Consider the following 115,343-nt stretch of genomic DNA (forward strand, 5'->3'; position numbering starts at 1 on the left):
CTTCAACGACTCACCGTGTAATCAACCCAACGGGTGGCCGTCAAGAAAAGTCGCGTATTTCATTGCCGTTGTTCTTGCATCCAAAGCCAGAAGTGGTTTTGTCTGAGCGCTACACCGCACATAGCTACCTTATGGAACGTTTACGTGAACTAGGGGTTATTTAACCTTTACGTGATCTCCTTACAAAGGCCGATGGTTGATGACTATCGGCCTTTTGTTGTTTATGGTACAAAATGATACCCACGCTTCATTCGGTGCCACAGAAATTAGGCCTGAAATACGCGTCAGCAAGCATTTTTACCAGTACAGATGAGCAGCCTTCTCTGAGATTAGTGTGATGCTTCAATATTAAAAACAGAGAGGATGAATGGAAGGACAACGCACGGTCAGTAGTATTGAGACTCATGCAATAGAAAACCCGTTGCTTTGGCCAATGCTAGAAATTCTTAGAAAGCAGCCTTCCGATTGGAAAGTTCACACCTTAGCAAGCAAGTTGAGTGAACAGGGCTACATTTCGAAATTGGATGATTCTCCTGATAAGGATTTATTCAAACGAAATTTCTTAATCATGAACGCGCTGTACCAACTGCAAGAAACGCTTTACCCAGATGCCTGGCTGCAAGTTGAAGCGATGAATATCCAGCTGATGTCTTCGTTAGAAGCTTCGAGGCATATCGTTGATATTAACGACCCTTTGCGTGAATATTATCTGGATTGGCGCAACTACGAAGCGGACGAAGATGAAGTGCGTCGATTGTTGAATGAATTTTGGACCACTTATCAAAAATTCATTGGTGGTTCGTCTACAGTCGGCGTGGATAAAACAAAAGCACTCTCACTGTTTGAGCTTAACCCTGATGCAACACCCGCAGAAATTAGAAAGCAGTGGCGAAAACTCGCGCTTCGTTGGCATCCTGATCGAGAAAATGGTGATGCAGAAAGGTTTAGAATTCTTTGTGAAGCGTGGAATGTACTGAGAAACGAATGATTCGGTATGAATAAAGATAAAGGAAGGCAGCTAACTATTAACTGCCTTTTTTCATTGGATTGTCTCAATCAGCGTATCAAAACTAGCATGAAGGCTTAAACTGAGATTTTCTCATGCGATTAAGCGCAGCCATTACGTCTAGTGTGCGTGGTTTGGCTAAGTCCCCTTGCTTAGGAAGCGATGCATGCCACTCACCAGACAGCATTTCTTCAATTTCTTTCGCTGGATGATTACACCAGCCTGGAAGCTGAGCGATTTGGAACCATAACCAGCCAATCGTGTTGACTTCATCAGCGGACTCAATCTGTTCCAAAGCGCTAAGGTCAGTAAACTCTTTGCCAAATCGAAGTGACTCTTTGCCTTTCGCATTCACACGGAATTTACCGTCAGTGAGAATATTCATCAAAGCAACGCGATTCAGGGCGCGAGGCGGGAAGGTTTGTAAACGTTCTTCCGATTCGTTATGACGTTGAGTAGGGTGCTGAGCGATCACTTCTTTCGCTTTTTCTGTCACATCAACCGCTTGGTAGTCGTGCATCTGAATGACTGTGTCGGCAACGTCTAAGTAGTCGCCTGAACCACCCATAACGATAATGGTAGAGATATCGAGATCATCTCGCAATTGACCAATGCGATCGACAAGAGGAGTAATTGGTTCATCACCTTTTGCCACCAATGCCTGCATACGTTCATCTCGAATCATGAAGTTCGTCGCAGAGGTGTCTTCATCAATCAATAACGTGCTCGCACCCGCTTCAATAGACTCTTGAAGCCAAGCGGCTTGTGATGTTGAGCCTGATGCATCTTGAGTCGAAAAATCCGCAGTATCTTTACCCATTGGCAAATGGTTGATGTAATTCGACAGGTTCAAATGATGCACGCATCGACCATCTTCGGCGCGGATCTTCATTGCTTTGTCATCAGCTACGATGTATTCACGACCATCTCCTGGAATATGATCGTAAATCGAACGCTCAATCGCATTCAGTAAGGTAGATTTACCGTGGAAACCGCCACCTACGATAAGAGTAATGCCCTTTGGAATCCCTAATCCCGTGACATGGCCTTTGTTTGGCGCATGTAAAGTCACTTGCAGCGATTCCGGGGCTTTGAACTCAACCGCCTCTTTCATTGGGAGATCACAGTTGCCAGCAATTCGAGGAAGAATGCTGCCATTTGCGACAAACGCAACTAGGTTATTGACTTCTAACTGTGCACGCAGGGCATCTTGGTCTTCAACAACTTGGCAATGCTCAATCAATGCTGCTTTGTCGAGTTCACGTTCTAAGGTCGCTCGACGGATAAACTTAGGCAAATGGAAAGTCAGTATGTTGTTGGCTTTTTCCCCAACACTGAACGACCTTCAGCAGGCAAGTTAACTCGAAAACGCAGTTCAATACTTTCCTCGGTAAACAATACTGCGGTGCTATCCAACACAGTTTGGCCATTCAATGAAATGGATACGGAGTTTTCTTGTTTAGCAAACTGCTCAAAACTTCGCGCAATAAAATCACGTGCTGCTCGTTGAAAAGCAGGGGACTCGTCTTTTAACCATTCCAGACCAGTCAAGGACCAGGCGCGAGTTGCACGAAAACGTGACGCTGAAGCATACGGATCTCCTTGTACGTGATCGATGAACAAAGTGAAATCAGTGAAGTCGTATTGACCTTTGATTTGCTGATAAGCGCGGTAGTTCTGCTTTTCAATTTTCTTAAGCGTGGCAGTCAACTGATCCATGAAGATATTGGCCTTTTAATAGAAGCGGGCGGCGATTATAGAAACCACCGACACCTTAGTAAAGAGAATGCTTAGGAAGAGTAGGCGTATTGTCCGCCTGAAAGACGCTGATTAAACAAACTTTGCTCAAATTCATTACAAGGCATCGGTTTACCATAGAGAAAGCCTTGCCCAATATCACAACCCTCACCAATAAGAAACTGCTCTTGTTGGGGGGATTCAATGCCCTCAATAACCACTTGGAGGTCCAGTTTTTTAGCTATGTGTATGATAGAGCAAATGATCGCACGATCATCGTCCGACTTTTCCATTTGCTGGACAAAGCTCTTATCAATCTTGATGGCATCAAATGGGTATTTCTTCAAATAGCTGAAAGAGGCGTACCCTGTACCGAAGTCATCTAGTGACAACGTCACACCTAGTTCGTGCAATTTGTTTAGCGTTGTGCGTGCTACGATTTCATCGGCAATTAAAGCGCTCTCGGTCACCTCGAGTTCGAGAAAATGTGCTGGTAAGTGAAAGGATTCGAGTAGGTGTTGCACTTGCTCCGCAAAGTTCACGTTTTGTAATTGAATTGGAGATACGTTAACGGCAATTTTAAAATTATCAATTAACTCCGACCACTGTTTAGCTTTGTCTATCGCGGTACGAAGAACAAAAGAGCCAACTTCAAAAATAAGTCCGTTTTGTTCGGCCATATGTATTAATGCTTCGTTAGAGACGTCTCCCAGTATTGGGTGTCTCCAGCGCAGCAATGCTTCTGCGCCAATCCATTTGTGAGTATGGGGATGAACTTTGGGCTGAAAGTACAGCATCAGGTCGTCATTTCTTACCGCTTGCAATAAGTAGCTTTCCAATTGATTGTGGTTGTTTAGCTCATTCGAATGACTTTCACAAAAATAACTATACGCTTCGCCAGACTCTTTACACAGCAGCATGGCATAGCATGCATTTTGAAGAAGTTGTTTGGCATTGCTGGTTTGGTGGGCTTGTACAACACCAATATAAGAGTTGAGGTGAACCTCTGTGTCTTTTATATAAAAGCTTCCCAAGCCAATATTGGTGATATCATCCAGTAGCTTACGCAATTTCATATCAATATCGTTGCCCCAAATGAGTAATACAAGGTCATTCGAGCTCGGCCTCCCGGTAACAAAATAACTCGATTCTCGTTTACCAAGGCGATACCGAAATTCCTTTAATATCTCGTCAAAGGCCTCAAAGCCATACCGGGTTTGGATACTGCGAGCATTACTAAAGCCAATGTTTATCACGAGCAGTGATTGCTGGCTATGATCCAACGTTCCGAGCGTTTCTCCGACAACTCTTTCAAGTGCTGCGCGGTTTAAGAATCCGGTTCCCTGATCGTGTGTTTTTTGGTAGCTCACTTGTTTTTCTGCGGCCTTACGACGATCAATCTCTTTTGTTAGGGAGTAACTCAACTGCGCTAAGTCCGTAGTACGGTTCTCAACTCTATTTTTGAGTTCATTATTAAGACGCTGGAGTTTGTGTTGCTGATACACGACGGAGAGCTGCGCTTCGATTGAGTCTTTGAAAGTTCCGAGCAATTGGCGGTAAGTGTCGCTGTATTCATTCTTCTTGGAATCAAGCATGCAGATAGTTCCAAACGTCTCTCCGTTTGGCCAGAATAACGGTAAACCGCAATAAGATATCATGCCTAGTTTGATGTCAGGGTTATTGCACCATTCTTCATCCTCGAGCGCATTAGGAACCATGAGTTCGCTCTTATGCTCAATGACATGCTCACAGTACAAACCGTTGCCGAGTAGTTCAGCATCGCCGGTACGATAGGGGTTACCTTGAGTTTCACTGGATGTGTTGACTTCAATACGATCTGGATGGATACGCATGATTAATGTGGTGGGTACGTGCGTTATTTGAGCCAGTAAGTTGACGATTTCCTGCCAACTTTTTTGCATAGACTCAGGGATTTCATAATCTAATGTTTGCAATCTCCCCATATAGGTCATCCTTTACGTGGTTTCACTTCCTGTGAATTTAAAATGTAGACTGCTCTATCTTGTTCTCGGTTTTTAATTAAGTATAGGGTGGCTGGGGCTTGATACAAAAAAAGTCCTGAAAAGTGTTCAGGACTAGGAATAGTTATCACATATCTCATACTTGAAACAGATAACAAGCATTAAGGTTTAAGCGATTTTAGCGACTCAATAGAAATGTCTTGCGAATAGTCGACGTCTTCAAAGTTAAAGCCATTTAGCTTCATAAACTCATCTTTAAAGCCTTGGTAATCACCAATCTCTTTAAAGTTATTCGCGTTCATTTGCTCTAAAAGAGCATGGACTTCTTGTTGTACTTGCGGGTCAAGCTCTAAGTCGTCTATTCGGATTAAGCGTTCGCCGTCAACAGGCACTTTATCTTGATCGTACAATTTAGTGGTAAACAGTCGCTGCATTTGTTCAATACAACGTTCGTGAGTACCTTTTTCCTTCATCACTCGATACAGTGCTAAAAGGTAGGGACTTAGCGCAGGAATGAACACACTGGCTTTCGTCACCAGCGCCTTACACACTGTTGCGTAAGCACCGCCGTCAAAGTTGGCAAGTTTTAGATTCAACGAGTGACTTGTTTGGTGTAAATCGATTTTCGCTCGACCTAACGTACCATCGAGATAGATAGGGTGCGTAACGTCTGGTCCCATGTAAGAAAACGCGATGGTTTTGCAGCCTTGTGCAATCGAGTCGTTATTAATCAGTGTATCAATCCAGCTTTCCCAGTCTTCACCGCCCATCACTTTGATAGTGGCTTCGGCCTCTTCCTCTGTTGCGGGAGTTAAAGTGGTTTCAACCCACTGATCGTTCTCCAGCATAATTGAAGCGCCAGTGACAGACTCACCAATAGGCTTAATGACACTGCGCCAAAACTCATCAGACTCTGGTTTAGGTCGAACACCCGTTGCTAAGCTATAGATGACTAAATCAACTTCACCTTCAAAGTACGTTTCAATGGCTTCAATCACTTGATTGCGGACAGAGTCAGAGAATGCGTCACCAACAATATTGATGGCGGTACGCCCCGCGTGATTTGCTTCTTGTTTAAAAAAGATGTTGTTATACCAACCCGCACTTCCAACGCCTTTGTCTGAAGGCCCGCGCTCGAAGGAGACACCAATGGTATCAGCTTTAGCACCTCCGAAGGTGAGGGCAATACGAGCCGCTAACCCGAAACCAGAGGAAGCACCAATAATCAAAACCCGTTTTGGACCGCTTTTGATCTGCGGGGCGTGTTTTACGTATTCAATTTGCTCTTTAATGGATGCATGACACCCGTATGGGTGAGCAGAGCGAGCAACAACACCTTGAATTAAAGGGTCTATTCGCATGTTGTTATCTATCCTCGATGAGTGGAATTGAAAATAGATTAACGTAAAGTTAAGTAAAACTTATTGAGCTAGACCATTAAAATTAGAGATGTTTAATTAATTCTTGAGCAACAAAGTCAGCAATCCAAGGCTGTGCATCAGGCTTTGGGTGAAAGCCATCATCCATCATCCACTCGGGTTTGATGACCACATGCTCCAAGAAGAATGGCATCAAGGTAACTTGTTGATGTTGTGCAAGCTTAGGGTAGATATCGTAAAACATATCGCTATAGCGCTTACCATAATTAGGTGGCACTCGAATTTGCATCATGACAACGTCCGCACCTGAATCTTTTATCATGGTAATCATTTTTGAGAGATTCGACGTAATAAGTTTAGGAGGGAAACCTCTTAGGCCATCGTTGGCACCTAACTCAATGAGCACCATATCAGGGCTGTGCTGGGTTAGCAGCTGTGGTAATCGAGCTAAGCCGTTGCCTGTGGTATCGCCAGAAATGCTGGCATTAATAACTGTTACATCTTGACCATGTTCTGACAACGCATCAGGGAGTAAGCTAGGCCAACTCTTTTCGATCGGCATCTGATAGCCCGCGCTCAGGCTATCACCTAAGACAAGTAGCTTTTCGCTCGCATGTGCAGTAGCGGAAAAACAAAAAAATAGAACTAAGGAAAGTATACGAATCATGCAAACACCTGTACTTAATGCACCTATTGTTCAAGCCAATTTGGTTTCTAAACAAGTCTCTACTAATCAAGAGCAATTAACAATCCTCAAAGATGTAAATGTTGACATCAGGAAAGGAGAAAAAATCGCCATCGTCGGTACTTCCGGTGCGGGTAAGTCAACGTTGATGACGTTGTTAGCTGGCCTTGATACACCAACATCAGGTGAAATTACCTTGTTAGGTCATGAGTTATCAAAACTTGACGATGAAGCTCGCGCAAAAATTCGCGCTGACTCTCTAGGTTTTGTTTTCCAAAGTTTCTTATTAATCCCGAGCTTGAGTGCATTACGCAATGTCACGCTTCCTTGTCTTTTACGTGGTGAAGCCGAAGACGAAGCAAGAGCCGCCGAATTATTAACCGCTGTTGGATTGGAAAAACGTATCGATCATCTTCCAAGTCAATTATCTGGTGGTGAACAACAACGTGTCGCGCTAGCACGTGCCTTTATGACACAGCCTGAACTGTTGTTCGCAGACGAGCCTACCGGCAATCTTGACCATCAAACCGCAGACAAAGTGATTGAGCTGCTATTCGATCTTAATGAGCAGCATGGAACAACGCTGATATTAGTTACACACGATGGTCATCTAGCAAGTCGATGTGACCGTATTTATCGTATGGAGGCGGGTGAGCTTAAGGAGGAGGTGTAATGTCTGCAGTATCATCAAGCGAAGCAACATCGACAGAAAGAAGCAGTGCAATAAAACACTCGTCAAACAAAAGCCTAATACGTTGGAGTTTCGGCGAAATAAGACAGGGGAACCTTTGGCCTATTAGCGTTGCTCTTATTCTTGTGATTGCGAGCATCTTTGCGCTTTCTGCATTAGCGGAGCGAATGGAGCAGGTGATCGTCAAACAGGGGAAGGATGCATTGACAGCGGATGCGGTGTTTGTGTCTGCTAATCCTATACCTGACACGTTGTTAACCTCGACTGAAAACCTAGAACGTTCAACGATGACACGATTTGCCACGATGGCATTTAGCGACAATGGTATGCAGTTGATTTCTGTAAGGGCAGTGGACGACAATTACCCTTTAATGGGAGAACTGGTACTAGACAACAACCCATCCGGTCGCGTTAAAGAGAACCAACTCTGGCTTGATGAGCGGATTATGGCTCAACTAGACGTCAAGCCGGGTGACAGCGTCACTATAGGCGATGCCGATTTTACGGTTTCAGGTGCAGTGCTGATGGAACCTGGATTAAGCTTTAACCCATTTCAGCAAATGCCTTCTGCATACATCCATCAAAAAGACGTTGAGAAAACAGGAGCAATTCAAGTCGGGAGTCGAGTTCAATACCGTCTGTTTCTACAAGCCGATGATAAAACGCTAAAAGGCCTGCAAGAAGATACTGTTCTTTCTCCTAGTGATCGCTGGCGCACGCAAGATACTGCCAGTCGTAGCAATGAGGTTTTTGAACGTACGACGCAGTATCTGTCGTTGACCGTAGCGATTGTCATCATTATGGCGGCGACAACATTGGTTCTTACTTGCCAAAACTATGTGAATAGTCGAACACAAACCATTGCGATGCTAAAAAGCCTTGGCGCAAGTCGACGATGGATTGAAAAATGGCTGTTTATTCAAGTCACAATCCTGCTCATTAGCGCCAGTGTCGTTGGGTTATTGTTGGGGAGTGGGCTGGAGTACTTGTTGCGCATTCCACTCAAAGACTTATTACCCGAGCCATTACCTAGTTACGGCGTCACTCCATATTTGGTGTCGTTTATCTCAGCGGTCCTGATCACCGTTCCTGCCCTTGGCATACCATTGTTGGGTTTGATTAAAACTCCAGCCTTAGAAGTGCTACAGCAGGGCAAAGCACAACGTTCTTGGAAGCGAATGTTGCTCGTTCTAGTCCCCGTTGTTCCATTACTTTTGCTTTATGCTGATAACACCTTAGTTTGGATTGTTCTTATTGGTATTGCAGTACTTTTTGTTGTGCTTGCTGCAGTGAGCGTCGCACTCACAAAATTGTTTGCGCGTATTTCAACACAACCTGCCATGAAGCTTGCGTTGAGTCGTATCAACCGCACGCCAGTAACCAGTGGCCTGCAGTTTGGTGCTTTGGCGTTGTCTTTGATGCTGCTATCTATTATCTGGCTTGTGCGCAGCGATATTCTCGCGGATTGGGAGAGAACCTTACCTGCAGACGCACCAAATGTCTTTGCATTAAATATTGGTGATTACGAACTCGATAGCTACCTAGAAACCTTAGATAAAAATGGGGTTACACGGTCACAAGCTTATCCAATTATTCGTGGTCGATTGACAGAGATTAATGGTCAAAACGTCAAAGAGATTGAATACGAAGGAGAAGGCTCTGACGCAATACGTCGTGAATTGAACCTTACGTGGGGAAACAGCCTGCCAGAGTATAATGATGTGCTTGCGGGTGAATGGACAAATAAAGGGAGTGTCTCTGTAGAAGCCGATGTAGCAAATGACTTGGGCATCGAACTTGGTGACAAACTGCGCTTTGTTATTAATAGCCAGAACTACGATGCGGTAGTAGATACCATTCGTTATGTTGAATGGCGTGATATGAAGCCTAACTTTTACTTTATTTTCTCATCCGACGTTATGGCTAATCTACCGGGTTCTTACCTCATCAGTTATAGAATTGATGAAGGGAACGAAGCACTATTAACGTCTATGTCTCGATCTCACCCAACGGTATCTGTTTTAGATATTCGTACCATGGGCGAAAAAATCCAGGATTTGATTCAACAAATCGTATCGGCAATCACTATTCTTGCTCTTTTAGGCGTGGTTGCGGGGTTGCTACTTATCTTTACGCTATTGAGATTAAGCTTATCCCAACGTCAGCAGGAGATCCGTTTGTATCGCACATTAGGTTCAAGTAAAAAACGGATCAATACAACTCTGTGGGCCGAATACGGCATTATGGCGTTGATAGCTAGCGGTGTCGCGGTATTCGCTGCCGAAGTTTGTGTTGCCGCGGTAATGATATATGGCTTCGACCTAAACGCACAAATTCACCCCGAATTGTGGATAGCTTTACCACTGGCAACATTTGTTACGTTGGCACTTGTCGTAATGAGTTTGTTGAAAAGATTGTTAACGCCAGTAAACACTTAATCACTGCAAATGTTATTAAATGCGGAACACTCCATGACACTTTTATTTTAGTTATCCACAAAAACAGTGGATAACTTTTGGGATAACTAAATGGGGTAAAAAGTGGGGTGTTTCTGCAGGCTTTGCGCCATGGGTCTTACAGTGAAATTGTTATTCACATAGGCATAAAAAAGTGTCTTCCTAACCATGTCGTCAAGTACTTTTTTTGCAATTTTTTTCTACTTTAACGCACCATAAAGGCGCAGTTGGATATTTCGCAAACCCATGAACTTTTTGTGATTTTAATCAAGCCCAAACACGAGTAGAATCCACCGTTAGTAAAGAATTTTCCTTATAAAATTTTTAGTGAAGCAATGAAGTCTGAGTTTCCAAATTACAAAGATAAGCACATCGCTGTTGTTGGTGGCGGTGTCGCAGGTGCAACAGCAGCAATTCATTTTGCGGAGCTGGGTTTTAAAGTTTCCGTAATAGAGAAGGGCGTATCACTGGTAAATGGTCCGCCCATTTGCCATTTACATGCAGGTGGCAACTTATATCGAGAGATTTCTGAGCAACAATGTTTAGATTTGTTAGCACAATCCATTGATACCGTTCGCCTATATCCGCTTTCACTGAATATTCGCCCGACGATCATTGCAGTCCCTTATTCTGATGGTGGAGATCCATCCGCACTGATTCCTCGACTAGAGGTGGTGAAAAATGCTTATCAAACGCTCGTTGATAAAGATCAAAGCAACAAAGTGCTTGGTGAGCCAAGCGAATACTACAAATTGTATTCAAAAGAGGATCTAGAAGCACTCGCACAACGCACTCAACCAAGTCACCCTGCAACCTTTGATGAGTGGTGTATTCCTTTTGCTCAACATGCTGATCTAGAAGCGCTAAAGTACCCAGTTGTGGCGGTTCAGGAATATGGCTGGAGTGTTTTTCGCCTTGCCGCAATTGCCAACTTAACGTTGAACGCTCTGCCAAACGCCTCAGTATGCACACAAGCAACGCTCAAACAAGCGGACTGGATGGGTAATCACTGGCAACTTGGTTACGAACGAGATGGCATTGATTATCTTATGACATGTGACTACTTGGTCAATGCATGTGGTTTTGAAACAGGATCCATTGACAATACCATCGGTGCCAAGCGTGATAGGTTAGTTGAGTTTAAAGCCGCTTATGTAACCAAGTGGGCAGACTGCCAACAACTGTGGCCAGAAGTTATTTTCCATGGACCGCGTGGAACTGATAAAGGAATGGCTCAACTGACCCCCTATGGTGATGGTTATTTTCAGCTTCACGGCATGACGAAAGGCATTACGCTATTTGAAGATGGCTTAGTTGAGAGTACGCCGTCCTCAGCTCAGCCCGAACTGCCAGTTCCTTTACTCTCAAAGATACGTAACGGTTGGCGAGAAGAAGTCTTAGAAGAACGAACCAATAATGCTATCAAACACATGGCGCAGTTCATTCCCGACTATCACTCTGCTATCAAAGGGGGAAAAGCCCTGTTTGGTGCCCAGCAAATTCCTGGAACGGATCCGGTACTCAGGGCAGCCGATGTGACCTTTGAAGACAACCATTACGCGCGGATAGAAGTGGTAAAAGCGTCATCAACACTACTCGCAGCGCAAAAAATGCTTCAGTTCTGGTTTGATATTGAACCTAACCAAAATGTGGAATCCCAACATCCTGTCGCTGTGCATTGGTCTGAACAAGAAATTGAGCAGTACGCGATTAAACTCACGCAAGAGCGAGACTATCCGCAAGCGTTAGCAAAGCGTTATGGGATGCCGGCATAACAGTTACGTATGGGCTCAGAGGTTGTATTAATATCCAAAAAACTGAGCCCATTGGCACCATACTTCTTGCAAGCCTTGTCTATCTCCTTTCACAAAATTCACTTTTTGCCCGGGTTTCGCCTGTGCCAACCTTGGCAGGTCAATACGTGCTACACAGCCAAACTTAGGATAGCCACCGATGGTTTGGTGATCGTTGAGCAACACAATGGGATTACCATCGTTAGGAACTTGAATCGATCCTAGCGCAATTCCTTCCGACAGTACGCCTTCGTAAGGCGGTTTGATTTTGTTTCCCTCAAGACGATAGCCCATTCGATTTGAATCAGGGGATATGGTGAATGCGTTGCTATAAAAGGCTTGGCGAGTGTCTTCATCAAAGTCCTCATTTTGATAGCCTTCAATCACTCTCAGCTTAATGGGTAAGTTGTAATCCGGCTTAAAGCGAAACGTCATCAGCCTTGGTTTGTGTTTCGGTAAGTTATGAGGAAAAAAGGGAAGAATATCGCCTGCTTTTAAAGCGCCACCATTTGAGTCATAACCACCAAGAGATTCTCTCGTGACTGTAGAGGCACTTCCTAAGTGCTGAGCAATATCGAATCCACCTTTAACCGCAAGATAGGATCGAAGTCCATTTTTTGCGACTCCGAACTGCAGCTTCTGCCCCTTCTTCAACGTAAAGTCAGACCAATTTGAGATAGGCTCACCATCTACTTTTGCATTCAAATCACCACCACATATTGCAAGATGGCAGTTATGTAGTGCGACAAAGCAAGCGTTACCCAAAGTAATTTCAATCGCTGCACAATTGACTACGTTACCAAGTAAATGGTTTGCCCAACTGTAGGCGTAATCATCTACGGGGCCACCTTGAGTCACGCCAATATGCGCTAAGCCAAAACGACCAAAGTCTTGAATCAAAGAAAGTGGCCCTGACTTTTCCACCAGCAATCCAGCGTAACTCATAGAACACCTCCTAACTCGATAAACTTTTGTTTGGAAATGGCATTAAACGTGACCTTGTCACCTACTTCAAACGGTATAAAAGGTGGCGTATCAGAGAAAAGGGGAAGCGGGCTTCTACCGATAATGTTCCATCCGCCAGGACTATCTGATGGATAGACGGCCGTTTTAGAGTCTGCGATTCCCACGCTTCCGGCTGGTACTCGCGTTCTTGGTGTAGCTAACCTTGGCATATGTAATTGAGTATCGACATCGGAGAGGAATGCAAAACCTGGAGCAAAACCAATCGCTGAAACCGCATACTCGGCCTGAGTATGTAAAGAAATGAGCGCGTCTAATGATAGTCCACGATCTTGAAAGCGGGACAAATCTAGCGCGGTTTCTTCGGAGTAGTATACGGGAATAGTGATGTGGTTAGGTTGAGCAAGGCTGAGCGATTGAGTATCAAACTGACGGATCATTTGATGCAGTTTATGCACTAAATCTTTTTCATTGATTCGAAAAGGCAAGTAATCAATCAGGATGGTTTGATAGGATGGGACTACGTTCATAATGATTGACGCTAGAGTGTCTTTGATGTTTCGAGCAAGTTCTCCGACCGCATTTTCAGAGATATTCTCGTCAAACTTAATGAAAATACTGCACTCAGAGATCAAAGAGATACTAAATTTCTCTTTATGCATTAATTTCCTCCCGCGTATAGGCTTTGACGGATCTTTTGGATCAGCGCGATCGACTCTTCATTGTCACCATGAACACAAATCGTATCGGCTTCCAGTAAAATGTAGCCGCCAGAAGCGGTTTTGACACGCCCAGAGTCTGCTAACGTACGGACTTGCTCAAGTATCGCATGCTCATTCTTTAACACGGCATCAGGCTGTGTCCTAGGTGTAAGTAATCCGTCATCTTGATACAAGCGGTCTGCAAATGCTTCAAACAGCAAGGGAACGTCATAGTCATCTGCGATTTCTAAGTATTTTTCGTTTTCCTGTGACGCTAAAATCATTAACGGCACTTTGAATAAAGCTGCCGCCTTTACGACTGCTCTAAATATCGCATCACTTTTCATCATGTCGTTGTATAACGCGCCATGAGGCTTTATATAGCTGATATCTGTGTATTGAGCCCGACAAAGTGCCTGTAAAGCGCCTACTTGGTATATAACCATGTTAGTAATTTCATCACCCGTCATGTTTATACTGCGCCTGCCGAAGCCTTGGAGGTCGGCGTAGCCCGGGTGTGCTCCAATATCAACATCGTTGTCGTTGGCGAGAGTGATAGTGTCGTGCATGACATTAGGATCGGAAGCATGAAAACCGCACGCGATGTTTGCCATATCAACATGAGGCATAACATCTTCGTCTGCCCCCATAATCCAAGAGCCAAAGCTCTCACCCATGTCACAGTTCAATGTAAGTTGCTGTTTATTCAATGTCATACGTTTTATTTCTACACAAGCAATGGGTTCACGATGCAGGAAAATGCATCTAGGTTCAGTGACTCACTTCATTCTTCTATCATGAAAGCGAGGTTTATGATCTGATGGCTGACGAAAAAGATCACTTTAGTCCATAAAGATGTTGCCGTTATTTGAGTTGATCCGAATTTTAAGGTATTTCGTTCCTTTTCCATCCAATTTTTGAGAATTTAAGGTTATTTTGCATTGGCATCGTGTTAATCTTGTCGCCCTTAATGGGTAATAGATTGCATAACAACGCTTCTGTCATTTTTAGTGGTTGTCTGCGACAGGAATACATATGTCATTACGAGCAAAGCTTATTTGGCCAATTTTGGTCTTTATAACGGCTATCTTTGTTATCTCAAAAGGTTATACCTCGTATACTGCATACCAATCGTCTAAGCATGAATTGGTCGAACAAACGAGAAAGTTGATTAACAATGTTTCTTTCTCAATTAAAGATGCGCTAACGACAAAGAACAAGCAAAAAGCTCAAACTACTCTCATCAACTTTTTAAACCAGCCGAATGTTACGCGGGTTAAACTTTACGACCAAGATGATCAGCCTTTCGTTGTTCTTGAAGGAAGTGGGGTATCAGCTCCCGTCCCTAATCAAACTGAAAGAAGCAAGTTACACGCGCTAGGTTATGCCTTATCAGCCAAATTTCTTTATGTTCTAGAGCCAATTATTCACGATGGTCGTGTCATTGGCAGTATGAGGATTACGCTTTCCCATCGTCCAATCATAGAAGCCCAACAATCTTTACTTCGAGATGGTGCTGTACTTCTTCTGTTGCTGTTCGCTGGTGGCACTATCTTTTACATAAGTATCGATAGGCTTGTTCTCAAACCTGTTATAGAACTGAGTCATACGATAGAGAGTGTGACACACGGACAAAATACGGATACTCAAGTTCGCTATTACTCCAAGGATGAAATTGGAGAACTCGCACATTCCTTCAATCAAATGATGAACAAGTTAACAACACGCGAGAAACAGCGGCAACATTCATTAGAAATGTTAGAACAAAAGCGGGCGTTTTCAGAAGAAGTCATTGAATCTATTCAACATGCATTAGTTATTACCGACAACTTCGGGCGTGTTATTTACTGTAATACTGCGACTCGGCAGATATTTCAAAAAAAGTCAGAGGAACTTGAGCATGCCAATATCCGTGATCTAATTAAAACGAAAACACCGAATGAGCTGAGCCAAATCCTAAGTAGGGGGTTAGAATGCGATGATATTCACCTCAAAAATGCAGACAACGAACAGCAATTGAGTTTAACCAGTCGTCGTTTGTCCACACATGGATACTTATTGTTCTCGATTCAAGATATCACCGAAATTGAAGAGGCCATGAGCAGGCAGCGTGTTGCAGGGCGTGTTTTTGAGAGCAGCCAAGATGGCCTCATCGTTCTTAATCATCGAGGTGTTATCACAATGGCTAACCCTGCGGTCACTAAGTTAGTTGGACTAGAGATGGATCAGCTTATTGGGAAGTCATTTATCCAAACACTTAAGTGGCGCAAGTTGCAGGAAATGATGCCTAGCATCATTGAATCGATAGAAAACTACGGGGTATGGCAAGGGGAAGTTATTGAGCAGAACCATCTTGGCCAGTTTGTGCCGATGTTTGCAAGGGTTAATCGTATCGTTAAATGTGAAGACCATGGGTTCTACGACCTAGTCATTGTTCTTACCGATCTTTCTGGTGCAAAAGAGATGGAACGACTTGAGTACTTAGCTCATCACGATGCATTAACGGGGTTAGCGAATCGCTCTAAGTTCCATTTAGAGTTGGAAGAATTAGTACAACGGTCGGGATACTTACGTGACGAATTTGCGGTGCTTTACCTCGATCTCGATGGTTTTAAAGAGGTTAATGATACCTATGGCCATGACGCAGGTGATGAAGTTCTGAAAAAAGTAGCCGAGCGTCTAACATCTGCGACTCGACATAGTGATTTAATCGCAAGACTTTCGGGTGATGAATTTGTCATGTTGGTTAATCCTGCCAACCAAAAAGTCGTCACCCGAATTGCAGAACAACTGCTCGAAAGCGTATGCACACCAATCGAGTACAAAGGTAACTCGCTCAAGGTTGGCGTTAGCATCGGCGTAAAATTGGTCGGTGTTAATGAGCGAGATGCCACTCGAGTGTTAAAAAGTGCAGATACTGCAATGTATCAAGCTAAAAAAGCCGGAAAAGGCCAAGCAATATTAATGGGATGCGAATTGCAGGAGACAGTTTAAATCGTAACGTCAAAGCTTTAAACTAAACCCATTCGCGTCAGAAGGAATGATAAAATGAAAGTACTTGTTACGGGTGGTATGGGCTATATTGGTAGCCATACATGTATTCAAATGATCGAAGCTGGTATGACGCCAGTGATTCTAGATAACCTGTACAACAGTAAGTCTACGGTCTTAGAGCGCATTGAAAAGGTATGTGGCGTAAAGCCAACCTTCATCCAAGCCGATATCAGAGATAAATCGACAATGGTAGAGGTTCTAAAATCGCACGATATAGAAGCGGTTATCCATTTTGCAGGTTTAAAGGCCGTCGGTGAGTCCGTAGCAAAACCTCTAGAGTATTATGACAACAATGTGAATGGCACTTTGGTATTGGTTGATGCAATGCGCGAAGCTGGAGTTAAATCGTTGGTATTTAGCTCCTCAGCAACTGTCTATGGCGATCCTGCATCTGTTCCAATCACAGAAGACTTTCCAACTAGCGCAACTAACCCTTATGGACGCAGTAAATTAATGGTGGAAGAATGTTTAACGGACTTCCAAAAAGCGAATCCAGATTGGAGCATCACACTTCTTCGTTACTTTAACCCTGTAGGTTCACATCCAACTGGTGAGTTAGGTGAAGATCCTCAAGGTATTCCAAATAACCTAATGCCGTTTGTTTCTCAAGTTGCGGTGGGCCGCCGAGAGTTCCTTTCTGTATTCGGTAGCGACTACCCAACGAAAGATGGCACCGGCGTGCGTGACTACATTCATGTGATGGACTTATCCGATGGTCACGTCGCTGCTTTGGAAAAAGTAGGTAACAAAGCTGGGCTTCATGTCTACAACCTTGGCACTGGCAATGGCTACAGTGTGCTTGAAATGGTGAAAGCATTTGAAACTGCAAGTGGTAAAGATGTTCCATACCAACTTGTTGAACGTCGTCCAGGCGATATTGCTGAGTGTTGGGCTGATCCATCAAAAGCAATGAATGAGTTAGGTTGGAAAGCGTCTCGCACTCTAGAAGAAATGACTAGTGATACATGGCGTTGGCAATCTAACAACCCTCAAGGTTACCCAGACGCCTAATTTTGATTTACACAATAATAACAAAAAGACGCATAATTGCGTCTTTTTTGATCCAAATCGGAAAAAATCGTAAATTACTGGTTAAAAGGTAGCAAGTCTATATAGAGCTGTTAAACTATGTCCGACTCTTAATTTGGGTTATAAATTTTCTCATAGCTATTGGGGTAGTTCATGGAACTCGGTCTGATCATCACTTTTATCATTGCAGCAGCAGTAATGGTGAAAAAAGAGATGGCAAAACAGTAAACTTTCATTTTTCATACTTTTCTTTACATTTTTGAAATGAAAGCCATAAAAAAAGCCAGCATTACGCTGGCTTTTGTGTTTTTAAGGTTTAGAACTCGTATTTAACACTAATGTTGTAATTACGCTCAGCTTGCGTTTTATCTCGACTTAACTCAGTCTTACCGCGAACATCGTTCCAAAGATGGTATTCTTCATTCGTCAGATTCATAACACCAGCATGAATGGTTATATCTTTCATTGGTTTGTAGTACGCCGTTAAGTCAACGACTGTCGCAGACGGCAAAGCAACTTGGTCTTTGATTCCGCCTTTATCACCATCAGAGTTGATATCACTGTTCGATTTCTTAGCCGTGTAGTTTACTTTTAGGCTTGTCCCCCAAAGTGCATTTGGTGAATCGTAATTTACCGCTGCCACTGCATTCCATGGGTTGACGCTGTTCAATGGGTTACCATCACCATCTTCACCTTCTGTGTATGCTGCAACAAAACGAGTTGTCACGCCTGATGGAAGACCGGCAATAGCATGCCAATCAAGACGGTTAGAGAGCTCAACCCCTTTAATATTTGCTTCATTAATATTGATATTTGTGAATTCAGTTAAACCACCATTATTTGATGAAGTTTGCTCAATAAAGTCACTGTAATCGCTGTAGTAGAACGCCACTTCAGTTACCGACGCTACAGTGTTATGACGGTAACCAAGCTCATAAGATACACTCTTTTCAGAGCCTAAATTTGGGTTAGGGCGATTAATATAGCCATGAGACGGATTATCGTAGGTGTAATAAAGCTCGTCGAACGATGGCGCTCGAAACCCTTGGCTCACTTGCGCGAAGATCGTGCCAGGTTGCGATATAGAGTAAGTTGCTCCTAAACGACCAGTTAATGCAGAGTCGCTAAACTTCTCGAATGACTCTTCAGAGGTGTTGGAAGGATTAGTAGAGAAGTAATCGTAACGCACACCTGGAGTCAGAATTAGCTTGTCATTAAGAAGTGAAATTTCATCTTGCAAGAATAAACCAAAGCTTTCTTCTTTTGCATCCGGCGTGTAAACGTAAACGGTATCTGGCGTGCCGGGATCGGAATTCAACTCGCGATTGGTATTACTGATGTCACTATGTTTATACGATATTCCGTAAACAATATAGTGATTTTGAATCTCTTTATCTAACTGAGTTTCGAATTCAAATTTGTCTTCAGTATATTCGTAATCTTTTTTCTGTTGGTTGTCACCACTAGGCGGTACGTAAGGTGGATAACCTGGGCTGGCTTCGATAAAGCGATTAGACACGCCGTTTTCTTCTTTACCAATCCATGTAAGCTTGGACGTGATCGTATCCGAGATAGCTGCATCTGCAAACCAAATGTGCTTGAGCCCAATGCGATTTTGCTTGGTTGTGTCTTCAGCGTTGAAGTTTTTGTAACTTTTATGTGCGATCTCTGAGTCAGTCTCATTGTAAATAACTTCTCCCAAGAACTCCAAGCGATGAGCGTCATTCAATTGAGATTGAAGTTTTACCAATAGATCGTTTTTGTAATAATCTTGGTTGTCCACAGAATAGTTATCGTAAGGCGCCTTAGAGAAATTTTGTAGCTCTGCACCATCACGTCGTGTAAAGGCAACAAGTGCTTCTGTATTACCGAAACGCTTTGCTAAAGCTACGTGCTCACTAAAAGAGTTATCTTCCGATGAATAAGAAAGTTTTGCTTGACCGCCAAAGTCTTTACCATCTTTGAGGAAATCCTTCGGATCTTTTGTTTCGAATGCGACAACACCGCCAATTGCATCACTACCATGTAGGCTAGAAGCTGCACCTTTAACAATTTCGACACTCTTTAGCATATCAGGGTCAACAGTAACGGCACTAGAATTGATAAACGAATATGGTCCACCGCTGAATACACCTGGTTGAGATGCACCGTCTACTAATATTTTAACTCGTTTACCTTCCGTCCCGCGAATGTTAATACTTTGAACGCCTTGGCGTTGAGTGCCATTAACAGTAACTCCTGGCGTATACTCGAATAGATCATTCAAGTCCTTTACCATGTTTTCTTCGATTTCTTTCTCAGAAATAACGGCAACAGACGCAGCAACCGTATCCATGGTTTGGTTGGTACGGGTTGCCGACACAACGACTTCTTCAAACTTAGAAACTTCTTCCGCATAAGCAGTCTGGGAAAGGGCAACTAAAATCGAGGCTGACAAAATTGTTTTTTTATACATTGGCTTCAATACCTTAGATCCATAATAGGTAACAACAAACGGGATATTAATGGATCTAAATAATAATTACTATCATTACCATTGTCATTTGTGGTTTTATCTTGAGTAGAACTCTTAGGTTATGAGCATTTCTAGTCTTTAGTTATCAGTGTGTTATATTGTTTAACGTTAGTTCTTGATAAGATCATCCAAATACAATCAATGTGACAAAAATCACATTAAGAGAGGCCATGTGCAGAGTCCAATTACGTTAGAAGCGCTCCATATTCTGGATGCCATTGACCGAAGAGGGAGTTTTGCAGCTGCTGCGAATGAGTTAGATAGAGCCCCATCATCACTGAGCTATCAGATCCAGAAACTCGAGCAAGACTTAGACATCATTATCTTCGATCGCTCTGGCCACAAAGCCCATTTTACTGAAGCAGGAAAGCTCATCCTTGAAAGAGGACGAGCCATTTTACAAGCCAGTGAAAAGTTAGTGAATGATGCAACGTTATTGGCGAATGGTTGGGAACTGGATATTACCATTGCCTTTGATGGCATTATTCCTATATCCAATTTCTTCCCTATGGTTGATGCATTGGCTGAAGTAAGCTCAACACGAGTCAGACTGCAAGAAGAGATCTTGGCTGGTAGCTGGGAATCGCTGAATACAGGTAGAGCGGATTTACTGATTTGCCCATCACTGGATACACTTCCTCAAGAAGTCAAATCAGAAAAAATTGGTAAAATGAGCATGTTTTGGGTAGCGGCAGCTGATCACTATGTTCACAAGCGTAGTGGTAAGTTTGATGAGGCGGCGCGAGAAAAGTACCGAATCATTGCCATTGCAGACACTGCACGCGAACAACCTGCGCTCTCAATTAATATCATTCAAAAACAACCTCGCTTGACCGTCACCAACTTTACGGCAAAAGTAGATGCGCTCACTGCAGGTTTAGGCATTGGTACGTTACCAAGCCAAATTGCACAACCTTTGATTGATAGTGGCGTATTGAAGCGAATCGAAGGTACAGAAGAGCAGCCGATGGATATTATCTTAGCATGGCGCCGAAATACCATGGGTGAGGCGAAATCCTGGTGTATTCAATACTTGAAAAAGAATTGGAAACTAAAGTAACAACGTAACTTTTACTTCTTAGGTTCCCATTGCTTATCTAATCTAAGAAGTAAAGTTATCGCTAATGCTTTATTTTTCAATTTAAAGGGAGCACCATATCTGCCGTACCATCGGCAAACTGAACATCGACTTCAAATCCCAGGTTTTGAGCTAACATCAACATCCCTCTGTTTGTAGGCATGGTCATTCCAGACATTTGCTTTGTGCCTTTAATCTTGCAATAGCTGATAATTTTCTGCATCAGCACTTTACCTAAGCCTTTTCCTTTCAAATCTGAACGAACCAAAATAGCAAACTCAGCATCACTATTATCTGGAGTAATCAATGCGCGGGCTACGCCTATGATAGACGGTCCGTCGGTATTAAACGCTACCGCAACAAACGCCATTTCGCGGTCATAGTCGATTTGAGTGAAGTTTGCCAAAGCCTCATGGTTGAACTCACCAACCTCAGAAAAGAAACGCTTATACAGATCTTCTTTCGATACGCTATTGATGAATTGAGCATGCAGCGGCTCATCTTCAGGCAGGATAGGGCGAAGCAGGATAGGTTGGCCATCTCGAAGCGTTACAGTTTCGACAAATTCTGCCGGGAAAGGACGAATCGCCAGACGTTTTTGCGCATCTCCCTCGTATTTACACAGTGTGATGTCCGCATCGAGGATAGTTAAATCGCTTCCCGACACCAACACTGGATGGATATCCAGTCTTTGTATTTCTGGCAACTCAACCGCCATTTGGGAGATACGAACTAAGAATTTCGACAACTCACTGATATCGAGCGCATCTTTGTGTTTCTGCAGGCGAATCTTTCCAGACTTTAGGGCAACAACGACAAGGTAGCGCGCAAGCGTCATGTTCAAAGGAGGAAGTGCAGCGACGGCATCTTGGGCGATATTCCACTCCGAGCCGCCTTGACCAAGCAAGATCACAGGTCCAAAGACCTTATCTACTGCAATACTAATCCGTAGCTCTTCAGCGCTGCCGAGCTTTGCCATACCTTGTACCAACAGACCGTGTACATTGGCAGAAGGGTAACTTAGCTTTACGGTATCTAGAATGGATAGCGCTGCGTTGGAAACTTCTCGACTGTTTCTTAAATTCAGGGCGACACCGTGTACATCCGATTTATGAGGAATGTCTGGAGATCGCAACTTAACCGCAACAGGGTATCCGATATTTTCTGCCATATGCACGGCTTCAATTTCGTCAGATGCAATCCATGTTGGCAGAACATTAAACCCGAACAGCTTAAATAATGGGCTGGTTTGATGCGTATCCAAGGTAACTGTTTTTTTATCCAGTAGTCGTTCATTTACCCATTCTTTTGCAGAACTCACACTTCCAGAGTGCAATGGCTCAGCCGTCGTTGGCGTTTCCATTAATTGCTTCTGGTTTCGTCGATACTCAACCAGGTGCATGTATGCAACGACCGCACTTTCCGGCGTTCGATAGGTTGGAATGCCAGCTTGAGTAAATGTCAGTCGTGCCTCTCTCGACGTTTGTTCTCCTGACCAGTTGGTCAAGATATTAAAATGCTTATGCCGAGGGTGAGCCTTGATCGCCTCAATAACAGCTTGAGCAGTTTCAAGAGGGTCGGAAACCGCAGAAGGACTATGCATAATCAAGATCGCATCTGCACAGTCGTTATTCATCAGTGCGTTAATGGTATCAATGTAGCGTTTTTTTGTTGCGTCACCAGACAGATCAATCGGATTTCGAGCGCGCCAATTGGACGGGAGTACAGTTTGTAATTGCGCAATAGAGGCGTCATCAAGTGTTGCGAGCTGGCCACCACGTTCAATCAAAGTATCAACGGACATAACTGCAGGGCCGCCGCCATTGGTGATGATCGCTAAACGCTCCCCACGAAGTGGCACAGAATGCGTGAGTGTTTCTACCGCAGCGAATAACTCATGCGTATTGCTGACTCGTAACATACCAGTTCGACGGATGGCAGAATCGTAAATTACATCAAGCGTATCACCATCTTGCTGTTCGAAAGTATTCATCTCTTTAGAGCGGCCCGCTTTTAATACCAATATACGGCGGTTCCGTGAAGCAGCTCGCGCAGCAGACATAAATCGCCGAGCATCCTGGATATTATCCACATAAAGCAGAATAGCTTCCGTATTCCCATCCATACTTAAGTAATCAAGCAAATCTGCAAAATCGATATCCTGTCCGCGTCCAATCGAAATGAACGAAGAAAAGCCAATATTCTTATCATTTGCCCAGTCTAACACTGTGGTACAAACCGCCGCAGATTGTGAGATGAACGCAATTTTTCCGGGCTTGGCCGCAACAGGAGAAAACGTGCAGTTAAATTTGTGCCAAGGCAAGATAATACCTAAGCTGTTCGGTCCTAAAACTCGAATATTCAATGATGAAATATTTAAAGGCTGAGCGTCATCAGAGATAACAATCGCAAACGGTGTGCCTCTCTCATCTAACTCTTTAAGCAGTTGCTCGTTGCGTGAAACGTTCGTGCATAAAATCGCAATATCTGGCGTATAGGGTAGGGAAGCCACATCAGGGTAGGCTATAACTCCGGATACCGCTTTGTATCGCGGCGTTACTGGCATAATCGCGCCACCAAATCCACTTTGTAGAAGGTTACGCATAACGACATGCCCTGCTCGCAATGCTTTTTGAGATGCACCAATAACGGCCACAGAGTTGGGTTTAAAGAGTTTATGTAGTTTATTCATGCTGACTCCTAGCCGTTTGCAAGTAACGTTTGCCTATCGGTTTCATATCAATCATAAACGAATAATTTATTGATAAAACGCCTTCAGACCAGACATTGCATAAAATGTGGGCGATGCTTATGGAGTTTGTGTTATTCATCACATCAAAATCACAGATTATTGTATTTGATGCTTGATAAACGGCCCTGCTATCGGCATGATTTATCGTAATATTTATCCAGAGCATTTGTTACTTCATGAAAAAAATCGCAATCATCGGCTTGTCAGTCCTGCTTTCTGCTTGTGCATCTGAAACTTACATCACAGACGTAACTTCTGAAAGTTATCGAGAGGACTACAAATCAGATCGTATCTCTAAGCCAATTATGGCGTCTGAAAACGCTGTAGTAGAAAAAGACGTACAACCAACTGTTGTGAAAATGACGGCAAAGCCTGAAGAGAAGAAAGTAGTCAAGCTAACGCCAAAAGAGCAGGCGAAGCCAGTTAAGATCGTACCACCGAGTAAAAAGCAAGCAGGTATTCAACGATTCGGCTATACCATTCAAGTCGCGGCTGTGGGTAGCCAAGCGAAAGTCGATCAGTTTGCAAATAAGCTGCCACAGAACGGTCAGCCAATTTGGGAAAACTACAAAGTCATCAACGGTACTAAGTGGTTCTCAGTTTTATACGGAGACTACGCAACAAGCGCGGAAGCCAAGCAAGCGATTTCGACTTTGCCTGCTCAATTTCAGCAGTTAAGACCATTTGTTAAAAGCATTGACGCCATTAAAAACTCAGCTTACCCAACGCTTAACAAATTAAACTAACACATCAAATAAGGGAGCGAATGGCTCCCTTATTTATTTGTTCAAATCCTACTCGAACAAAATTCCTCACACTAAAATTACTGTACGTCACACTTCAAAGGTTTATCATAATAAATAGTATCTTTTGTAGGTCACGGAAAGATTGATTCATGATTAAAAATATTCTTCTACTATGCGGCGGCGGCTCTTCTGAGCACGAGATTTCATTATTGTCTGCAAACTTTGTCGAACAACAATTAAATCTTATTGAAGACGTTCACGTTACACGCGTAGAAATAAAAAACGAAGGTTGGATGACCAACCAAGGTGAGTTGGTTTACTTGGATCTCAATACCAAGCAGTTGTGCTCAAGTGAATCTAATCAAACCATCGATTTCATTGTGCCTTGTATACATGGTTTTCCAGGCGAGACAGGCGACATTCAATCTCTGTTTGAAATCGCAGGTATTCCTTATCTTGGCTGCGGGCCAGAAGCGAGTAGCAATAGTTTCAATAAAATCACATCTAAGCTTTGGTACGACGCTATCGGTATTCCCAATACGCCATACTTATTCTTAACGCGCAACGATGAAGAAGCTCATACTCAAGCTCATAAAGCGTTTGAAAAATGGGGAAAAGTCTTTGTCAAAGCCGCTCGTCAAGGGTCATCTGTTGGATGTTACAGCATCACAGAAAAAGATAAACTTTCCAATGCAGTAAATGATGCGTTTGGGTTTTCTGACCAAGTGTTGGTTGAAAAATCAGTAAAACCACGAGAGCTTGAAGTTGCTGCATATGAGATGAATGGCCAGCTGCACATAACGAAGCCAGGCGAGGTTATTGCACCTGACGGTGCTTTTTACTCGTACGATGAAAAGTACAGCAGTTCAAGTCACTCGCTCACCGAAGTTGAAGCGAAGAATCTAACCCAAGCGCAATTAGATGCAATTCAGCACGCATCTGAGAGGGTATTTAAGCAAATGAATCTTCGCCATTTGTCTCGTATCGACTTTTTCTTAACGGAAGATGATGAGATTTACTTAAACGAAGTAAACACATTCCCAGGTATGACTCCGATCTCGATGTTCCCTAAAATGCTTCAAAATAACGGGCACAAATTCCATGAGTTCTTGGAAGATTGTATAAACAGTGCCAAGTGATTAACGTTATCGAGGCGCGTTTTATGATAGAAATTGTTTTCTAGAGCAAGGTTTATTCAAGCCGTATTTGAATATTGCTCAGTAGCAATTATGATTATATCAACGCATTAAACAGATGACTCAGTGGTATGGCGATTTCAAACTATAGAGGTTTTAACCTGCAGTCAGGCGGACCAGATGGCAGTATTTGGAAGGTTAAAATCAAGAACCACGTCTTACAAGGCAGTTTGACGGCGGTAAAGAAAAGCATTGATTGGTGGTGCGATACCGCATCAATTATTGATCCCAAAGAGTTTGCTGCGCTTGGACAAAGAGCGCAGCAAGTTGGTGGTGCAAAATCAGAAGTCTTTAACGGTTATACGATTCAAAATGATACAGGTCAGTCCAACTCTTGGTACTGTATGTTTAATGGTAAACTGATTAAGGGTAGTAAAACTGCTATTCAACGTCATATCGAAGCTTATTTAGTTGCAAAGCAAAAAGCGATGCAAGCTCAACAACAAAAGAAACAATAGAATGACTCTGGTATATTCAACAGAAACCGGTCGAATTAAGCCGGAAGAAGAAAAAACATCTCGCCCCAAAGGCGACGGTATTGTACGAATTCAGCGCCAAACGAAAGGACGTAAAGGTAAAGGTGTATGCATCGTGACAGGTTTAGACTTGGATGATGCACCTTTAAAATTATTAGCTGCAGAACTCAAAAAAGTCTGCGGCTGTGGTGGCTCGGTAAAAGATGGCAATATCGAAATTCAAGGTGATGCTAGAGACAAGATCAAAGCGCATCTTGAAAAGAAAGGCATGACAGTCAAATTAGCCGGTGGCTAATTTACATTCAGGGAAACTCAGAATGGCGTCTAAAAATAGACGCCATTTTTTATTTTAGTAAGTAATACGCTAATTGAAGAACAAGCAATCGCAGATTGATAGATCGATATTAGCTATTTTATGGTAAATAGCCATTATGTTTAATACTCACATTAAAGGCTTTAAATTTCAAATTCACAGGGGAATAGGAGCGCTCATTGGTAGCATTTGGTGTACGAGCACTCTCAATTTAACATAATATACATAATGCGCACTTAGCTATAGCTACTTTAAGGTCGCCAAGCCACAACGCAAACATGCCACAAACCATTGAAATACTTGATAATCCTAGCCCGTTAAACTTTTTTGCAATGTTTTCCCACATTCCTTTTATGTGTGGATTTTCGTTGCGATCAGCGTGACATCCCAACAAAGCTATCTCTGGGTCAATTCCTGAATTCTCCGCTAGAAAAACTGCTTCTGAATCAGATATATAGCGTCTTCCTTTTCTCATTTCGCTGATTCTGGACGCGTTTACATTCAAATCGTGTGCGATTTGCTTGTCTTGTACGTAGTTTTTCGCCTTTTTGTAGGCATCTAACAGCTCACTTTGATACATGGGACTACCTCCGTTTTCTTGATTTTAGCTTAGTAGTTACGGAAATTCGCATCTAGCAATTACGAAAATCCGTAATTACACTTACGACAAATCGTAATTAAGACCGCCTTAGCTCTGGGCGTTTGCCCTTGACGCTTACGTCTTGGCTCTGGCGGTCGCTCTCAACTAGTCAAGGTGGTTGTTATGAAAGTTCATCAAGCGAAAATTAATCCTGAGTATCTAAATGCCATTATCGATGGCAAGAAAACATTCGAAATTCGCAAGAATGACCGTGATTACCGTGTTGGTGATTGGGTTCGCCTTTCTGATGGTGCTCGCTTCGTCGTTGTCTGTATCACTTACCTAACTGATTTTGAGCAAAAAGAAGGCTATGTGGTTTTCTCTTTTGATTGGATTCAGGGCGGTCAAGAACAGTCTGTCGAGGCTTAATTATGGATTCCATTTATTTCGATGATGAACCCCAAATCGGAATCAACGTGTATTTTCCTTGGGGTCACCATTTCTTTAAAAACCAAGCTGAATTCAACCAGTTTTTACACATCCACTACGGTAACGATGCTTATCAACTGGTTGAAATTACAGACGAAAATTACAACGAATTGCTATTAAAGGGGTCTTTCATGCAATTTAAAGATGAAACACGCCCAGTCAAAATTGACCACTTGGCTTTTACGTTTAACTACGGTGATTTGCGCCATCTTGATAAGTCAAATGACCAAGATTTCATTAACTTGCAGATGCCTGAGTTTCGTCAACCTACTTCTAGCACTCCAGATGCCATTGAAAGCGCTATGGAGCGTCATAAAGACAAGGTTCGTAAAGTACTCTCGCATCGCTTTGATGAATTCATGTCAAAGATTTTTGGCTTTCGTTTATCGCCTATGCGTGGCCGTGGCTTGCATGGCTATCAAGATTCGATGGTGATTCTTGATAAGACGGGAACCGTTGAATGTGGTTTGGTTGGTATTGGTGGCAACAATGACACGGTATTCGTCCAAATCAACGGTACTGGCTGTACCAAGCTTTTTGATTACACCACGCATAAGAAAATACATTTCTGGTTAGCTACGGTGCTTGGTGTTACTCGCCTCGCCCGTCTTGACTTGGCTGTCGATGATTACACGGGGGTTTTTGACTGTGGCTATGCAGAAATATGTTTTTACAACGGTGCGTTTCGTACGGCTAAGCGTGGTCGTGGTCCCTCAATGGTTCCACATAAGCGCATTACTGAATCTGGTGAGCTAATGGAAGAAGCAACGATAGTAGGTTCACGTTCTTCAACCGTTTATTGGCGCATTTACAACAAGAAGTTGGAGCAAAAAATTACTGACCCTGAGGTCATTTGGTATCGAAATGAAGTTGAACTGAAAAAGTGCGATGTCGATATGCTCGCCTCTCCTGCTTCGGCTTTTGCTGGTCTCTGTGATTTTGCCGCCAGTATTGAACCGTCTGAACCCGTCAAGTTTTCCAAGAACAAAAAGGCTCAAGGTTTGGAGTTTTTCTCTCGTATCGCTTGGGCTCGTCGCCAGTGCGGTAAAGCGTTATCTGAGGTCATTGCGATGACTGAGGGTGACTTAGGGGAAGCGTTTGGAATGCTTATTCCCGAAAAATACAGACGAACAAATTTTAACGAGCTAGGCGTACCGGACGCTTACGCTTATCTCAAATCCTTAACTTTGGAGAGTCAAGGCTATGCCAACAATTACAGCAGTAGTTATTAAGAAGTTCCCGAAATCGGGTATGGAGTTCGCGGAGCTTTCAGTTCTTCGTGCGGTTGAAGAAGTTGATGTTGAGAAGTTTCAACAGCGTGGTATCGGTTTAAACACTGATATTCCTTTTAACAAACAACCAATTCGCATCAATCTGGACTATGCAAACCAGTTAATCAACACCAAAGCTTTTGTTCCTAATCGCGAATACGAACTTCGCTTTGATGTGAATATTGATGACCCTCTTGATATTCAAGTTAAGGAGCTCATTCCGCTTGACGATGACATTAAAAAACACTTTCAAGCGAGCCTTAAATAATTATGACTCTCTCAGTCTGTGCGGAAATCCTCACTGATGGAACGATTAAAGCTTTCCCCTACGAGCCGTTAGCCAATTGCACGTTCGTAGTGGTGAGCAATGACGACTATCAGTTGATGGCGACTCGCGCAAACTTGGAGTTTGATATTGATGCAGCATTTTACGCTGAGATAACAGGTTATTTGCTGCTCTCTTTTGTGTCCGGTCACGTGCTCGGACGAATCGTTAAAGGGCTTGGTAAAGCCTAATCCTGTAAAACCTTTTGGAGATATTCCTATGAAAAAACTATCTGTTCTTTTGGCTACTGCGGTAGCGTCTGGCTCTACTTTCGCTGCTGACCACTCTGCGGCTATTGGTACAGCTGTTACTGAGGGTCAAGCAAACTACACGCTAGTTGTGGTTGGTCTGATTGGTCTAGCGGCTATCGGTTTTGGTCTTCGTATGATGATTGGCGCGATGCGTTCGTAATCACTATGCAAGAGACGTTAACCGCCATACTCACCCTACTTTTCGCTCTCTCGATGTTCGGTGGATTCGTTGGGGGTTTTAAGTCTGGTATTAACGCCTCCTAGTGGGGCGTTATTTTTTTATAAGGAATACAAATGAGTATTAAACAAAGCATTGCGTCACTGGTTATTTTGCTGAGTGTTTCGTTTAGTGCTAGTGCTTCCGGTGGTTTCATAAAACTTTATCGTAATAGTGGCAATCACCATCTTGTTAATGGTTGTCTTGGTGTTTCTGTTGGTGACACTATGAAAATCGGCACTTCTGGTAAATTGAATAAGCGTTACTCAAACGGTGTTTGTCAAACTTGGAGCGTTAACGCCTCTAGGGTTTCGGTTGATTGGGAGAGAGATGGCGGTGGGTCTTATACCGGTACTATTGAGGGGTCTTCTGCTGCTTCTTGTCCATCGGGTCAAGAGGTAAACCCTGACACTGGCAAGTGTGAGGAGCCGCCTCCTCCGCCTTTCTGTAGTCGTCCCGATACAATTCAGCAAATGAGTAACTACTCTCAATCATGTTCGGCAAAAGGACCTGGTTATCAAGCCAATATCATCTGTCGGGATGAGGATGAGTATCTTGATATGAGTTGCCCTCCTCCTCCTGATGAGTGTACTCCGGATTCGGGTAATTGGCCTGCATGTAAGGAAGACGAAAGCAAATGTGATGAAAATGACCCTGATTGGGATCCAGAATACGGAATGTGTTGTCGTCCAGAAAATAACTGGTGTGATGTTCCTGCTCCTGAGTCATGTGTTATTGGTGGTCCAAACTGGCCTGCTTGTGCTGACGATATTGATGTTGACCCTCCAACGGGTGGCGATTTAGGCGACCCTGATAAACCATCTGCCGGTGGCGGTGGTGGCTCTACTGACCCTGATAAACCTGAACCGGATGTTGATAATACTAGTGACACTCTAGCGGCTATTAAGGCGATGAATGAGGATGTTAACTCTCAGCTAACTGGTATCAATAACGACATGAACAAAAATCAAGCTGAAACAAAATCCGTTCTGGATGCTCTCAAGGCTTCAGTTGATTTGAATACCGATACCGTTGTCGATAATGCAAACCATGTGGCTAATGCAATTAATGGTCAGTCCGATATGTTGTCTGATATTGGCAATAACACAAACCGCTTATTAACTTCTGCAAATAACCTTTTAAACAATGGCTTTGGTCAGCTATCTAATGAGCTTGGCGACTTGGAATCAACTAACCAAAAGGGCTTTGGTGATGTGGTCGATGCTATTGAGGGGTTAGGTAAGCCTATGGTTGATGGTGGCGGTGGTGGTGCCGTTGTTCCCCTTTATTCGGCTACCCAATTACACAACTTAAACGCTGAAATTACTGTCCTTAAAAATGAGTATAAGGATTTATTAAATCAGTACCGCGCTTACTTCAATTTTACATCTGATGTTAACGGCGGTGATTACAACGCTCATAACATCGAGCTTACGGTTCGCGGCAATGTAGTCCGTCAACAGAATGCAGTTATGGCAGCGTTACAGGATAACGCCGGAATCATCGGGGCGGTGGTTTTGTTTGTATTTGGCCTGCTAGGGATAAGAGCAATCGGAGGGGCTTTCTAATGTATGAGTTTTTTCAGTACATCACCAACATGGGTGAGACCATTCTTAACTATTTCAGTAATGCAGGTAGCTATTTTGATGCGGCTTTTGTGTGGCTCCAAGCATGGTGGATAAAAATGAAATTCATGGTGATGATTGAGTTTTTGCGTATCTCTTATTTGGTGGCGACAACATTATTAGATGAGATTGGTTTTAGCTCCCTATTCTCTGATTTGTTTAACTTGCTCCCCTCTGAACTTCGTTATTGGGGGATATTATTTAAAGTGCCTGATGGGATGGCTATTTATGCGAATTGCGCCACTACTGCACTTGTAATGAGAATGTCGAGGTAACAACAATGGCAATTAGTATTAGAACAGGTGGCAATGGCTCTTATAAATCCGCTTACACGGCATGGTTTGTTATTCTCCCTGCACTCAAGGCTGGTCGTGTGGTTGTGACCAACTTTGAGGGTATGCAGCCCTTAGAAGAAATTGAAAAGCGCTTGAATATTAAATTCCCTTCATCTGCTAAGTTGATTCGTATTTTCTCGCGTTCTGAAATTGGTATTGAACTCTGGCAGCATTTCTTCTGTTGGTGCCCTCTTAACGCGCTCATTGTCATCGATGAGTGTCAGGATATCTTTTCTAAAAACATCGGCTTTGATGGTCGAAAAATTAAATATCGCCCTTTAGAGGAATTCCTCCCAAACCTACCTAAAGGCTATAAGGAGTTTTTCGATTCTCGCCACGTTCCTGTCGATTTGAGTACGTTGCAATCGTGCGAGATAGACGACTTAGGCGTGGCTGAATACGACGAAAATGGTCGCATAATCTACCCGTTAACTTATAACGAGGGCTTTATGCGTCATCGAAAATACAACTGGGATATTGAGTTGCTCTCTCCTGATTGGCAGCAGATAGATAGCTCAATCAAGGCGTGTGCTGAGCAAGCTTTCTTTCACAAAAATAGGGATGGTTTTTTCTTTGCTAAGCGCAAACCGTGGATATACAAACATCCTACCAATGTGACTAAGCCAGTCATTCCTCAAAAGAAAGACGCAAACCTATTCCCTCAAAAAATCCCCTTGGAAGCGCACCTACTTTATAAGTCTACGGGTACGGGTGCGGCTACTAAATCAGGCGGCTTGAATACGCTGTTTCGCTCTCCGAAATTCTTTCTAGCCTTGTTCTTAATGATTGCTTGTCCGGTGTATTTTATTTATGGCGCTATGGATTTACTTACTGAAGATGAAAGTCAGGTTTCAACAGATGAACTTGAGACGAAAACTAACAGCCAAAATTTGGAATCTGTTCCGGCTGGACGGGCTTCGACGTCTACTAAAGGGGATTCTGTTTTACCTAGCGGTGGGGTTGCTAATTCGAGTGGTCAGCAAGGCGGCTCTCCTTTTGTTCCTGTAACGGATGTTCTCTATTTTGAGGGGCTTCAATCTGCCTATCTGTCTGGTTTCCATAAGAAGACGATCATTAAACAGAAAAACGGAATCAACCTGAGAACGGCTAACTTTGATGTTGTGATTAACGCCTATACCGACGACGGTCTTTATTCAATCAATAAACGTTATCTCGATGCTGTGGATGTCCAATTTGAGCTATTGGACGAATGCTTAATGGTCCTCAAGCAAGGTGAGCTTAAAAGCCTGATAACGTGCGAGCCATCCACTAATGACCGTGGTGGTCGTGATGTAGATTCCATTCAGACGGATGTCGCCAGTATTGGCTCTCTACGAGGTCAAGCGATGAGTGAAAACTCTTTTTTGATGTGAGGTTTTGATGTGGTTTGTTGATACTGTGCGTGAAATTTATGTTTTGGTTTTATCTTGCTGTGGTGTGATTATGTTTGCGCTTTTATTTGGTGGTTCTAATGAATGATGAATATGTAACGGTAAATGATTTTGTCGCTGCTCTTGAGCTTATGAATGATGTCTATCTTTTTGATATGTTGCTGGGTGGATTGATTGGTGGCGTTATGGGAAGTTTTTTTACCATTCTATTACTTTCGAGTTGGCCCCGCAGGGATAAGGAGTTGCGGAGCGACGACGGGGCACCAAGCCGCCCACTTAACTCAAGATAGCCTCCCCACTTAATCGGCGCGGTTAGCAACCCAAACTCACTTGGGTTCTGCCGCCCTCCTTTCCTGCTAGACCATTCAAAACGCCCAGGGCACTCCCAAGTGTCGGCTCTATCTCACCTCTCCCATAGTTCTCTAAATCAATCGAGTGTCGAGATTGATTTTCCTATTTGGCGGTTGCCCGACAATAAGTGACGACGACGAAGACTGAGGAGGAGGAGCGCAGCGGAGGGCAAACCCCCGTTCTGTATCACGGGGGTAAATTCCCCCATAACTTAAGGCTTTGCACTGACATAGACTATCTGCAAGCGTAGCGCGCCAGTGTTTGAGCGTTAGCGAGTAATGGTGTATAAACCCTAAGTTAATATGACTTGAGGTGCTTAATGACAGCATTTGGTATTGTTGCGATTCTACTCAGTGTGTTAGGAGTAATAACTCCTGTTATGGGCTTTTTGCTATCTGCCTTGTCTGGCTTTTTGGCAATATTGGTTTCTAAGAGGTTGGATCCTTTGGCCAATGCTGCATTGGTCATTAATTGGCTTAACTTAACTATTTTGTCTCCATTGACGGTTAGCGCGATGTTTAACCCGATGTTTGGGACTGATTGGTCAAATATAATTGTTTACACTATCTGTGTATTGATTCAATTAACTGGGCTTGTACTTTGGCGCATTAACTATCGAAAATATTCGTTGTTAAAAACAAAATAAGGGGCTGAAAGCCCCTAAACTATTATTGTGTTTTCCGAATCCTATTTAGTGCTCGAACATACTTCATTATCTTTGTGGTTATCATCATGTCCGGCTCTGCTCCTATCTCTAGGAGCGCTATTCCGGTTAAAATTTCCTGTGGGCTTACGAGCTGCCCCGTCGGTAGTTCTAGCGCGTTCTTGTGCATTTTGAAATTTTCCCAAGCTTCTGAGGTGGCTAGTTCCCTCCCTTGGTCATTCTCATCAGCCGTTTGCATTCGGGTGGTATGGGTTTTCCTGAATCCCATAACTTGACCACCCTCACACTTTTAAAACATAGTTTTGCTGCTTCTTCTACACTTAATCCACACTCAAATTCACGAAAAACGTAATTCTTGCTCATTTTTCGAAAGTTCGTCATATATACCCTGATAATCAAAAGGGTGTATATGTAATTGATATGAAACATTATTCAACATAACGTCGCATAATACGCACTTTAGACTTAGAAGATTAGCATTGGCGATGATAGCTTAGTTACACCGTATTTGGCTTTTGCGGCCTTGCAGGCTTCATCAGCTGCCTTGTATGGGCCGTGAACTTTTATTTCACCACAGCGACCACTTGATAAGAACCAGTCATCAACTTTAAAACCGTGTAGCTGATTAAGTTCCTGCACTGTATCTTGGGTTACGTTCGACACTATACGCGTTTGTTCTGCATCTTGCTCATTCAAGTAACCGAACAACTGTATTGGATATTCGATTATTTCTCTCCAACTTTCTGAGTTAACAAGATCTTTGGCTGGCGTTCTTGAAGTTCTGATACTAACTCTGCTGGGCATGAGCTAGTGTTTAAGTTATATCAGATAAGCAACCTAACGATTGCTTAAAGCCTTTGTCTTCAAATCTCATTATATCCTTTCGATAACTTATGTTTTAAGTTATCGAAAGGACGAGAAAATTCAATGTTCTCACTTATGGCCACATATTGTTCATCCCAAAAGTGTAAGTATTACATTAGCTTTATAGGAACAAGGCATCCATTAGATGTAAACTCTCTACTTTTCAATCTATACCTAGATCTTTCTTCATATGTTCACTCAACTCGCTAGTGGTTCTTACATTAATTTTATGTTTGCAATGATGGATTCTCAACTCTTCACCAAATAATTTCACTACTGATTTTGTATACAAAGCACTAATATTATTTATTAATCTATACAATGTACCTTTCTGATAAACAGATCTTTTCGAATTTTGTATTGCAGTCTTCATATTTAAATATTCTCACATTTTTAACTTTATAATTTAAAGAATTATTTTCAAGTTCGATCTTTATTATTACTTTTGTCGATATTGAATGAGTCATTATCATTGATGCACAATCGACAATTAAATTACCTGAATCCAACTTAGTAATTTCACGAGAGATAACTTTTATTTTTAATTTTTCCTTTTCATTATTTAAGTCGATTGAGTTAATTTCTTCAGGATATTTATTTAACTTAATATCCAATATAGTTTTATTAAGATAGTAGTCTGCCATTATTTCATGACGGCTTTTAAATATCATTGTTCCCCTCCGTTGATGCAAGTTATACTTTCCCTCCCGTTAAAAGACAACGTGACTCAGAGTTGCAAAAAGGTAACAATCATGGAATTGATGAACAATGAGCTGGTCTGCTATGCAGCCATTTGTAAACACCTCTCTCTTACAGAGGCATCAAAAGAACTTGGAAAGTCGAAAGCTCAAGTCAGCAGGCAGTTAGCGGCATTAGAAAAACAACTTGGTGTAACACTCGTCCACAGGACAACAAGAAAACTCGTTTTAACTGATCATGGTGAAAGCATTAGAGAGCTTGCCATCAAAACGTTAGAGAGCTTGCAGGAGTTAAATTACAGAGCTAGCTCGTTGAGTGAATGCATTAATGGAAAGTTTAAAATTACAATGCCCAACTCTATAGCCTCTTCTATTTTTGGCTCTGTTCTTAAAGGCTTACAAGAGCGATATCCAGCAGTTAACTTTGAAATATCATCAAGTAACGATGTTGAGAATTTATTAGAAAGCAGTGTAGATTTAGCGATTAGGCTTAATAACATTATTGATGACACTCTGATTGCACATAAAATCGGTGATTATAACGATGTTTTAATATCTACAGTTAACAATGCCAATAATAACACGCTATTAATCTACAAGAATCACTCGAATAAGGAATCGATTAAAAAGCAGTACACTGACGTTATCGAAGTTGATAACACCTCTATTTTAATAAACTTTGTCTCTGAGGGGGTTGGGGTTGGCGTCATTCCAAATTACCTTGTAAAAGGTAACCATATAGACAACAATATCCAAATTTCACAACATTTTGATATAGAACGCTCCATGTATATCGCCTACCCTTATCAAAACCCTTTACCAAGAAAGCTAGCTGAAATATCTACTTTTATTAGGTCTGAGTTATCAAAAATATTGAAAAATGAATCACTTTAGGATGGCTTTTCAGGTTTATAATTCTCCTTTGATAACTCATGAGGTCTAGCGAGAAGCTTTGTAACGTATTGTTTCAAAGAGCCTCGTTAGGCATTTATGAAAATCCCCATCTTTATGCTTGTTATCACAACATGAGATGCTATACCGTTTCATTATCAAGGCATTGCGTGGAATAAATCACGTGGGTTAAACGATAGATTGACTTACATTAAAAATTTAATCGAAAGCAGCTTTATATTAAATTGATTTCATACCGTTCTGCGTGTATCTTCTACCTATATCCCCACAATAACCAAGGAGAATGCCATGGATAAGCTACTCGCGTCTGCACTAGAAATTAAGCAGCGGACTATGGTGACTGGCTTTTTTGCTAGAAATGGATTCAAAATCGCTATGACCGATTTTGATGATGTCACTTTTGAGCGAGAAGGTGTGCAAGTTAACGTTCATTTTGATTTGCAGTCAAACGCAGAGTCTGCATCTATTTTATCCCAAGAGGCTTCTGCCATTCCTGGTTAATTATTTTGTCGTCAATCATACGTAAAGCCGAACACAAACGTTCGGCTTTTTAATATACGAAAAACGGGATTACAGAAGATGTGGCACAAACCTGCGTTACTGTCACTCATCCAAGTAAACAATCAATAAATCCGCTTCAACCTCATTCGCTACCTTTGGTACCGATGAAAAGAAACGGCTCAATAAATTATGATGATGACCGCAGACTACTAGATCTATTCCCTCTTTTTTTACGATTCCCGACAATTTGATATGCAGGTCGCCGATAACTGCCATCGTCTCGTGTACTGGATATAGGCATTTATCAGCGAGTTCTTGTAGCTCCTTTTGCAACTTTTGTTCTTCTTTCGGCTCCATGATCACACGATCAACATCCACATAAACGAATGAAAGTTTGGCGTTCGAGTTCTTTGCTTGAGTTATTGCTTTTTCGATAACGACTTGGCTAGATTGAGATAAATCAACAGCGACTAAAACGTGCTTGTAACTCATTCTTTCTCTCCTAGTTAGTTTTCATGTGCTTATAGTAAGTCTAGTTCACTAAGAGCGAATGCAATGCCTAAACTCATATTTCATGAAAATATGGGAGTTTGATATAAGAATGTGGAAACAGCCGAGCGATCAGCTATCTAATAGCCATTGAAGGCTCGTGAAGTCAACTAGTGACTTAGGAACCAGTTATTGATAATAACTATGTAACTAACGCAAACAAACCCACGTTACGCCGTCACTACGCTTCTAAACCCTGTCAATTTCTATTGCAGCTTGTTTTATATTCCTAATTACAACGTCGCCTAGTTTAGTAAAACCACTTGGCAATAAGTAATTTTTTCGTGTAATCCATCGATCAAGATTAAGAGTTATTTCATAGACAACACTGAATTAAAGACAAGATTTAGAGTTAAAACAGAGTCCAACACTCCTATGTTCAACCTAAAACCGACATACGTCTGCGAGCACTTACTGTCTATATAACGTCAACTATATAACTATATTCAGATTTTATTTTTCTGTTACAACGTGTCTTTTTTATCTTTACAGCATAATCCTCTACTTGAAAACATACCCAATCACCATCTTGTAATTTAATTACACAAAAAGATGTTCGAAACATAACCGCAAGACAAAAAACCAACACAAGTTACTGAATTTATTAATTTTAATTTAAAAAATAGCATTTAACCCCATATTCGTTCAAGCCAGAACGCATTAAAGTTAACTTAAACAAGTAAAATTTTACCAGGTGCTTAGTACAGAATAGAGGAAGTTGAATAAATTGAAAGGTATAGAAATAACGTTACGACGTAACTACGTTAAGGTGTGAAAATATTTGAGGATAATATGAGACCAAAAAAACAGGGCCAAAGCCCTGATATGAATTAATTAGTTTTGTTGCTGTTGTTTTTCTGCGTACTCAGATCGAATTTGTTCGGCAACAATTTTGATGGCTTCTGCTGTACTTGTGCCCTTCGCCATCAATTCTTGAATTTTCTCTACAGCTTGTTGTTGCTCTTGGTGAGATAGAGGGGGTAAATCGTCAAACATAAAAAAGCTCCTCATTTTGAGGAGCAGACTATAACGATTCAATTAATAGGTCGCAAGGAAATTAATGGATGCCCCCATTGCGTTCTCGTTCGTGTACTGAGCAGCAATATCTAATTCGATCAACTTAAGTGGAGACAGTCCAATACCTGCAGTAATGGTACCTTCGTCGCTACTTCGAGCTAAGTTTTTCATATAACCCGCTCGCAATGCCAGTTGACGCAAGATATCAAATTCAATACCAGCTCGAATCATTTGTGTATTATCATCGAAGGATGAAAAACGTTTTTCTTCATTAAGATCGTAGTCGACACTCATAGTAAAGTAATCGGCAACAACCCCTGCCCCGACCGTATATACGGGACGCATGCTGTACTCGTATGATTTTATCGTATCACTGCCATACATGAACGATTTTGTTTTAACGTCTCTTCCGATCAAGTTTTTTGCTGAAATACCGAGACGATATGGGCCAAAGAACCAAAGCGCGCCCGCATCCAAGTTAAACATCGTTTCCGCTGTCTCATGTTCACGTAAGTCTTTGGTATCGAAATTCTGAAAACTCGTGGCGTAAGAGTACGTATAAATACGCTGAAGTTTAGGCGTAACACCAAATGAAAGGTGTTGATTCATAAAGTTGGTGTATTTAGCAAGTGATACACCTGCTTCAGCAACACCAATAGAAACACCTTGTACGTAGCTATCGTCTAACGGATTAGTACCTGACGTATCTACTTTTGGTTGCACGAATGATTCAGTGTATAACTTACCGTATGCAGTTGCAGATAAAAATTTATTAGGAATACCTATAGCGACAACGCCACCAAGATCAAAGTCAGTTTTTTTCCATCTATGGCATTCATCGATTTTTTGATTTCATCGACATCGGTCAATTTGCTGATGCGTTCGATTTCATCGACAAGATCATATTGATCATCGTAATTACCACCAAAACTTGGCACGATCATTCCTGCGTCGTCGTTTCGGCGATAAATTGCAGTAAGTGCGGGGTTGAAAAAAGGAGCAGTCAGATAAGTTGCTGATACCGTACCAACGCCACCCATCGCATCGCTACGAGCTTCTATCGCATAAGTGGCAGCCGAAGCAACGTTTGCGAAAAGTGTGGTGGCAACAGAGGTGGCTAGAATTTTATATTTGGTTTTCATACTACACTTGTGATTTTGGTTCTTCCTGAACCTTTATCGGCACAAATGGTATTTCTTTAACTATTCTTCTTGGGAAAGATCATAGGTTCGGCTAATAGTTTGAGCTTGCTCAACAATTATATCGCCCTGCCAACGACGACTGTTGATACTCACTGCTAGCACGTATCTATCATTTGGGACGCCTGCAAGCTCTAGTGAATTGGGATAGTTAGACTCGTAAGTCTTTTTCCACATTTGCTCGTATTGACCATCAATGTAGTCATATAAACCAACTTCAAGTTGCGGTAATGGACAATGGGGATTACGAAGTGCGCTCTTTTCTACTTTCCAATTCTCTTTAGATGTCCAACGAACATATTGCGAAGAATTGGAATCTCCTAATATTACCCAAGTTCGATACTCTTGTTTATCTTTAGAAACAATAGTTAAGTGATACAAGCCTGCTTCAAGCTTACCCGTGAGGTTATAGCGTTTCGAATAACTACGCTCATTGGCTAATTCCGTACCGCTCGGCTGTGCTTCATAACTGAATGAACTGTCTGCGGATATAGAATCATCCACCCATCGATTAAATGAAATATTTTCGATGTCAGTTGTAGCTCTTAGCTTGATCACTAACCTAAATGTATCTCGCCCAGGGCTTTGGATGGTCTGACGAATAACGTTCACGCCACTTATCCATTCAGGCAGCGTTACACCAGTGAGAGACTTGCCACAGTTTTTAGATAGAGACTGACCAAGAAGGTCATTGAGATGAGGAGTCAAATCTTTACTTGGTTCCGTTTGCCACAGTTCAACAAGAGAGTTGAACATACCGGCAAGATCATCTTCAAGTAAGTGTTGATGTGCCTGCGTTAAAGGCGTGTTGGTTTGAAACCAGTCCATTGCATGGACTGGTTTCACTAACGCTAATGAGAGAACTACGGGGAGTAGTGTTTTCATTATGACTTATGCTTTCATCTTGTAGCCAACACCGCGAAGTGTTTCAATTTCCAGTCCTGGCAGTTTTTGACGAAGCTGCAATACGTGCGTATCCACAGTACGTGTCGTTGGGAAGTGATTGTAACCCCAAACGTGGTCAAGTAGCTCATCACGAGTAAACACGCGACCTAAGTTCGACGCTAAAAATAGCAGTAGATCAAACTCTGTACGAGTTAACGTAATTAGCTCATCTTTATAGGTAACTTCACGAGTTGAACGATCAATTTCTAAGTCTTTTGTGATCACTTTATCAGCGCTGCTTTGCTCTGCTGAATCCGGTGCTCGTAGCTGTGCACGGATTCTCGCAAAGAGTTCCGCTTCAGCAAAAGGCTTCGTTAAGTAGTCGTTCGCGCCGGAATCAAGGCCTGCAACTTTATCTTTTACGGTAACAAGTGCCGTTAGCAAGATAACTGGTACGTCTTTAATCTGTTTCCATTCTGGGAGACATTGTACAGAGTCACCATCTGGGAGTTGGCGATCGAGAATAACCAAGTCAGCTTTTTTCCATTGTGGTTCTACGTCTGCAATACGTTCCACATGTAAACACTCATATCCTGCTTGTTCCAGGCTTACTAACAGGCCATCAGCCAAGTTTTTATCGTCCTCAACGAGAAGCAGTGTCTGTTTCACAAGGTATCTCCAATATAAAGGTTGTAGGTGGTCCCATCAGGGACATTTTTCCGCCCATGCGGCCTACCATAGATTCAACGATTGTTAACCCAAGTCCTAACCCGCTCTTACTGACGAACGGTTTCTTCAAATTTGCCCAATCTTTAGCCGTTAGGCCACCAGCATCTCGGACTTGGAATACTATTTTTTCTTCACTAGTTGAAACATCCAATTCAACTGGTGCAATACCGTACTTAAGCGCATTACGAAGCAAGTTATCGATACAAGTTCCTAACCAGTACACATTAACTTTAGCAGCCACATCTTCATTGATGTTGAAAAGCACGGCACTATCAAATTCTTCTTCGATCTTAAATTCTAACCAGTCTGCGACAGACGGAACCCAATCTGTTGCAAGCATTTGGTTATCAGATTGCAAATAATCTTTACTCGCTTCTGCCAATTGACGCAAACGACGTGTATCTTCACACAATCTGCGAAACTCGTCATACACGCTTTCAGGTAGATGCTCGAACTCTCGGCGAAAGCCCTCAACCGTCAGTGATAGAGATGCAATCGGTGTTCTGAGCTCATGCGTTAAAATTTGCAACACAAGCATTCTACTACGGAGCTCTTCTCGCTTACTATTCCAGCGGTATACAGCCCAACCAATCACTAGAAGAATATTTGCGATCACCAGTATGATCATACTGATCCGCAAAACTTGTGAGTGATCTTCTACATCCCAACAAATATTGCCTCGTTTAACAAAGCAACTTTTGCTTTGAGACGCTAGAGCGTACGACAGACCCGCATTAGCGACGTTTTCTTCCCAGATATCTTTCTCGAAAACAAAGTAACGGTCACCACGTCGTAACCAAAGTTCGTTACCTTCGATAAACATGCTCGCGCCTGCAATCAAAGCATTAATGGCGTCGTCGTCCATGTTTTTCAAGCTTTCTAACAACTCATCCCCTTCCTCATTGTCACGCTCTTTAATATGCATGTATTGAGCAAGCTTTGGTTTGAGTTCTGGATACTTATCCACATAGCGTGCAGCATAAGTCCCACCACCTGGGTGAATGAGGCCACTACGCGAGAACCAACGTGGTGTCAGTTGCGTCCCTTTACAGATAGCTCTTGTAAATACTAACGGCTCAGTAATTAAAGGACTTAGTGGCAATTTACCACGACAAGTATTCGCTAAGCTGTAAAGCTGTTGTATATCTTTTAACGGATAGTCAGACGTTTGCGGCAGAAGCGAATCTGGCGCAAGTAACTTGGTAGGATAATTTGATTGCAGAATACGAATATCATACGATTTAAGAGCTACTTCATAATTAAATAGCTCTGTAAACGTATCTATTCTTTCTGGTAGTGAATCGGAAAATGCAGGTGCCGAAAAAAGCGGCAATACAGTTGCAAAACCGAGCAAAAACTTTTTAATCAAACTGTTACCGTCACTTGTTACATTAGCCAAAACTATACATCAATCTACAAGCAATTGACATCTGCTAACAGAAGGATTTGCATTACTATAACATTGAAACGGAACAAAAAAGGGCCAGCGATTGCTGACCCTGTATAGTTTTAAATCAAGAATGGTTAGAGTGCTTTAAAAATAGACTCAACACTTTCCTTCGCATCACCAAATAGCATTGATGTATTTTCTTTGAAGAACAGTGGGTTCTGTACACCTGCGTAACCAGTATTCATTGAACGCTTGAATACCACTACATTTTTCGCGTTCCAAACCTCCAGTACAGGCATACCAGCAATCGGGCTGTTCGGATCTTCAAGAGCTGCTGGGTTTACCGTATCGTTAGCGCCGATAACCAGTACGGTATCGGTTTCAGCGAAGTCATCATTGATTTCATCCATTTCAAGAACGATATCATACGGTACTTTCGCTTCAGCAAGTAACACGTTCATATGTCCCGGAAGACGACCTGCTACTGGGTGAATACCAAAGCGAACCTCAATACCTTTTGAACGAAGTACGTCAGTAATTTCATGCACTGGATACTGCGCTTGCGCTACAGCCATACCATATCCTGGAGTGATGATTACTGATTTTGAGTTCTTCAGCATTTCAGCGACTTCTTCTGCCGTTGTTTCGCGGTGTTCGCCCTGCTCTTCGTCACCTGAAATTACAATCTCTTGACCAAAGCCACCAGCAATAACACTGATAAACGAACGGTTCATGGCTTTACACATGATGTAAGAAAGAATCGCACCTGAAGAACCAACCAACGCACCTGTTACGATTAATAGATCATTTGCGAGCATGAAACCTGCTGCTGCTGCTGCCCAACCTGAATATGAGTTCAGCATTGAAACGACAACTGGCATATCAGCACCACCAATTGAAGCAACTAAGTGGTAACCGAACGCGAACGCAATCAGTGTCATCACAATCAGAGCGAACATGCTGCCATCAGCTTTTACGAAGTAGATCATAAGAAGCGTAGAAATCACAACCGCTGCAAGGTTCATTTTATGCTTGTGAGGAAGGTTAAGCGGCGAAGAAGAAATCACACCACGTAACTTACCAAATGCAACAATTGAACCCGTGAAGGTTACGGCACCAATGAAGACACCCAAGAATACTTCTACAAGGTGGATAACATGTTCAGCATGAGTTGCTGCTTCTGGCGCATCAAGGTAACTGTTGTAGCCAACTAAAACCGCAGCTAAACCTACAAAGCTGTGCAGTATCGCAACCAGTTCTGGCATTTCGGTCATTTCTACTTTCTTCGCATAGAAAATACCGATCGCCCCACCTATCGCCATCGCAATAATGATCCACCCAAAGCCTTGAGCATCAGGGCTGAAGATCGTCGCGATCAGCGCGATCGTCATACCTGCGATACCATAGTAGTTACCATTACGAGCGGACTCTTGCTTTGAAAGCCCCGCCAAACTCATGATGAAAAATAATGCAGCAACAATGTAAGCTGCTTGTACTAATCCTGCAGACATTGTAACTCCTATTTATCTTTGCGGAACATTTCAAGCATGCGCTTGGTGACGGTGAAACCACCGAAGATATTGATGCTGGCGATCAATACAGCAATAAAGGATAGGAATGAAACGACCCCATTACCTTGCCCAATTTGCAGTAATGCACCAACCACAATAATGCCGGAGATAGCATTCGTTACCGACATAAGCGGAGTATGAAGTGCATGGGTAACATTCCAAACCACGTAGTAGCCGACAACACAAGCTAAAACAAATACAGTAAAGTGAGAAAGGAACGCTGCCGGCGCAACCGATGCAATCCAAGCAAAAGCACCTACTGCCGCGGCTACACCAATAATTTTCTTCGTTGGAGAGGTAGGTTCTTCTACTTTAGGCTCTGGTTTCGCAGGTTGCTCTTGTTTCACTTGCGGCTGCGCTGAAACCTGGATTGGTGGCGCAGGCCATGTAATTTCACCTTCTTTAACCACGGTGACACCACGGATAACAACATCTTCGAAATCAATATTGATGTTACCGTCTTTTTCTTTACACAGCAGTTTTAGAAGGTTAACAAGGTTTGTCGCGTAAAGTTGAGAAGATTGCGTTGGCAAACGGCCGACCATGTCAGTGTAACCAACAATTTTTACGCCATTATCTGTCATGATAACTTGGTCTTTCACTGTGTATTCACAGTTACCGCCATTAGCAGCTGCCAAGTCAACAATAACACTGCCCGCTTTCATACTGTCGACCATTTCCTTGGTGATCAGCTTCGGAGCAGGTTTGCCAGGGATTAGTGCCGTTGTAATGATGATATCAACATCTTTAGCTTGCTCTGCGTATAACTCTGCCGCTTTTTTGTTGAAGTCATCGGACATTTCTTTTGCGTAGCCGTCACCAGAACCAGAGTCTTCTTGGAAATCCACGGTCAGGAACTCTGCTCCCATGGACTCAACTTGTTCTTTTACTTCTGGGCGAACGTCAAATGCACGAACAATAGCCCCTAGGCTACCCGCAGCACCGATTGCAGCCAAACCAGCCACACCCGCACCAGCGACCAATACTTTCGCTGGTGGTACTTTACCGGCAGCCGTGATTTGACCTGTAAAGAAACGACCAAACTCATGAGCTGCTTCAACAACCGCACGATACCCAGCGATGTTAGCCATCGAAGAGAGCGCGTCTAAAGCTTGTGCACGAGAGATACGAGGAACAGAATCCATGGCAAGAACGTTAATGTTCTTACTTGAAAGTTGTTCCATCAACTCTGCGTTTTGAGCAGGCCAAATAAAGCTAACAAGTGTTGCACCATCTTGTAGTAGTGCGATTTCGTCAATGCCTTGTTCTTCATCTACGATTGGCGCATTAACTTTTAGAATAAGACCAGATGCCCAAACTTCTTCACTAGAAACGATTTTCGCACCAGCAGCTTCATAAGCAGCATCATCGAAACTCGCAAGCACCCCCGCTTGGGATTCAATCGCGATATCAAATCCCAACTTTATTAACTGCTCAACCGACTTCGGCGATGCAGCTACTCGCGATTCACCCGCAAGTATCTCTTTAGGTACACCGATTTGCAAAACGCATACTCCTTGTATACATATCAATAAATTAGTCCCAAAACAGAGCGTCGCTCTACTCTAACTCTTTTTTATTTCTATCTGTTTACCACGCAAGACAATTGCAAACGAAAGATGGTGTTTGGGGCCACCCATTTGCACAATAACACCTTGACTAACAGCCCTGTTATTATTCTGTTTGTATCGAACGCGTCTCATTACTTCAAGTGTTTTGTAATTTAAATACTAAATTTCATTACATATAACGCTAAGTAATGAATGATTGTCGCTCTGAGCACGAAAAATAACAACGCCATGCCTTACTAGACTGAGGTCTAACCAGATCATAATTAAATGCTGACTTAACAAACATTTAAGCTCTAAAAAGAAAGAGCCATCAGCATATACACTAATGGCTCTTTTTAAGATGATTGGAATCAAGTTGCGGTGAATTGTTAGTCGAAGATTTTATCGCCCATTTGATCGATAAACATTTGAGATTTCTTCAACATAAGTTCATTGGCATCTTGTTCCGAGCCGAGCAAATCTGAACGAATAAATCGATGCGTTTTTACTTCATCGTCGTATTGCTTTTCTATTCGACCAGCAATGCGGTATTGCCCACCCTCTGAAAGGCTCTCTTGGTAAATAAGGAAACCTTTGTACTTAACTGGTTCCACAGTTTTTACTTCAGCAGTCTTTTCACTACCACCAAACAAACGCGAAAAAAATCCCACGGTTCCTCCTTGGGTAAGCTCATCGATAGATTAAGCTTGTATCACTTAATATTGACATTGAGGATTGGTTTTTCATACCAGTCCAATTCTTTGTCTTCATCATAACTGGTATGGGTAAAAATTACAGGTACATCATGATCTCGGTTTTTACGCCGGTCTTCTTTCACCATTTCTGCCGCGTTTTTCACCGCGATATCTGCACTTTGCTTAAATTGGGTGAGCTTTTGTTCCGGAAGCGAAGATAAAAAATCAATATCATGACGAATATAGACAGGTTTGAGCTGAATAAGTGCAAGGCACGCAATATCTGCGAGCTGCTCGTTGTTATACTGCTCTACAAACTGAGGCAAACTGAGCACTTGTCCAACAAGTGTTTCCATGTAGTTATGCACATCTGAACTTATCTGCATTGGCAAATCTCCCTTGTTCTATGAAAACAAGTATAGCAACGACTTGTTTATAACAACTTATTGATTGCTCTTAATTTAATCAATCTCTCTCTTTTTGTCGTAATGTCTCCCAAAATACTTGGGAAAATGAGCAAATAGACGTATTCTTGCTAGTTCTCGAAGCATGAAAATCGATAGCAGATTAATATCTATATTGATGAAACGCTTAACCTAACCAATTATATAATCAACTATTTTCAGGCAATTTGTAATAGATGTCCTCATCATCAATGACTTCATCAGGCTTTCGATTCCTTTTCCCATTTATGTTGCTGGGATTAGTGAGTTCGAGCATGAACAACATCATTCAGATGACTCAGTCAAACTGGGGTATTGCCGCAAATTTGCCGTACATACTGTTAGGCTGTGCACTGCTCCTTTGCTATTCATTTAAGCAAGGTCGGGAGTCAATGGTGTGCTTAGCGATGTTACTGGCCTATTTCGTGATACAGCACAGGCTACAAGTCCCACTTCAAAGTGGTACAGCCTTACTTGAGTTGACCATTTTAGCCACGCTACTTCCTGTTTCTTTTCTTGCGGTATTTTTGTTTAGTAAAGACGGTTTCGACTCAAGAGCCATGTTTACTTACCTCTTGATGTTAACGATGTTCGTTCTTTGGTCTTACCTTACGTTAGCGTATTACGTTGAAGGTGGGTTTGAACAATGGACAAGCGGCATTTTATTTATCGTACCTACGGTTTCTAAACTGCCTTTTATTCTAGTTTTATATTGTGTGGGTATTGTCTGCTTCCTCGGAATTCTTGTTTTAAAGAAGAATGAAATCATCCATGCTATGACCTACTCTGCAATGGTGCTGGCGTCCGCGACGTTCATTTTCTTTGATGTGCAATACATATCTAGCACCATGTTTACCCTAACGGGATTGCTTATCATTATTTATGCTGCCTCTGCCAGCCATCAATTGGCTTTCACAGATAGCTTAACGCGGATCCCGAGTAGGCGCGCACTCGACCTTGACTTAAAACACATGGGCAAAAAGTTCACGATCGCAATGCTTGATGTTGACCACTTTAAAAAGTTTAACGATACCTACGGTCACGATACGGGTGATGACGTATTAAAAATGGTCGCTTCGCGTCTAACTAAAACTCCCGGTGGCGCAAAAGTATATCGATTTGGCGGAGAAGAATTTACCATCGTCTTTAAAGGCAAGTACGCAGATGAGTGTAAAGAGTTTTTAGAAGAAGCACGTAAATCCATTGCAGAGTATGAGATGATTTTACGTGATGAAGAATCCCGCCCAGATAACCATAAACAAGGTCAAAAAAAGCGTGGTAACGACAGTTCGAGGAGAAAGTCAGTCTTTGTCACCGCAAGTTTCGGAGCGGCCGACAGCAAAAACGGGCAAGCACCTCAGGACGTGATTAAGTTAGCGGACGAAGCGCTTTACAAAGCGAAAAAAGCTGGACGCAATTGCGTGAGGCTTCATTAATACCCCTGAGCGAAAGTTAGCTGACTAATCTTGATTAAAGAACAAGACTAAGCTTCCTCCTTTTAACGCACTGCCATAATTGATCGTTAATCCGATCCCGATATTATCTATCCAATCGGAGTCAAATGGTGGTGTCATTAACCATCCAACACTGGCTTCGTAGTAGTGTACAGTATTCATGGGTTTTCTTGTATCACCACCAATATCAACTCGATTGAAGCTCGAATACACTGACTGCACAGTATCTCCGATGTGGGTAAAATCATAAAACACCTTTATTCCATTGACCCAATACCAGCCTTCCGGATTGCCAATATCACCATTATTTGCTTTACCCCAGCCAGTGCCATAAAAATAGTGAGGAGCCGACCAGAGGTACCATTTCCCCCACGATTCATGCTCTAGGTATTTGAGCTTTGTGTTGACTTCTCCAACAACGGCCCAAGCACTGGTGTTTAGGTATACACCTTCTAGAAATGGTTTTAGGTCATTCAGTGCATTACTACGATAACTATAATCGTTTTGATAGTACATTAAGTGTGAGCCAATTGCGCCACTAAGCGTTAGCTTATCAGTGAGGTGTTTTTCTCCAGCAAACTCAATATATCCGCCCATGACTAACTCTTTACTTTTATCTGGAATCTGTCCTTTTTGGTCTACATACACATCTTGCTCTGTACTTAAGGCATAAACTCGGCCATTTAATAGGTAGTGAGTTTGTATTCCCTCTTGTTCAAACAAATCAAAACTAAATGGTAGCGTTGATACAGCGATCTTCTTTCTGAGATCAACCGAATCTTGAGTACCAATGTCTTCGTTATCTATGTTGAAGTATTCGTTCGGATCGAAATCATGAAATCCTACCGTAAAGACATCGCTATCTGACAGAACGATCCCAATAGCAAAGTTCCTTTCATACTCTTTTTGTATCTGATCTTGAATCGAATTAGCCTTAGAACATAATGAAAAAAGTGACAGTGTAGCTAAGGCATAACTATTGATAACAGATTGTTTCAACTTGCATTTACCACCGTATGTGTATTTCTTCCTAAAGACTTTGAGGTATACAGCGCTCTATCCACCGTCGCATACAAATCAGACTGCTGCTCTTTTCCCGTTGGTTGAAAAACAAAAACACCCTGTGACACTGTCACCCTATTGGACACGCTAGAATACTCATGTGGGTAATCCAGAAAATACATGGCCTCTTGTATACGTTCTGCTTCTCTCTCTGCAGTTTGGGCGTCTGTGCAACCCAGTAACACCACAAACTCTTCTCCGCCATAACGCCCTACGTATTCGCCAGAGCGACAAAATGTTGCTTTAAGTTGGTTCGCAATGGCTTGCAAGCAACGATCTCCTTCTATATGACCATAATTATCATTAAACGGTTTGAAAAAATCGACGTCCAATAAAATCAAAGCCATTGGCATGTTGTGACGGCCATGCCATGCAACCATCGATTCTAACTTATGATCGATATAACGACGGTTATAGAGTTTGGTTAAGCCATCTTCATTCGCTTGCTGGGTCAAAAGTTGATTCACTTTCTCCAATTGAGATGTCGCTTGTTTAAGCTCTCGTCTCATATGGGCAATACGCTGCATTGCGATAAGCTTAGAGTTCAGTACGAGTTTATCTACGGGTTTAATTAAATAATCATCACCGCCAGCCTCTATGGCCTTTGCAATCATTTCTGGTTCTTCGTGACTGCTCAGGAAAATTATTGGGATCCAGTCGGGAAAGGTTTCTCTGATATGAAGAGAGACTTCAAAACCGTTCATATCTGGCATCGATATATCGAGTAATACCAGTTCAGGATCAAAACTCTCGTAGGTGTTTAGTGCTTCTAGCCCACTACCCACCGCTTTTACAATATGTCCAAGTTGCTTAAGACGAATAGCCAACTGCATCCTATCTAGCTGAACATCGTCAACCAGGAGGATTCGCATTGATGTCCCTGTCGGTTGCATAACGCGTTCCATTTCTTATTTTGTCTTTATTAAACATATACCATACTCAAAGAGTTGTTGCATTCGACTCATAATTAAGTGCTATATTTTTGTTTAAATATCACGGAATCAATTGTCTATAACGATTACACTGAAAATTGCCCTACCAAAACATGACCAACGAACGTTAGTTCAACAAACTCACGTGTTCTGGTCATCTTGCGGACACATGGGTATAGCTATTTGATGCATTTGGTATTAATATTCCCGCCTTTTTGTAATGAGAGACACACCATGTCAGAAGCAACTAACAGCGAAAGCAAAAAAATCGATCTAGCAACCATTTCTCCTGAACTACGTAAAGTTATTGAGTTTGACGAAGTTCCAGAGCAAATGTTCGAAATGGTTACCTCTATCCATGAAGTGTCTGAAGAAGCAGTGCGTGAGTCTTGGGACGAAATGCCTGCAAGTGCTCAGAACATTCTAGATAACTTCGAGCAATTTCATGCTCTAGTTTCTGTTGGCCAAGCATTTGCTGGTATCAACGTGATGGAAGAATTCCCTACTCTTAATCTGCCAGAAAACATGACAGATGAAGATAAAGAAGAATACCGCGCTCAATTACTTGATAATGTGCTTCACAACTGCGTGAAAGACATGGTTAAGCAACTTAAAAAAGCACGTCGCGACCCACTTCTTAAACGCGAATTCAAAGAAGTGTTCGCAAAATAACGTTTTTCCGACAAAATAAAGGCCGCGTTTGCGGCCTTTTTTGATCATTAAGCGTGCGTAGCTTTAAACGATTAATGCGGCGCTAATGCCACGTCTTTTTGCGTGACACTGACACCTTTAATTTGTGCGAATACACTATCACCTGCCTTTAAGTCGAGATCATCAAGCGCCCAAGGTGTTATCGTAGCCCACAAATAACATCCCTCATCTAGCTTTAGCGATACATTAATACTCTGTTTATCATCAGCCGCGTTAAACACCTCGATTGAATCGACCGTCGCAGGCAGGATATTTCGAATAGAAGTCGCCTTAGGTTGCTCTAGCGTAATAGAAACGTCGTTGGCACGCACTTGTAAGCGAATTGGCGCCTCTGGCTCACCATCAATCTTTTGCACCCATAGTGATGCATTAGGTGCAAGGCTGACACAAGTCAGCGCATAACGCTCATGATGTTCAGCAATTCGGCCTTCAAATAAGCTGCTTTGATCCGAGAAAGACTGCCATGGACGCATCGCATGAGAAGCCCACACGTCTTCAAGCTTACCTGAACTCGTAATTTTACCTTGGTCAATAATTGCAAGGTGCTGAGCAAGCCTTAAAATTTCTTGGAGACTGTGTGTGACATAGATAATAGGGATATTTACCTTCTCCGATAATTCCTCCAGAAATGGCATCACCTCACGTTTTCTCGGCATATCAAGCGACGCAAGTGGTTCATCCATCAAAAGCAAGTTGGGTTTTGATAGTAATGCTCGTGCAATCGCAACACGTTGCTTTTCACCACCAGACAGTGAGATCGGGAAGCGCTTTAGTAACGGTTTGATAGACAAGAGTTCGGTGACTGCATCAAAGTACTCGTCATCTTTTTCTTTAACGCCATACAACAAATTGCCTTGAACCGAATAGTGAGGAAATAAACGTGAATCCTGAAACACGTAACCAATACCGCGCTTGTGTGTTGGTAAGTTGATCCCCTTTTCACTATCAAACAAAACGTTATCACCAATCGCAACATGTCCCTGTTTTGGTGCAACTAATCCGCTGATAATATTAATTAACGTGGTTTTTCCCGCACCAGATCGCCCAAACAAAGCGCTAATTCCGTTACAAGGTAACTCAAGTTTGATATCGAAATCAGTATCACCAAGCATTTGTTTAAATTGAACTTTAATCGTCATTACTTTGCACCCAACCGACTTGCCGCTTTGCGATTTAGCCATTCAGAGATCATTAATGTAGACAAAGCTAGCGCGATAGAAATGATACATAGGCGAGCCGCCTGCATTTCCGCGCCTGGCGTTTCAATAAAGTTGTACATTGCCAGTGGAATCGTTTGGGTTTCTCCCGGAATGTTAGAGACGAAACTGATCGTCGCCCCGAATTCACCAAGACTACGAGCAAAGGACAGCATCGTCCCAGTAATAATTCCGGGAATGGTCAGTGGTAACGTAATGGTGAGAAAAACTTTTAAAGGAGAAGCGCCTAACGTTGACGCGGCATGTTCCAGTTTTGGGTCGACGTTCTCTAAACTTAACCGCACAGACCGAACCATCAAAGGCAAGGCCACTACAATACAAGCGACTACTGCTCCTTTCCAATTAAAGCTAAAGACTAGCCCTACATGTTCATAGAGCCACTTTCCAAGAAACCCTTGCCGCCCAAGAGAAATCAACAACAAATAGCCGATAACCACTGGCGGCAATACCAGTGGTAAATGAATTAAGCTATCGAGGATCGATTTACCGAAGAACGTTTTTCGAGAAAGTAGCCAAGCAAGAAAAACGCCGAGAGGAATGAGCCAAAGTACTGCGTACGCGCCCACTTTGAGGCTTAACATTAAGGCTTGGTATTCCAGTTCTGTCACGCTTCGTTCCTATAATTGAAAGCCGGTTTATTGCTGAAAGCCATATTGAGCAAAAACGCGTGCGGCTTCGTCCGATTTTAGGTACTGGAAGAACTGCTCCGACTCAGTAGAATAATTCACAATTGCAGCCGGGTAAACAATAGCCGCATGCGTATCACTCGCAAATTCGCCGACAATTTTGACTTTATCAGTTAACTGAGCATCGGTCTTATAAACCACACCTAAAGGCGCTTCTCCACGTTCAACCAACGCCAAAGCTAAGCGCACATTCTTTGCTGGTGCGATTTGAGTTTGAATCTCTTTCCATACACCCAGTGTAGTCAGTGATTCTTTCGCGTACATACCAGCAGGCACTGACGTCGGATTGCCTAACGCAAGGCGATTTCCATACAATGCCTTCTCCCATGCTGTTGCATCAGAGAAGTTAAATGAGGTTAATTCTGAAGACTGAGGAGCAATCAACACTAAGCTATTGCGCACCAAGCTTGTGACATTGTCACGAGAAATAACGTCTTTATCGACCAAATAATCCATCCATTTAGTATTCGCAGAAATGAACATATCCGCTGGTGCGCCGTTGATAATTTGTCGAGCGATAGAAGAAGAACCACCATAAACGGGAGTGATAGAAACGTCATACTTTTCTTCAAAGTTTTGTGCGATTTCGTCGATCGCATTCGTCATCGAAGACGCCGCATACACTTTGAGGTTCGTAGCTGCGTTAGCTGCGTTAGCTGCGTTAGCTGCGTTAGCTGCGTTAGCTGCGTTAGCTGCGTTAGCTGCGTTAGCTGCGTTAGCTGCGTTAGCTGCGTTAGCTGCGTTAGCTGCGTTAGCTGCGTTAGCTGCGTTAGCTGAAAATGAAATGCTTAATATTGCCGCGAGGCAAGCATGCGTTTTCCATGCTTTCATAGAGAAACTCCAATACAAGGCAAGCGAAAGAACTGGTTATTTGGGTAGAAAGTTCAATCAGTTAATGTGCTATTTAAACAAAAAATCAAGGTTCATATGTTGTTCTATCGCATCTGCAATACGATTAATTCCTTGCTCCTTTAACTCTTCAAAGTCTTGTTGTTTGATTTGAGTGCCGTTTACCCATTCTGACACCAGGCTTAAGACATCTGCCTCATCAAAGAACCCGTGAAGGTAGGTTCCCATGATTTGGCCACACTTGCTGATAGCCCCCTCAGCTTCACCGGAACTCAATGTAAGAGGTTGAACGCCCTGCACTTCACTTTGTCCTACGTGGATTTCATAACCCTTTACATTGGCTGTTTTGCCATTAAGAGAAAGCTGTGCTTGCGTATTTGTAAGCTGTTTGCTGTTAGTTAGCGTCGTGGTGATGTCTAGTAAGCCAAGCCCTTCGCTTTGACCCGGCTGGCCTTCGACGCCATTTGGGTCATCAATCAAGTTTCCAAGCATCTGGTAGCCACCGCAGATACCAATCACTTTTCCACCAAGACGAATATGACGTAAGATATCTTTATCCCACCCTTGGCTTCTTAGATACTCTAAGTCGTCTCTAACTGATTTGGTCCCAGGCAAAATAACAAGGTCGGCTTTATCTATTTTCTCGCCTTTGCCTACATAACGTAGATTGATGTCGGGATTCAATCGCAACACATCAAAATCAGTATGATTACTAATCCGGGTTAAAACAGGCACAACGACATTCAGTTTTACCTCAGAGTGCAACTCTTGCTGCGCGGTGATCGCGTCTTCTGCTTCTAAATTCAAACCATGAAGAAAAGGAAGCACGCCGAGTACAGGTTTGCCTGTTTTTTCTTCTAGCCAGTCGAGGCCCGATTGCAATAAACGAATATCACCTCGAAAACGGTTGATAACAAATCCTTTTACTCGCGCTTGTTCAGATTCAGAAAGTAACGCGAGTGTTCCGTACAAATGCGCAAATACACCACCACGATCAATATCAGCAACAATGATCACCGGAACATCAGCGGCCTCCGCAAAACCCATGTTCGCGATATCGCCTTCACGTAAATTGATTTCAGCAGGACTCCCTGCACCCTCGATCATGATCGAATCAAATTCTTGAGTCAGACGAGAGAAGGAATCTAACACCGTATCCATCGCAACTTTCTTGTAATCATGAAAGCCAGCCGCATCCATATTGGAAAGCGCCTTGCCCTGCAAAATGATCTGAGCACCTGTATCACTGTTAGGTTTAATCAAAACCGGGTTCATATGTACGGTTGGCTCAATATTACACGCCTGTGCCTGAACTGCCTGAGCTCGACCTATTTCCCCGCTATCTCTGGTTACTGCACTATTTAGTGCCATGTTTTGTGGCTTAAATGGGGCAACGTTTATCCCTCTTCTCGCTAATACACGGCATAAACCTGCCACAAGGACACTTTTTCCGGCATCCGAAGTGGTGCCTTGAACCATTAAAGATGGGATCGCTGATTTCATGAACATTTGTAAGGAATAGAGGAAGATGAACAATCATAACGTCATCGTCCCCACTTACTCAAGCAAATGAATAGAATATGAATGTTGAAATCATCATTGGTTCAAACAAGCTCTGTTTTAATGAACCCATCAAAACAAACCGATGAGGATGTAACATGAAAAAGAATACAATTATCGCAACAATCGCCGCCTTAGTTATTGCTCCTTCTATCGCATTCGCGAAAGATCACGCTAAAAACCAATCAAACTTGCAGTTTAATGGTCCTGTCACTGTGGAAAAATTGGACGCCTTGCTAAACGACTCCAATATGTTTACTGAAAAAGATGTAGTCGTTGAAGGTAACTTATTACGTCAAGTTCGCGCGGATAAGTTTGTCTTTAGCGACGGTTCCGGTGAAGTGATGGTGGAATTCGATGACGATATTCAGCTAAACACTCCGATTGATCACACGACTAAAGTCCGTCTGTTTGGTGAATTTGAAGGCAGAAATAAGCCAGAAATTGAAGTCGAGCAACTGGTGATCATGTAAAACAACCCCGATTGCTTTGGATATCAGCATGATGTGGTGAGCACTACAGCTAAATGGTGACGGCAAGCACTTAAAATGATAGCTTTATCAATCTTGGTCTGCTTTTTGCAGACCATTTTTTTGTTCATTTTAATCATCTTGCCCGGAGACACCATGCTAGGTAAAGCTCTAAAGGTTGCAGCCTTTGGTTTGTGCGCTGTTTTGCCACTTTCCGCACATGCAAATAATTTCAACTACAACACGATGGAATTTCGCATGGGCACTAGCCCTGGTACATTTGGTGGCGAGTTCAATACCTACTTTACAGAAAACACCCACTTCATTGCTCGCGCAGACAGTGAGTTTAGCGGAGACTGGGATATTGCTGGTGGTATTGGCTTTAACGGCCCAGCAGGCCAATTTGCAGATATTTATGGCCAAATGTTGGTACACAACATTAAAGAAAACGGCAGTGATAAAGTGGGTGACGAGTGGCGCACTGAGGTGAATATTGGTACTCGTATTTGGTTCATGCAAAATGTTGAGCTACATGCCCGTATCGGTCAAATAATGGATAACGACGATTCCAATACCGTTTATAATTTTGGCGCACGATTCCACTCTACTCAGCAACTATCACTTGGCGCGGATTTCAAAAATAATGGTGTCTATGGCCAACAAATAGTGATGTCTGCTCGTTTTGCATTTTAATTAAGTAACTAAGCAACTGCATTAACAAGTGTGTGATTCAATAAAAATGGCCTCCGGTTTCGGAGGCCATTTTGTTAAGTACCGATTGTTAGCAGGAACTAGTAACAAGGCATTAATTTTTGCCGGATTTTTTAGGTTTATCTTGGACATACTTTTTCGATACATCCACAACGGCGATATCTCTAAAAAAGCTTCGACCAAGTAAAATTGGAAACTTCATATGCCCACGCTCAGCTAACGTAAACTCTGTCTTTTCTTTGTGGTCACCGACGGTAATATACGCTTTTACTACCGCTCGTTTATCCACCTCTTCTGACGATGACTGCTTGATTTTAGCCCAGCGCTCTACAGGTACTTTAAACTCTTTAGTTTCTTTATCGCCCAAGTCGATCTTAAACTGAACCCAATCTTTACCATCACGCTCAAACGGAACAATGTCTGTCGCGCTAATTGATGATGTTGTCGCCCCTGTATCAACCCTAGCTTTGAAGGTTTGATCAATTTCAGGAACGTAAACCCACTCTTCAGAACCAAGAATCAACATGCCGTCTGGTGTCTTTGTCACTTTGGCTGGTTTTGTCGGTTTTGGCTCGGGCTTTTTCTCAGGTTTTACTTCAGGCTTAGGCTCAACCTCAGGCGTTGGATCAACCTCTGGTTTCACTTCTGGCTCTACTTTGACAGGTTCTTCGACCTTCGGCGACTCAGGCTCAACAGGTTCCTGCGTCGTTTGAGTTGACGTACAAGCAATTAAACTGCCGCTCATCATAAGCGGCAGAATCAGTTTCCAGTTTTTCATCCACACTCCAATTAAGCTTGAGATACTTTCTTAATTGCGTCCGCTACGTATGGAATATGAGTTTCGGTAAGTCCAGCGATGTTAATTCGACCATCGCCAACACCATAAATGCCATAATCTTCACGCAGTTGCGCCATTTGGTTTTCACTAAAGCCTAGCACAGTAAACATGCCTTTGTGACCCTCAATGAAGTCAAATTGATCGGTATTATGGTTGTTTCTCAATTCGTTACACAAACTTTGACGAAGACTAACCAAACGATGTTGCATTTCACTCAACTCTTGCTTCCAAACGGAAGTCAGGTTGTCATCTTGAAGAATCGTCTTAACCAAAGCCGCTCCATGATCGGGTGGCATCGTGTAAGTAGAACGCGCTAACGTAAGTAACTTGCCTTTTGCGTTGGCCACGTCTTGCATGTTCTTACCAACGACAATCGCCGCACCTGTGCGCTCGCGATATAGGCCAAAGTTCTTCGAACATGATGTAGTAATTAACATCTCTTCAACGTTATCTGCCATGAAGCGAAGCCCTTTTGCGTCTTCCTCTAGGCCATCACCAAAGCCTTGGTAGGCAATATCAACAAATGGTGTGAAACCGTTCTTCTGTGACAATTCCGTAATGGCTTGCCAAGCAGAAAAATCGATATCTGCGCCTGTTGGGTTGTGACAACAACCATGCAGCAATACAACATCAGAAGGCCCTGCTTTCGCAAGATCATCCATCATTTTTGCTGTGTCTACTTGTTTCGTTTCTGGAGAAAAGTAATGGTAGAACTTAACTTTAAGACCTGCCGCTTCCATCACTGGTTTATGGTTTACGTAGCTAGGGTTTGAAATCCAAACCGTCGTATCTGGCTGTGCGACCTTCATCAGGTCACCTAACATACGCAGCGCACCACTTGCACCTGGTGTTTGAATGGCAGCAACACGATCCATTGCTGACGTTCCCGTCAGTAACAAATCGATCATGCTTTTATTAAATTCTTCGCAACCCGCAAGACCAACGTAAGATTTGGTTTTTTGAGTTTCAACAACGACATCCTGCGCCATTTGAATGGCTTTCATGATCGGCGTTTCGCCTGCGCTGTTCTTATAGACGCCAATGCCAAGGTCAACCTTGTTTGGACGGTCATCGTTACGGTATGCAACGGATAGAGATAAAATAGGATCTAATACGGGAGTTGGGAGATTAGAAAACATGAAAGTCATAACCCTTTGAAATTCAAGTACCGAACCTCACGTTAACACCATCGCAAAAAATGGCGAAATGATTTTTCACTTATTTCATCAATTAGAGAACAAAATTCTGGGTTACGATAAGTTTTGTGCGCTCTATCGGTTATAAAAAGAACGATTCACTCCTCATTATACCAATCCACTCTTCCGTTTTTCCTAAATTCTCTTGGCGTCATGCTCGACCACGCTTTAAAACGTGTACTAAAGTTGGCACTAGTTGGATATCCGACTATCTCTCCAATATGTTGAATCGGCCATTCTGTTGAACGAAGTAACCTAGCAGCGTATTCCATGCGCATACGTGTTAAATGTGCCATCGGGCTTCGACCAAACTGCTTTTGAGTCAGACGGTGCAAATGTGGCTCCGAACATGGATATAAAGCTGCCACTTGCTCGACACTCCAATCCTTATGCAGCTGACGCTGGACAAGATCGAATACGCGCCGAAGCCTCAATTGGCTACGTGATATCGACTCTGAGGGCGGCATGTTTAACATCAGCTCTAACTGAGCCACGCTATGTGCACCTACCGCACCACCATAATCAATAGGAAGATTAATACTGCGTAACAACGTTTGGATACACGCATACATCACCTCAGGTGCAGATGTGAGCTGGTAACTAATATTACTCTCTATCATTGGCCATACTCTATCAGGAGCAAGAAAAAGCCATGCGATCTGCCAGACTTCCTCTTCCATACCAAAACCGTTTTCAACACCTGCAGGCACCGTGATCAACGAGCCAGGCTCCAAATCATATCGACACGCCCCACTTTCTAACAAACCTTTACCGCGCACGGTGTAAAGCAGCATGTGTTTTTTTGGTTTTTACGATAAACAGAGAAGAAGTCACGACAGGTTGCAATTCCGCACTGCACAATGCCTCTCTCCTCCAATGCCAGTACTCGACTGTGATCAATAAACTCTTGATAGGTTTTTTCTGAAATCGCGTAGCGTTCTTGTTTATCTTCCATGATTTATTGGCTCACATATACACTAGTGGAGAGTTTTACAAAGGTTTTGGATGCCTTTGAAAAATACACCGCCAAATCATAGGGATGAACTACTCGCATTAATCTTTAAGGAGAAATGCGATGCTCTTAACACGCGAATACATCGATAAAGCATTTTGGCAAAAGCTGATTGCGATTGGCCTTCCTGTTTCACTTCAATCCATGCTTTTTGCGTTACTCGGCGTCGTGGATATTTTCATGGTGAGCCAACTCGGAGAATCCGCCACTGCAGCCGTTGGAGTCGGAAATCGCATCTTTTTCTTTAACCTTGCAGTCATTTTCGGTCTTTGCGGTGCAGTAACGGTGTTGGCTTCTCAATATTACGGTTCAGGGAATATGGCAGGAATCCGTAGAACATTGGCGCAATCTTGGTTTATTTCCATTTTAGTGACGCTGCCGTTTATTGTTCTTTATGCGATTTTTGATAAAGAGATCGTCTCTTTCATGTCAGACGATCCTGAATACGTCACTTATGCACGTGATTATCTTGTGGTTACGGGCTTTAGTCTTATTGCAACGGCGATAGTGGTACCGATTGAAGCGGTATTGCGCTCCGTAGGCCAAACCAAACTGGCAACCAACGTTAGTATCTCCGCGATTGTCGTGAATGTCGTGCTTAATTATGTTTTGATTTTCGGTTTATTCGGCTTCCCTCAATGGGGCGTATTTGGAGCAGCCGTAGGCAGCTTTGTTTCTCGATTTTTCCAAACGGCAGTGTTGATTTACTTTTTCTGTAAACGCTATGCGTACCTGATTCCGACCAAATTCGATTGGGCGCAAGGCCGTTTAAAGCAGTATCGTCAAAAATACTTTAAGGTTTCTCTACCCATGTTGGTCCACGATGCGCTCTGGACTGGTGGGCTGATCGTTTACAGCATCATCTATGGTCAATTGGGTGTTTCAGAACTTGCGATCATCTCATTCTTATCCCCGATTGAAGGCGTACTGATTTCAACCTTTATGGGATTTGCGGTCGCTGCATCCGTTCTTCTTGGGAATGATATTGGCGCAAAACATTATGATCGGGTCGAAAAAACGGCGTGGTGGTATGTGTTAACCAGCGCAATCTTAGCCACCTTATTGTTTTTCCTAGTGTGGTTGAGCTCGCCTCTGATTCATCATCTATTGGTACTGAGCCCATTAACCGATGCAGAAATGGCACTTAACGTATGCTTAGTCATGGCGCTGGGTATGATTTTGAGAGTGTTTAACATGGTAGGGATTGGCGGCGTACTAAAGAGTGGCGCAGATATTCGCTACAGCATTTTTATTGATACGTTCGGTCAGTGGGCTATTGGTATTCCCCTTACCTATTACACTGGTATGGTACTCGGGTTGCCTTTGCATTTTGTCTTGATGTCTCTGCTAGCTGAAGAATTTGTGAAAGGCGTACTGACGACTTATCGTATCCAATCTAAACGTTGGATAAATAATATGGTCGAGGATGACCAAACGGTGACAGCGTAACTGGAAATACACTAACGAACTCACACAAAAAAAGGGCTCACACGTTATGCACGTGTGAGCCCTTTTTATGTTTGGAGAATGCTTGATTAAATATCCGTAAAGCGATGAATGATTTGGTTTGAACTGCCACGCCATTCAAGATTGAGGTCTTTCTTGTCTTGTTCAAACTTACCATCAATCAAAACGTCGATGTATTGCACTACTTCTCTTTGTGCGTCATCCAGTTCAGCCAGCGTGTAGCCTGTCCAAACCCAGATATCTTTACCGGGACACTCTTCTCTCACCCTTTTCACGATCTTTAAAATATGAGGCACATTAGCAGGATGAAGCGGATCTCCGCCCGACAACGACAAACCGCGACGTTTTATGCGCGTGTCATTCAAGTCATTGATGATTTTGTCTTCCGCTTCTTGCGTGAACAACACACCCGAATCCAAGCGTTGCGTCGACTGGTTATAACAGCCACGACACTGATGTACACAGCCCGACACAAACAATGTGCAGCGCGTACCCGGTCCGTTAACAACGTCAATTGGATAATATTGGTGGTAGTTCATAATGCGTCTCTTTGTTATCGCGAAAAAGAAAATCAACCTAAAGCAGGTTGATTTTCAAAGTGTTGAATCGAGTGGTAATTAACCTTATAGGTGTTTCACTCGACGTTTAACTTCTTCTTGTTTGCCGAAGTTAAACGGACGTGCATCTGGGCTGCCCAAGTAGCCACATACGCGACGTGTCACCGATACTTTGGTTGAATCGTGGTTGCCACAACTTGGGCAAGTAAAGCCTTTGCTTGTACATTCAAACTCGCCGGTGTAACCACATTCGTAACACTCATCAATCGGAGTGTTGGTTCCGTAGTAAGGAACGCGGGTGTAACTGTAGTCCCACACGTTTTCTAGCGCTTCTACGTTACGTTGCATGTTCGGGAACTCACCGTAACAGATGAAGCCACCGCTTGAGATTTCTGGGTAAGGCATCTCGAAGTCGATCTTGTCGTAAGGGTTAACCTTCTTCTCAACATCCAAGTGGAAGCTGTTGGTGTAGTAACCTTTGTCTGTTACACCTTCAATCAAACCAAACTCTTTGGTGTCGATGCGGCAGAAACGACTACATAGGTTTTCACTTGGTGTTGCGTACAAGCTAAAGCCATAGCCAGTTTCGTCAGCCCATTGATTCACCGCATCTTTTAGATGTTTGATGATCGCGACCGCTTTTTCACGCAATACGGCATCATCGTAAACGTGCGCTTCAGTACCAAACAACGCGTTGATAGTTTCATGCACGCCAATGTAGCCTAGAGAAATTGACGCACGGCCGTTTTTGAAGATTTCTGCAATCGAATCGTCTGCTTTCAAGCGCACACCACATGCACCTTCCATATATAGAATTGGTGCAACGCGCGCTTTTACGTTCTCTAGACGAGAAATACGTGTTTCTAGTGCTTTACGAGCAAGACGTAGACGATCATCAAGCAGTTCATAGAACTTCGCTTCGCTGCCTTTTGCACGAAGCGCGATACGTGGCAAGTTCAAGCTAACTACACCAAGGTTGTTACGACCTTCATGGATAAGTTCGCCATCCTCTTCGTAGGTGCCTAGGAAGCTACGACAACCCATCGGTGTTTTGAATGACCCCGTGACTTCCACGACTTTGTCGTAGTTAAGAATGTCTGGGTACATACGTTTTGAAGCACACTCAAGTGCAAGCTTCTTAATGTCGTAGTTTGGATCTTCTGATTTGTGGTTTAAGCCATCTTTGATGCCGAATACAAGTTTAGGGAATACCGCTGTTTTACGGTTCTTACCTAGACCTGCAATACGGTTTTTCAAAATCGATTGCTGAATAAGACGAGACGCCCAGCTTGTACCAAGACCAAAACCAAACGTTACGAATGGCGTTTGCCCATTCGCCGTGTGCAATGTGTTTACTTCGTATTCAAGAGATTGGAATGCGTCGTAACACTCTTTCTCTGTGCGCGCTTTAGCAAACTCTTCTGGCTCAGCAATGTTCCACTCTTTCGCGATTTCTAAATGCTTTTCATAGCTCGTGATGACGTAAGGTTCTAAAACTTCGTCAATACGGTTGATGGTTGTACCGCCATAAATATGGCTAGCCACTTGAGCAATAATTTGCGCCGTTACGGCAGTCGCAGTTGAAATCGATTTAGGCGTATCGATTTCTGCATTACCCATTTTGAAGCCGTGCGTTAGCATGCCTTTCAAATCGATAAGCATACAGTTAAACATCGGAAAGAATGGGGCGTAATCCAGATCGTGGTAGTGAATGTCACCCACTTCGTGTGCTTGAACCACATCACGAGGCAGGATGTGCGTTTTCGCGTAGTGCTTCGCCACGATACCAGCCAACAAGTCACGCTGAGTTGGGATAACTTTGCCGTCTTTGTTCGCGTTTTCGTTTATCAAATCAAGGTTACTTTCTTCAATCAACCCCTCGATTTCACGAGTTAATGCACTTTGCTTTTCACGCGCGATGTCGCGGTCATGGCGGTATTCAATGTAAGAACGTGCTAGGGCTTTGTAAGGACCTTGCATGAGTTCATTCTCGACTAGGTCTTGAATCTCATGGATGTGAACTTCATCGTGATCTTTTAGCTGTAACTCGACAGCAAGAGCGACATTAAGAGCATAAATGGCGACATCTTTATCTTTGTTTTCCGCTGCCGCTTCAACTGCTGCTTGGATACGATCCCTGTTGAACGGAGCTCTTGAGCCGTCACGCTTGATTACGATTGGTTTCACTTTCTTCTCCTTACCCCAGCATACTCACAGAGTTATCCACAAACACACTATATGGGGTTATTTTTTATTCTGCTAACACAATATATTGTGGCGTATTTAACGAAAAGCACCACTTGAAAACATTGATTTTGATCAATAAAGATCGGCTAGCGGACAAGAACAAATCGATCTTATTGGTACTGATCTCAGTTGCGAAGAAAACCATGAAAATTGCAAAATTGGTACGAAATCTACTTGCTTTTTTTAGAGCGCTTATAGGATAAAGGTTGGAAAGGAATACGCTAAAATCCAGGAGTGAAACAAGCCAATATGCGATCACTATTTGTTACTGCCTTATTAATTTTTAGTTCAACGTCACTTGCTCAAAACTCCATCAACTTAACCAGTTGGAATATAGAATGGCTGTCTATAGATGGAGGTAAGGTTTCGAGAACCAGTGACGATTTCGTCAAACTCAACCAATATGTGGATAAAACTCAAGCCGACATCATCGCCTTTCAGGAGGTCGACTCCAAAGCCGCGGTTCAAAAAGCCGTAGGCGATGGCTACGCGATTTATCTCTCTGATCGAGCTCAATCAAACAATAAGCACCTTCAGTTTTCTGATACCAATCAGTACACTGGTTTTGCTGTGCGTAAAGACATTGAAGTGTCTGACCCAGCAGACTTCTCAATCACGCGTGGTAATAGCAAGTTGCGCTTTGCCAGCTACATCGTCGTTAACCCAAACCAAAAGGACGAGCTTCACCTGCTCTCTGTGCATCTAAAAGCAGGATGCAGCGGAGCGTATAAAAACAGTCGTGATTGCCAGACACTGAGTCAACAAGGAGAAGCACTTGCGAAATGGATGAGCGAAAGAAAAAAGAAAAAAGAGCAGTACGCTGTAATGGGCGATTTCAATCACAACTTGTCGTATCAACGTGATTGGTTGTGGGCGATCATGACGCTCGGTAACGATGCACAATTGGTAACGCGAGATACCCAAGCCGATTGCAAGGTTCGCTCAAATAAGAACCCAAGCAAAACACACCAATTCCGCTCTTTGATTGATCACATTATTGTGAGCCCGCAAATAAAAGCGAAAAACGCGCATCAAACGCTGTTCAGCTCACAAGATGTTTTGGATTACAAACTGAGTGACCATTGCCCTGTAAACGCAACGGTAACGCTTAACTAAACGAACAAAATAGCCCAGCATGTTGCTGGGCTATTTTATGTTGTTTGCTAGATAGACGTTTAACTAGTTAACAAGAGAAACCGTTCTATCAAAGCGCTCTTGGATTCAGCAGCACTACGTCACCTTGCTTCAACCCCGTTCGCACTCTCCCCAACTCTCCAAGCTGAATAAGCCGAGTTTCTACCTCACCGCTGTCTTGCACCACTTTTACGTAGTCCAATTGGCCAACTTGGTAAACCGCCTCTTTTGGCACGCGAAGTACAACATCGTCGGTCAAGGTCAACGCGACTTTGGCGTATGTACCTGGATAGATAGCCGTTGGCGGCTCAAATTGAAGCTTTACGGTATAACTGCGCGAGTTGGCATCTGCCGACGGCGTCACTTCTTTTACAGCCGCTTGCGCGTTGAGGTTGTAAGACGGAAAAACAACGTCCACTTCTTTATCATAAGTCACATAAGGCATGACAGACTCAGCAAAGTTCACCTCTATCTCCAACGAGTTTGGATTGTACATTGATAAAAGCAAAGCCCCCGGTGTCGCGGTATCACCCTTGTTGATGGGCTTTTGCGTGATCAAGCCATCAAACGGTGCAGTAATGATGCTGTAGCCAAAGGTCGTTTCCGCCTCGGAGACCACCGCTTGCGCTTTATTGAAGTTGGCTTGTGCGGTTTGCAAGGCACTTTCCGCTTGGTCAAATTGCGATTGAGGGATCAGTTTTTTGTTTAAAAGCGCTCTGACACGAGAAAACTCCTTTCTCGCCGCATTGAGCTGCGCTTGTGCAGAGGATAAAGCCAGCTCACTTTGACGAACTCGCGCGTCGAGATCATCGCTTTCTAGCCGCGCCAACACGTCTCCTTGCCTCACTCTATCGCCAACCTTCACCAATACCTCCATCACCGATGCCGTTAACCGTGCCGCGATATCGGCGTGCTGCTCTGCAACGACGACGCCCGGAAACTCTCGAACAACCGGTTCGCTGGTTAACATCAGTTGATGTGTCTCTGCGTTATTTACATCAATCTGGTTGGTTTTCGCGTCATGTTCTGTCGGCAACTTTTCTGTAAAAAATCCAGCCATATAGAGAAAAAGAAGCGCGAGTATGGCAAACAGAATCACGCCTAACCATTTGGTATCTAATTTCATTGCTCTTCCTCCATCTGAGGTAATCCATGTCCTTTGGTGTTTTGGTATGCAAGGTTGTAAACCACCGGAACCACAAGCAGCGTAAAGATGGTCGAGGCGGTAATTCCGAATATGATTGCCCAAGCCAAACCGTTAAAAATTGGGTCTAACGTAATCACGACATTACCCAGTAACGTTGTACCCGCAGTCAGCAATATTGGCCGCATACGAACAACACCAGATTCAATCAACGCATCATGTAAGCTACGACCTTCAGCCAACGATTGCTGAACAAATTCAATCAAAACGAGCGAGTTACGCACCACAATCCCTGCTAGCGCAATCATGCCGATCATCGCGGTCGCCGTGAACAGAGCTGGGTTGGGGTAATTACCGATGTCACTGCTTAACACATTCAAAATCCAGAACCCCGGCATAATCCCAATCACGGTCAGAGGTATCGCCAGCATGATGATGCCCGATACCGCAGGTAAACCAGTTTGAATCAACATAACCACAAATACGCCAAGCAGCGCAGCGCCATAAGCAATGCCTAAATCGCGGAATACGTCCACTGTGATTTTCCATTCCCCCTCACCACTCCAAACCACTTCGATGTTGTCTGGCACGCTCCAAGTGACACCAGCGCCATTGCTCAAGTACGTGCGATCTTGCCAGTGACGATGCACATCTTCTGCGTGAGTTGTATCTTGGTCAGCCATCACATCGGCAATCACTTCACCCGGAACACGCCCAACTACCTCGGCGTAGACATACACAACGGGCTTGAGGTTTTTATGGAAAATCGGTTTGTCCGCTGCACGTTTCACAAAATGACCGACTTCAGACAACTGCACGATAGGCTGAGGAGCATCCACAACCGCCCCATTGGATTCTACTTTTGCAATGCCCGGACGGCCTCGCACATAAAGCTGCTCTAGTTGATTCAGGTTATCTCTGTCTTCGCGTCGGAGCTGCACTTCGATAGGTAGTGGGTCCACTTCTCTTGGATCGGCGATATAACCGAGCACTTTGGCGTTCGCGGCGGTAATAAGCGTGTTATTGATATCAGCAACAGAAACACCAGACAGCGCCGCTTTTTCTTGATCAACGATGAACTGCCACGTTTCTAAATCACCTTGGATGCTGGTATCCACCTCAGAAACCAACTGTTCTTTGCGAAGCCTATCCGCGACTTTCTCTGCTTGGATCATCAGATCTTCATAAGATGTCGCTTCATCACCGTAAACTTCTGCCGTAATGGTGGCGATAACAGGCGGGCCTGGCGGCACTTCGACTAGCTGCACGTCAGCGTCAAAATTATCTGCAATCTGCTCTAAATCCGCCCTGAGTCGTGTCACCAGTTCGTGTGATTGCATTGCGCGGCGATTCTTCTCTGCAAGAACGACTCGAAGCTCGCCTTGGTATGGTTCGCTACGCATAAAGTAGTGGCGCACCATGCCGTTGAAATCCATTGGGGAAGCGGTGCCTGCAAAGCCCGACACACTTGTCACTTCCGGCACCGTCATTAAATAGTCCGTAAAGCTCGACAGCGCGTTGGAGGTATCCACAAAGCTTGAAGACTCTGGCATGTTTAATACCAATTGGAACTCATTTTTATTGTCATAAGGAAGCAACTTGAGTGGAACTAAGCGAAGTGCTGGCAACAATGCTGCCAAGACGAACAACAAGGCAACCAAACCAAGGAAAAGCCACGCTTTCTTACGACTTTCAAGTAGCGGAATCAACACACCACGATACAAACGATACATCGGCGAAGATTGGATGTCATAGTGGCCGTTTTCCTCAGCACCTTTGAGTAGCTTCTTGGCAAGCCAAGGCGTGATTATAAACGCGACAACGGTACTAAAGATAACGCTGATCGGAACGTTGAACGCCAGTGGCGCCATGTAAGGCCCCATCATCCCAGTGATAAAAAACATCGGCGTAAACACGATAACAATCGCGACCGTCGACATTAACAAGGCGCTACGAATTTCTGCCATGGCGAGAACAATCGCGTTGGTTCGTGTTAGATTTTTGCGTTTGAGGTAGCGTTCAATATTGTCGATGCTGGCGATCGGATCGTCCACGATCAAACCTAGCGCCAAAATCAACGCAAAGAGTGTGACTCGGTTGATGGAATAGCCAAATGCCAAGTCCATCCCGAGCGCGGCACCATAGCTAATCGGAATCGCGATACCAACCACCAATGCGCTTCGCCAGTTCAAGAACAAACCGACAAACACCACGACCGTTAGAATAGAGATGCCAAGGCTTGATACCAAGTTGTTTACTTTCGCATTCGCCGTTTCGCCATAGTCACGAATGACTGCAACTTGAACTTGTGGAGGAAACTGCTCGGATTGAAGCTCCGCCAGTTTATCCCGAACAGACTGAGCGACGTTAACCGCGTTCGAGCCTTTTTGTTTAGCGACAGAAATGAACACCGCTGGGTATGCTTCATCGTAGTTTTTATCGCGATACCAAGTATCGGATGTTGCCTCACCTTCACCGTCGTAAATACGCGCGACATCTTTCAAATAAACGGGTTTGCCATTGAGCACCGCGATAACAAGATCGCCAACCTCTTCGGCGTTAGTCAGAAACCGTCCCGATTCCAATGTGTAATTTTGCCCGTTTACGCGAACGTTCGTGCCTTGGGTTTTGCTATTACTGAGCTGAATGGCCTGTTCGAGGTCATCGATGGTTACTTTGAAGTTTGCCATCGCAACGGAATCAAGCTCTATCTGGATTTTTCTCGGCTCACCGCCAATCACTTCCACCTTGTTGGTGGCATCCAATGATTTAATACCTAACGTGGCTTGGTCTGCAATACGTCTCAGCTGATGGCGATCGAGAATGTCTGGATCGGTGGAATAAATTGCGGCAACAACAATGGGTACATCATCGATTTCAACAGGCTTTACAAGCCAGTTAGAGACAGAAGGAGGAACTTTATCTTGGTTGGAATAGAGTTTGTTGTAAAGCTTAACCAGAGCATCTTCGCGGTTTTCGCCGACATAGAAACGAACGATGACTTGCGCAGCACCTTCCATTGACGAAGAATAAACGTATTCCACACCGTCAATTTGGCTAACAAGCTTTTCTAATGGTTCAGTGATTTGATTTTCGACTTGAGAAGCGCTGAGTCCGGGAGCCGAAACCAATACATCCGCCATCGGCACAACGATTTGCGGGTCTTCCTCTTTCGGGGTCAACCACAAAGCCGCGGCACCGACCATAAGCGCGAGTAAAATCATGATCGGAGGGAAAAAGCTGTTCATCACGGACTGAACAAAACTTCGCTTTAGTTTGTCGGGCATCCTTTCCCCTCCATATCAGATTGATTGTTTACGTTGCCTAATGCCAGACTCGCAACCGCAGGGCCAGGGCAAATACCTGCCAAACCCCAACCTAAACCAAAGATGGCCGCACCAGATAACAAACGTCCGTCGATGTTCTTATTGGTTGGTGTGCAAAACGCTTCACCGCTAACTGATTGTTTTCTCGGCTTGATGATTAAAAAATAGCTTGGCATGAATACCGCGAGTGCGCCGCCCATCACAAAAGCCAAACTTGGATCCCAACTGCCAGAAATATCTAAAAATCCAATGACTTTAGCTGGGTCGATCATACCAGACACCGCCATGCCCATACCGAATAACACACCGCTCAAAAGAGCAGAAAAACGAAAAATAGTCTTGTTCATGGAATCTCTCTTAAACTAGGTGAAGTCGAACGAATACCGTTAGGCCAGCGACAGCCATAAATACACAGGTCGCCACAATAGAGCGCTTAGACAAACGGCCCATGCCACAAATGCCGTGCCCACTAGTACATCCGTTACCCAGTCTGGTTCCGATTCCTACCAATAAACCAGCGGCAATCACCATCCCTAAAGAAAGGTTCGCGGTACTAGGAACCGCAACGCCCAACATCAGAACGCTAATCAAGCCACCAGCTATCATTCCAACCGCAAAAAGCAATCGCCACGAATAATCGCCTTTTTTCGGTGACATAATGCCATTCATAATTCCACTGATTCCGGCAATTTTCCCGTTAACCAACAACAATATAGTGGCGGAGATCCCTAACAAAAGGCCACCAAACAACGACTCCCATGGAATAACGTTTAACATTATTTACCTCTAAAATCTTAGCTACGAATTAGTTACAGAAAACGCTATGAAGCGCCTTGATTAATGACTCAACTCTCGGTTCTGACAACGAATAAAACACTTGCTGTGATGCCTTACGAGCCTTGATCAATTTGTGTTTGCGAAGCACCGTCAAGTGCTGTGAAAAGGCGGATTGGCTAAGGAACGAGTTCTTTTGTAGCTCCCCAACACCAACCTCACCTTGGGTCAGTTGGCACAACACCATTAGCCTTTCCGGATGTGCCATTACTTTTAGGAGATCAGCAGCTTCATTGGCATTGCCTTTCATTGCTGCTACATCCATATCTGTATAGCTCATGACTCACCTCTATATTAAAAACTAAATTAGATATTACTAAAGCAACATATTTAGTCAACACTAAATTAGCAATGATGAATTTAGATAAATTAACATTAGACATTTCTAATTTAGATAATTATAGTGATGAATATCAAAGGATGGCGTTCTCAGTTTGAGAGTACGAAGGAGAAGAGTTATGACGTTAGAAAATGCAGTACGAATTTTTGCAGGCACGATGGTATTGATCTCGGTCATACTAACCGTGTTCGTTCACAGTAACTTCATTTGGTTCACCGTGTTTATCGGCGTTAATCTTATTCAAAGTGCTTACACGGGAATCTGCCCTGCTGCTTATTTTTTAAAGAAATTTGGTTTTAGATAATCTAGAGCGTAGTGACCTTTCACACTGGCTATTCGTGAAAGGTCAGTTCGCCCTAAAACTTGGAGTTAAAAATGACTAAGATCTTAATCGTCGGTGGTGTTGCAGGTGGTGCATCTGCGGCGGCGCGTGCTCGTCGTCTAAGCGAAGATGCCGAAATCATCATGTTTGAACGTGGCCCGTTCGTTTCATTTGCCAACTGTGGCTTGCCTTATCACATCGGCGGCGATATCCAAGAACGCAGTAAGTTACTACTACAAACGCCAGAAAGCTTTTTAGCACGCTTTAACGTTGATGTTCGCGTGATGAATGAAGTGGTTTCTATTAACCGACAGGACAAGACCGTTACGATCAAAAACCTGTTGGATGAGTCTGAATACTTAGAATCATACGACTTCCTACTGCTTAGCCCAGGTGCCGGCCCTATTGCTCCGCCAATCCCAGGTCTCGATAACCCGCTCACCCACTCGCTACGTAACATTCCAGATATGGATCGCATCATCGAAACGATCCAAATGAACAAGCCAGAGCATGCGACGGTTGTTGGCGGCGGTTTCATCGGTTTAGAAATGATGGAAGCCTTCCACCAACTTGGCATTAAAACCTCTCTGATCGAAATGGCAGACCAAGTCATGACGCCAGTAGACCGTGAAATGGCAGGCTTTGCTCATGAAGAAATTCGTGACAAAGGTATCGACCTAAAACTTGGCGTCGCGCTTGAATCTGTGAAATTCGTACCTAACGAGCACGTTGCAAGTTTCGACTCTGGTGAGAGTGAGAAACACCAACACCTAGAAGGTGAATTGGAGTTAACACTGAACAACGGTGAAAAACTCACTACCGATATTCTGATCATGGCAATCGGTGTACGTCCTGAGACAAAACTGGCGCAAGAAGCCGGCCTTCAAATTGGCGCGCTAGGCGGTATTTACACGAACGAATACATGCAAACCAGCGACCCATCTATCTACGCTGTCGGCGACGCGATAGAAGAGAAAGACTTCGTGACAGGCGAGCAAACTCTAGTGCCACTTGCAGGCCCGGCAAACCGTCAAGGTCGTATGGCAGCAGACAATATGCTTGGCCGAAAAGAAACCTACCAAGGCACACAAGGGACAGCGATTTGTAAGATCTTTGACCTTGCAGTGGCTTCTACCGGTAAAAACGAGAAACAATTGAAACGCGCTGGCGTTGAATACGAAAAAGTGTACGTGCATACCGCAAGCCACGCGAGCTACTACCCTGGTGCAGAAGTGGTGTCGTTCAAAATGTTGTTCGATCCAAAATCAGGCAAGATTTTAGGTGCTCAAGCAGTTGGTAAAGACGGTATCGACAAACGTATTGACGTTATGGCTGTTGCACAACGTGCTGGCATGACGGTTGAACAACTACAGCATCTTGAACTGACTTACGCGCCACCTTACGGCAGTGCAAAAGATGTGATCAACCAAGCGGCGTTTGTGGCAAATAACATCATCAAAGGTGACGCAGCGGCGATTCATTACGATGAAATCGACAACCTGACTGAAGATCAAATTCTCCTCGACGTCCGTAACCCGGGTGAATTGGAGTCTGTTGGTTATCTTGAAGGGGCAATCAACATTCCGGTTGATCAGCTACGCCATCGTATGGGTGAACTACCAAAAGATAAAGAGATTGTAATTTACTGTCAGGTCGGCTTGCGTGGTAACGTGGCATACCGTCAACTGGTCAACAATGGTTACAAAGCCCGCAACTTGATTGGTGGATACAGAACACTCAAATTCTCGCGCTTATAACGGGATAATAAAAACAGAGAAAACAGAGGGATTGGTTTTCTCTTTTGTTTATTTACATGGACTCAAATCTAACTCATTAACCTTCTATCGCCAAACGGACTGCTGCTTGAGCATGGATAGAAGTGGTATCAAGTAGCGTAACATCAGTGTGACTTTGGTTTACAAGTAAGGCAATTTCAGTGCACCCGAGAATCACAGCTTCAGCTCCCCGCTCTTTTAGTTTTTCAATGATTTGCAGGTATATCGTTCTCGATTCCTCTTTGATTTCACCTTGGCATAACTCTTTATAAATAATGTTATGCACTATAGAGCGATCATCTTGAGCAGGAGTTATGACATCCAGCCCATAGAGGTCGGAAAGCCGTCCTTTGTAAAAGTCTTGCTCCATTGTGAATTGAGTACCAAGGAGTCCGACCTTTTGAACCCCTTTCTCACGAAGTAACTCAGCAGTCGCGTCTGCGATATGTAGTATGGGATATTAATGCTGGCTTCAATTTGAGGACCAACTTTGTGCATTGTGTTCGTACAAATAAGAATAAAATCAGCGCCCCCTTTTTCTATTGAAGATGCAGCATCAGATAGAATACTTGCCGTTTCTTCCCATTTACCTTGGTGTTGAAGTTTCTCTATCTCTGAAAAATTCACGCTATACATACAAATTTTTGCGGAATTTAGGCCGCCTAACGCCTCTTTGACTCCTTCGTTGATCAATTTGTAATAACTAAGCGTCGACTCCCAACTCATGCCGCCTAGAAGACCGATAGTTTTCATATAACTCTCCAATCGTTATACACCACCATGGCAGGGGTGTTAAATCAACTACGTGAATAGACAGCCTTCTAGCTTTGTCACTAGTGAAAACTGGGTAAACCTGTAATCAGAAAAAACGAGAACCAAAAAGGACGACTACGCAATTCTCATATCTCCTCGCAACATTGTTACCGCACTTCCAGAAAGCTTAACGCATTCCGGATTCAATAATTCTGTATAAACAACTCCACTTCTCTTGGATGCTTGAAAGCCTTTTAATTGCGCTTTACCGAGCTCTTTAGCCCAGTAAACACATAAAGCGCAATGAGCAGAACCTGTCACTGGATCCTCATCAACACCCACCCAAGGGGCAAAGTAACGAGAGACAAAATCAGCGTCAGTGCTTGATTGAGCAGTGATAACAACTCCACGACCTTTTTGTTTAAGTAACGCACTAAAATCAGGTTCGAGTTGCTCTATCAAAGACTCATCATTGATGACGATCAACTGCTTATTATCAAACTGACCATAAGCGTTTACATCAGCCACATCGAGCCCTAAGCCGTAAAGCAAGTCTGTGTTAATACTTGCTCGCATATCTAAAATAGGAGCAGGAAACACCAAATGAATGTCGTCATGATCAAGTTGTGCAGTTAAAACGCCGGATAGCGTGCCAAACTCAATGGTATCACCAGTACTATATAACCCTTGCTCTCTCAGCACGTGCGCCGTGGCCAATGTGCCATGTCCACACAAAGCGACTTCCGTCCTCGGTGTAAACCAACGAAGTTGCATTGTGTTTAATGACAGAAACGCGGTTTCAGATAGTGACATCTCTGCCGCTATGGCCAACATCATTTCCTCATCAAGGCTTGATTCTGTGATACACACACCTGCAGGATTGCCTTTGAACACATCTGATGTAAACGAGTCGACCTGAAAAATTTTAACTTCCACAAAATATCCTTAAGTTCTATCAACCACTGTAGAACCATTAGCAGCACTTAGTGCATTTGTACCACGTAATGTATTGCACCAGTTATTTGAGCAGTAAGCCTTTCTTAACTAAGAAGAAACCACTTTTTCTCCTGATGGGATTTATTGGTATTTTGCCGAAGTAATGAACTCACCGAATGTTTCACACCAAACAACAACAGTATTGTATTCAGAAATGGAAATCCCTTGAGGAACCTCAACAACGAAGTTATTGAATGTTTTGACATCACCAACCAAGCTCATCTCAGATTTAAGGTCATTAAACGCTTGTTCAGTCTCGACAAATTTAGGAGATAAATAGAGTTTATAGTCAGGCCCGGGAGCGAGTTTTCCTACCAGCGTAATAGCTTGGGAACTCAAATGAATTTCACCTTCTCCCCAATGAAAAGCGTCGCTATCTTTGAGGTCCCTCGTGACAACTGCACTGTATTCTGCACCTTGCATGCGCTCAGAAACTTGCTCATCGGTCGGCGCAGACGGTGCAATAAGAATCGGTAAAGTATAGATACCTATCGCAATACCAATCGCAACAGCCACTAAGTGGCTTAACGTTAATTTAATTATACTTTTCAAGGTCATCTATCTTCTTGTTAGTTTCATCAGCTTAGATTTAGGCTCAAATACAGACATCCGTCAGGTTATACGTCTAATAGCCTAATTTCATTAATATTATACACAAGCTGGACCAATGCGCCTTAATTGCTGCCTTTTAGAGTGCTATCCAATAACCCCGTTATTAACGAAAATAACTATTTAAATTCAGCCCCCTAAGCGCCTTCGACGAAATGATCTAAAGGCAAAGTGAGCAATTAAAAACGGCTGATAATTGATATCAGCCGTTTGCTTATCTGGAATGTCGTTGTGCTGGTTTGGGAACTATTCTGCTTCCACCAAAGCGATCTTATCGGATGTCGATTTTTCCAATTTGATCGCAATAAACTTAGAGGTTGGCGTAAACGTTCTATCCCCATAACTATCTAAAGGAACCAATGGGTTCGTTTCTGGATAGTAAGCCGCCGCCTGACCTGCTGGTACGTCATAGGCAACAAGCGTAAATCCGCTCACACGCCGCTCAACGCCATCTTCCCACAATGACACCATGTCTACTTTATCGCCCGGTTCAAATCCGAGTTTACGAATATCCGCGTCATTGATGAACAGCACTTCGCGCATGCCAAATACTCCACGATAACGGTCATTCAAGCCGTAAAGTGTCGTATTGTATTGGTCGTGTGAGCGCATGGTTTGCAAAATCAAATCTGGCTTTTGGCCTTTTTCGAGTATCGCTTCGCTGATCAACTGCTTCGGCAACTCGCTAGAGCTGAACTGTGCTTTGCCGCTTGGTGTATTCCATCGACGCTCGGCTGCTGGGTTTACCAAGTGGAATCCACCCGGGTGTTTAAGCTTATGGTTAAAGTCGGTAAAGCCCGGAATGGTATCGGCAATCAAATCGCGAATACGGTCGTAATCTTCAATTGCCCACAGCCAATCAATTGGTTTTGCCCCAAGTGTAGCATTGGCAATACCGGCAATAATCGCTGGTTCTGAACGCAAATGCTCCGAACGCGGTTTTAGCTGACCAAATGAGATATGCACCATGCTGAAAGTATCTTCAACCGTCACGCCTTGTGGGCCAGTCGCTTGCTGATCAATCTCGGTACGGCCTAAACACGGAAGAATAAGCGCATCTTTACCTGTGACAAGGTGAGAACGATTTAACTTCGTCGAAATGTGTACGGTTAAATTACAGTTTCGCATCGCGTTGTGCGTACGTTCTGTGTCTGGCGTTGCTTGTGCAAAGTTACCGCCCAAACCGATAAATACTTTCGCTTGCCCTTCTTCCATCGCTTTAATGGCTTGCACAGTGTTGTGGCCTTCACCACGCGGGACGGCAAAGTTAAATCGACTTTCAATGCGATCCAACAACAGATCTGAAGGTTTTTCATCAATGCCCATCGTACGGTCGCCCTGAACGTTACTGTGACCACGCACTGGTGAAAGACCCGCGCCCGGCTTACCAACGTTACCTCGTAACATTTGCACGTTTGCGACTTCTTTAATGGTTGGCACAGAGTGACGATGCTGAGTCAACCCCATTGCCCAACACATGATCACACGTTCTGCACGTCGATACATGCTCGCCACCATCTCGATTTCACTTAAATCAAGACCCGATTGTTCCGCGATGTGTTCCCAAGAGGTTGCGTCCACTTCAGCCAAATACTCATCAATACCTATCGTGTGTTGCTTGATGAATTCACGGTCAAATACCGCTTTGCCACCGTTTTGCAATGCCTCGCGTTCCCATTGCAGCAAGAACTTCGCGATGCCACGAAACACTGCCATGTCTCCACCTAAAGCAGGACGCAGGTACGCCGTGTTTGTAGGCTCTGAGCCATTACTCAACATCTCAATCGGCATTTGTGGGTTTTGGAAACGCTCTAATCCGCGCTCTTTCAGCGGGTTTAGACAGATAACCTGTGCTCCACGTTTTACCGCTTCGCGCAAAGGTTCAAGCATTCGTGGGTGGTTCGTGCCCGGGTTTTGACCAATCACGAAAATCGCATCGGCTTCTTCAAAATCATCAAAGATCACTGTGCCTTTACCAACACCAATGGTGTCTTTCATCCCTATTGCACTGGCTTCGTGACACATGTTGGAACAATCTGGGAAGTTGTTGGTACCGAATGCGCGCACAAATAGCTGATACAAAAACGCCGCTTCGTTGCTTGCACGACCAGAGGTATAAAACTCCGCTTGGTGTGGTGAATCCAATTGATTGAGATGTTTCGCGACAAGAGCAAAAGCCTCATCCCAAGAGACAGGTACATAGTGGTCGGACTCGGCATCGTATCGCATTGGGTGCGTGATACGGCCTTGGTATTCCAACCAGTAATCGGTTTGCGTTGAGAGAGATGAAACGCTGTGATTGGCAAAAAACTCAGGATCAACCAGACGATTGGTCGCCTCCCAGTTTACCGCTTTCGCGCCATTCTCACAGAAATTGACTTTACCACTATCTGGCGACTCACCCCATGCGCATCCCGGGCAGTCGAAACCGCCATTTTGGTTGGTTTTGAGCATAGTGCGAATGTTCTTCACTGCATTTTCACTGCCCCACCAACTTCTGGTTACGGCTTTCAATGCCCCCCAACCACCAGCTGGACCTTTGTATGCTTTTATTTGTTCTTTTTGGCTCACGACTTTACTCCTCGCAGATATACCAGCAAGCAGGGTGCCCGTGAAAACAAGCGCGTTATTTATTGAGATAATGCGGAAGTATTGAAGGGCTTAGTTTCTAATCCATGTATTTTTTAATCCAAATAAGTAACCACTCAACATGCTCTCGCTTGTCCGAGCGTTTACTTATCTAGATTCTTGATATCGGATACCCGCCTACTGTTTCTAAGACTGTTAGATTCAATTTGCATTGTTGCGCCTTGATCTAAATCAAAGATTAAGTCGTTATTCAATATGCGTCCAATTGATAATCCTGACCGAGTGATAAACAAAATCTATGAAGAATTTTTCCACTGACGCTCATCACATTTTTAATCAATACAGTTTATGAGGTTAATCGTTTTCCTATTCGATTCCACCTAGTTCGCTTAACGAACTCAATAAAATCGGCATTCTTGATAATAGATAGTATCTATCACACTATAGATACTTTAAATTTGACCCTAATTAATATCAGGAATAGCCTTGATTCAGATCAATTTTGAGTGTGGTTTTATTCTTGACTTGGTTTTGGTTTTCCATTTCCCAGTTAAAACGCTCCAGCGCTTAAAAAGTACGGTAGTGCTGTGCCCTTTTTTAGGGAGTTCCCCCGTACATGTGACTCACAACGCAAGGTGAACAATCCATTATGGATATCAAACAACTGAAATATCTCATCGCACTTGAACAGACCAAACACTTTGGTCAAGCCGCCGCATTGTGCCACATTACGCAGCCTACCTTATCCATGAGAATCCGAAGCTTAGAGGAAGAACTCGACCTCGAATTAATCCAGAGAAGTCAACGATTTGAAGGATTTACTGAAGCCGGAGAACGCATTTTAGCTTGGGCAAAAACCGTCTTAGCCGCTCATGATGGATTGCAAGCCGAAGCCGCCAACTGCCGTGGTCAGTTGGTCGGTTCACTTCGGCTTGGAATGGTGCCACTCGCCAGCCAAAACCCGATGCAATTGCTCAAACCATTAGCTCAACAGTTCCCTGAGTTACGCTTTCAAATACTCTCCATGACGACCGAACAGATCATAGACCAACTCAATCGCAATCAGCTTGATTTGGGCATGTGTTATGTCGATCAAGTCAACACCGCTTACTTCGATGTTATCGAGCTAGATTCGACCAAACTTGGCGTTTTATTCGATGAGCGTCATTTTGACTTTGCCGAATCTGAAGTGTTGTGGGAGTCACTCAATAACATTCCTCTAGGGCTGCTTTCGAAAGGCATGCACTATCGCCACTCGATTGATCTTAGCTTTGTGAGTAAAGGGCTAGTTCCGCAAACCGTCATTGAAAGTAACTCCACCTTTCACTTGATCCAAGCAGTAACCAGTGGCCTTTGTTGCGCCATTATGCCGCTGAATTGTGGATTAGAAGAGCTGAACGATACGCTTCGCATTATTCCTATCGAAGAAGCCGCCGTTCACGCCCCGCTAGGTTTGTTAAAGCGAAAACAAGAACCCTTCTCCGCGCTAACCGATCAGTGTTTCGCAGAAGCAAAAAGCATATTCAATCGATAACAACAATCCACACGTCAACTTTTGGCATACATAACGGCTTATTAGGTGATTTCATGAGATGTACTACTCAATCTTATTTTGAACTGTCCGATTTCAATCAAGCACCACCTCAACCAAGTGCGTTCAATTACCGAGAATTGATTGATGGCCGCCCAGTGCAACAAATGTCGCTGGCGAGTGAATCCGCCTTAGCTATCAGCTACAACGGCATTAGCCAAGCGGTCATGATGGTGACGCCAGGCCATCTGGAAGACTTCGTGAAAGGGTTTAGCTTAAGCACAGGCATCGTCCACGACTTCAAAGAGATCAAAGACATTGAAATTGGTGGCGATCACGAATCTCACTATGCGGAAGTGGAAATCAGCAACCGCGCTTTCTGGGCGTTAAAAACACAACGCCGGAATCTTGCTGGCACAACCGGATGCGGCATTTGTGGCGTCGAGGCTCTTGAACAAGCTTTGCCTGATTTGGTGCCGCTAACACCGTCTCTTCCTCCGCGCTCCGATGTATTCGAAGGGCTGCGAGACAAAGTCGCACAGCATCAAGAAGCCGCACGTGAATCTGGCGCGTTACACGCCGCTTTATTTGCAGATTTACAAGGCAACATCAAGTTGTGCCGAGAGGACATCGGCCGTCACAACGCGCTAGATAAGTTGATTGGCGCATTGGCCAACAATCACATCGAACCTCAAAGTGGCTTCGCAATCATGACAAGCCGTTGCAGCTTAGAGTTGATCCACAAAGCCGTTCGCGCGCGCATCCCCACACTGGTTTGCTTATCTGCACCTACAGCGTTAACCGTCGAATGGGCAAGAAGAAACCATTTGAACCTAATTCACTTGCCAAAACACGGCTCGCCGCGTCTATACAGCCCTGCGCCTTAACACGTCGACCTAGCCGAATTCCTAATATTTCTAACGGAGACCTCTGGGTCTCTTTTGTTTGCTTCTCACTCCCAATTGATACTTAGCGACAAGACACTATTCTCTCCAACCAAACGTGCTCACCCCTTGTCACCACTAAGCTTACGCATATTAATCCGTTTGCATTTGAACGCTTTCCAATCGATAAAAACTCAGTCAAAAACCCATATATTAGTAAGGGTTTTGTGTGACTCTTTTCACGCTTTTCCGCCTTCTTAGGCATTTCTAGGAATTTTTCCTAGCCGATCTAGGCAACCATCTCATGTGCCTCACAAAACCACTCTCTAGAATTCCGCTCAGTCAAAGGTAACAAGAGCGCATAACGGTCTCCGTTGTGTTTCTAAAACAATTACAAGAGAGTTCATCATGTTAAAATTCCTCGAACAGGTGCGGAAGCCGACCCTCGATCTTCCTGTCGAAGTTAGAAGAAAGATGTGGTTTAAACCGTTCATCCAATCTTACTTGGTCGTATTCATCGGCTACCTAACCATGTACTTGATTCGTAAGAACTTCAATGTCGCGCAAAACGACATGATCTCAACTTACGGTTTGAGCATGACAGACCTAGGTCTTATTGGCCTTGGCTTCTCCATCACATACGGCATCGGTAAAACCGTTGTGTCTTACTACGCTGACGGTAAGAACACCAAGCAATTCCTCCCTTTTATGCTGATCCTTTCTGGTCTTGCAATGCTTGGTTTCAGCTTCAGCATGGGCGGCGGTAGTGCAAGCCTGTTCTTGATGGTGGCTTTCTACGCTCTGAGTGGTTTCTTCCAAAGTACTGGTGGCCCTTCTAGTTACTCAACCATTACAAAATGGACACCTCGTAACAAACGCGGCTCTTACCTAGGCTTGTGGAACATGTCACACAACGTTGGTGGTGCTGGCGCAGCGGGTGTTGCTCTTTTCGGTGCTAACTACCTATTCGACGGCCACGTAATCGGCATGTTCGTGTTTCCTTCTATCATCGCGATCATCGTTGGCTTTATCGGTATGCGCTTTGGTAGCGACTCTCCAGAAGCTTATGGTCTAGGTAAAGTAGAAGAACTTTTCGATGAAGCAGTGAGTGAAGAAGACACCGCCGCAGAAGAAAACCAGATGACCAAAAAAGAAATCTTTGTTGAATACGTTCTTAAAAACAAAGTTATCTGGCTACTTTGCTTTGCCAACATCTTCCTTTACATCGTTCGTATCGGTATCGACCAATGGTCAACGGTATACGCGTACCAAGAGCTTGGTCTGTCAAAAGAAACGGCAATCTCTGGCTTTACTCTGTTCGAAGTCGGTGCACTTGTGGGTACGTTGATGTGGGGTTACCTGTCTGACCTAGCAAACGGTCGCCGCGCATTGGTTGCTTGTGTGTCTCTTGGTTTGATCATCGTATCGCTTGAGTTCTACCAGCACGCCACTAGCGAGTTCATGTACTTGGCCTCTCTATTTGTATTGGGCTTCTTGGTGTTTGGTCCGCAACTTCTTATCGGTGTTGCCGCGGTTGGTTTTGTCCCTAAAAAAGCAATCAGTGTGGCTGACGGCGTAAAAGGTACTTTCGCTTACCTAATCGGCGATAGCTTTGCAAAACTAGGCTTGGGTATGATTGCAGACGGTACACCTATCTTCGGCTTAACAGGTTGGAAAGGTACCTTCGCAGCCCTAGATACCTCCGCCATGATTTGTATTGTTTTGCTTGCTTTCGTCGCTATCGCGGAAGAGAAGAAGATTCGACACGCGAAGAAGCTTCAACTTGCACAAGACCAAGCCTAACTTCTCTGCGCGCTTTACTTCGGTAAAGCGCGCAAGATCATTAAAAAGCATGGTTCAATTCAGTATCATTAAAGATTTTTCTATTGGCTCCTGTTGGAGCTTGTTGTTGTTAGTCGTCTGCTCTATTTGGTTGTAATAATGATTCATGTTGCTCTAGTTGATGATCACGTCATCGTGCGTTCGGGTTTCGCACAATTATTAAATTTAGAAAGTGATATTACCGTTGTTGGTGAGTTCGGCTCTGTCGCAGAAGCACGCACAGGCTTGCCTGCGGTACACCCACACGTCGTCATCCTAGATATTTCCATGCCAGATGAAAGCGGCTTAAACTTTCTTAGCGAAATACCAACTGGCATTGCCTGCGTGATGCTTAGCGTGCATGACTCCCCTGCGATGGTGGAAAAATCACTAAAGCTAGGTGCAAAAGGCTATCTTAGTAAACGCTGTAGCCCAGACGAACTTATTCAAGCCGTGAGAACCAGTGCTTCTGGTGGCTGTTACCTCACATCAGATATTGCACTTAAACTTGCAACGCCTAGCGACAACACCACCTCTCTATGCCAACTGACAAAACGTGAAAACGAGGTATGTCAGCTACTTGCGACCGGGTTGGATGTAAAGTCTGTCGCGGCAGAGCTTGGCTTGAGCCACAAGACTGTGCATGTTCATCGTGCGAATGCCATCGACAAACTCGGCGTGAAAAACAACGTTGAGCTCGCCAAACTATTTTCTCAAGAGTCCTTTTAATGCGAGCTTATGCTGTTACCACCATTTGCGGACTTTTTGTTATGGCTTGCGCCTGGTTCTGCTTATGGGTGATTGCCTATTACTTTGTCAATGATCCCGAGCTGGCGATCTTATTGTTTCCTTTCGCTTTACGATTAGGTGTCGCCCTGCACACTCGCACCGCTTATTGGCCGACGATTTACCTTTCGGAGTGGGGGCTTTCCATCGCACTTGCGATGTTACTGGGTCAACCACAGTGGCTTACCGTGCTGATTGCGAGCATTGCCAGTATCCCGGTCACTCTGATTGCGAAAAAATACTACTACGGAGACCAAAACCGCCATTTAGCCGTGATGAGCGTTGTCATTATCATTAGCGCGTTTATTAATGTGATGGCCGTTGGTTTTCACGTTCCTTCGGTTTACATGGTGTGGCTGGCTAGCATTTCTGGAGGCTTGCTCGTGGTGCCTATGTGCTACTTGTTATGGAGTTATTTGTTCCAAAGTCGTTGGTCTCCGCTTAGCTCTCTCCTACTTAGTAATGCCGTTGTATTTCAGGTGCGTCATATCGTGCTTTATGCGCTGCTTTTGATCGGCAGTATTTTGGTGCAAACCAGTTTGCCTGAAGAGCTAAAACGATTTGCGCCATTTTGTATGGCGATTCCAATCATCGTGCTTGCTCTGCGTTACGGCTGGCAAGGTGCCCTACTCGCCACCATGCTCAACAGCATTGCGCTGATTGCGGCTCGTAGCGGCGTATCGAATCTAGAAATCACCGATTTGTTATTATCTCTCTCGGCGCAAACCATCACCGGCATTATGCTCGGCTTAGGGGTTCAGAAACAAAAAGACCTCAATCACAAACTGCGCGGCGAACTTGCACGCAATCAGAATTTGTCTCGCCAGCTTATCAAAGCGGAAGAATCCGTAAGACGCGATATTGCGCGCGAGCTACATGACGAAATCGGCCAGAACATCACGGCGATCCGCACGCAAGCCAACATCATTAAGCGGGTAAATAACGCAGAAACACGCGTGGGTTGCGCCGACATGATCGAAGGGCTTTCCCTCAACGTGTACGACACCACTAAGCGACTATTAAGCAAGCTAAGACCAAAAATGCTGGATGATTTGGACTTAAAAGAATCCGTCGAGCAACTGACGCGAGAGATGGAATTCGCCAATCACGGAACAACTGTTCAACTGAACTGGCAAGGCGATTACACCAGCCTGAGTGACACACTCAAAGTCACCCTATTCCGTTTATGCCAAGAGTCATTAAATAACGCAGCCAAGTACGCAGAAGCGCAGTTGATCAATATTGAACTGACAATTGGAGAAGCTGCGGTGTCACTGATGATTCACGATGATGGTGTCGGCTTCAAAGTTCAGGACAGCATGAAAGGCATGGGCGTTCGCGGCATGCAAGAGCGTGTGCACGCGTTAGGTGGGAAAATGGTTATCTACTCCACCAGCGATCAAGTGATCGGCACACAAATCAGCATTACTTTACCTAAGGTGTAACTCAAGATGTTTGGATTTTTACGTTCACCTAAATTTACTCAACCGAGTCTGAGCAACGAGCAAATCGACCAGCGTTACCGCCATTGGCGTTTGCACATTATGTTGGGGATGTACATCGGCTACGCAGGTTTCTACTTTACCCGTAAGACCTTTAACTACGCCGCACCAGCGATGATTACCGATCTTGGCTTAGATAAAGGCGATTTGGGTCTTATCGGTACGCTTTTCTACATCACCTACGGCTGCTCGAAGTTTATTTCTGGCACGATTTCGGATCGCTCTAACCCTCGTTATTTCATGGGGCTAGGCTTGATTGCGACAGGTCTGGTCAACATCGCGTTCGGCTTTTCTAGCTCACTCGCGGCTTTCATTACTTTGTGGATCTTAAACGCGTGGTTCCAAGGCTGGGGCTGGCCTTCATGCTCCAAGCTGTTAACCACTTGGTATTCACGCTCCGAGCGTGGCTTCTTATGGGCGATTTGGAACACCGCACACAACGTTGGTGGCGCGCTGATCCCTATTTTGGTGGGCTATTTAACGTTGCACTACAGCTGGCGTGAAGGCTTTATTCTACCCGGCATCATCGGGGTATTACTCGGTCTATTCGTTTGTTGGCGATTGCGCGACAAACCAACAACAATGGGTTTACCAAGTGTCGGCCAATGGCGCAACGACGCGCTAGAACTTGCGCAAGAAAATTACGGACGTGGCCTCACCTACCGCGAAATTCTGAAATCGTACGTATTTAACAACAAATACATCTGGCTGCTCGCGTTCAGTTATGTGTTGGTTTATATCGTCCGAACCGCAATCAATGACTGGGGAAACCTGTACTTAACCGAGCAGCATCACTATAGCCTGATTAACGCCAATGCTGCCCTTTCTATGTTTGAAATCGGCGGTTTTGTTGGTTCATTGGTTGCGGGTTGGGGCTCAGACAAACTCTTTGGTGGTAACCGTGGGCCAATGAACTTGCTGTTCGCGATTGGGATTTTCTTATCTGTCTCTGCGCTTTGGCTTATGCCCCTGACCAACTTTGCATTCCAAGCGGCGGGATTGTTCTCCATCGGCTTCTTTGTCTTTGGACCACAAATGCTGATCGGTATGGCGGCGGCGGAGTGCTCTCACAAAGATTCTGCCGGCGCGGCAACAGGATTCGTAGGCTTGTTCGCCTACATGGGCGCAGCATTGTCTGGCTATCCACTGGCGTTAATTCTTGAAGAATATCATTGGACGGGTTTCTTCATCACCATTTCAGTTTGTGCAGCCGTCATTGGCCTTTTATTGCTGCCATTTTTGCAAGCGCAACCATCACGAAAACCACTCGAACCAAAACCTCGGTTGTAAATCGACTTATCGCCCTTCGGGCAAATTGGCGAGTGACCTAACCGCGCTCGCCCTCCTTATTTAACGTATCTCTGCTCAATTTTTCTTCCGATTCAGTTCGGAGGGTTAACTATGGGAAAAATTCATGAATTTGAACACTATTTCATCGCATAGCTTCTTTCAAATGAACAACAAAATCCAAAACTACGCTTGGGGAAGCACCTCGTCTATTCACGATTTGTTTGGCTTTTCTAACGAAACAAATGAACCTCAAGCAGAAGTATGGATGGGTACTCACCCAAACGGCTGCTCTGAAGTTCAGGTTGAGCAAAACACGCTACCTTTGTCTGAACTGATCAAACAAAACCAACCCGCTTACTTATCAGCAGAAACCGCAACGAAATTTGGCGACCTGCCCTTTCTGTTTAAGATCTTAGCGGCCGAACACGCGCTGTCGATTCAAGTTCACCCAAACAAACAAGATGCCGAAGTAGGTTTCGAAAAAGAGCAAAGTGCTGGCATCCCACTAAACGCGAGCCATCGTAACTACAAAGATCCAAACCACAAACCTGAGTTGGTGTACGCGCTGACAAGTTACCAAGCCATGAACGGTTTTCGCTCGTATGCCGAGATTATTGAGGCATTTAGCCTTTGCGATATCGATGAGCTACGCGCACCGCTAGATGCATTCAAACGCGAAATCAACTCACAAGGTTTACGCGATTTCTTTGTGCACATTCTGACCATGGAAGGAGAAACAAAAGAGCGAGCACTGAAGCAGCTTCTTGCCCACGCTTCACGCCAATCGGAACAAGGCACTGACAGCGATGTTTTCCAGCTCATCTTGGATCTATCCACTCAATACCCCGGCGATGTCGGCTTGTTTGCTCCATTACTGTTGAATGTCATCACGCTGCAACCTGGCGAAGCGATGTTCCTGAGCGCAAGAACGCCACACGCTTACATTAAAGGAACGGGATTAGAGATCATGGCGAACTCAGATAACGTTTTGCGTGCAGGACTCACGCCGAAACATATGGATGTTGAAGAACTGGTTAAATGCACAGACTTTGTGCCTAAGCCGTTTAACAGCCTTGTTCTTGAACCCAATGCAAATGGTTGCCAAAGCCTTTACCCCGTTCCAGTGGCAGACTTTAGTTTCAGCATTATTAACCAACCGAACAATGAAGTGGTTGAGGCAAACAGCGCAGAGATTTTGATGGCGATTGATGCCGACCTGGCACTCATCAGTGATAACGGTGAGACGTTAACCGCAGCGAAAGGACAATCGGTATTTGTTCCTGCTTACGTTGGCCATTACCGTATTCAAAGTGCGGGACGTGTGGCTCGCGCCTTTAACTAACTTCTGAATAACGGATTCAAGCTAGCGTCTGACCCAAGGGACTGGGTTAGACAATTTATTCCTCTCATAGATTGAACCATTCCGCTTTTAAGGCACTCATGCTTACACCTTGTCGAATCCAAACACCTACAGGCCAGTTTCTCTAAGAGCCATAACCTCCCGGATCTGCCATTTACTGCAACATTCATTGTCAAAACCCATTTATTTCCGGTAAATTCGCCGCTCCAATATCAAATCACTTGGATAATAAAGGCGCTTGCACAGTGGTATTTGTTGCAAAACGTATAATCAACGTTGTAATCAAAGCCTCAATCACTACAATCTCTGGTTCGATTTTTCAGTTAACGTTTGTATGCCGAAGTTAAACCAAGATAACCCTGTTCAAAGCTCCGCCCTTTCCGATATCGAAACCAGCAGTAAGATTCAATCGGCATTAGAACCGAAGTTTCACAAGCCAGAGAAACGTCTCTGCTTAAGCCCTGGCCTATCGGATAAGCATTTGGCGCGCCGTTGGCAAGTATTGGAACAAGTGACCAATAAAGATCATCTTCTTGATCCTTTCACACAGTCACATTGCGACGCTTACTCCAACAACATCGAGCACTTCATTGGTACTGTCAATGTGCCGGTCGGCATCGCAGGTCCTTTACGCGTCAACGGTTTGTATGCGAACGACGACTTTTTGGTTCCGCTCGCAACGACAGAAGCCGCGTTAGTCGCTTCCTACAACCGTGGCGCAAATCTTATTACCGCCGCTGGTGGCGCGAGCGCATTGTTGCTGAGTGAAGGGGTGAGCCGAACGCCAGTGTTCGCCTTTAATAATCTTGCCGACGCTGGCCAGTTCGTCAGTTGGGTTGTGACCCAGTTTGACGCATTTCGTCAAATAGCGGAATCCACCACCTCACATGGCAAACTCAAAGACATCAATGTAAACATCGAAGGAAACCACGTTTATTTGGTCTTTGAATACGTGACAGGTGACGCTTCCGGACAAAACATGGTGACCATCGCAACAAACGAAGTGTTCCATCATATTTTGGCGACCAGCCCAATCAAACCAACTCAAGCATTCTTGGATGGCAACTTATCAGGCGACAAAAAACCAAACGCGCACACACTGCGCTCGGTACGCGGTAAGAAAGTATCCGCCGAAGTGACCATTCCTGCTGAGTTGGTGGAAAAATATCTGCATACCACACCAGAGTCTATGGTTCAATTTGGCAAAATGACCACAGTGGGCGGTTTACTCAGCGGGACAATTGGTGTCAACGCGCATTACGCAAACGCCCTTGCCGCGCTTTACATTGCTTGTGGTCAAGATGCCGCTTGCGTTGCAGAGTCTGCCATTGGCATCACTCGTATGGATGTGGACGCTCAAGGCAACTTGTACGCGTGCGTGACCTTGCCAAACATCATGGTTGGCACGGTTGGTGGGGGCACTGGCCTTCCAACGCAAAAGGCATGTTTGGATATTTTGGGTTTGCACGGCAACGGCAATGCGAAAGCCTTAGCCGAAGTCGCGGCCGCGCTTTGTCTGGCTGGCGAACTCTCGATTGTGGGCGCATTTTGTGCCGATCACTTCTCCCGGGCTCACCATAAACTTGCTAGAAAATAATCCTTTTACTTTGTACAAGAGAACACCCATGCGGTTTTCTCTTGTGCCAATAAAACAACTTTATTTATTAGCTCACAAATTAGTTTAAGTTATATTGCAGACTTAATAATTGCATCACTCTCACGTTGACCGCATTATTGCAGTATCACCACACATTCCTCGCTATATCACTGTTTGACCCTATTCTCACTCGATATTAAATATCAGTACGTTACCTAAATAAGTATCAAAAACATCTAGCACTAAAGTACCAAATTCATAGATTGAGTTTTTTGTTAGTCACTTATAGAGACTATACTCGTTCCTGCAGCTGCTTGATTTTTCTAAATTTATTATTTAGCTCAAATGAGCTTAATCACTCCCGTTAAATGGATTTAAGTCGTTCCCTCGGGTAAGCGAGTTAACTATGAGACGTCAGAAACAAAATGAAATCTCTTGTTGGGTACTAGGGTTGATTATCTTATTACTAAGTTACGTCCCTTCAGTACCAGCAGAAATGGAACTAACGCCCTCCGATCAAACCGTTGCGCGTTTCCTCTATCAGAGCACTTTTGGGCCAACATCAACATTAATTGATGAGGTAGAAGAAGTCGGCATGGAAAGTTGGATATCTCAACAAATCCACCTTCCTGCCACCTATCATCAACCGCTCTATCGGACACCTTTTTCCAAAGGCGCACAATCCAATCGAGAAAACGCTTGGTATCAAATTGTTATTACTGCTGATGATCAACTCAGACAACGCATGGCGTATGCATTAAGCCAGATCTTAGTGGTCTCTCGCTATGGCGGTGTTCTTTCCAGTAAGCCCACTGGTCTAGTCGACTACTATGATGTATTGATTGCTAACGCTTTTGGCAACTACCGAGATTTATTATATGACGTTTCCATTCATCCTGTTATGGGCAGCTATTTGTCCATGCTCGGTAGCGCAAAAGAGAACAACACGACGGGTGCATTACCTGATGAGAACTTCGCTCGAGAGTTGATGCAGTTGTTCACCCTAGGCTTGTATGAACTGAATATCGATGGCAGTAAAAAGCTTGATCGTAAAACGGGTAAGCCTATCCCCACATATACCCAAACGGATATTCAAGAGCTCGCTCGAGCATTAACTGGGTGGAAAAATGCCGATTTAGCGTTTGTCGAACCGATGCGAGTCATCAGCCACCGACACGATGGTGGCGAGAAACGATTGCTTGGTAACACAATTCCTGCTGGTTTAACTGCGCAAGAAGAGCTTTCAAAAGTGATCGATATTTTGATGTCTCATCCAAACATGGCGCCGTTTGTTTCTAAGCTACTTATCCAACGTTTTGTAACTTCGAATCCAAGTCCGGAGTACATCGCACGTGTTGCTTCGGTATTCAATAACAATGGCAAAGGAGAAAAAGGAGATTTAAACGCGGTCATTCATGCCATCTTGCTCGATTCTGAGGCTCTAGGCATGACAGATACCCCGCCAATAAAAGTGAAAGAGCCAATACTGGTCCTAACTAATTTTCATCGAGCAGCGGGTTTTACAATCAAATCTACACGTTACGAAGACGCTACTACGATGATGAATATCGCCAATCAAGGACCTCTTCGTTCTCCTTCCGTATTTAATTTTTACTCTCCTGAGTACCAACCATCTAACGAGTTTACGGAGTCTGGTATTAGCTCTCCTGAGTATGAGCTACTGAACTGGTCCGTTTATACCGATTTGGTCAACTATATGTTGACCAGCACTCGCAGAGGCGGCGGTGATTCCTACACTCTCGATCTCGGCGAGTTTTATCTTCTTTTGGATGATCACGATGCCTTAGTCGAGCTGGTTAACGCACGCTTCTTTGCTGGAACGGCCTCGGCGGAATTAAAAAACTCATGCTCACCGTGTTAGATGAATATCGTGAGGACTATGTGCCAACAACAAAGCTCGCCTTGGTGATTTTTACCGCCATTTCCGGCGATGAATTCTATATTCAGGATTAGGAGTGGATTATGGATATTTCACGACGACATTTTATAAAAAGCACTGCATCGATGGGCGCTTTAGCTTCGCTTGGTCTACCGGGTTATTCTCTCGCGGCGCCATCTAATGACTTTCGAGCATTAATATGTGTCTATTTAGCAGGTGGAAACGATGCGTTCAACACGGTACTGCCGTTGTCTGACGCGCACTATAACCAATATGCCAAAGTCAGAGGGGCTCTTTCTGTCGCCAAAGACGACATACTCCCTATCAATTTGCGTACCGCCGATAGCTCGGATAATCTGGTAGAACTTGGCTTACACCCCAAACTAAAGGCGCTGTCTTCAATTTTCGAACAAGGCGATGCCAATATCGTGCTCAATAGCGGTATTCTCAACCATCCCGTTACAAAACAAGCGATTGAGCTAGGTGAAGCGTCACTTCCCGAGCAACTATTTTCCCACAATTCACAAACTGACGCTTGGTTACTTGGTGGTATGCAAGAATCTAGCAACTTGGGTTGGGCAGGAAGAATGTTGGACGTATTAACTTCTGAATCAGAAATAACCCCACTATACAGTGTGCACGGGAACTCGCTTTGGTTACGCGCGATGGAACACCGCCAAACCGTGCTGAAAAAAGACCGTGCGGTTCAGCTTACCGCGATTGATAACCCACTATACAAGGGGATCTATGATCAACTGCTTTCTCATCAAACAGAGAATCCGTTTAGTGGTCACTTTAATTTGATGGTTGATGAATCGATGATGATGAGCCGCATGCTAAGCGAGCAACTCAATCATATTGATGACGAGCCGCTGTTCACCTCATCAACACTCGGCAAGCAGATGCAAACCGTCTACAAATTGATCGCAAGCCAAGATGTGTTAAAGCAACAACGACAAGTCTTCTTCGTTAAACACTCTGGCTACGACCTACACGATTCTCAATTAGTTCGACACCCCGTACTACTCGAAGATCTAGCAACTAACCTCTTAGCAATGTATCGTGCGATTGAACGGTTGGGGCTAAACAAGCAAGTCACCTCTTTTACAATGTCTGACTTTGGTCGACGGATGACAAGCAACGGTAACGGCACCGATCACGGTTGGGGTGGTCATCAACTATTGATTGGAGGCGCAGTGAATGGTCAGCGACCTATCGGTACATGGCCTGAACTAGTATTGGGCGGAAACGATGACTATTCTCAAGGTCGACTTATCCCCAAAATTGCAGCCGATCAAGTGGGATCAACCCTCGCGCAATGGATGGGCGTGAGTGACAACGCGGCACTGGAATACGTGTTCCCGAATATCCGCAATTTTGCTAGCTCAAACCTTGGCTTTATGGCTTAAGCTGCTTTAATGAGCTCTTAATTAACGTGTCATGAAAAAGGGAGCATTTACGCTCCCTTCTCAATATCATTCCCGCTGAGTGTCCGTTACGCTTCGTCGCGACGGCGCTCGTTACACAGCTTAATGGCACGCTCAAGTAATTCTAGCGCGGATTGCTCACATTCAGGCAGAGCCGCATCACTTTCACCAATTGGCGTTACGCGGTCACCCCATTTCAATACTGCCGCCCCCATGTCAAACCTGCACCAAATGCAGCAAGAAGCATGTTATCACCCGGGTTAACTCGGCCTTGCTCTACCGCTTCACATAATGCAATTGGCACCGTCGCTGCAGAAGTATTACCGTAGTTTTGGATGTTCACAAACGCTTTGTCGTGTGGGATCCCAGATAGGTCACATAGGGTTTGAATAATACGAATATTCGCTTGATGAGGAATAACAACGTCGATTTGGTCGGTAGTTAACTGTGATGCTTTAAGCACGGTTTTCGCAGCTAGCCCCATGCCTTTTACCGCACGTTTGAAAATTTCTTGTCCTACGAAGTTGAAATCCCAGTAACCGTTGTCTTCCGCAAAACGGTCCATACAAGTACCAAACTTTGGTACGGAAAGAATATCGCGACCTTTAGCGTCACAACCAATTTGAGATTGCAGTAGACCCGTTTCTTTTTCTGTTCTTGATAACACAACGGCGCCCGCGCCATCACCAAATAGAACAGCGGTATCTCGCATGGCCCAATCGATGTAGAAAGACAATCTTTCCGCGCCAATAATGATCGCGTTGCGATAGTTACCTGATTGAATCAAACGTGTGCCCGTTTCAAGGCCGTAGACAAATCCCGTACATGCGGCATTTAAATCAAAGGCCGCCGCAGAACGAATGCCCAAGTTCTGCTGTATTTTAGATGCGATGTTTGGAATAAGTGAATCCGGAGAACAAGTCGCCACAATGATTAAATCAACGTCGCTTGCGTCAACGCCCGCGCGCGCCAATGCGTGTTTGGCAGCAACGGTTGCCATGTCTGAAGTATTTACATGGCTAATACGGCGGTTTTCGATACCGGTACGGGTACGAATCCACTCATCTGAAGTATCAAGGAAAGTGCTAAGATCATCGTTAGAGAGCACGGCAGGAGGAACACATTTCCCCCAACCTGTAATTTCAGCGTAGTAATTTGTCATCGCAGACCTATTTATTGTTGTATTTTAATAAAATTTCTTAGAACCTTAGGCTCAAATACAAACCTGCTCTGCGTTATTTCGGCAGGTTAAAAAATAAGTATACAAATAATGAGGCTGACTGGTAAGTCATGTTTTCATCAATACGTAATAAAGGAAGAAGTCATGTCATCGTTTAAAACTCGCTGCCCTTCATGCGGCGGTCTGAATCGTGTCCCCAATGAGCGTGTTGCAGAGTCTGCAACTTGCGGTAAATGTAAAAGTGCACTTTTTGATGGCGCGCCTGTCGAAGGAACGCAAGATAACTTTTCTGCTCTATTACAAAGTGATACGCCTGTTGTCGTCGACTTTTGGGCCCCTTGGTGTAATCCGTGCGTCGGTTTTGCCCCTGTTTTCTCGGATGTCGCTCATGAACAAGCAGGAACGGCTCGTTTTGTAAAGATTGATACAGAAGCACAACAAGCGCTCGCTGCACAATTTGGCATTCGAAGCATTCCTACCATCATGGTTTTCAAGAACGGTCAACGTGTTGATATGATCAATGGTGCGCTACCTAAAAGTCAGTTTGATCAATGGTTAAATCAAGCACTTAATAAGTAATTCTCCACGCCAACCTCACTGGTAGGTTGGCGTTTTTATGCAACTTATCGACCTATCTATTTAACAAATATTATTTGTCGAAACGACTTAAATTTATCATTTTACTTGCCTAACTATTAGCCTCATATTCGCGCCGAATAACCCTTAGATTTCATTTAACTTATAGGCGCAAAACAGTGGAAAACACAGTCGTTCCTGCAGCATCACCACGAGTTACAGTTCCAGTCGTCGCACTGTCTCTTTATGCGGTGGCTTCGGGCTATTTAATGAGCTTGATCCCTCTCATGCTCGGTGAATACAACATCTCAGCAGATTATGCGAGTTGGTTGGCGAGTGTTTTTTATGGCGGCTTATTGGTCGGCGCGATGTTTATTGAGCGTGTCGTGCGTCAAGTGGGTCACCGTAAAGCGTTTATTGGCTGCTTAGCGGCATTCTCGCTAACGATTGTCACGCTACCCGTTTTTGCGAATGGGTTAGTGTGGCTTGCAGCTCGTTTTATCGCAGGTATTGCCGTTGCGGGCGTTTTTGTCATTGTTGAATCTTGGCTAATGTCTGGCGACGAAGCATCACGTGCAAAACGTTTGAGCTTGTACATGCTATCGCTTTATGGCGGTTCAGCATTAGGCCAGTTTGGTATTGGTGTACTTGGCGTCAGCGGCGGTGTTCCGTTCATTGCAATCACAACGTTGATCCTAATGGCGATGTTGGTGCTAATGTTTATTGAGTGTGAACAACCAAACAGCCATGAATCAACCGCTTTGTCATTTAAGCAAATCGCTAAGCTAAACCATGCTGCAATTATTGGTTGTGTTGTATCAGGTTTGACCTTAGGCGCGATATACGGATTAATGCCTGTTGAGCTCACTAACCGTAAAATCAACCATCAAGACATTGGTACATTGATGGCACTAGTGATCCTAGGTGGCATGTTGGTTCAACCAATGGTGACCACATTGAACAAATACATGAGCCGCACAGTGCTAATGGCGTTCTTTTGTATTTTGGGTATTTTTTCGATCGGTTTGACCTTTATTTCATCGTCAGCCGTGGTATTAGCTGCTGCATTATTCTTTTTAGGTGCAGCTACTTTTGCCTTGTACCCAATTGCGATCAACTTAGGTTGCGAAGGACTTGATGAGCGCTTTATTGTCTCTGCCACACAAGTCATGCTGTTCAGCTACAGCATTGGCTCTGTTGCTGGCCCGGTTGTGGCTGATAAATTTATGGGCCAAGAACATGGCTTACTAGGCTACTTGTTTGCCGCTTTGGTTGCGACTGGCGTATACATGCTACTTGCAGCGAGCAAAACTAAGCAGCGTATGGCCGCTGGCCTCTAACCACGCAACTTCTACTCAACGAAAACGAGGGCATGTCGCCCTCGTTTTTTATTCTTCGCTTTTTTGTTTAGATAAACGTTTGTGACGGTTTGACGCGTTCGCTGCAGGTTTTTCCGGTACCGCGCGCTTTTCATGAAGTAAATGACGAACCGCCAAGATGGGATGTTTCAGTAGCATTCTGGGGCCAGAGTAACGCATGACCAAACGCATTTGCTCTTTCGGGTCCGGTTTATAACAGTGAATCGGACACTTGTTACACGTAGGTTTATTCTCTCCGTAAGGACAACGGTCAAGACGAACTTCTGCGTATTCAAGCAGCTCACGACATTCTGAGCACAAGTCACTTTTTGTTCCATGGTGATCGTGACAGTAAACCTCTACCATGGCTTTTACCGTCTTAAATTCAGTGGCGAGCTTGCCAAGTAAAATATCGCTCATGAGCTTCCAAAAATCACAACGTCATTGTGTAAAGTTCTAACGTTCGACCATTATCGTATTGCTGCTCAACTCGTTCAAACTCAAAGCCCAGTTTTTTGAGCAAACTTATACTACGAATATTGTCATTGTTGGTGATGGCAGCCAACTTATCGAGTTTCATTCCCTCTCGAGCATATTCCAGCACCGCGGTTGCCGACTCGACTCCGTAGCCGCAACCATAAGCAGAAGGTAAAAAACCATACCCGAGATCGTAGTGTTGCAATGTGTCACGCTTAACTAGCCCACAAATACCGATCGGCTGTCCATCGTCCTTTTTCTCTACTACGAGTAAACTCACGCCTTTAACTTTTTGCATGCGTAGCATGTTTTCTTTTATATAACGCGCCGCTTCATATTCAGTACGAATTTGTTTATCTCCGACAAAACGATAAAAGTCTGGGTGGTTATAAAGTTCTAATATGAATGGTGCATCATCTACACTAACAAGACGTAATATCAAACGTTCAGTGATCAGTGTTTTCATTTGGACTCCATTAAAACGCGAGAGATGATTGGACATAGAAACGTACTTGAATCTTGCGACCGACGTAAGGGCTTATTTAGTTGTAACTTGATAAAAAAATAACTATCCTGCCCCGCTAAATTAAAGGACCACCACCATGAACCGCAAGAAGAAAATCAATCAGATCTTAAAAGCGAAGCAGAAGAAGCACAACGCTAAGCTACATAAGAGCAATAAGCCGCGTTATATCTCCAAAGCTGAACGTGCAAAAATGGAAGCTGAAGAGCAAAACCAAGCCTCGGAAAGCACGGAAAATGTTGTAGACACAGTGCCGACAGATCAAGCCTAAAAGAAAAGCCGCTTTATGCGGCTTTTTTGTTTATTGTACGGAGAGAATTGACTTTAATATTCAACACTGTAGTTCAGTGTGAATGTGCGACCTCTTCCTTTGTAGTCGTAAGCTGCTGCATCGTAGTGTGCCGCATAAAGAATCTGCGCACGTTGACCCCAAGCGGTTGTGTAGTCTTCGTCAAATAGATTTTGAATACCAAAGCCTAACTGCCCAACAGGTAGTGTTACATTACCCAGAAGATCAAACGTGGTGTAGCCCTCCAACTTATTGTTGGCGTCATCTTCGTAATCAAACATCGTCTGACTTTGTAGACGAATCGAGTACGAATCTTGGTAGTATGCAGCCCATGCATTAGCCTTAGACGTACTGGCTTTACCTGCGCTCAAATCTTCCCATTTACCATCGGTTTTCAGCTCAGAAACTACGTAGTGTCCTGATGCCCCTAACAGGATATCGCGGGTCACCCAGTAATTGATGTTTGCTTCTGCACCGTAAACACGCTGCTCGTCGTCAACATTCGTAATCAACAACGTTTTTCTATCATACTTGATGGAGTTGTCTGAAAGCGAGTAATAGCCTGCCGCCTGAAGCGCAAGAGAGTTGGTATCAAGACGGTAACCGATCTCATAGCTGTCCGTTTTAATACCTGACATTTTTGAGTCAGACACATTAATGCTGTTGTTCAACGCATAATGACCGTTTGCATCCACAGCATCATAGCTGCCTTGACCATAGTACTTCGCAGGGTCAGCAAGTTCGAAACCTTGGGAGAAGTTTGCCCAAAGTTGAGATTCATCATTAATCTGATAAATGGTGCCCAAATTAAACAGACTTACAGAGTAGTCGGTGCTGCCACCTGGTACCGCATCCGCTGATACGCCATTACCCGAGGCAATCTTCTTTTGTACGCTATAGGCAACAAAGTCATCAATCTTGTTGTCCATGTATTGATAGCGGTAGCCTGCTTGAACGGACCAATCTTGATTAATTTGATAGTCACCTTGAACAAACATTGCGTAAGACGTTACATCTACACCTGGGTAACGACCAACTTCGGCGTACGTTTTATTAATCAAGTTTCCAGAGTTGTTTGCAATGCTTGGATCGAACAGAGCTTGATTGCTCTCAAAACGGTCTAAATACGCATCAACACCATAAACAAGGTTGAATGATTCCCAGTTTTTTGCCAGTGCCAAACGTCCAGCAAAAACCTCTGTCTTTTGCTGAGAAGCACCTTGATAATAAGGAGTAAATGTTTGGTCTTCACTTCGGTAAGATAACTCGCCAATCAGTTGATGACCGAATACGCTGTCGTGAGCGTAGTTCGCGCTTAAGAGAACTCGCTCTGTACCGTGTTCACGATCGGAATCGAATCCCTCTCGTACATCAACAAATTTATTGTTAACAATGTACAAGCCGTATGGCGAATCTTGCTGGCTGTCATAGTATTGTGCGAGAAGCTTTAACTTGCTGGCTTCGGAGATTTGAATCTCTGTCGATCCCATCACATCAAGCGTCGAGTTGTATTGCAGAGAACCTTGGGAAATATCTGGGGTGACAATGTCGCCATTTGCGTCAAATGCACCTTGTGTCTCGGTGTACACAACCGAACCCCTAGCGGCAATTCGATCGTTACCACCGGAAATAGACTGGGCTAATTTGTAATCAAAATCGTCGCTGCTGTTAAAACCTGTAGAGCCACTGACATACGATTCAAATGACAAGTCATCAGAGTAAGCTTTCTTGGTGATAATGTTGATAACACCACCTGTAGCGCCAGCACCATAAATGGAGGTTGCACCAGATAGTACTTCAATTCGCTCGATGTTGAATGGGTCAATCGCATCAAGCTGACGACTAATTGGGCGAGAAGACTGCAGTGAGACACCATCAATCATCACCAACATCGCTCTGCCACGCAGGTTCTGGCCGTAGTTAGTTCGACCACCCGTACCAACGTCTAGCGAAGGAATGGTCGCAGAAAGAATGTCACCAAGTGTCTTGCCCGCGCGATATTGTTGGGCAATTTCCTCTTGCCCTACAAACCAAACCGTTCCTGGAATATCAGAGATCGATTTCGGCATCACACTGCCCACGACCACCATTTGTTCATCACTTGGTGTTGATGTTTGTTGAAGTTCTTCCGCAGCTATTGAGCTAACTGCGTATCCACTGCTCATCGCAAGTACGATGAGATTAAGAGAAAACGTCCTTTTTATCATTGTATTTATCTTTTTGTTGTCAACAAGAGCATGCAATGATACTTATTCTCACTCTCAAATCGAGCACTGTTACATAAGTTAACCAAATGTTAATTAGGATTATGCCTTGCTCATAAGCTGTCGATTTTTTTCTAAACGAGGACAATCTTCACAAAGCTTTCTGCCTTCACACTTATAGACCAAACAACAGCTTTTTCTGACCAATTTGAGCGGCTGATCCAGTGATGTCTCATAAAGTGAATGACTATTGTTGGCATCTAAACCCAATGCCTGTAACCACAAGATGGCATGCTCACGCAATGTCGTGTTGGTCATTTGCGGAAAACGCTGTTGAAGACGAATCAAACAAGCCATGATCCCATCCGACATCAATTGATGAGTGAAGCCTGGGCGAATGCGCGTCCATTGACTCATTTCTTGTTGGTAGAAATCGAACAACTCTCGAATTTGACGTCCGGCCTCTTTTATTAATTCTTCTGGCTTACCATGTATATGTGTTTCGTCAGCGAATCGATATCCAGATACAAAACAAGGCTTGAGTTGCTGCGCCATCTCACGAATGTTTGGCAACGTGTGGAAACCGTAAATAGAAATGAACGCAACATAAACAGGCTGCCAACACAACAAATCCCACGTTCTCGTCAACCAATACGCTTTTCCCGCTTCCGGATGAGCCTCAGACAACTGTTGGTAAAGGCCTTGAATGATCGGATTGATATCATTTTCGATATGAATAACTTCTTGCCCTATTTCGCCAATATCACCGTGCAGGTAAGGCGTAATCTCACTCGAAGTTTGAAATAGTTGCGGGAAAAATTGCTCAGACATGATGGTTTATTGTTGGTGTAGTCATTCTGACACCTTTATACCCAAGCACTAATCGCAATGCAAACTATTATCTTTTGTGTTCACATAACAAGAGCCTATTCTCATCTGTGGTCTCTGTCTCTATTTTCAAGCTCTTTGCGCCCGTAAGGTCTGGTTACGTATGTGATGAATAGCAACAAACTCTTAAACCTCTTCGCATTTAGCGCTGACATGATCGCAAAAATACACAGCATAAAAACACCCTGATAAAACTGTGTTAACAGTTTCCCTGTGTAGCGTGAGTTATTGCCAATAATTGAATATTGCTGTTTCTTATCCAAAGGAGTGTGAACAACATGAAGTATTTTCTTTCTGAATATCGGGACAATGTAATTAAGTAATTTGGCTATATAGCCCCCTGTTTTGAATAAGGAAATCCACATGTTGTATCTTGAGTTTCTATTTTTGCTCGTGATGCTGTATATCGGCTCACGTTATGGTGGTATAGGCCTTGGGGTCGTATCTGGTATTGGTTTGGTGATTGAAGTCTTCATCTTTAAGATGCCGCCAACCTCCCCTCCTGTCACCGTTATGTTGATAATCTTGGCAGTGGTAACATGTGCATCCATTCTTGAAGCGGCTGGTGGTTTGAAATACATGCTGCAAGTTGCCGAACGTGTGCTTCGTAAGAACCCAAAACGCGTCACCCTGATCGCTCCTTTTGTTACTTACTTTATGACCTTCTTGCTCGGCACAGGTCACGCGGTTTACTCCATCATGCCAATCATTGGCGACGTTGCACTGAAAAACGGCATTCGCCCGGAACGTCCAATGGCAGCCGCTTCCGTCGCTTCGCAAATCGCGATTACGGCCTCTCCAATTTCAGCGGCAGTCGTTTACTACTTGGCACAACTCTCTGATATTCAGCACGAGATCACTCTGCTTTCTATTTTGCTCGTTACTGTTCCAGCGACGCTATTCGGTACGTTGCTGATGTCACTTTACAGCCTAAAACGCGGTAAAGAACTGGAAGACGATGAAGAATACCAAGAGCGTTTAAAAGATCCGGTGTGGCGTGAAAAGATCCTCAACACCACTGCAACGTCTCTTGATGAAGTGCTACCAACAAGTGCTCGTAACTCTGTGTTGCTGTTCATCGCGTCTATCTTGGTTATCGTCGTTATCGCGATGTGGCCGGACATTCGTACCATCGTGGATGGCGCGAAACCAATCAGCATGGCCGTTGTGATTCAAATGATGATGCTCTGCTTCGGCGGTATCATTTTACTTGCAACCAAAACTGACCCACGTGACGTACCAAACGGCGTAGTATTCAAATCAGGTATGGTGGCTGCCATTGCGATCTTCGGTATCGCCTGGATGTCAGATACTTACTTCCAATACGCAATGCCTCAGTTCAAATCTGGCATCGTTGAGATGGTAACCAGCTACCCTTGGACGTTCGCGCTTGCGTTGTTCATTGTGTCGGTTGTGGTGAACTCTCAAGCAGCAACGGCTCGTATGATGCTACCTGTTGGTCTTGGCTTGGGTCTGGATCCGGCACTGCTTATCGGCCTAATGCCTGCGGTATACGGTTACTTCTTTATTCCGAACTACCCTTCAGATATCGCGACAGTGAACTTCGATACGTCAGGTACCACTAAGATTGGTAAGTGGTACTTCAACCACTCATTTATGTCGGTAGGTTTGATTGGTGTGATTGGAGCTTGCTGTCTGGGCTACTTGTTAGGACAAATGATCATTCCTTCATAATTAGCCAAATCAACAATAAATTAGAGGCGAGTCATTGTACGTTAGCGTACAGCCTGAATGACTCGCCTTTTCTTTATCACGTTAGTGATTACAGTAAGAAGTCATCATCAATCGCGACAAAGTTATCGGCACAATCAATCAGAGTTTGGGATGTTAGCTTAGGCACACCATAAACAGTCACCGTTTTATTGAAGCGCTGCTGAATTCGTTCCACCAGCAGACTAAAATCCCCATCTCCAGAAACGAGAATCACTTCCTCAACTTCGGGAGCAATTTCAATCGCATCAAGAGTAATACCGACATCCCAGTCGCCTTTCGAGCTGCCGTCACGACGCTGAATATAGGGTTTAAGCATTACCTCAAACCCAACACCGCGTAAAATGTGATGAAACTGGCGCTGTTTTGGATCGTTACTCGCGATGGCATAAGCACGAGCACTCACCACCTCTTTCCCTTGCGTCGCAACATACCAAAACTGGTTGTAATCAAAATTACTGCGATACGCTTCGCGACAGGTGTAATACACATTCTGTACATCAACCAAAATGGCGATCTTTTGTTTTCTTTCTGAATTCATCTTTTCTACGCTTGATTTATTTGCTGCCTACCCTAAGTCAGTTTTGGTAAAAGCACAATGAGCCAATTCCACTAAACTTAACGTATAAACGGTATTTGGGTTTCTAGGGGAACTGTCATGGGCGGAAAGTTACTAGTGATACTACTTTCTTGTATCTTGTCATCGACAGCATTCGGTTATCCAGCACATTCAAAGTACTGGCCGCATCGGAGTGTGCTTTACTTCGCTCCAGAAAACGATGAATACGTTAAACAATTCTTACTAGAAACACTCATGAATGAGTGCGAGTTGGAAGACAGAGATGTGGTCACATTAGTCATTACAGAACAAGGTTACACGTCTCCAGCTTGGCTCAAAGAAGAGTTTGATTTGAAAATGCTTGCCAAGCTGTATGAAATTGAAAAAGGCTCACATACCGCAATTTTACTGGGTAAAGATGGCCAAGAGAAATACCGATGGGGCGCAGAAACGGATTGGCCATTTATCAACAACTTGATTGATCAAATGCCAATGCGTAAGCAAGAAATGCAGAGACGTCACAGCCCCTGCAAAATCTAACCATTAGACGAACTTATTTTCTAAACCAGTCTAGTTTGTTGTGCAACTGAGTCACGCTGCCAACGACGATCAATGCTGGACTGATCGCTTTCTCAGCCATTTCAGAAAGTTCGTTCAGTTTTCCTTGGAACACGCGCTGCTCTGGACGCGTACCATTTTCAATAATGGCGCATGACATCTCTGGATCTAATCCGTGAGTGATCAGGTTATCCATGATGTGACCGCTTTGCTTCAAACCCATGTAGAACACAAGTGTGTTGTTAGATTGCGCTAACGAATGCCACTCAATTTCGCGACCGTCTTTTTGCACGTGACCCGTAATAAATTGAACACTTTGCGCATGATCACGGTGCGTTAATGGAATACCAGCATAAGCTGTTGCACCCGCCGCCGCGGTGATCCCTGGCACCACTTCGTATTTGATGCCATATTCTGCAAGCTCTTCTAACTCTTCACCGCCGCGTCCAAAGATGAAAGAATCACCACCTTTTAGGCGCACAACGCGTTTACCTTCTTGTGCTTTTTGTACCAAGATTTGGTTTATTTGATCTTGAGGTACACAGTGAAAGTCCAGTTTCTTGCCTACATAGATCATCTCAGCAGATGCGTGAGCCAGTTCAAGAATGTCTTTCGACACCAATCGGTCATACACCACAACTTCAGCCGCTTGAATCGCTTTCAAACCTTTGACTGTCAGCAATTCTGGATCGCCCGGCCCCGCACCTACTAGAGAAACAAAGCCGCTGTTTAAAGATGAGTTCGCAGTAGTCATATCAACGCCTATCGGAAATTTGGATATAAAGAGTAACACTCACGTTATTAACTTAAGGTTCAAACTACTCCAAGGAGTTATTACTTTTTATAGCCAAATCAATACAATATCTATTGAAAGTTAAATGAGTTGAGTAGCCCTACCTACCATAGGTAGGGCCAGATAAAAGCAGTTTATTTTGCGATTGCAGGTTCTGCTTTTACTTCTTCTTCAACTACGTTGATAGAAGGCGCTGTTTTCGCATGAGTTAGATACAGTGGCAGACAAGTCATTACGAGACCACCAACGATGTTACCTAAGATGGTTGGGATAAGATTGAAGTTCAACCAAGTCGCGATACCAAAATCCGCACCTAAGATCATACCCAGTGGGAATAGGAACATGTTTACTACTGTGTGCTCGAATACTAGCGCGAAGAAGATGAAGATTGGGAACCACATCATCGCTACACGACCAGATACTGAACGTGCCGTCATGTTGCCGATCACGCCTAGGCACACCATTAGGTTACAGAAGATAGCGCGAACAAAACACGTGATCCATCCGTCCATGCCCATGTTTTCGAAACCAAGGCTACGGGCAGTCGATACAGCGACAAACTTCTTCGCTACCGCATTCAATTCTAGAGAGAAGTTACCGGTTAGAGAGATTGCCACTAGGTAAGCCACAATTAGAGAACCAATCAGGTTACCCAAACCTACCAATCCCCAGCAACGGAAAATACGACCCCAAGTGATACCCGGACGGTTAGCAAACTTAGCCAAAGGAGCAAGACCAAAAACACCTGTGACAAGGTCGTAACCCATCACACTGAGAATCACAAAGCCCACAGGGAAAACAAGCGCCCCCACAAGGCCAATGCCCGTTTGTACAATCGCGGTAATAGCAACCACCACTGCAAGAGACAGAATAACGCCTGCCATCGTGCCGCGAAGCAGAAGATCTCGTGTGCTGGTATTAATTTTCGCTTCACCCACGTTGATCATGGTTTGCACGAATTCAGCAGGTTTAAAGTCTGTAGACATGAATGTGTCCTTATTCAAAATTGAAAGTTAAAAAGTTAAAGATTGAATAGAGAAAGGCTTCCCGTTGACACCCACTGCTGTCGACATCATCTCGCTTCCCTGTTCCCCCAAGATGACGCTTGGAAAGCCTTTGTCTATTGAATCTAAGTACTCAGTGCATTCCCTCCCCTTAAGGAGGAGGGAATGCGAACCAAGCTTATGCAGAAATTTCTACTTCACCGTTGGTTACGCGCGTTTTGTACGCTTTCACGTTAAAACGCTCGTCTTCCATGCACGCACCTGTTGTCAGGTTAAAGCGTTGCTTCTTAAGCGGGCTTGCTACCCAAAGTTCGCCTTGGTGCTCACAAATCAAACCGCGAGAAAGCACGTTTGATTGGAAGAATGGGTCTTTGTTGCTGATGGCAAACACTTCTTCCGCTTGTGTTGGGCGGAATACCGCAACTTGCTGACCATCAACCAGTGCACAAACGCCAGTGCCCGGTACGATGTCGTTGATTTGGCAAATCTTTTCAAATGACATGTTCAACCTTCCCTTATGCTTCAGTGATCGCTACGTGTAGGATGTCGCCTTTCGCTTCAGGATATTTCTCCGTGAAGGTCGCTGGACGGTGCTGTTCGCGCTCTTGAACAAACACAACATTGTCATCGCGCTTGTCAGAGTTGATGAAGTGTGCGAAACGAGTCAGTTGTGATTCGTCATTGATGGTTGCAGTCCACTCACATTCGTACTCGTCTACAAGCTTCGCTACGTCTGCTTCTAGTTGAGCGTTAATGCCAAGTTTGTCTTCAACAATCACTTCGCGTAGGTAGTCAACGCCACCTTCCATGTTTTCCATCCAAACCGATGTACGTTGTAGTGGCGCAGCAGTACGGATGTAGAACATCATGAAGCGGTCGATATACTTGATTAGCGTTTCTTTATCTAGGTCACTTGCAAGTAGGTCTGCGTGACGAGGCTTCATACCACCGTTACCACATACGTACATGTTCCAACCTGCGTCAGTCGCGATGATGCCAAGGTCTTTACCTTGTGCTTCCGCACACTCACGAGTACAGCCAGAAACACCGAACTTCATCTTATGAGGTGTACGAATGCCTTTGTAGCGGTTCTCGATGTAAGAGCCTAAACCAACAGAATCTTGAACGCCGTAACGACACCACGTTGAGCCAACACAGGTCTTCGCCATACGAAGTGCTTTTGCGTATGCTTGACCTGTTTCGAAACCAGCGTCGATAAGCTTGCGCCAGATCTCTGGAAGATCGTCTTTTTGAGCACCAAACAGACCAATACGCTGAGCGCCAGTGACTTTGGTGTATAGGTTGTATTCTGCAGCAACGTTCGCTAGCGCACCCAGTGCTTGAGGTGTTACTTCACCACCCGCCATACGTGGGATCACAGAGTAAGTACCGTCTTTTTGGATGTTACCTAGGAAGTTGTCGTTCGTGTCGTGCAGCTTAACCAGTTGTGGCTTAAGGATGTGCTCACCCCAGCAAGACGCCAAAATAGAGCCCACAAGTGGTTTACATACTTCACAGCCGTAACCTTTACCGTATTTCTCCAGAAGCTCATCAAACGTTTTGATCTCTTCAATACGGATTAAGTGGAACAGCTCTTGGCGCGAGTAAGCAAAGTGCTCACACACGTCGTTCTTCACTTCGATACCAGATTTAGCAAGCTCTGCATTTAGAACAGACGTCACTAGAGGAATACAACCACCACAGCCTGTACCTGCGCCAGTCACTGCTTTGATGTCGCCCAATGTGTGGTGACCATCAGCAACCGCTTGTGCGATCTTGCCTTTGGTTACGTCGAAACATGAACAGATCACTGCGCTTTCTGGTAGTGCATCCGCACCTAGTGCTGGTTTCTCAGCGCCTGCGTGTGCAGGAAGGATTAACGCATCTGGGTGATCTGGCAGGTCGATTTCGTTCAACATTAGTTGAAGCAGATCGCCGTAATCAGACGTGTCACCTACTAGTACTGCACCTAGCAGCTTCTTGTTGTCTTCAGAAACGATAAGACGTTTGTAAACTTCTTGCTCTTCGTTTTGGTAAACGTAACTCTTACAGCCTTCAGTACGACCGTTCGCATCACCGATTGAACCTACTTTTACACCAAGAAGTTTCAGCTTCGCAGACATGTCAGCGCCTTCGAATTTGCTTTCTGTGTTACCTAGTAGGTGATCAACGGCAACCGTCGCCATCTTGTAGCCAGGAGCAACAAGGCCGTAGAACATGTCGTTCCAAGACGCACACTCACCAATCGCGTAGATGTTCTCATCAGAAGTCTGGCAGTGGTCGTTGATGGCAACACCGCCACGAGGGCCAAGTTCTAGCTCCATTTGGCGTGCTAGTTTGTCTTGTGGACGAATACCCGCTGAAAATACAATGAAGTCTGTTTCTAACTCAGTGCCGTCAGCAAAACGCATAACGTTGCGTGCGTTTGTGCCTTCTGCCGCAATCTCAAGCGTGTTTTTGCTGGTGTGAACGTTCACGCCCATACGCTCGATCTTTTGACGAAGTTGATTACCACCAGCAAGGTCAAGTTGCTCAGCCATCAGCTTTGGTGCGAACTCAACAACGTGTGTTTCTACACCCAATGCTTTTAGTGCGCCTGCCGCTTCAAGACCTAGAAGACCACCACCGATAACCACGCCTGATTTACTGTTCTTCGCACACGCTTCGATCGCTTTAAGATCTTCGATAGTACGGTAAACAAAACAGTCTTTGCTTTCATGACCTTTGATAGGCGGGACAAATGGGAATGAGCCTGTAGCAAGAATCAGCTTGTCGTATTGAACTTCACGGCCAGTGCTTGAGTAAACAATGCGGTTTTCACGGTTGATGTTAATCGCACGTTCACCGATCAGCATGTTAATACCGTGTTTCTCGTAGAAGCCTTCTTTCACTAAAGAAAGTTCATCTGCAGTATGGTGAGAAAAGTAAGAGGAAAGGTGCACACGGTCGTATGCGACACGAGGTTCTTCACAGAAAACGGTAATCTCCATATTAGAGATATCAGCTTTCTCGACTAAGTCTTCAATATAACGGTGCCCTACCATACCGTTACCGATGACTACTAGCTTCAACTTGCTCATTATAATTCCTAAGGGTTAGGTTCTTATCACTGAGCTCATTGTTAATTGTGAAAGAAAATTAATACATGATGTAAATCAATTACAATTTCAAACTACCCTAAAGGGGTAGATGAACGTTTTTATCTTGATATTGAAGAATAAAAGGTAATTTATTAACGGATGTTGGTATTTTTTACAAAATGAGATAACCGCAGTCATGCTCACAAAGGGCTATACAGTTTTGGCTTTTACAGAATGGCAATGATTGTCGAGTTAAACCACGCTAACGATAAACCCTACTTTGTTTAAAAACAAAGCATTCGTTTTAACCTAGCCGTTTCAAGGCTATTAAAGGTGAACAACTGAAGTGACTGAAAGTTTTAGAAAAATCAAGTCTCACAACAAAAATCTTTTACTAGCTAAGTCGCACTATAAAGACTAGAATCTGATTTAGTTCATATGGAATAAAATCCATATGATTGATACCGTAATTGACATATAGAGTGCCGTCCCATGTTTGTGAGGCGGCCTTTTATTTGGGAGTCATAAAATGTCAGAAAACAATTCTATCTACATTTCAAGCTTAGATATGAACCGAATCACGGCTTTGTTGGATAAAATGCCAAACATCGCGGCGGAGCTTGTTGAGCTAGAAGCAGAGCTAGACCGTGCGACGGTTCTTGAGCCAGAACAAATGCCAGATAATGTGGTCACGATGAACTCAACTGTAGAGTTTAAATTTGCAGGTGAAGATAGAACCATGACAAAGACACTGGTTTACCCATCTGAGCTGAAAAGCAGTGATGATATTTCCATTTTTGCGCCCGTAGGCAGCGCACTGATCGGTTTGTCTGTTGGTCAAAAACTTGAATGGCCAATGCCAAATAATCAAGTGAAGACAATTGAAATTGTCGATATCACCTACCAGCCTGAGCGTTGTGGTGCACTAAACCGCTAACCCTCAGTAGTCCCGGTGCAAAGGCCTCATTTATGACTTTGCACCAGGAGAGCCCCTCGCTTATCCCCTATTTCCCTCTTTGTTTTTCCAAGCATTTACTTTGCTGCTCTTAAGTAACATCACCGATTCTTTATTATTTACCGCATATTCAATACTTATATCTCCAAGCTCAATCATAGAAATTGCAAAGTATTTTTCGTATATTGTCGCTCCGAAAACGACGTAAATTATGCGCAAAATGGAAGAATATCTAACTCGAATTGCCTGCTTAGAAAAAGAAAATGAAGAGCTGAAGCGGAAGAATACGCGACTACAAGAAAAGTTGAATGCTGCACTCGACAGTAATGGACTGTGTTTGTGGGAGCAGCATATTCCTTCAGGTACTTTGACGATATTCAATATGCAGTGGGGCAAAATGCTAGGTTATCAGCCCCATGAATTAACCGCGACGGTTGAAACGTGGAAAAACAATCTCCACCCTGAAGATTATGATCTTGCGGTGGGTGCATTTGAAGATCACCTAGCTGGCAAAACCGACCTTTATGAGGTAGTTCATCGCATGATTCATAAAGACGGCAGTGATAGTTGGGTCTACGATCGAGGGCGCATCGTCGAGTATGGTTCTGATGGCGAACCACTACGCATGATGGGCACTCATATCGATATTACAAAAGAAAAGCGATATGAGCAGCAACTGGCTAAGTTAGCTTCGAGTGATCCATTGACCGGACTGTTAAATAGAAAAGCAATTGAGGAAAACTTTAATCATCAACCTCAAACCAAGCCGTCTCAGCAGTCTGCCTTAGTGTTTGTTGATATAGATAATTTTAAAGCAGTTAACGACCAGCTAGGCCATCATACTGGTGATACTCTCCTCATCAATATCGCCAATAGCTTAACAGAGCTTGCGCCAAGCAAGTCTCAAGTCGGACGCATAGGAGGAGATGAGTTTGTCGTTTTAAGCTCTTATTCAAATCAAGAAGAAATATCTCAACTTTGTGATCGACTCTTAAGTTCCATCATTCCTGCGATAAATCAGGACTTAAATAAAGTAACGATTGGAATGAGCATCGGTGTTTGTCTATTTGATAAAGGAAAACAACAGTTTAATGAAGTTTATCAAAAAGCCGATCATGCAATGTATGAGATAAAGAAAAATGGCAAAAATGGCGTTGCCTATATCCAGATATAATAATTCTCTTGTTTTTTGAAATTAATATTTCTTTAATTTGACAATTTTCTCTACGGAATTGATAGCGTCTTATTTTTAATAAGTCATTTATATAGGAAACAAAAGAAATAACAAACAATTAAGAGTGTTGCATACTACACGGTGTAATATTATTACTGTTTTTGTGACTGCTTTTGTTGCATACAATATTATTTCTTATTATTTTTATAAAAACCACCAATAAAAAGTAGTTAAACATTATAATTCATAAACTTATAAAAACCGAAATGCATGGTTGAATTTTAACCACCCCTTCTGCTAATATCTCGCCTCGTGTTTAAAAGTAATAAACACACACAAATATAAAACAAACTTTATAAAACATAATGCACACTTGATAATTACTGGTTCTATTTGGGTAGAGCTCGGTATTTATTTTATTTAAAACATTATGAATTTGTAATTTCATTTAATATCAAAATATTAAGTAGGTATATAAATTGAAGAAGGTCATCCTCCCTCAATTGGGCTTTGTTGCGTCAAATTTACGCTTGCTAGCTCTTGGCTTTGTAACCCTCGTGTCAGCATATTCTTTTTCATCAGAGGCTTATGCTGAGCAAGTGGCTAGTGGTGAACAAAAAACATTAGTTGTACTCGTCAATTTCCAAGAAAACCCTCAAGAGATCCCGATCTCTAAAGAAGACGCCCATCATGTTGTTTTTAATACCGTTAGCGACTTCTATTCGCAAATGTCCCAGGGACAACTTTGGCTATCTGGTGATGTTGCTGGAACATTCACCTTACCGATATCAAACCAAATTTGCGATGATGATGCTGTAGCAGCGGAAGCCAACAAAATGGCTGAAACTGCGGGATATCAACTATCAAACTATGACCGTTTTATCTACTTAACAACCAAAACTGGATGTGCATCAGAAGGCTCTGGTAGCCAAGGAGTAACTCCCTCTAGAGCGTCAATAAATGCGGTTTTCGAGCCTCGAGTTATCGCCCATGAATTAGGACATAATTTTGGATTGCATCACGCTTCCGCACTCGACTGTAAAGACGGTACGTTAGCTGGTGATTGCCGTGTCATAGAGTACGGTGATAGCTACGATACAATGGGTAACTACGATATGGGTTACTTTAGCGCCTTCCAATTGGAAAACTTAGGGTGGCTGACCTCCCCTGCTCAAATCATTTCTAGTGATGGTGTTTACTCTATTGATGCCTATGAAGACTTTGAAAGTACTTCATCAAAAGTTTTAAAAATCCCAAGAGGTACCGATCCAATTACAGGTCAGCGCCAATGGTTTTACGTTGAATATCGACAAGCTCTTGGCTACGACAGCTTTTTACGTGACCGTTCGTACATCGTATACCGCCAAGATGTGACAGAAGGTGTGGTTGTGCGCCTAGCGACAGACGGTGATCTTAAAAGTAGCCGCTTGCTACACATGAAGCCTGACTCCACTTTCAAACAATTATTTGGGAGTAATGACTGGGAAGACCCTGCTCTTCCAATTGGTGGAACGTTCACCGATCCAAAAACAGGCGTGTCGATAACTTTGGAAAGTGCTAATGGTCAAAACGCACAGGTCAGTGTCATATTTGGTGGTGAATCCGGGCAATGCGTTGCGACATCGCCTCTACTCTCTCTAACCCCACTATCAGGTTCTGATGCAAATGCTGGAGAAACGTTAGCGTATAATCTTAAAGTGACGAACCAGAACAATACAGAATGTGCAGACGCGACTTATACAACGGCTTTAAGCGTTCCTGACGGATGGAATTATGACGCAAGCGCCTTGACGGTTCCTTCCGGCATGAGTGCAGAAACGACGGTCATGGTTACGTCAAACAGCGATGCTCAGCCGAACTCTTACAGCATAACCGTTGACGTTATAGATGCTGAAAATGAACAATCAGCCAAAACCGAGCTATCTTACACAGTGTTGTCTGAGTCGACGTCACCACTTGAGGCGGTGAATGATAGCGTAACGATCAGTGATAAATCCGTCGTTCGCATCGAGCAGTTAAATAATGACTCGTTTGAACAATCGACCTCTCTTGCAATTACGGTCGCTAAGCCAAACAAAGGCAGCGCCCGTGTACTGAGCGATGGCTCCATTGAATACACACCTTCGAAGAAGTTTAAGAATAATGATTCATTTACTTATACGATCAGTGACGGTCAATCTTCTTCAACCGCGACGATTAGCATCACCTTACAATCGACTTCTGGTGGGAATGGTGGTGGAAACGGTAAAGGGAAACCGAACTAAATCACGCAATTCAATATGAAAAAGCCTGGAGAATACTCCAGGCTTTTTATTCACAAGACGTCAATTAGTTGCTTGGTGCAGGACAAATATCACAGTCTGCAGAAGCTGTATTCGTCGCTTGAGTATTATCGATTTTCAAGAAACCAACCGCTGTCACAGTATCACGGAAAGATTGTGTTTCTGCATTGCTAAATGCCGTTGGGATATAACTACCAGTATAAGACTGACATTGATCCGAAGCGAGTTCGATATTATCCACTACTGTCACGTCATCAGAAGCATCCTCAGGCGTACCTGAGTCATCCACCACAGAAACATTCACTAAAGTAAGTCCAGGCGTTGTGTTACATACCATTCCCGAGAAGCTCACTTCTGCAATGATACCGTTTTCAGTAAGTTTGAAGCCGCTTTCACATGATTTCGTTACACTAATCATTGGAGACAAGCTCAATGACTCACATGGATCACTTGCGGTATCACTAATGGTCGCTTGGCCACCCGGAGTCGCAGCTGCTGTGACTTTCACCGTATTAGTTAGACCATTGCTTGTACTTTCAAAACTGCCGCTGTATGAAGCACTGTCACCTGAAGCAATGGCACCTAAGCTATGTGTAGTACCTGCTTCTAAATCCTCTACAACAACATCGTAGAGCGTACCGACACCATCATTAATCACGTCGCCGCTGTATGAGTAAACGTAACCATCTTCTGTTTCATTCACGACCGCTTGATTACATGTTTTAGTGATATCAACACTACACAACTCAAAGTCACCAACCACAAAGTCTTTCAACTGAGCGGTAATACTGCTTGATGCTCTTGTTTCGGCTGCAAATGAGCTAAAACAGGTGTCTGTTTGTAGAAGTTCAGTAAGGTTTACACCACCTTCAAAGAAGGTTTCTGGAGGGAAGACATTTTCGACACCACTTTTTGGCGTATACGCCCATGGTGCAGGTGAGTCAGTTGTATTGGTTGAAGCACACACATCTTGCGCGCCTGGTGAACACAGTGCATTTGTCTTAACTTTCAAACGTAAGTTTGTCGCAGCACACTGACCATCTTGTGGATCATTGTTAGCAGCTTTAGCACAAGTTATGTCCCATTCAAGAACCAAAATTTCAGGGCCATCGTTTGCCCCTTGCAAATAATTCACCTGAATCAAAAGGTCTCCAGCAATATGTTGACCCGTGAATGTACCGTCAGGGTTCAGACCCACTGAGTCTTGATAAAACCAAAAACCTAAGAAGGCATCACCGCTGTTACCGAAACGGTCTGCACCAAAGGTGAGTACTAGATCATTGTCGATAATATATGCTGCCGCATACGCATGAAGAATGTCCCCTTTATCAAGTACCGTACCAGTCTTCCAACCAAGTTCCGGTATGTCTTTGATGTCTTTATTACCACCAGTAAAGATTGTATCCGGTGTTGCCGTGTCATTCTCAAAGCTAAATACTTGTGCTCCGCCGATGTTTGGCGGCGTTGACCAGTCATCTGGAGCACCTACTCCAGAGTCATCTATCGCATTAGCATTTGCTTCTAACTCAAACACGCCATCTGTTGGTGTTGCAAATGCAGAGCTACCTATTAGCAAGCTTGTAAATATTGCATAAAGAAAGCTCTTCATCGTATGCCAGATACCTGACTTACAAGAATTCATAACCTACTCCTTAGAACGCTTCTAAAGCTAGACGAAGGTCCCTATGTCATTAATTGCCTTTTAAGAAAAAGTGAAAGCGAGATACAACTTTCGTTTCGAGCTCGTATAACGCATAGAGCATGCCACCACTTAAGGTTATGATTTTATTAAACTAAATATTTTCAACAGCGAAGAGAATGAACAGAGTGTTCAATTTTAAAGAAAGAGAAAGAAAACAAAAGAGACAAAAAACCTACGATAACAAAGATATATACGTGTTCTAGGATAATGTTACAGACTGACACTTTATTGTTTACACCTGTGACAGATGCACAAAAGCGACGGTATTGAAACTGTCCACTATGAATATGAAATAGACGCTTACTCACCTGCCCCAACTAATGTGAAGGTGATGTGTAACACCTGTTTGCATAGTGTTACACCCTTTACACATCTAATTGAATACTCATTTAACTAAAACATATTCAGTCGTTTAGCGAATAAGTTTTAGCTCAACCATTTATGAAAATATAAACAAACTGTTCACCCCTCTGTACAAAAATAAAAAATAATCAACAAATACAAAAGGTTAAACATGGAACACTCTATGCTAGTCAACTGGCGCAGTTTAACTCTGTGAGAAAACTATCACGTATGTGGGCTCAAGGACGTAGCGAGCCCACTTACACAAGGAGGTTTTATGAAAACCATATTTAACTCTTGGTGGGGCAGTAAGAGTTACCGTTGTTCCACTTTATGTAGCCAGAATATACTTACAGCGATCAATATCAGCAGCATGTTTAAGCTGTTTACTTGGGTCATAGCGGTTAGCTTAGTGCTGAGCTCTCAAATTGTTTACGCATCCGCTGGCGACCCTTCAAGCCGAGGCGTGCAACCAATATTTGTTGAAGGGAATAACACCTGTCAACAATTACTTCCAGGGATCGATGGTTTGATAGAATACAAGCTTGAGCCAGTTACAGACGGCACTTTCGGTGATGGCATGCTTGAAGTGGTTATTGATCAACAACCTGGGGCAAAAACCTTCAGTTGGGATCAAGGTGATAGCCCTGTGATTATGCAAGCTATCTTCGTTAAAGGTGGTCCTGACGGAAACCTATATAACTACTTCACAGATGGATTATTGTATCAAGATGATGCCTTACTACATGCACCTGTGGGTAAAAACGGTAGATACTATGGCTTAAGTCATATTTCATTCTGTTACACACCAGGCGTACCAGACATTAAAATCACTAAAACTTGTACATTTGGTGATGTTGTAAATGGTAACACTTTGAAATACAACTATAAACTCACTGTAGAAAACACCGGTGACTTTGCATTGTATGATGTTGTGGCAACAGACACTACAGCCGTTGACAACGATATGGCTGCTGGTGACCATGTGTTCAATTTAGCGATGCTCGCCGTTGGACAAACGCAAGAGTTTAATGGTTCGTTTATTATTGACCAAAACGGTATCACTAACTATGCAGAAGTAAGCGCAGCACTTGAAACTGGTGGTGGTGTTGCGGTTTCTGACAACGCAGATTGGGAATGCCCAAGCCAAAACATCCCTGGTTCATTGTCTCTAGAGAAAGACTGTAGTGTCGTCGTCGTGAATCGATTTGAAGATACTGGTATTAATGAATACGGTCTTCAAGTCAATTACAGTGGTAGTGTATGTAATACCTCCAATGTCACCATTGACGGCATTGTCGTAATCGACAACAAAGACTCGAATCCAATCCAGGTTGGTATGCTTGCGCCTGCTGAGTGTTACGACTTTACTGGTAACTACGAGCCAATCCCAGGAGATGGTGAAGGCCTTCCATTACCGGGTGAAGAAGTCAGAGCGTTTACAGATACTGTGGATGCGAGTGGTGAAACTATCTTCGGTAATGTTGTCGTAGAAGCGATAACAGCGTCTGCACAATGTACGCTATGTCCAACTTGTCCAGAGCCTGTTAACTGCCCTGAATAAGGTCTACTTACAACTTAATAAAACAACGCCTGACGTTAACTCGTCAGGCGTTTTCTTTCGAACTATATCGTTCTATTTATTCTTACCTTTCCCATTGTTACCAGAGTTGCCAGAATCGCCACCAGATGAGGACTCTAACTTCACTGAGACCTGAGCGGTCG

General features: G+C 43.8%; 99 protein-coding genes and 8 pseudogenes (2 of these 107 running past the window's edge). 52 read left to right on the forward strand and 55 right to left on the reverse strand.

The annotated features are described in order from the left end of the window. Together P4S59_RS20795 and P4S59_RS20800 are read left to right on the forward strand one after the other, a co-directional pair. Nucleotides 1-164, forward strand: the 3' end of a protein-coding gene (locus tag P4S59_RS20795; RefSeq protein ID WP_005376329.1) for an isopenicillin N synthase family dioxygenase. 676 nt of this gene lie to the left of the window's left edge; the window shows 164 of its 840 coding nt (coding positions 677-840); the start codon falls outside the window, past its left edge; its stop codon occupies nt 162-164. Between the two features lie 203 nt (nt 165-367). Next, the gene (locus tag P4S59_RS20800; protein WP_337168981.1) at nt 368-988 is read left to right on the forward strand and encodes a DNA-J related domain-containing protein; all 621 of its coding nucleotides are present in this window, start codon (nt 368-370) and stop codon (nt 986-988) included. Between the two features lie 82 nt (nt 989-1,070). Here the strand turns inward: P4S59_RS20800 and P4S59_RS20805 are convergent. The 4 genes and pseudogenes from P4S59_RS20805 to tesA all read right to left on the reverse strand — a co-directional run bounded on the left by P4S59_RS20805 (nt 1,071) and on the right by tesA (nt 6,771). Then, nucleotides 1,071-2,725: pseudogene (locus tag P4S59_RS20805) on the reverse strand (P-loop domain-containing protein). A 71-nt stretch (nt 2,726-2,796) separates the two neighbouring features. Then, on the reverse strand, nt 2,797-4,707 hold the full coding sequence (locus P4S59_RS20810; RefSeq protein ID WP_337168982.1) for a bifunctional diguanylate cyclase/phosphodiesterase: 1,911 nt from the start codon (nt 4,705-4,707) through the stop codon (nt 2,797-2,799). 179 nt (nt 4,708-4,886) lie between these two features. Further along, complete coding sequence (gene fabV, locus P4S59_RS20815; protein ID WP_182033675.1) at nt 4,887-6,086, reverse strand: enoyl-ACP reductase FabV; 1,200 nt, start codon at nt 6,084-6,086, stop codon at nt 4,887-4,889. 82 nt (nt 6,087-6,168) lie between these two features. Further along, nucleotides 6,169-6,771 carry a multifunctional acyl-CoA thioesterase I/protease I/lysophospholipase L1 gene (tesA, locus tag P4S59_RS20820; protein WP_337168983.1) on the reverse strand — a complete coding sequence of 201 codons (603 nt, stop codon included), beginning with the start codon at nt 6,769-6,771 and terminating at the stop codon, nt 6,169-6,171. Between tesA and P4S59_RS20825 the strand changes: the two genes are divergently transcribed. The 3 genes from P4S59_RS20825 (at nt 6,770) to P4S59_RS20835 (ending at nt 11,711) form a co-directional block, all read left to right on the forward strand. After that, a complete protein-coding gene (locus P4S59_RS20825) occupies nt 6,770-7,462 on the forward strand; it encodes an ABC transporter ATP-binding protein (protein WP_258623361.1) in 693 nt (230 codons plus the stop codon). The genes tesA and P4S59_RS20825 overlap by 2 nt on opposite strands. Further along, on the forward strand, nt 7,462-9,918 hold the full coding sequence (locus tag P4S59_RS20830; protein WP_337168984.1) for an ABC transporter permease: 2,457 nt from the start codon (nt 7,462-7,464) through the stop codon (nt 9,916-9,918). The genes P4S59_RS20825 and P4S59_RS20830 overlap by 1 nt, the downstream gene beginning before the upstream one ends. 353 nt (nt 9,919-10,271) lie before the next feature. Beyond that, nucleotides 10,272-11,711 carry an FAD-dependent oxidoreductase gene (locus P4S59_RS20835; protein ID WP_337168985.1) on the forward strand — a complete coding sequence of 480 codons (1,440 nt, stop codon included), beginning with the start codon at nt 10,272-10,274 and terminating at the stop codon, nt 11,709-11,711. 27 nt (nt 11,712-11,738) lie between these two features. On the opposite strand, the gene P4S59_RS20840 is transcribed toward P4S59_RS20835, so the two are convergent. From P4S59_RS20840 to P4S59_RS20850, 3 genes are read right to left on the reverse strand one after another with little or no spacing between them, the layout of a single operon-like run. Continuing rightward, nucleotides 11,739-12,674 carry a biotin-dependent carboxyltransferase family protein gene (locus P4S59_RS20840; RefSeq protein ID WP_225461091.1) on the reverse strand — a complete coding sequence of 312 codons (936 nt, stop codon included), beginning with the start codon at nt 12,672-12,674 and terminating at the stop codon, nt 11,739-11,741. Then, nucleotides 12,671-13,354, reverse strand: coding sequence for a 5-oxoprolinase subunit B family protein (locus P4S59_RS20845; protein ID WP_301612825.1), 684 nt, complete (start codon nt 13,352-13,354; stop codon nt 12,671-12,673). Before P4S59_RS20845 ends, P4S59_RS20840 begins: the two co-directional genes overlap by 4 nt. Continuing rightward, entirely contained in the window at nt 13,354-14,109 is a 756-nt protein-coding gene (locus tag P4S59_RS20850; protein WP_074190669.1) for a 5-oxoprolinase subunit PxpA, read from the reverse strand. The genes P4S59_RS20845 and P4S59_RS20850 overlap by 1 nt, the downstream gene beginning before the upstream one ends. A gap of 319 nt (nt 14,110-14,428) precedes the next feature. Between P4S59_RS20850 and P4S59_RS20855 the strand changes: the two genes are divergently transcribed. Next, nucleotides 14,429-16,387: a diguanylate cyclase domain-containing protein gene (locus P4S59_RS20855; protein ID WP_337168986.1), complete on the forward strand. Its 1,959-nt coding sequence runs from the start codon at nt 14,429-14,431 to the stop codon at nt 16,385-16,387. Between the two features lie 54 nt (nt 16,388-16,441). Then, the gene (gene galE, locus P4S59_RS20860) at nt 16,442-17,458 is read left to right on the forward strand and encodes a UDP-glucose 4-epimerase GalE (RefSeq protein WP_104972590.1); all 1,017 of its coding nucleotides are present in this window, start codon (nt 16,442-16,444) and stop codon (nt 17,456-17,458) included. A gap of 334 nt (nt 17,459-17,792) precedes the next feature. On the opposite strand, the gene P4S59_RS20865 is transcribed toward galE, so the two are convergent. Further along, nucleotides 17,793-19,931, reverse strand: coding sequence for a TonB-dependent hemoglobin/transferrin/lactoferrin family receptor (locus P4S59_RS20865; RefSeq protein WP_337168987.1), 2,139 nt, complete (start codon nt 19,929-19,931; stop codon nt 17,793-17,795). A gap of 232 nt (nt 19,932-20,163) precedes the next feature. Between P4S59_RS20865 and P4S59_RS20870 the strand changes: the two genes are divergently transcribed. Beyond that, on the forward strand, nt 20,164-21,051 hold the full coding sequence (locus tag P4S59_RS20870; protein ID WP_005395465.1) for a LysR family transcriptional regulator: 888 nt from the start codon (nt 20,164-20,166) through the stop codon (nt 21,049-21,051). Between the two features lie 76 nt (nt 21,052-21,127). Here the strand turns inward: P4S59_RS20870 and P4S59_RS20875 are convergent, their stop codons facing one another. Beyond that, the gene (locus P4S59_RS20875) at nt 21,128-23,761 is read right to left on the reverse strand and encodes a bifunctional acetate--CoA ligase family protein/GNAT family N-acetyltransferase (RefSeq protein WP_337168988.1); all 2,634 of its coding nucleotides are present in this window, start codon (nt 23,759-23,761) and stop codon (nt 21,128-21,130) included. Between the two features lie 236 nt (nt 23,762-23,997). Here P4S59_RS20875 and P4S59_RS20880 point away from each other — a divergent pair, with 236 nt between their 5' ends. From P4S59_RS20880 to yciH, 4 genes are all read left to right on the forward strand, one after another. Then, on the forward strand, nt 23,998-24,567 hold the full coding sequence (locus P4S59_RS20880; RefSeq protein ID WP_074190674.1) for an SPOR domain-containing protein: 570 nt from the start codon (nt 23,998-24,000) through the stop codon (nt 24,565-24,567). Between the two features lie 149 nt (nt 24,568-24,716). After that, nucleotides 24,717-25,706, forward strand: a complete 990-nt coding sequence (locus P4S59_RS20885) for a D-alanine--D-alanine ligase (RefSeq protein WP_337168989.1) — start codon at nt 24,717-24,719, stop codon at nt 25,704-25,706. 128 nt (nt 25,707-25,834) lie between these two features. Further along, a complete protein-coding gene (locus P4S59_RS20890) occupies nt 25,835-26,221 on the forward strand; it encodes a DUF3319 domain-containing protein (protein WP_337168990.1) in 387 nt (128 codons plus the stop codon). Nucleotide 26,222: 1 nt separating this feature from the next. After that, nucleotides 26,223-26,534, forward strand: a complete 312-nt coding sequence (gene yciH, locus P4S59_RS20895) for a stress response translation initiation inhibitor YciH (RefSeq protein WP_012842285.1) — start codon at nt 26,223-26,225, stop codon at nt 26,532-26,534. 229 nt (nt 26,535-26,763) lie between these two features. Here the strand turns inward: yciH and P4S59_RS20900 are convergent, their stop codons facing one another. After that, entirely contained in the window at nt 26,764-27,132 is a 369-nt protein-coding gene (locus P4S59_RS20900) for a DUF3693 domain-containing protein (RefSeq protein WP_045346885.1), read from the reverse strand. Between the two features lie 183 nt (nt 27,133-27,315). Between P4S59_RS20900 and P4S59_RS20905 the strand changes: the two genes are divergently transcribed. From P4S59_RS20905 to P4S59_RS20955, 11 genes and pseudogenes are all read left to right on the forward strand, one after another. After that, complete coding sequence (locus P4S59_RS20905; RefSeq protein ID WP_337168991.1) at nt 27,316-27,561, forward strand: DUF3850 domain-containing protein; 246 nt, start codon at nt 27,316-27,318, stop codon at nt 27,559-27,561. A 2-nt stretch (nt 27,562-27,563) separates the two neighbouring features. Then, nucleotides 27,564-27,752 (forward strand): annotated as a pseudogene (locus P4S59_RS20910) (hypothetical protein); the annotation flags it as partial. Then, nucleotides 27,753-28,853, forward strand: a complete 1,101-nt coding sequence (locus tag P4S59_RS20915) for a replication initiation factor domain-containing protein (protein ID WP_337169208.1) — start codon at nt 27,753-27,755, stop codon at nt 28,851-28,853. Further along, complete coding sequence (locus tag P4S59_RS20920) at nt 28,825-29,160, forward strand: DUF1293 domain-containing protein (protein ID WP_043048351.1); 336 nt, start codon at nt 28,825-28,827, stop codon at nt 29,158-29,160. The genes P4S59_RS20915 and P4S59_RS20920 overlap by 29 nt, the downstream gene beginning before the upstream one ends. 2 nt (nt 29,161-29,162) lie before the next feature. After that, the gene (locus tag P4S59_RS20925; protein WP_005376279.1) at nt 29,163-29,408 is read left to right on the forward strand and encodes a hypothetical protein; all 246 of its coding nucleotides are present in this window, start codon (nt 29,163-29,165) and stop codon (nt 29,406-29,408) included. A gap of 28 nt (nt 29,409-29,436) precedes the next feature. Then, nucleotides 29,437-29,628, forward strand: a complete 192-nt coding sequence (locus P4S59_RS20930; protein WP_031812170.1) for a hypothetical protein — start codon at nt 29,437-29,439, stop codon at nt 29,626-29,628. A gap of 134 nt (nt 29,629-29,762) precedes the next feature. After that, a complete protein-coding gene (locus P4S59_RS20935; RefSeq protein ID WP_337168992.1) occupies nt 29,763-31,253 on the forward strand; it encodes a chemotaxis protein in 1,491 nt (496 codons plus the stop codon). Next, entirely contained in the window at nt 31,253-31,585 is a 333-nt protein-coding gene (locus P4S59_RS20940; protein ID WP_005376274.1) for a DUF2523 family protein, read from the forward strand. The genes P4S59_RS20935 and P4S59_RS20940 overlap by 1 nt, the downstream gene beginning before the upstream one ends. A gap of 5 nt (nt 31,586-31,590) precedes the next feature. Continuing rightward, nucleotides 31,591-33,018 carry a zonular occludens toxin domain-containing protein gene (locus P4S59_RS20945; protein WP_337168993.1) on the forward strand — a complete coding sequence of 476 codons (1,428 nt, stop codon included), beginning with the start codon at nt 31,591-31,593 and terminating at the stop codon, nt 33,016-33,018. Nucleotides 33,019-33,116: 98 nt separating this feature from the next. Beyond that, complete coding sequence (locus tag P4S59_RS20950; RefSeq protein ID WP_063518149.1) at nt 33,117-33,326, forward strand: hypothetical protein; 210 nt, start codon at nt 33,117-33,119, stop codon at nt 33,324-33,326. A 380-nt stretch (nt 33,327-33,706) separates the two neighbouring features. Then, on the forward strand, nt 33,707-34,033 hold the full coding sequence (locus P4S59_RS20955; RefSeq protein WP_140278457.1) for a hypothetical protein: 327 nt from the start codon (nt 33,707-33,709) through the stop codon (nt 34,031-34,033). Nucleotides 34,034-34,055: 22 nt separating this feature from the next. Here P4S59_RS20955 and P4S59_RS20960 read toward each other — a convergent pair. The 3 genes and pseudogenes from P4S59_RS20960 to P4S59_RS20970 all read right to left on the reverse strand — a co-directional run bounded on the left by P4S59_RS20960 (nt 34,056) and on the right by P4S59_RS20970 (nt 35,586). After that, nucleotides 34,056-34,432, reverse strand: a pseudogene (locus P4S59_RS20960) (regulator). A gap of 84 nt (nt 34,433-34,516) precedes the next feature. Then, on the reverse strand, nt 34,517-34,855 hold the full coding sequence (locus P4S59_RS20965; protein WP_337168994.1) for a hypothetical protein: 339 nt from the start codon (nt 34,853-34,855) through the stop codon (nt 34,517-34,519). Between the two features lie 374 nt (nt 34,856-35,229). Continuing rightward, nucleotides 35,230-35,586 carry a hypothetical protein gene (locus tag P4S59_RS20970; RefSeq protein ID WP_337168995.1) on the reverse strand — a complete coding sequence of 119 codons (357 nt, stop codon included), beginning with the start codon at nt 35,584-35,586 and terminating at the stop codon, nt 35,230-35,232. Between the two features lie 81 nt (nt 35,587-35,667). Here P4S59_RS20970 and P4S59_RS20975 point away from each other — a divergent pair, with 81 nt between their 5' ends. Together P4S59_RS20975 and P4S59_RS20980 are read left to right on the forward strand one after the other, a co-directional pair. Next, nucleotides 35,668-36,507: a LysR family transcriptional regulator gene (locus P4S59_RS20975; protein WP_337168996.1), complete on the forward strand. Its 840-nt coding sequence runs from the start codon at nt 35,668-35,670 to the stop codon at nt 36,505-36,507. 306 nt (nt 36,508-36,813) lie between these two features. Further along, nucleotides 36,814-37,026 carry a hypothetical protein gene (locus P4S59_RS20980; RefSeq protein ID WP_012842272.1) on the forward strand — a complete coding sequence of 71 codons (213 nt, stop codon included), beginning with the start codon at nt 36,814-36,816 and terminating at the stop codon, nt 37,024-37,026. A gap of 102 nt (nt 37,027-37,128) precedes the next feature. On the opposite strand, the gene P4S59_RS20985 is transcribed toward P4S59_RS20980, so the two are convergent. The 10 genes and pseudogenes from P4S59_RS20985 to P4S59_RS21030 form a co-directional block, all read right to left on the reverse strand. Continuing rightward, on the reverse strand, nt 37,129-37,518 hold the full coding sequence (locus tag P4S59_RS20985) for a universal stress protein (RefSeq protein WP_046875460.1): 390 nt from the start codon (nt 37,516-37,518) through the stop codon (nt 37,129-37,131). An 891-nt stretch (nt 37,519-38,409) separates the two neighbouring features. After that, nucleotides 38,410-38,571, reverse strand: a complete 162-nt coding sequence (locus tag P4S59_RS20990) for a YoaH family protein (protein ID WP_005394474.1) — start codon at nt 38,569-38,571, stop codon at nt 38,410-38,412. 42 nt (nt 38,572-38,613) lie between these two features. Next, a pseudogene (locus tag P4S59_RS20995) lies at nt 38,614-39,734 on the reverse strand (conjugal transfer protein TraF). 60 nt (nt 39,735-39,794) lie between these two features. After that, nucleotides 39,795-40,676, reverse strand: a complete 882-nt coding sequence (locus P4S59_RS21000; RefSeq protein ID WP_337168997.1) for a DUF2861 family protein — start codon at nt 40,674-40,676, stop codon at nt 39,795-39,797. A 6-nt stretch (nt 40,677-40,682) separates the two neighbouring features. Continuing rightward, nucleotides 40,683-41,345 (reverse strand): response regulator transcription factor VxrB, encoded by a 663-nt coding sequence (gene vxrB, locus P4S59_RS21005; protein ID WP_005394480.1) that lies wholly within the window; start codon nt 41,343-41,345, stop codon nt 40,683-40,685. Further along, nucleotides 41,320-42,774, reverse strand: coding sequence for a sensor histidine kinase VxrA (gene vxrA, locus P4S59_RS21010; protein WP_005394482.1), 1,455 nt, complete (start codon nt 42,772-42,774; stop codon nt 41,320-41,322). Before vxrA ends, vxrB begins: the two co-directional genes overlap by 26 nt. A gap of 155 nt (nt 42,775-42,929) precedes the next feature. Next, complete coding sequence (pntB, locus tag P4S59_RS21015) at nt 42,930-44,306, reverse strand: Re/Si-specific NAD(P)(+) transhydrogenase subunit beta (protein WP_005394484.1); 1,377 nt, start codon at nt 44,304-44,306, stop codon at nt 42,930-42,932. An 8-nt stretch (nt 44,307-44,314) separates the two neighbouring features. Next, nucleotides 44,315-45,871: a Re/Si-specific NAD(P)(+) transhydrogenase subunit alpha gene (locus P4S59_RS21020; protein ID WP_005394487.1), complete on the reverse strand. Its 1,557-nt coding sequence runs from the start codon at nt 45,869-45,871 to the stop codon at nt 44,315-44,317. Nucleotides 45,872-46,305: 434 nt separating this feature from the next. Beyond that, complete coding sequence (locus P4S59_RS21025) at nt 46,306-46,587, reverse strand: HlyU family transcriptional regulator (protein WP_012842269.1); 282 nt, start codon at nt 46,585-46,587, stop codon at nt 46,306-46,308. A gap of 41 nt (nt 46,588-46,628) precedes the next feature. Continuing rightward, nucleotides 46,629-46,997, reverse strand: coding sequence for a late competence development ComFB family protein (locus P4S59_RS21030; RefSeq protein ID WP_048625058.1), 369 nt, complete (start codon nt 46,995-46,997; stop codon nt 46,629-46,631). A gap of 254 nt (nt 46,998-47,251) precedes the next feature. Here P4S59_RS21030 and P4S59_RS21035 point away from each other — a divergent pair, with 254 nt between their 5' ends. Further along, nucleotides 47,252-48,490 (forward strand): GGDEF domain-containing protein, encoded by a 1,239-nt coding sequence (locus P4S59_RS21035; RefSeq protein WP_048625059.1) that lies wholly within the window; start codon nt 47,252-47,254, stop codon nt 48,488-48,490. Nucleotides 48,491-48,514: 24 nt separating this feature from the next. Here P4S59_RS21035 and P4S59_RS21040 read toward each other — a convergent pair whose 3' ends face one another. Beyond that, nucleotides 48,515-49,507, reverse strand: coding sequence for a Solitary outer membrane autotransporter beta-barrel domain (locus P4S59_RS21040; RefSeq protein ID WP_012842267.1), 993 nt, complete (start codon nt 49,505-49,507; stop codon nt 48,515-48,517). Beyond that, nucleotides 49,504-50,463: a GGDEF domain-containing response regulator gene (locus tag P4S59_RS21045; protein WP_337168998.1), complete on the reverse strand. Its 960-nt coding sequence runs from the start codon at nt 50,461-50,463 to the stop codon at nt 49,504-49,506. Before P4S59_RS21045 ends, P4S59_RS21040 begins: the two co-directional genes overlap by 4 nt. Before the next feature lie 273 nt (nt 50,464-50,736). Between P4S59_RS21045 and P4S59_RS21050 the strand changes: the two genes are divergently transcribed. Continuing rightward, nucleotides 50,737-51,174 carry a DUF3069 domain-containing protein gene (locus P4S59_RS21050; RefSeq protein ID WP_005394495.1) on the forward strand — a complete coding sequence of 146 codons (438 nt, stop codon included), beginning with the start codon at nt 50,737-50,739 and terminating at the stop codon, nt 51,172-51,174. Between the two features lie 71 nt (nt 51,175-51,245). Here the strand turns inward: P4S59_RS21050 and modC are convergent, their stop codons facing one another. The 4 genes from modC to P4S59_RS21070 all read right to left on the reverse strand — a co-directional run bounded on the left by modC (nt 51,246) and on the right by P4S59_RS21070 (nt 55,468). Continuing rightward, nucleotides 51,246-52,352 carry a molybdenum ABC transporter ATP-binding protein ModC gene (gene modC, locus P4S59_RS21055; protein WP_337169209.1) on the reverse strand — a complete coding sequence of 369 codons (1,107 nt, stop codon included), beginning with the start codon at nt 52,350-52,352 and terminating at the stop codon, nt 51,246-51,248. After that, nucleotides 52,352-53,038, reverse strand: a complete 687-nt coding sequence (gene modB, locus P4S59_RS21060; protein WP_005394498.1) for a molybdate ABC transporter permease subunit — start codon at nt 53,036-53,038, stop codon at nt 52,352-52,354. Before modB ends, modC begins: the two co-directional genes overlap by 1 nt. Before the next feature lie 27 nt (nt 53,039-53,065). Continuing rightward, nucleotides 53,066-53,947, reverse strand: a complete 882-nt coding sequence (gene modA / locus P4S59_RS21065; RefSeq protein WP_337168999.1) for a molybdate ABC transporter substrate-binding protein — start codon at nt 53,945-53,947, stop codon at nt 53,066-53,068. 69 nt (nt 53,948-54,016) lie between these two features. Further along, nucleotides 54,017-55,468, reverse strand: coding sequence for a cobyric acid synthase (locus P4S59_RS21070; RefSeq protein WP_337169000.1), 1,452 nt, complete (start codon nt 55,466-55,468; stop codon nt 54,017-54,019). Between the two features lie 155 nt (nt 55,469-55,623). On the opposite strand from P4S59_RS21070, the gene P4S59_RS21075 reads away from it, so the two are divergent. Both P4S59_RS21075 and P4S59_RS21080 read left to right on the forward strand, forming a co-directional pair. Continuing rightward, nucleotides 55,624-55,998, forward strand: coding sequence for a YgiW/YdeI family stress tolerance OB fold protein (locus P4S59_RS21075; RefSeq protein WP_337169001.1), 375 nt, complete (start codon nt 55,624-55,626; stop codon nt 55,996-55,998). Between the two features lie 153 nt (nt 55,999-56,151). Next, entirely contained in the window at nt 56,152-56,688 is a 537-nt protein-coding gene (locus P4S59_RS21080; protein WP_005394515.1) for a hypothetical protein, read from the forward strand. A 112-nt stretch (nt 56,689-56,800) separates the two neighbouring features. Here the strand turns inward: P4S59_RS21080 and P4S59_RS21085 are convergent, their stop codons facing one another. From P4S59_RS21085 to P4S59_RS21095, 3 genes and pseudogenes are all read right to left on the reverse strand, one after another. After that, the gene (locus tag P4S59_RS21085) at nt 56,801-57,484 is read right to left on the reverse strand and encodes an ATP-dependent zinc protease family protein (protein ID WP_054867620.1); all 684 of its coding nucleotides are present in this window, start codon (nt 57,482-57,484) and stop codon (nt 56,801-56,803) included. An 11-nt stretch (nt 57,485-57,495) separates the two neighbouring features. Further along, nucleotides 57,496-58,683: an amino acid aminotransferase gene (locus tag P4S59_RS21090; protein ID WP_048625063.1), complete on the reverse strand. Its 1,188-nt coding sequence runs from the start codon at nt 58,681-58,683 to the stop codon at nt 57,496-57,498. A 155-nt stretch (nt 58,684-58,838) separates the two neighbouring features. Next, nucleotides 58,839-59,695 (reverse strand): annotated as a pseudogene (locus P4S59_RS21095) (AraC family transcriptional regulator). Between the two features lie 120 nt (nt 59,696-59,815). Here P4S59_RS21095 and P4S59_RS21100 point away from each other — a divergent pair. Continuing rightward, nucleotides 59,816-61,201: an MATE family efflux transporter gene (locus P4S59_RS21100; RefSeq protein WP_337169002.1), complete on the forward strand. Its 1,386-nt coding sequence runs from the start codon at nt 59,816-59,818 to the stop codon at nt 61,199-61,201. Between the two features lie 86 nt (nt 61,202-61,287). On the opposite strand, the gene nrdG is transcribed toward P4S59_RS21100, so the two are convergent. Continuing rightward, entirely contained in the window at nt 61,288-61,758 is a 471-nt protein-coding gene (nrdG, locus tag P4S59_RS21105) for an anaerobic ribonucleoside-triphosphate reductase-activating protein (RefSeq protein WP_005394529.1), read from the reverse strand. An 84-nt stretch (nt 61,759-61,842) separates the two neighbouring features. Further along, nucleotides 61,843-63,963 (reverse strand): anaerobic ribonucleoside-triphosphate reductase, encoded by a 2,121-nt coding sequence (gene nrdD / locus P4S59_RS21110; protein ID WP_203342482.1) that lies wholly within the window; start codon nt 63,961-63,963, stop codon nt 61,843-61,845. A gap of 309 nt (nt 63,964-64,272) precedes the next feature. Here nrdD and P4S59_RS21115 point away from each other — a divergent pair, with 309 nt between their 5' ends. Then, on the forward strand, nt 64,273-65,139 hold the full coding sequence (locus P4S59_RS21115) for an endonuclease/exonuclease/phosphatase family protein (protein WP_337169003.1): 867 nt from the start codon (nt 64,273-64,275) through the stop codon (nt 65,137-65,139). Between the two features lie 88 nt (nt 65,140-65,227). On the opposite strand, the gene P4S59_RS21120 is transcribed toward P4S59_RS21115, so the two are convergent. The 5 genes from P4S59_RS21120 to P4S59_RS21140 are packed head-to-tail and all read right to left on the reverse strand — an operon-like array spanning nt 65,228 to nt 70,741. Then, nucleotides 65,228-66,283: an efflux RND transporter periplasmic adaptor subunit gene (locus P4S59_RS21120; protein ID WP_337169004.1), complete on the reverse strand. Its 1,056-nt coding sequence runs from the start codon at nt 66,281-66,283 to the stop codon at nt 65,228-65,230. Next, nucleotides 66,280-69,588: an efflux RND transporter permease subunit gene (locus tag P4S59_RS21125; RefSeq protein ID WP_337169005.1), complete on the reverse strand. Its 3,309-nt coding sequence runs from the start codon at nt 69,586-69,588 to the stop codon at nt 66,280-66,282. Before P4S59_RS21125 ends, P4S59_RS21120 begins: the two co-directional genes overlap by 4 nt. Next, nucleotides 69,573-69,974, reverse strand: a complete 402-nt coding sequence (locus P4S59_RS21130) for a YeeE/YedE family protein (RefSeq protein WP_337169006.1) — start codon at nt 69,972-69,974, stop codon at nt 69,573-69,575. Before P4S59_RS21130 ends, P4S59_RS21125 begins: the two co-directional genes overlap by 16 nt. A gap of 10 nt (nt 69,975-69,984) precedes the next feature. Continuing rightward, nucleotides 69,985-70,404, reverse strand: coding sequence for a YeeE/YedE family protein (locus P4S59_RS21135; RefSeq protein ID WP_048625069.1), 420 nt, complete (start codon nt 70,402-70,404; stop codon nt 69,985-69,987). A gap of 28 nt (nt 70,405-70,432) precedes the next feature. Then, on the reverse strand, nt 70,433-70,741 hold the full coding sequence (locus tag P4S59_RS21140) for an ArsR/SmtB family transcription factor (RefSeq protein ID WP_012842251.1): 309 nt from the start codon (nt 70,739-70,741) through the stop codon (nt 70,433-70,435). Nucleotides 70,742-70,919: 178 nt separating this feature from the next. On the opposite strand from P4S59_RS21140, the gene P4S59_RS21145 reads away from it, so the two are divergent. Together P4S59_RS21145 and P4S59_RS21150 are read left to right on the forward strand one after the other, a co-directional pair. Continuing rightward, nucleotides 70,920-71,105, forward strand: coding sequence for a YgaP family membrane protein (locus P4S59_RS21145; protein WP_012842250.1), 186 nt, complete (start codon nt 70,920-70,922; stop codon nt 71,103-71,105). Nucleotides 71,106-71,176: 71 nt separating this feature from the next. After that, nucleotides 71,177-72,880 (forward strand): FAD-dependent oxidoreductase, encoded by a 1,704-nt coding sequence (locus tag P4S59_RS21150; protein ID WP_337169007.1) that lies wholly within the window; start codon nt 71,177-71,179, stop codon nt 72,878-72,880. Nucleotides 72,881-72,956: 76 nt separating this feature from the next. On the opposite strand, the pseudogene P4S59_RS21155 reads toward P4S59_RS21150, so the two are convergent. The 4 genes and pseudogenes from P4S59_RS21155 to P4S59_RS21170 form a co-directional block, all read right to left on the reverse strand. Next, a pseudogene (locus P4S59_RS21155) lies at nt 72,957-73,651 on the reverse strand (aspartate/glutamate racemase family protein). A gap of 135 nt (nt 73,652-73,786) precedes the next feature. Next, entirely contained in the window at nt 73,787-74,587 is an 801-nt protein-coding gene (locus P4S59_RS21160; RefSeq protein ID WP_109170297.1) for a PhzF family phenazine biosynthesis protein, read from the reverse strand. A gap of 141 nt (nt 74,588-74,728) precedes the next feature. After that, entirely contained in the window at nt 74,729-75,205 is a 477-nt protein-coding gene (locus tag P4S59_RS21165) for a DM13 domain-containing protein (RefSeq protein WP_337169008.1), read from the reverse strand. A gap of 297 nt (nt 75,206-75,502) precedes the next feature. Continuing rightward, on the reverse strand, nt 75,503-77,827 hold the full coding sequence (locus P4S59_RS21170; protein ID WP_337169009.1) for an FdhF/YdeP family oxidoreductase: 2,325 nt from the start codon (nt 77,825-77,827) through the stop codon (nt 75,503-75,505). Nucleotides 77,828-78,494: 667 nt separating this feature from the next. On the opposite strand from P4S59_RS21170, the gene P4S59_RS21175 reads away from it, so the two are divergent. From P4S59_RS21175 to P4S59_RS21220, 10 genes and pseudogenes are all read left to right on the forward strand, one after another. After that, nucleotides 78,495-79,379 carry a LysR family transcriptional regulator gene (locus P4S59_RS21175; RefSeq protein WP_046875405.1) on the forward strand — a complete coding sequence of 295 codons (885 nt, stop codon included), beginning with the start codon at nt 78,495-78,497 and terminating at the stop codon, nt 79,377-79,379. A 53-nt stretch (nt 79,380-79,432) separates the two neighbouring features. Next, complete coding sequence (fdhD, locus tag P4S59_RS21180) at nt 79,433-80,263, forward strand: formate dehydrogenase accessory sulfurtransferase FdhD (protein WP_330942993.1); 831 nt, start codon at nt 79,433-79,435, stop codon at nt 80,261-80,263. 405 nt (nt 80,264-80,668) lie between these two features. Continuing rightward, the gene (gene uhpT, locus P4S59_RS21185; RefSeq protein WP_104970731.1) at nt 80,669-82,063 is read left to right on the forward strand and encodes a hexose-6-phosphate:phosphate antiporter; all 1,395 of its coding nucleotides are present in this window, start codon (nt 80,669-80,671) and stop codon (nt 82,061-82,063) included. Between the two features lie 138 nt (nt 82,064-82,201). Continuing rightward, complete coding sequence (uhpA, locus tag P4S59_RS21190; RefSeq protein WP_046875403.1) at nt 82,202-82,810, forward strand: transcriptional regulator UhpA; 609 nt, start codon at nt 82,202-82,204, stop codon at nt 82,808-82,810. Then, nucleotides 82,810-84,312: a signal transduction histidine-protein kinase/phosphatase UhpB gene (gene uhpB, locus P4S59_RS21195; protein WP_317342218.1), complete on the forward strand. Its 1,503-nt coding sequence runs from the start codon at nt 82,810-82,812 to the stop codon at nt 84,310-84,312. Before uhpA ends, uhpB begins: the two co-directional genes overlap by 1 nt. 6 nt (nt 84,313-84,318) lie before the next feature. Then, entirely contained in the window at nt 84,319-85,659 is a 1,341-nt protein-coding gene (locus tag P4S59_RS21200) for an MFS transporter (protein WP_005480243.1), read from the forward strand. Nucleotides 85,660-85,783: 124 nt separating this feature from the next. Beyond that, the gene (gene manA, locus P4S59_RS21205; protein ID WP_330942996.1) at nt 85,784-87,001 is read left to right on the forward strand and encodes a mannose-6-phosphate isomerase, class I; all 1,218 of its coding nucleotides are present in this window, start codon (nt 85,784-85,786) and stop codon (nt 86,999-87,001) included. A 352-nt stretch (nt 87,002-87,353) separates the two neighbouring features. Beyond that, complete coding sequence (locus tag P4S59_RS21210) at nt 87,354-88,616, forward strand: hydroxymethylglutaryl-CoA reductase (protein WP_256966040.1); 1,263 nt, start codon at nt 87,354-87,356, stop codon at nt 88,614-88,616. Between the two features lie 406 nt (nt 88,617-89,022). Further along, nucleotides 89,023-90,590 (forward strand): annotated as a pseudogene (locus P4S59_RS21215) (DUF1800 domain-containing protein). Between the two features lie 9 nt (nt 90,591-90,599). After that, entirely contained in the window at nt 90,600-91,925 is a 1,326-nt protein-coding gene (locus tag P4S59_RS21220; protein WP_257897863.1) for a DUF1501 domain-containing protein, read from the forward strand. A gap of 86 nt (nt 91,926-92,011) precedes the next feature. Here P4S59_RS21220 and P4S59_RS21225 read toward each other — a convergent pair. Continuing rightward, nucleotides 92,012-93,105 (reverse strand): annotated as a pseudogene (locus P4S59_RS21225) (ketoacyl-ACP synthase III). A 162-nt stretch (nt 93,106-93,267) separates the two neighbouring features. Between P4S59_RS21225 and trxC the strand changes: the two are divergent. Beyond that, nucleotides 93,268-93,702: a thioredoxin TrxC gene (gene trxC, locus P4S59_RS21230; protein ID WP_253658024.1), complete on the forward strand. Its 435-nt coding sequence runs from the start codon at nt 93,268-93,270 to the stop codon at nt 93,700-93,702. A gap of 176 nt (nt 93,703-93,878) precedes the next feature. Continuing rightward, a complete protein-coding gene (locus tag P4S59_RS21235) occupies nt 93,879-95,039 on the forward strand; it encodes an MFS transporter (protein WP_012842235.1) in 1,161 nt (386 codons plus the stop codon). 48 nt (nt 95,040-95,087) lie between these two features. On the opposite strand, the gene P4S59_RS21240 is transcribed toward P4S59_RS21235, so the two are convergent. Together P4S59_RS21240 and P4S59_RS21245 are read right to left on the reverse strand one after the other, a co-directional pair. Continuing rightward, a complete protein-coding gene (locus tag P4S59_RS21240) occupies nt 95,088-95,477 on the reverse strand; it encodes a nitrous oxide-stimulated promoter family protein (RefSeq protein ID WP_005394584.1) in 390 nt (129 codons plus the stop codon). Nucleotides 95,478-95,490: 13 nt separating this feature from the next. After that, a complete protein-coding gene (locus P4S59_RS21245) occupies nt 95,491-96,000 on the reverse strand; it encodes a GNAT family N-acetyltransferase (RefSeq protein WP_074189640.1) in 510 nt (169 codons plus the stop codon). 136 nt (nt 96,001-96,136) lie between these two features. On the opposite strand from P4S59_RS21245, the gene P4S59_RS21250 reads away from it, so the two are divergent. Continuing rightward, the gene (locus tag P4S59_RS21250) at nt 96,137-96,328 is read left to right on the forward strand and encodes a DUF2986 domain-containing protein (protein ID WP_012842232.1); all 192 of its coding nucleotides are present in this window, start codon (nt 96,137-96,139) and stop codon (nt 96,326-96,328) included. 53 nt (nt 96,329-96,381) lie between these two features. Here P4S59_RS21250 and P4S59_RS21255 read toward each other — a convergent pair whose 3' ends face one another. After that, on the reverse strand, nt 96,382-98,553 hold the full coding sequence (locus tag P4S59_RS21255; protein WP_337169010.1) for a TonB-dependent receptor: 2,172 nt from the start codon (nt 98,551-98,553) through the stop codon (nt 96,382-96,384). A gap of 99 nt (nt 98,554-98,652) precedes the next feature. Next, nucleotides 98,653-99,381, reverse strand: coding sequence for a siderophore ferric iron reductase (locus P4S59_RS21260; protein ID WP_005394590.1), 729 nt, complete (start codon nt 99,379-99,381; stop codon nt 98,653-98,655). A 420-nt stretch (nt 99,382-99,801) separates the two neighbouring features. Between P4S59_RS21260 and P4S59_RS21265 the strand changes: the two genes are divergently transcribed. Continuing rightward, entirely contained in the window at nt 99,802-101,133 is a 1,332-nt protein-coding gene (locus P4S59_RS21265) for an anaerobic C4-dicarboxylate transporter (protein WP_104972636.1), read from the forward strand. An 88-nt stretch (nt 101,134-101,221) separates the two neighbouring features. On the opposite strand, the gene P4S59_RS21270 is transcribed toward P4S59_RS21265, so the two are convergent. After that, the gene (locus P4S59_RS21270; RefSeq protein WP_005394594.1) at nt 101,222-101,710 is read right to left on the reverse strand and encodes a LabA-like NYN domain-containing protein; all 489 of its coding nucleotides are present in this window, start codon (nt 101,708-101,710) and stop codon (nt 101,222-101,224) included. Between the two features lie 117 nt (nt 101,711-101,827). On the opposite strand from P4S59_RS21270, the gene P4S59_RS21275 reads away from it, so the two are divergent. Beyond that, nucleotides 101,828-102,268, forward strand: coding sequence for a DUF4174 domain-containing protein (locus P4S59_RS21275; RefSeq protein WP_012842228.1), 441 nt, complete (start codon nt 101,828-101,830; stop codon nt 102,266-102,268). A gap of 13 nt (nt 102,269-102,281) precedes the next feature. On the opposite strand, the gene cobA is transcribed toward P4S59_RS21275, so the two are convergent. From cobA to nirB, 4 genes are all read right to left on the reverse strand, one after another. Beyond that, nucleotides 102,282-103,040, reverse strand: coding sequence for a uroporphyrinogen-III C-methyltransferase (gene cobA, locus P4S59_RS21280; RefSeq protein WP_337169011.1), 759 nt, complete (start codon nt 103,038-103,040; stop codon nt 102,282-102,284). Between the two features lie 173 nt (nt 103,041-103,213). Then, nucleotides 103,214-104,065, reverse strand: a complete 852-nt coding sequence (locus tag P4S59_RS21285) for a formate/nitrite transporter family protein (RefSeq protein ID WP_005394601.1) — start codon at nt 104,063-104,065, stop codon at nt 103,214-103,216. A gap of 196 nt (nt 104,066-104,261) precedes the next feature. Then, nucleotides 104,262-104,585, reverse strand: coding sequence for a nitrite reductase small subunit NirD (nirD, locus tag P4S59_RS21290; RefSeq protein ID WP_258621850.1), 324 nt, complete (start codon nt 104,583-104,585; stop codon nt 104,262-104,264). Nucleotides 104,586-104,598: 13 nt separating this feature from the next. Next, the gene (nirB, locus tag P4S59_RS21295) at nt 104,599-107,163 is read right to left on the reverse strand and encodes a nitrite reductase large subunit NirB (RefSeq protein WP_301660342.1); all 2,565 of its coding nucleotides are present in this window, start codon (nt 107,161-107,163) and stop codon (nt 104,599-104,601) included. Between the two features lie 529 nt (nt 107,164-107,692). Between nirB and rnk the strand changes: the two genes are divergently transcribed. The 3 genes from rnk (at nt 107,693) to P4S59_RS21310 (ending at nt 111,556) form a co-directional block, all read left to right on the forward strand. Then, nucleotides 107,693-108,100: a nucleoside diphosphate kinase regulator gene (gene rnk, locus P4S59_RS21300; RefSeq protein ID WP_005394604.1), complete on the forward strand. Its 408-nt coding sequence runs from the start codon at nt 107,693-107,695 to the stop codon at nt 108,098-108,100. Nucleotides 108,101-108,338: 238 nt separating this feature from the next. Then, nucleotides 108,339-109,292: a GGDEF domain-containing protein gene (locus P4S59_RS21305; protein ID WP_337169210.1), complete on the forward strand. Its 954-nt coding sequence runs from the start codon at nt 108,339-108,341 to the stop codon at nt 109,290-109,292. 479 nt (nt 109,293-109,771) lie between these two features. Then, on the forward strand, nt 109,772-111,556 hold the full coding sequence (locus P4S59_RS21310; protein WP_337169012.1) for an Ig-like domain-containing protein: 1,785 nt from the start codon (nt 109,772-109,774) through the stop codon (nt 111,554-111,556). A 64-nt stretch (nt 111,557-111,620) separates the two neighbouring features. Here P4S59_RS21310 and P4S59_RS21315 read toward each other — a convergent pair whose 3' ends face one another. Next, nucleotides 111,621-113,216 (reverse strand): DUF11 domain-containing protein, encoded by a 1,596-nt coding sequence (locus P4S59_RS21315; protein ID WP_337169013.1) that lies wholly within the window; start codon nt 113,214-113,216, stop codon nt 111,621-111,623. 679 nt (nt 113,217-113,895) lie between these two features. On the opposite strand from P4S59_RS21315, the gene P4S59_RS21320 reads away from it, so the two are divergent. Further along, nucleotides 113,896-115,182, forward strand: a complete 1,287-nt coding sequence (locus P4S59_RS21320) for a hypothetical protein (RefSeq protein WP_337169014.1) — start codon at nt 113,896-113,898, stop codon at nt 115,180-115,182. A 72-nt stretch (nt 115,183-115,254) separates the two neighbouring features. On the opposite strand, the gene P4S59_RS21325 is transcribed toward P4S59_RS21320, so the two are convergent. Further along, a protein-coding gene (locus tag P4S59_RS21325) for an Ig-like domain-containing protein (protein ID WP_337169211.1) crosses the window boundary here: on the reverse strand, nt 115,255-115,343 show its 3' end. The gene runs 1,594 nt beyond the window's last position; 89 of the gene's 1,683 nt are visible here — the last part of the coding sequence; the start codon falls outside the window, past its right edge — the gene reads right to left on this strand; its stop codon occupies nt 115,255-115,257.

The sequence above is a fragment of the Vibrio sp. M60_M70 genome, from assembly GCF_037162085.1.
GTDB classification, from domain to species: Bacteria; Pseudomonadota; Gammaproteobacteria; order Enterobacterales; family Vibrionaceae; genus Vibrio; species Vibrio diabolicus.

Bases quoted from the DNA above. Each gene is read 5' to 3' on its own strand.
- P4S59_RS20800 (WP_337168981.1), top strand. From the start codon at position 368: ATGGAAGGACAACGCACGGTCAGTAGTATTGAGACTCATGCAATAGAA.
- P4S59_RS20810 (WP_337168982.1), bottom strand. From the start codon at position 4,707: ATGGGGAGATTGCAAACATTAGATTATGAAATCCCTGAGTCTATGCAA.
- fabV (WP_182033675.1), bottom strand. From the start codon at position 6,086: ATGCGAATAGACCCTTTAATTCAAGGTGTTGTTGCTCGCTCTGCTCAC.
- P4S59_RS20825 (WP_258623361.1), top strand. From the start codon at position 6,770: ATGCAAACACCTGTACTTAATGCACCTATTGTTCAAGCCAATTTGGTT.
- tesA (WP_337168983.1), bottom strand. From the start codon at position 6,771: ATGATTCGTATACTTTCCTTAGTTCTATTTTTTTGTTTTTCCGCTACT.
- P4S59_RS20830 (WP_337168984.1), top strand. From the start codon at position 7,462: ATGTCTGCAGTATCATCAAGCGAAGCAACATCGACAGAAAGAAGCAGT.
- P4S59_RS20835 (WP_337168985.1), top strand. From the start codon at position 10,272: ATGAAGTCTGAGTTTCCAAATTACAAAGATAAGCACATCGCTGTTGTT.
- P4S59_RS20840 (WP_225461091.1), bottom strand. From the start codon at position 12,674: ATGAGTTACGCTGGATTGCTGGTGGAAAAGTCAGGGCCACTTTCTTTG.
- P4S59_RS20845 (WP_301612825.1), bottom strand. From the start codon at position 13,354: ATGCATAAAGAGAAATTTAGTATCTCTTTGATCTCTGAGTGCAGTATT.
- P4S59_RS20850 (WP_074190669.1), bottom strand. From the start codon at position 14,109: ATGACATTGAATAAACAGCAACTTACATTGAACTGTGACATGGGTGAG.
- P4S59_RS20855 (WP_337168986.1), top strand. From the start codon at position 14,429: ATGTCATTACGAGCAAAGCTTATTTGGCCAATTTTGGTCTTTATAACG.
- galE (WP_104972590.1), top strand. From the start codon at position 16,442: ATGAAAGTACTTGTTACGGGTGGTATGGGCTATATTGGTAGCCATACA.
- P4S59_RS20865 (WP_337168987.1), bottom strand. From the start codon at position 19,931: ATGTATAAAAAAACAATTTTGTCAGCCTCGATTTTAGTTGCCCTTTCC.
- P4S59_RS20875 (WP_337168988.1), bottom strand. From the start codon at position 23,761: ATGAATAAACTACATAAACTCTTTAAACCCAACTCTGTGGCCGTTATT.
- P4S59_RS20880 (WP_074190674.1), top strand. From the start codon at position 23,998: ATGAAAAAAATCGCAATCATCGGCTTGTCAGTCCTGCTTTCTGCTTGT.
- P4S59_RS20885 (WP_337168989.1), top strand. From the start codon at position 24,717: ATGATTAAAAATATTCTTCTACTATGCGGCGGCGGCTCTTCTGAGCAC.
- P4S59_RS20890 (WP_337168990.1), top strand. From the start codon at position 25,835: ATGGCGATTTCAAACTATAGAGGTTTTAACCTGCAGTCAGGCGGACCA.
- yciH (WP_012842285.1), top strand. From the start codon at position 26,223: ATGACTCTGGTATATTCAACAGAAACCGGTCGAATTAAGCCGGAAGAA.
- P4S59_RS20900 (WP_045346885.1), bottom strand. From the start codon at position 27,132: ATGTATCAAAGTGAGCTGTTAGATGCCTACAAAAAGGCGAAAAACTAC.
- P4S59_RS20905 (WP_337168991.1), top strand. From the start codon at position 27,316: ATGAAAGTTCATCAAGCGAAAATTAATCCTGAGTATCTAAATGCCATT.
- P4S59_RS20915 (WP_337169208.1), top strand. From the start codon at position 27,753: ATGCAATTTAAAGATGAAACACGCCCAGTCAAAATTGACCACTTGGCT.
- P4S59_RS20920 (WP_043048351.1), top strand. From the start codon at position 28,825: ATGCCAACAATTACAGCAGTAGTTATTAAGAAGTTCCCGAAATCGGGT.
- P4S59_RS20925 (WP_005376279.1), top strand. From the start codon at position 29,163: ATGACTCTCTCAGTCTGTGCGGAAATCCTCACTGATGGAACGATTAAA.
- P4S59_RS20930 (WP_031812170.1), top strand. From the start codon at position 29,437: ATGAAAAAACTATCTGTTCTTTTGGCTACTGCGGTAGCGTCTGGCTCT.
- P4S59_RS20935 (WP_337168992.1), top strand. From the start codon at position 29,763: ATGAGTATTAAACAAAGCATTGCGTCACTGGTTATTTTGCTGAGTGTT.
- P4S59_RS20940 (WP_005376274.1), top strand. From the start codon at position 31,253: ATGTATGAGTTTTTTCAGTACATCACCAACATGGGTGAGACCATTCTT.
- P4S59_RS20945 (WP_337168993.1), top strand. From the start codon at position 31,591: ATGGCAATTAGTATTAGAACAGGTGGCAATGGCTCTTATAAATCCGCT.
- P4S59_RS20950 (WP_063518149.1), top strand. From the start codon at position 33,117: ATGAATGATGAATATGTAACGGTAAATGATTTTGTCGCTGCTCTTGAG.
- P4S59_RS20955 (WP_140278457.1), top strand. From the start codon at position 33,707: ATGACAGCATTTGGTATTGTTGCGATTCTACTCAGTGTGTTAGGAGTA.
- P4S59_RS20965 (WP_337168994.1), bottom strand. From the start codon at position 34,855: ATGCCCAGCAGAGTTAGTATCAGAACTTCAAGAACGCCAGCCAAAGAT.
- P4S59_RS20970 (WP_337168995.1), bottom strand. From the start codon at position 35,586: ATGATATTTAAAAGCCGTCATGAAATAATGGCAGACTACTATCTTAAT.
- P4S59_RS20975 (WP_337168996.1), top strand. From the start codon at position 35,668: ATGGAATTGATGAACAATGAGCTGGTCTGCTATGCAGCCATTTGTAAA.
- P4S59_RS20980 (WP_012842272.1), top strand. From the start codon at position 36,814: ATGGATAAGCTACTCGCGTCTGCACTAGAAATTAAGCAGCGGACTATG.
- P4S59_RS20985 (WP_046875460.1), bottom strand. From the start codon at position 37,518: ATGAGTTACAAGCACGTTTTAGTCGCTGTTGATTTATCTCAATCTAGC.
- P4S59_RS20990 (WP_005394474.1), bottom strand. From the start codon at position 38,571: ATGTTTGACGATTTACCCCCTCTATCTCACCAAGAGCAACAACAAGCT.
- P4S59_RS21000 (WP_337168997.1), bottom strand. From the start codon at position 40,676: ATGAAAACACTACTCCCCGTAGTTCTCTCATTAGCGTTAGTGAAACCA.
- pntB (WP_005394484.1), bottom strand. From the start codon at position 44,306: ATGTCTGCAGGATTAGTACAAGCAGCTTACATTGTTGCTGCATTATTT.
- P4S59_RS21030 (WP_048625058.1), bottom strand. From the start codon at position 46,997: ATGCAGATAAGTTCAGATGTGCATAACTACATGGAAACACTTGTTGGA.
- P4S59_RS21035 (WP_048625059.1), top strand. From the start codon at position 47,252: ATGTCCTCATCATCAATGACTTCATCAGGCTTTCGATTCCTTTTCCCA.
- P4S59_RS21045 (WP_337168998.1), bottom strand. From the start codon at position 50,463: ATGCAACCGACAGGGACATCAATGCGAATCCTCCTGGTTGACGATGTT.
- P4S59_RS21050 (WP_005394495.1), top strand. From the start codon at position 50,737: ATGTCAGAAGCAACTAACAGCGAAAGCAAAAAAATCGATCTAGCAACC.
- modC (WP_337169209.1), bottom strand. From the start codon at position 52,352: ATGACGATTAAAGTTCAATTTAAACAAATGCTTGGTGATACTGATTTC.
- modA (WP_337168999.1), bottom strand. From the start codon at position 53,947: ATGAAAGCATGGAAAACGCATGCTTGCCTCGCGGCAATATTAAGCATT.
- P4S59_RS21070 (WP_337169000.1), bottom strand. From the start codon at position 55,468: ATGAAATCAGCGATCCCATCTTTAATGGTTCAAGGCACCACTTCGGAT.
- P4S59_RS21075 (WP_337169001.1), top strand. From the start codon at position 55,624: ATGAAAAAGAATACAATTATCGCAACAATCGCCGCCTTAGTTATTGCT.
- P4S59_RS21080 (WP_005394515.1), top strand. From the start codon at position 56,152: ATGCTAGGTAAAGCTCTAAAGGTTGCAGCCTTTGGTTTGTGCGCTGTT.
- P4S59_RS21085 (WP_054867620.1), bottom strand. From the start codon at position 57,484: ATGAAAAACTGGAAACTGATTCTGCCGCTTATGATGAGCGGCAGTTTA.
- P4S59_RS21090 (WP_048625063.1), bottom strand. From the start codon at position 58,683: ATGTTTTCTAATCTCCCAACTCCCGTATTAGATCCTATTTTATCTCTA.
- P4S59_RS21100 (WP_337169002.1), top strand. From the start codon at position 59,816: ATGCTCTTAACACGCGAATACATCGATAAAGCATTTTGGCAAAAGCTG.
- nrdG (WP_005394529.1), bottom strand. From the start codon at position 61,758: ATGAACTACCACCAATATTATCCAATTGACGTTGTTAACGGACCGGGT.
- P4S59_RS21115 (WP_337169003.1), top strand. From the start codon at position 64,273: ATGCGATCACTATTTGTTACTGCCTTATTAATTTTTAGTTCAACGTCA.
- P4S59_RS21120 (WP_337169004.1), bottom strand. From the start codon at position 66,283: ATGAAATTAGATACCAAATGGTTAGGCGTGATTCTGTTTGCCATACTC.
- P4S59_RS21125 (WP_337169005.1), bottom strand. From the start codon at position 69,588: ATGCCCGACAAACTAAAGCGAAGTTTTGTTCAGTCCGTGATGAACAGC.
- P4S59_RS21130 (WP_337169006.1), bottom strand. From the start codon at position 69,974: ATGAACAAGACTATTTTTCGTTTTTCTGCTCTTTTGAGCGGTGTGTTA.
- P4S59_RS21135 (WP_048625069.1), bottom strand. From the start codon at position 70,404: ATGTTAAACGTTATTCCATGGGAGTCGTTGTTTGGTGGCCTTTTGTTA.
- P4S59_RS21140 (WP_012842251.1), bottom strand. From the start codon at position 70,741: ATGAGCTATACAGATATGGATGTAGCAGCAATGAAAGGCAATGCCAAT.
- P4S59_RS21145 (WP_012842250.1), top strand. From the start codon at position 70,920: ATGACGTTAGAAAATGCAGTACGAATTTTTGCAGGCACGATGGTATTG.
- P4S59_RS21150 (WP_337169007.1), top strand. From the start codon at position 71,177: ATGACTAAGATCTTAATCGTCGGTGGTGTTGCAGGTGGTGCATCTGCG.
- P4S59_RS21165 (WP_337169008.1), bottom strand. From the start codon at position 75,205: ATGACCTTGAAAAGTATAATTAAATTAACGTTAAGCCACTTAGTGGCT.
- P4S59_RS21175 (WP_046875405.1), top strand. From the start codon at position 78,495: ATGGATATCAAACAACTGAAATATCTCATCGCACTTGAACAGACCAAA.
- fdhD (WP_330942993.1), top strand. From the start codon at position 79,433: ATGAGATGTACTACTCAATCTTATTTTGAACTGTCCGATTTCAATCAA.
- uhpT (WP_104970731.1), top strand. From the start codon at position 80,669: ATGTTAAAATTCCTCGAACAGGTGCGGAAGCCGACCCTCGATCTTCCT.
- uhpA (WP_046875403.1), top strand. From the start codon at position 82,202: ATGATTCATGTTGCTCTAGTTGATGATCACGTCATCGTGCGTTCGGGT.
- uhpB (WP_317342218.1), top strand. From the start codon at position 82,810: ATGCGAGCTTATGCTGTTACCACCATTTGCGGACTTTTTGTTATGGCT.
- P4S59_RS21200 (WP_005480243.1), top strand. From the start codon at position 84,319: ATGTTTGGATTTTTACGTTCACCTAAATTTACTCAACCGAGTCTGAGC.
- manA (WP_330942996.1), top strand. From the start codon at position 85,784: ATGAATTTGAACACTATTTCATCGCATAGCTTCTTTCAAATGAACAAC.
- P4S59_RS21210 (WP_256966040.1), top strand. From the start codon at position 87,354: ATGCCGAAGTTAAACCAAGATAACCCTGTTCAAAGCTCCGCCCTTTCC.
- P4S59_RS21220 (WP_257897863.1), top strand. From the start codon at position 90,600: ATGGATATTTCACGACGACATTTTATAAAAAGCACTGCATCGATGGGC.
- trxC (WP_253658024.1), top strand. From the start codon at position 93,268: ATGTCATCGTTTAAAACTCGCTGCCCTTCATGCGGCGGTCTGAATCGT.
- P4S59_RS21240 (WP_005394584.1), bottom strand. From the start codon at position 95,477: ATGAGCGATATTTTACTTGGCAAGCTCGCCACTGAATTTAAGACGGTA.
- P4S59_RS21245 (WP_074189640.1), bottom strand. From the start codon at position 96,000: ATGAAAACACTGATCACTGAACGTTTGATATTACGTCTTGTTAGTGTA.
- P4S59_RS21250 (WP_012842232.1), top strand. From the start codon at position 96,137: ATGAACCGCAAGAAGAAAATCAATCAGATCTTAAAAGCGAAGCAGAAG.
- P4S59_RS21255 (WP_337169010.1), bottom strand. From the start codon at position 98,553: ATGATAAAAAGGACGTTTTCTCTTAATCTCATCGTACTTGCGATGAGC.
- P4S59_RS21260 (WP_005394590.1), bottom strand. From the start codon at position 99,381: ATGTCTGAGCAATTTTTCCCGCAACTATTTCAAACTTCGAGTGAGATT.
- P4S59_RS21265 (WP_104972636.1), top strand. From the start codon at position 99,802: ATGTTGTATCTTGAGTTTCTATTTTTGCTCGTGATGCTGTATATCGGC.
- P4S59_RS21270 (WP_005394594.1), bottom strand. From the start codon at position 101,710: ATGAATTCAGAAAGAAAACAAAAGATCGCCATTTTGGTTGATGTACAG.
- P4S59_RS21275 (WP_012842228.1), top strand. From the start codon at position 101,828: ATGGGCGGAAAGTTACTAGTGATACTACTTTCTTGTATCTTGTCATCG.
- cobA (WP_337169011.1), bottom strand. From the start codon at position 103,040: ATGACTACTGCGAACTCATCTTTAAACAGCGGCTTTGTTTCTCTAGTA.
- P4S59_RS21285 (WP_005394601.1), bottom strand. From the start codon at position 104,065: ATGTCTACAGACTTTAAACCTGCTGAATTCGTGCAAACCATGATCAAC.
- nirD (WP_258621850.1), bottom strand. From the start codon at position 104,585: ATGTCATTTGAAAAGATTTGCCAAATCAACGACATCGTACCGGGCACT.
- nirB (WP_301660342.1), bottom strand. From the start codon at position 107,163: ATGAGCAAGTTGAAGCTAGTAGTCATCGGTAACGGTATGGTAGGGCAC.
- rnk (WP_005394604.1), top strand. From the start codon at position 107,693: ATGTCAGAAAACAATTCTATCTACATTTCAAGCTTAGATATGAACCGA.
- P4S59_RS21305 (WP_337169210.1), top strand. From the start codon at position 108,339: ATGGAAGAATATCTAACTCGAATTGCCTGCTTAGAAAAAGAAAATGAA.
- P4S59_RS21315 (WP_337169013.1), bottom strand. From the start codon at position 113,216: ATGAATTCTTGTAAGTCAGGTATCTGGCATACGATGAAGAGCTTTCTT.
- P4S59_RS21320 (WP_337169014.1), top strand. From the start codon at position 113,896: ATGAAAACCATATTTAACTCTTGGTGGGGCAGTAAGAGTTACCGTTGT.